This is a genomic window from Emcibacter sp., from assembly GCF_048269205.1.
GTDB lineage: Bacteria > Pseudomonadota > Alphaproteobacteria > Sphingomonadales > Emcibacteraceae > Emcibacter.
This window is the reverse complement of the sequence record NZ_JBLXJC010000004.1, coordinates 1-115,343: the sequence shown is the minus strand read 5'-3', so window position 1 is coordinate 115,343 and position 115,343 is coordinate 1. Positions and strand designations below refer to the sequence as shown.

Annotated in this window: 102 protein-coding genes (1 of these 102 running past the window's edge); 51 read left to right on the top strand and 51 right to left on the bottom strand. The window is 55.6% G+C overall.

Annotated features, from left to right (window positions below):
- On the top strand, positions 1-661 hold the 3' end of the coding sequence (locus ACN0YD_RS14290) for a DcaP family trimeric outer membrane transporter (protein ID WP_417320935.1). The gene continues 707 nt to the left of window position 1, outside the view; 661 of the gene's 1,368 nt are visible here — the last part of the coding sequence; its start codon lies beyond the left edge, outside the window; it ends in the stop codon at positions 659-661.
- 106 nt (positions 662-767) lie between these two features.
- Here the strand turns inward: ACN0YD_RS14290 and ACN0YD_RS14285 are convergent, their stop codons facing one another.
- Entirely contained in the window at positions 768-1,343 is a 576-nt protein-coding gene (locus ACN0YD_RS14285) for an FMN-dependent NADH-azoreductase (RefSeq protein WP_417320966.1), read from the bottom strand.
- A gap of 141 nt (positions 1,344-1,484) precedes the next feature.
- Between ACN0YD_RS14285 and ACN0YD_RS14280 the strand changes: the two genes are divergently transcribed.
- Positions 1,485-2,399: a LysR family transcriptional regulator gene (locus ACN0YD_RS14280; RefSeq protein WP_417320933.1), complete on the top strand. Its 915-nt coding sequence runs from the start codon at positions 1,485-1,487 to the stop codon at positions 2,397-2,399.
- 137 nt (positions 2,400-2,536) lie between these two features.
- Here the strand turns inward: ACN0YD_RS14280 and ACN0YD_RS14275 are convergent, their stop codons facing one another.
- The 9 genes from ACN0YD_RS14275 to ACN0YD_RS14235 all read right to left on the bottom strand — a co-directional run bounded on the left by ACN0YD_RS14275 (position 2,537) and on the right by ACN0YD_RS14235 (position 17,068).
- Complete coding sequence (locus ACN0YD_RS14275; RefSeq protein ID WP_417320932.1) at positions 2,537-4,864, bottom strand: beta strand repeat-containing protein; 2,328 nt, start codon at positions 4,862-4,864, stop codon at positions 2,537-2,539.
- 241 nt (positions 4,865-5,105) lie between these two features.
- Positions 5,106-7,301, bottom strand: coding sequence for a TonB-dependent receptor (locus tag ACN0YD_RS14270; RefSeq protein WP_417320930.1), 2,196 nt, complete (start codon positions 7,299-7,301; stop codon positions 5,106-5,108).
- A 294-nt stretch (positions 7,302-7,595) separates the two neighbouring features.
- Positions 7,596-8,324: an aspartate/glutamate racemase family protein gene (locus ACN0YD_RS14265; protein WP_417320928.1), complete on the bottom strand. Its 729-nt coding sequence runs from the start codon at positions 8,322-8,324 to the stop codon at positions 7,596-7,598.
- A gap of 199 nt (positions 8,325-8,523) precedes the next feature.
- Entirely contained in the window at positions 8,524-11,253 is a 2,730-nt protein-coding gene (locus ACN0YD_RS14260; protein WP_417320927.1) for a LuxR C-terminal-related transcriptional regulator, read from the bottom strand.
- A 51-nt stretch (positions 11,254-11,304) separates the two neighbouring features.
- On the bottom strand, positions 11,305-12,399 hold the full coding sequence (locus ACN0YD_RS14255; RefSeq protein ID WP_417320925.1) for a DUF917 domain-containing protein: 1,095 nt from the start codon (positions 12,397-12,399) through the stop codon (positions 11,305-11,307).
- A complete protein-coding gene (locus tag ACN0YD_RS14250; RefSeq protein WP_417320923.1) occupies positions 12,396-13,961 on the bottom strand; it encodes a hydantoinase/oxoprolinase N-terminal domain-containing protein in 1,566 nt (521 codons plus the stop codon). The genes ACN0YD_RS14255 and ACN0YD_RS14250 overlap by 4 nt, the downstream gene beginning before the upstream one ends.
- A 167-nt stretch (positions 13,962-14,128) precedes the next feature.
- Complete coding sequence (locus tag ACN0YD_RS14245; protein WP_417320921.1) at positions 14,129-15,583, bottom strand: NAD-dependent succinate-semialdehyde dehydrogenase; 1,455 nt, start codon at positions 15,581-15,583, stop codon at positions 14,129-14,131.
- A 121-nt stretch (positions 15,584-15,704) separates the two neighbouring features.
- Positions 15,705-16,343 carry a ChrR family anti-sigma-E factor gene (locus tag ACN0YD_RS14240; RefSeq protein WP_417320919.1) on the bottom strand — a complete coding sequence of 213 codons (639 nt, stop codon included), beginning with the start codon at positions 16,341-16,343 and terminating at the stop codon, positions 15,705-15,707.
- Positions 16,340-17,068: a sigma-70 family RNA polymerase sigma factor gene (locus tag ACN0YD_RS14235; protein WP_417320918.1), complete on the bottom strand. Its 729-nt coding sequence runs from the start codon at positions 17,066-17,068 to the stop codon at positions 16,340-16,342. The genes ACN0YD_RS14240 and ACN0YD_RS14235 overlap by 4 nt, the downstream gene beginning before the upstream one ends.
- Positions 17,069-17,196: 128 nt before the next feature.
- Between ACN0YD_RS14235 and ACN0YD_RS14230 the strand changes: the two genes are divergently transcribed.
- The 4 genes from ACN0YD_RS14230 to ACN0YD_RS14215 are packed head-to-tail and all read left to right on the top strand — an operon-like array spanning position 17,197 to position 21,101.
- Positions 17,197-18,588, top strand: coding sequence for an NAD(P)/FAD-dependent oxidoreductase (locus ACN0YD_RS14230; RefSeq protein WP_417320916.1), 1,392 nt, complete (start codon positions 17,197-17,199; stop codon positions 18,586-18,588).
- Positions 18,585-19,382, top strand: a complete 798-nt coding sequence (locus ACN0YD_RS14225) for a DUF1365 domain-containing protein (protein ID WP_417320915.1) — start codon at positions 18,585-18,587, stop codon at positions 19,380-19,382. Before ACN0YD_RS14230 ends, ACN0YD_RS14225 begins: the two co-directional genes overlap by 4 nt.
- Positions 19,372-20,607, top strand: a complete 1,236-nt coding sequence (locus ACN0YD_RS14220; protein WP_417320913.1) for a class I SAM-dependent methyltransferase — start codon at positions 19,372-19,374, stop codon at positions 20,605-20,607. The genes ACN0YD_RS14225 and ACN0YD_RS14220 overlap by 11 nt, the downstream gene beginning before the upstream one ends.
- Complete coding sequence (locus tag ACN0YD_RS14215; RefSeq protein WP_417320911.1) at positions 20,607-21,101, top strand: DUF3833 family protein; 495 nt, start codon at positions 20,607-20,609, stop codon at positions 21,099-21,101. The genes ACN0YD_RS14220 and ACN0YD_RS14215 overlap by 1 nt, the downstream gene beginning before the upstream one ends.
- On the opposite strand, the gene ACN0YD_RS14210 is transcribed toward ACN0YD_RS14215, so the two are convergent.
- Complete coding sequence (locus ACN0YD_RS14210) at positions 21,098-21,856, bottom strand: SDR family NAD(P)-dependent oxidoreductase (protein WP_417320909.1); 759 nt, start codon at positions 21,854-21,856, stop codon at positions 21,098-21,100. The two genes, ACN0YD_RS14215 and ACN0YD_RS14210, sit on opposite strands and share 4 nt — an antisense overlap.
- A gap of 97 nt (positions 21,857-21,953) precedes the next feature.
- Here ACN0YD_RS14210 and ACN0YD_RS14205 point away from each other — a divergent pair, with 97 nt between their 5' ends.
- Entirely contained in the window at positions 21,954-22,544 is a 591-nt protein-coding gene (locus ACN0YD_RS14205) for a UbiX family flavin prenyltransferase (protein WP_417320907.1), read from the top strand.
- Between the two features lie 51 nt (positions 22,545-22,595).
- On the opposite strand, the gene ACN0YD_RS14200 is transcribed toward ACN0YD_RS14205, so the two are convergent.
- Positions 22,596-24,395: a phosphoenolpyruvate carboxykinase (GTP) gene (locus ACN0YD_RS14200; RefSeq protein ID WP_417320905.1), complete on the bottom strand. Its 1,800-nt coding sequence runs from the start codon at positions 24,393-24,395 to the stop codon at positions 22,596-22,598.
- Positions 24,396-24,885: 490 nt separating this feature from the next.
- Between ACN0YD_RS14200 and ACN0YD_RS14195 the strand changes: the two genes are divergently transcribed.
- From ACN0YD_RS14195 to ACN0YD_RS14180, 4 genes are read left to right on the top strand one after another with little or no spacing between them, the layout of a single operon-like run.
- Positions 24,886-26,082, top strand: coding sequence for a glycosyltransferase family 4 protein (locus tag ACN0YD_RS14195; RefSeq protein ID WP_417320903.1), 1,197 nt, complete (start codon positions 24,886-24,888; stop codon positions 26,080-26,082).
- Positions 26,079-27,278 (top strand): glycosyltransferase, encoded by a 1,200-nt coding sequence (locus ACN0YD_RS14190; protein ID WP_417320901.1) that lies wholly within the window; start codon positions 26,079-26,081, stop codon positions 27,276-27,278. Before ACN0YD_RS14195 ends, ACN0YD_RS14190 begins: the two co-directional genes overlap by 4 nt.
- The gene (locus ACN0YD_RS14185) at positions 27,271-27,963 is read left to right on the top strand and encodes a hypothetical protein (RefSeq protein WP_417320899.1); all 693 of its coding nucleotides are present in this window, start codon (positions 27,271-27,273) and stop codon (positions 27,961-27,963) included. The genes ACN0YD_RS14190 and ACN0YD_RS14185 overlap by 8 nt, the downstream gene beginning before the upstream one ends.
- A 5-nt stretch (positions 27,964-27,968) precedes the next feature.
- Entirely contained in the window at positions 27,969-28,931 is a 963-nt protein-coding gene (locus tag ACN0YD_RS14180; RefSeq protein ID WP_417320897.1) for a hypothetical protein, read from the top strand.
- Here the strand turns inward: ACN0YD_RS14180 and ACN0YD_RS14175 are convergent.
- Positions 28,915-31,080 carry a Fe-S protein gene (locus ACN0YD_RS14175; protein ID WP_417320896.1) on the bottom strand — a complete coding sequence of 722 codons (2,166 nt, stop codon included), beginning with the start codon at positions 31,078-31,080 and terminating at the stop codon, positions 28,915-28,917. The genes ACN0YD_RS14180 and ACN0YD_RS14175 overlap by 17 nt on opposite strands.
- 196 nt (positions 31,081-31,276) lie before the next feature.
- Between ACN0YD_RS14175 and ACN0YD_RS14170 the strand changes: the two genes are divergently transcribed.
- From ACN0YD_RS14170 to ACN0YD_RS14155, 4 genes are all read left to right on the top strand, one after another.
- Positions 31,277-32,650, top strand: coding sequence for a Na+/H+ antiporter NhaC family protein (locus ACN0YD_RS14170; RefSeq protein WP_417320894.1), 1,374 nt, complete (start codon positions 31,277-31,279; stop codon positions 32,648-32,650).
- A 12-nt stretch (positions 32,651-32,662) separates the two neighbouring features.
- On the top strand, positions 32,663-34,036 hold the full coding sequence (locus ACN0YD_RS14165; protein WP_417320892.1) for a sodium-dependent transporter: 1,374 nt from the start codon (positions 32,663-32,665) through the stop codon (positions 34,034-34,036).
- A 182-nt stretch (positions 34,037-34,218) separates the two neighbouring features.
- Positions 34,219-35,385, top strand: a complete 1,167-nt coding sequence (locus ACN0YD_RS14160; protein ID WP_417320890.1) for a PAS domain-containing protein — start codon at positions 34,219-34,221, stop codon at positions 35,383-35,385.
- Between the two features lie 100 nt (positions 35,386-35,485).
- Positions 35,486-40,291 (top strand): NAD-glutamate dehydrogenase, encoded by a 4,806-nt coding sequence (locus tag ACN0YD_RS14155; RefSeq protein WP_417320888.1) that lies wholly within the window; start codon positions 35,486-35,488, stop codon positions 40,289-40,291.
- 68 nt (positions 40,292-40,359) lie between these two features.
- Here the strand turns inward: ACN0YD_RS14155 and purH are convergent, their stop codons facing one another.
- The 5 genes from purH to htpX form a co-directional block, all read right to left on the bottom strand.
- Positions 40,360-41,961 carry a bifunctional phosphoribosylaminoimidazolecarboxamide formyltransferase/IMP cyclohydrolase gene (purH, locus tag ACN0YD_RS14150; protein ID WP_417320886.1) on the bottom strand — a complete coding sequence of 534 codons (1,602 nt, stop codon included), beginning with the start codon at positions 41,959-41,961 and terminating at the stop codon, positions 40,360-40,362.
- Between the two features lie 99 nt (positions 41,962-42,060).
- Positions 42,061-43,776 (bottom strand): heparinase II/III family protein, encoded by a 1,716-nt coding sequence (locus ACN0YD_RS14145; protein ID WP_417320885.1) that lies wholly within the window; start codon positions 43,774-43,776, stop codon positions 42,061-42,063.
- Positions 43,777-43,858: 82 nt separating this feature from the next.
- Entirely contained in the window at positions 43,859-44,521 is a 663-nt protein-coding gene (gene rpe / locus ACN0YD_RS14140; protein ID WP_417320883.1) for a ribulose-phosphate 3-epimerase, read from the bottom strand.
- A 4-nt stretch (positions 44,522-44,525) separates the two neighbouring features.
- Positions 44,526-45,830 (bottom strand): 16S rRNA (cytosine(967)-C(5))-methyltransferase RsmB, encoded by a 1,305-nt coding sequence (gene rsmB, locus ACN0YD_RS14135; protein ID WP_417320881.1) that lies wholly within the window; start codon positions 45,828-45,830, stop codon positions 44,526-44,528.
- Between the two features lie 79 nt (positions 45,831-45,909).
- Positions 45,910-46,863 (bottom strand): zinc metalloprotease HtpX, encoded by a 954-nt coding sequence (gene htpX, locus ACN0YD_RS14130; protein ID WP_417320879.1) that lies wholly within the window; start codon positions 46,861-46,863, stop codon positions 45,910-45,912.
- Positions 46,864-46,956: 93 nt separating this feature from the next.
- On the opposite strand from htpX, the gene ACN0YD_RS14125 reads away from it, so the two are divergent.
- Genes ACN0YD_RS14125 through ACN0YD_RS14110 form a run of 4 tightly spaced genes read left to right on the top strand, consistent with a single transcriptional unit; the run spans position 46,957 to position 51,066 of the window.
- Positions 46,957-47,139, top strand: coding sequence for a DUF1674 domain-containing protein (locus tag ACN0YD_RS14125; protein WP_417320877.1), 183 nt, complete (start codon positions 46,957-46,959; stop codon positions 47,137-47,139).
- Positions 47,140-47,183: 44 nt separating this feature from the next.
- The gene (locus tag ACN0YD_RS14120) at positions 47,184-47,996 is read left to right on the top strand and encodes a sterol desaturase family protein (RefSeq protein WP_417320875.1); all 813 of its coding nucleotides are present in this window, start codon (positions 47,184-47,186) and stop codon (positions 47,994-47,996) included.
- Positions 47,993-48,508, top strand: coding sequence for a SixA phosphatase family protein (locus tag ACN0YD_RS14115; RefSeq protein ID WP_417320873.1), 516 nt, complete (start codon positions 47,993-47,995; stop codon positions 48,506-48,508). Before ACN0YD_RS14120 ends, ACN0YD_RS14115 begins: the two co-directional genes overlap by 4 nt.
- 50 nt (positions 48,509-48,558) lie before the next feature.
- Complete coding sequence (locus tag ACN0YD_RS14110) at positions 48,559-51,066, top strand: patatin-like protein (protein ID WP_417320871.1); 2,508 nt, start codon at positions 48,559-48,561, stop codon at positions 51,064-51,066.
- Here the strand turns inward: ACN0YD_RS14110 and ACN0YD_RS14105 are convergent.
- From ACN0YD_RS14105 to hemE, 18 genes are all read right to left on the bottom strand, one after another.
- Positions 51,063-51,401 (bottom strand): HesB/IscA family protein, encoded by a 339-nt coding sequence (locus tag ACN0YD_RS14105; protein WP_417320869.1) that lies wholly within the window; start codon positions 51,399-51,401, stop codon positions 51,063-51,065. The genes ACN0YD_RS14110 and ACN0YD_RS14105 overlap by 4 nt on opposite strands.
- A 10-nt stretch (positions 51,402-51,411) precedes the next feature.
- Entirely contained in the window at positions 51,412-51,825 is a 414-nt protein-coding gene (locus ACN0YD_RS14100; protein WP_417320868.1) for an SUF system Fe-S cluster assembly protein, read from the bottom strand.
- Positions 51,826-51,843: 18 nt separating this feature from the next.
- Positions 51,844-53,094, bottom strand: a complete 1,251-nt coding sequence (locus tag ACN0YD_RS14095) for an aminotransferase class V-fold PLP-dependent enzyme (RefSeq protein WP_417320866.1) — start codon at positions 53,092-53,094, stop codon at positions 51,844-51,846.
- Positions 53,091-54,383: a Fe-S cluster assembly protein SufD gene (sufD, locus tag ACN0YD_RS14090; RefSeq protein WP_417320864.1), complete on the bottom strand. Its 1,293-nt coding sequence runs from the start codon at positions 54,381-54,383 to the stop codon at positions 53,091-53,093. Before sufD ends, ACN0YD_RS14095 begins: the two co-directional genes overlap by 4 nt.
- Before the next feature lie 8 nt (positions 54,384-54,391).
- Positions 54,392-55,147, bottom strand: coding sequence for a Fe-S cluster assembly ATPase SufC (gene sufC / locus ACN0YD_RS14085; RefSeq protein ID WP_417320862.1), 756 nt, complete (start codon positions 55,145-55,147; stop codon positions 54,392-54,394).
- A gap of 27 nt (positions 55,148-55,174) precedes the next feature.
- On the bottom strand, positions 55,175-56,629 hold the full coding sequence (gene sufB, locus ACN0YD_RS14080; RefSeq protein ID WP_417320860.1) for a Fe-S cluster assembly protein SufB: 1,455 nt from the start codon (positions 56,627-56,629) through the stop codon (positions 55,175-55,177).
- Between the two features lie 14 nt (positions 56,630-56,643).
- Positions 56,644-57,105 (bottom strand): SUF system Fe-S cluster assembly regulator, encoded by a 462-nt coding sequence (locus tag ACN0YD_RS14075; protein WP_417320858.1) that lies wholly within the window; start codon positions 57,103-57,105, stop codon positions 56,644-56,646.
- Between the two features lie 178 nt (positions 57,106-57,283).
- Positions 57,284-58,219 carry a ParB/RepB/Spo0J family partition protein gene (locus tag ACN0YD_RS14070; RefSeq protein ID WP_417320856.1) on the bottom strand — a complete coding sequence of 312 codons (936 nt, stop codon included), beginning with the start codon at positions 58,217-58,219 and terminating at the stop codon, positions 57,284-57,286.
- 22 nt (positions 58,220-58,241) lie between these two features.
- Positions 58,242-59,063, bottom strand: a complete 822-nt coding sequence (locus tag ACN0YD_RS14065; RefSeq protein WP_417320854.1) for a ParA family protein — start codon at positions 59,061-59,063, stop codon at positions 58,242-58,244.
- A 23-nt stretch (positions 59,064-59,086) separates the two neighbouring features.
- Positions 59,087-59,710 (bottom strand): 16S rRNA (guanine(527)-N(7))-methyltransferase RsmG, encoded by a 624-nt coding sequence (gene rsmG / locus ACN0YD_RS14060; protein WP_417320852.1) that lies wholly within the window; start codon positions 59,708-59,710, stop codon positions 59,087-59,089.
- Between the two features lies 1 nt (position 59,711).
- Entirely contained in the window at positions 59,712-61,589 is a 1,878-nt protein-coding gene (mnmG, locus tag ACN0YD_RS14055; RefSeq protein WP_417320850.1) for a tRNA uridine-5-carboxymethylaminomethyl(34) synthesis enzyme MnmG, read from the bottom strand.
- A gap of 229 nt (positions 61,590-61,818) precedes the next feature.
- Positions 61,819-63,165, bottom strand: coding sequence for a tRNA uridine-5-carboxymethylaminomethyl(34) synthesis GTPase MnmE (gene mnmE, locus ACN0YD_RS14050; protein ID WP_417320848.1), 1,347 nt, complete (start codon positions 63,163-63,165; stop codon positions 61,819-61,821).
- Between the two features lie 12 nt (positions 63,166-63,177).
- Positions 63,178-63,429 (bottom strand): DUF6489 family protein, encoded by a 252-nt coding sequence (locus ACN0YD_RS14045; protein WP_417320846.1) that lies wholly within the window; start codon positions 63,427-63,429, stop codon positions 63,178-63,180.
- Positions 63,430-63,577: 148 nt separating this feature from the next.
- Positions 63,578-65,047, bottom strand: coding sequence for a Na+/H+ antiporter NhaC (nhaC, locus tag ACN0YD_RS14040; protein ID WP_417320844.1), 1,470 nt, complete (start codon positions 65,045-65,047; stop codon positions 63,578-63,580).
- 136 nt (positions 65,048-65,183) lie between these two features.
- The gene (gene rho, locus ACN0YD_RS14035; protein WP_417320842.1) at positions 65,184-66,440 is read right to left on the bottom strand and encodes a transcription termination factor Rho; all 1,257 of its coding nucleotides are present in this window, start codon (positions 66,438-66,440) and stop codon (positions 65,184-65,186) included.
- A 236-nt stretch (positions 66,441-66,676) separates the two neighbouring features.
- The gene (gene hemJ / locus ACN0YD_RS14030; protein WP_417320840.1) at positions 66,677-67,120 is read right to left on the bottom strand and encodes a protoporphyrinogen oxidase HemJ; all 444 of its coding nucleotides are present in this window, start codon (positions 67,118-67,120) and stop codon (positions 66,677-66,679) included.
- A gap of 17 nt (positions 67,121-67,137) precedes the next feature.
- Entirely contained in the window at positions 67,138-68,109 is a 972-nt protein-coding gene (hemH, locus tag ACN0YD_RS14025) for a ferrochelatase (RefSeq protein ID WP_417320838.1), read from the bottom strand.
- 1 nt (position 68,110) lies between these two features.
- Positions 68,111-69,151, bottom strand: a complete 1,041-nt coding sequence (gene hemE / locus ACN0YD_RS14020) for a uroporphyrinogen decarboxylase (protein WP_417320836.1) — start codon at positions 69,149-69,151, stop codon at positions 68,111-68,113.
- A 418-nt stretch (positions 69,152-69,569) separates the two neighbouring features.
- On the opposite strand from hemE, the gene ACN0YD_RS14015 reads away from it, so the two are divergent.
- The 5 genes from ACN0YD_RS14015 to dnaQ are packed head-to-tail and all read left to right on the top strand — an operon-like array spanning position 69,570 to position 73,154.
- Complete coding sequence (locus ACN0YD_RS14015) at positions 69,570-70,403, top strand: pyruvate, water dikinase regulatory protein (RefSeq protein ID WP_417320835.1); 834 nt, start codon at positions 69,570-69,572, stop codon at positions 70,401-70,403.
- The gene (locus ACN0YD_RS14010) at positions 70,400-70,993 is read left to right on the top strand and encodes a Maf family protein (RefSeq protein ID WP_417320833.1); all 594 of its coding nucleotides are present in this window, start codon (positions 70,400-70,402) and stop codon (positions 70,991-70,993) included. The genes ACN0YD_RS14015 and ACN0YD_RS14010 overlap by 4 nt, the downstream gene beginning before the upstream one ends.
- The gene (locus tag ACN0YD_RS14005) at positions 70,990-71,838 is read left to right on the top strand and encodes a shikimate dehydrogenase (protein WP_417320831.1); all 849 of its coding nucleotides are present in this window, start codon (positions 70,990-70,992) and stop codon (positions 71,836-71,838) included. The genes ACN0YD_RS14010 and ACN0YD_RS14005 overlap by 4 nt, the downstream gene beginning before the upstream one ends.
- Positions 71,839-71,851: 13 nt before the next feature.
- Complete coding sequence (gene coaE, locus ACN0YD_RS14000) at positions 71,852-72,478, top strand: dephospho-CoA kinase (protein ID WP_417320829.1); 627 nt, start codon at positions 71,852-71,854, stop codon at positions 72,476-72,478.
- Entirely contained in the window at positions 72,471-73,154 is a 684-nt protein-coding gene (gene dnaQ / locus ACN0YD_RS13995; RefSeq protein WP_417320827.1) for a DNA polymerase III subunit epsilon, read from the top strand. Before coaE ends, dnaQ begins: the two co-directional genes overlap by 8 nt.
- 73 nt (positions 73,155-73,227) lie before the next feature.
- Here the strand turns inward: dnaQ and secB are convergent, their stop codons facing one another.
- The gene (secB, locus tag ACN0YD_RS13990; protein WP_417320825.1) at positions 73,228-73,749 is read right to left on the bottom strand and encodes a protein-export chaperone SecB; all 522 of its coding nucleotides are present in this window, start codon (positions 73,747-73,749) and stop codon (positions 73,228-73,230) included.
- Positions 73,750-73,858: 109 nt separating this feature from the next.
- A complete protein-coding gene (locus ACN0YD_RS13985; protein WP_417320823.1) occupies positions 73,859-74,332 on the bottom strand; it encodes an FxsA family protein in 474 nt (157 codons plus the stop codon).
- A 209-nt stretch (positions 74,333-74,541) separates the two neighbouring features.
- On the opposite strand from ACN0YD_RS13985, the gene ACN0YD_RS13980 reads away from it, so the two are divergent.
- Genes ACN0YD_RS13980 through ACN0YD_RS13965 form a run of 4 tightly spaced genes read left to right on the top strand, consistent with a single transcriptional unit; the run spans position 74,542 to position 77,419 of the window.
- On the top strand, positions 74,542-75,243 hold the full coding sequence (locus ACN0YD_RS13980) for a Tim44/TimA family putative adaptor protein (RefSeq protein WP_417320821.1): 702 nt from the start codon (positions 74,542-74,544) through the stop codon (positions 75,241-75,243).
- Positions 75,236-76,495, top strand: a complete 1,260-nt coding sequence (locus tag ACN0YD_RS13975; RefSeq protein ID WP_417320820.1) for a murein transglycosylase A — start codon at positions 75,236-75,238, stop codon at positions 76,493-76,495. The genes ACN0YD_RS13980 and ACN0YD_RS13975 overlap by 8 nt, the downstream gene beginning before the upstream one ends.
- The gene (locus ACN0YD_RS13970; RefSeq protein ID WP_417320818.1) at positions 76,473-77,057 is read left to right on the top strand and encodes a Smr/MutS family protein; all 585 of its coding nucleotides are present in this window, start codon (positions 76,473-76,475) and stop codon (positions 77,055-77,057) included. Before ACN0YD_RS13975 ends, ACN0YD_RS13970 begins: the two co-directional genes overlap by 23 nt.
- Entirely contained in the window at positions 77,054-77,419 is a 366-nt protein-coding gene (locus tag ACN0YD_RS13965; protein WP_417320816.1) for a helix-turn-helix domain-containing protein, read from the top strand. Before ACN0YD_RS13970 ends, ACN0YD_RS13965 begins: the two co-directional genes overlap by 4 nt.
- Positions 77,420-77,421: 2 nt before the next feature.
- On the opposite strand, the gene ACN0YD_RS13960 is transcribed toward ACN0YD_RS13965, so the two are convergent.
- Genes ACN0YD_RS13960 through ACN0YD_RS13950 form a run of 3 tightly spaced genes read right to left on the bottom strand, consistent with a single transcriptional unit; the run spans position 77,422 to position 80,462 of the window.
- Positions 77,422-78,696, bottom strand: a complete 1,275-nt coding sequence (locus ACN0YD_RS13960; protein ID WP_417320814.1) for an HlyC/CorC family transporter — start codon at positions 78,694-78,696, stop codon at positions 77,422-77,424.
- Positions 78,697-78,727: 31 nt separating this feature from the next.
- Positions 78,728-79,861, bottom strand: a complete 1,134-nt coding sequence (aroB, locus tag ACN0YD_RS13955; RefSeq protein WP_417320812.1) for a 3-dehydroquinate synthase — start codon at positions 79,859-79,861, stop codon at positions 78,728-78,730.
- Positions 79,839-80,462 carry a shikimate kinase gene (locus ACN0YD_RS13950; RefSeq protein ID WP_417320811.1) on the bottom strand — a complete coding sequence of 208 codons (624 nt, stop codon included), beginning with the start codon at positions 80,460-80,462 and terminating at the stop codon, positions 79,839-79,841. The genes aroB and ACN0YD_RS13950 overlap by 23 nt, the downstream gene beginning before the upstream one ends.
- 180 nt (positions 80,463-80,642) lie before the next feature.
- Between ACN0YD_RS13950 and ACN0YD_RS13945 the strand changes: the two genes are divergently transcribed.
- From ACN0YD_RS13945 to ACN0YD_RS13930, 4 genes are all read left to right on the top strand, one after another.
- Positions 80,643-80,783: a hypothetical protein gene (locus ACN0YD_RS13945; protein ID WP_417320809.1), complete on the top strand. Its 141-nt coding sequence runs from the start codon at positions 80,643-80,645 to the stop codon at positions 80,781-80,783.
- A gap of 29 nt (positions 80,784-80,812) precedes the next feature.
- Entirely contained in the window at positions 80,813-82,759 is a 1,947-nt protein-coding gene (locus tag ACN0YD_RS13940; RefSeq protein WP_417320807.1) for a hypothetical protein, read from the top strand.
- Positions 82,760-82,768: 9 nt separating this feature from the next.
- Positions 82,769-83,695, top strand: a complete 927-nt coding sequence (locus ACN0YD_RS13935) for a site-specific tyrosine recombinase XerD (protein WP_417320805.1) — start codon at positions 82,769-82,771, stop codon at positions 83,693-83,695.
- Between the two features lie 123 nt (positions 83,696-83,818).
- The gene (locus ACN0YD_RS13930) at positions 83,819-84,769 is read left to right on the top strand and encodes an acetyl-CoA carboxylase carboxyltransferase subunit alpha (protein ID WP_417320964.1); all 951 of its coding nucleotides are present in this window, start codon (positions 83,819-83,821) and stop codon (positions 84,767-84,769) included.
- A gap of 33 nt (positions 84,770-84,802) precedes the next feature.
- On the opposite strand, the gene ACN0YD_RS13925 is transcribed toward ACN0YD_RS13930, so the two are convergent.
- The gene (locus ACN0YD_RS13925; protein WP_417320803.1) at positions 84,803-85,342 is read right to left on the bottom strand and encodes a hypothetical protein; all 540 of its coding nucleotides are present in this window, start codon (positions 85,340-85,342) and stop codon (positions 84,803-84,805) included.
- Positions 85,343-85,438: 96 nt separating this feature from the next.
- The gene (secA, locus tag ACN0YD_RS13920; protein WP_417320802.1) at positions 85,439-88,189 is read right to left on the bottom strand and encodes a preprotein translocase subunit SecA; all 2,751 of its coding nucleotides are present in this window, start codon (positions 88,187-88,189) and stop codon (positions 85,439-85,441) included.
- Between the two features lie 227 nt (positions 88,190-88,416).
- Between secA and argJ the strand changes: the two genes are divergently transcribed.
- The 4 genes from argJ to ACN0YD_RS13900 are packed head-to-tail and all read left to right on the top strand — an operon-like array spanning position 88,417 to position 91,183.
- Positions 88,417-89,658, top strand: a complete 1,242-nt coding sequence (gene argJ, locus ACN0YD_RS13915) for a bifunctional glutamate N-acetyltransferase/amino-acid acetyltransferase ArgJ (protein WP_417320800.1) — start codon at positions 88,417-88,419, stop codon at positions 89,656-89,658.
- A gap of 3 nt (positions 89,659-89,661) precedes the next feature.
- Positions 89,662-90,201, top strand: a complete 540-nt coding sequence (locus ACN0YD_RS13910; RefSeq protein ID WP_417320798.1) for a GNAT family N-acetyltransferase — start codon at positions 89,662-89,664, stop codon at positions 90,199-90,201.
- A complete protein-coding gene (gene mutT, locus ACN0YD_RS13905; protein ID WP_417320796.1) occupies positions 90,198-90,647 on the top strand; it encodes an 8-oxo-dGTP diphosphatase MutT in 450 nt (149 codons plus the stop codon). The genes ACN0YD_RS13910 and mutT overlap by 4 nt, the downstream gene beginning before the upstream one ends.
- Before the next feature lie 26 nt (positions 90,648-90,673).
- Positions 90,674-91,183, top strand: a complete 510-nt coding sequence (locus ACN0YD_RS13900) for an AAA family ATPase (protein WP_417320794.1) — start codon at positions 90,674-90,676, stop codon at positions 91,181-91,183.
- Here the strand turns inward: ACN0YD_RS13900 and ACN0YD_RS13895 are convergent.
- On the bottom strand, positions 91,180-92,127 hold the full coding sequence (locus ACN0YD_RS13895; RefSeq protein WP_417320793.1) for a methyltransferase domain-containing protein: 948 nt from the start codon (positions 92,125-92,127) through the stop codon (positions 91,180-91,182). The two genes, ACN0YD_RS13900 and ACN0YD_RS13895, sit on opposite strands and share 4 nt — an antisense overlap.
- Positions 92,128-92,199: 72 nt before the next feature.
- Between ACN0YD_RS13895 and ACN0YD_RS13890 the strand changes: the two genes are divergently transcribed.
- The 5 genes from ACN0YD_RS13890 (at position 92,200) to mobA (ending at position 95,311) form a co-directional block, all read left to right on the top strand.
- Positions 92,200-92,925 (top strand): double zinc ribbon domain-containing protein, encoded by a 726-nt coding sequence (locus ACN0YD_RS13890; RefSeq protein ID WP_417320791.1) that lies wholly within the window; start codon positions 92,200-92,202, stop codon positions 92,923-92,925.
- Between the two features lie 113 nt (positions 92,926-93,038).
- Positions 93,039-93,293: a glutaredoxin 3 gene (gene grxC / locus ACN0YD_RS13885; protein ID WP_417320789.1), complete on the top strand. Its 255-nt coding sequence runs from the start codon at positions 93,039-93,041 to the stop codon at positions 93,291-93,293.
- A gap of 23 nt (positions 93,294-93,316) precedes the next feature.
- On the top strand, positions 93,317-94,144 hold the full coding sequence (locus tag ACN0YD_RS13880; RefSeq protein ID WP_417320787.1) for a carbon-nitrogen hydrolase family protein: 828 nt from the start codon (positions 93,317-93,319) through the stop codon (positions 94,142-94,144).
- Between the two features lie 19 nt (positions 94,145-94,163).
- Entirely contained in the window at positions 94,164-94,670 is a 507-nt protein-coding gene (locus ACN0YD_RS13875; protein ID WP_417320785.1) for a DUF1178 family protein, read from the top strand.
- A gap of 41 nt (positions 94,671-94,711) precedes the next feature.
- Positions 94,712-95,311: a molybdenum cofactor guanylyltransferase MobA gene (gene mobA, locus ACN0YD_RS13870; RefSeq protein ID WP_417320783.1), complete on the top strand. Its 600-nt coding sequence runs from the start codon at positions 94,712-94,714 to the stop codon at positions 95,309-95,311.
- A 1-nt stretch (position 95,312) separates the two neighbouring features.
- Here the strand turns inward: mobA and ACN0YD_RS13865 are convergent, their stop codons facing one another.
- From ACN0YD_RS13865 to ubiG, 3 genes are read right to left on the bottom strand one after another with little or no spacing between them, the layout of a single operon-like run.
- The gene (locus tag ACN0YD_RS13865; RefSeq protein WP_417320781.1) at positions 95,313-95,864 is read right to left on the bottom strand and encodes a GNAT family N-acetyltransferase; all 552 of its coding nucleotides are present in this window, start codon (positions 95,862-95,864) and stop codon (positions 95,313-95,315) included.
- Positions 95,854-96,675 carry a formate dehydrogenase accessory sulfurtransferase FdhD gene (fdhD, locus tag ACN0YD_RS13860; RefSeq protein ID WP_417320779.1) on the bottom strand — a complete coding sequence of 274 codons (822 nt, stop codon included), beginning with the start codon at positions 96,673-96,675 and terminating at the stop codon, positions 95,854-95,856. The genes ACN0YD_RS13865 and fdhD overlap by 11 nt, the downstream gene beginning before the upstream one ends.
- A 14-nt stretch (positions 96,676-96,689) precedes the next feature.
- Complete coding sequence (ubiG, locus tag ACN0YD_RS13855; RefSeq protein ID WP_417320777.1) at positions 96,690-97,460, bottom strand: bifunctional 2-polyprenyl-6-hydroxyphenol methylase/3-demethylubiquinol 3-O-methyltransferase UbiG; 771 nt, start codon at positions 97,458-97,460, stop codon at positions 96,690-96,692.
- Between the two features lie 151 nt (positions 97,461-97,611).
- Between ubiG and ACN0YD_RS13850 the strand changes: the two genes are divergently transcribed.
- The 10 genes from ACN0YD_RS13850 (at position 97,612) to clpB (ending at position 111,626) form a co-directional block, all read left to right on the top strand.
- Entirely contained in the window at positions 97,612-98,829 is a 1,218-nt protein-coding gene (locus ACN0YD_RS13850) for an aspartate kinase (protein WP_417320775.1), read from the top strand.
- 31 nt (positions 98,830-98,860) lie between these two features.
- Positions 98,861-99,874: an NAD(P)H-dependent flavin oxidoreductase gene (locus ACN0YD_RS13845; protein WP_417320773.1), complete on the top strand. Its 1,014-nt coding sequence runs from the start codon at positions 98,861-98,863 to the stop codon at positions 99,872-99,874.
- A gap of 70 nt (positions 99,875-99,944) precedes the next feature.
- A complete protein-coding gene (gene ptsP, locus ACN0YD_RS13840) occupies positions 99,945-102,212 on the top strand; it encodes a phosphoenolpyruvate--protein phosphotransferase (protein WP_417320771.1) in 2,268 nt (755 codons plus the stop codon).
- 268 nt (positions 102,213-102,480) lie between these two features.
- Positions 102,481-103,488, top strand: a complete 1,008-nt coding sequence (locus ACN0YD_RS13835; protein WP_417320769.1) for a helix-turn-helix domain-containing protein — start codon at positions 102,481-102,483, stop codon at positions 103,486-103,488.
- 129 nt (positions 103,489-103,617) lie between these two features.
- Positions 103,618-104,748, top strand: a complete 1,131-nt coding sequence (gene ispG, locus ACN0YD_RS13830) for a flavodoxin-dependent (E)-4-hydroxy-3-methylbut-2-enyl-diphosphate synthase (RefSeq protein ID WP_417320767.1) — start codon at positions 103,618-103,620, stop codon at positions 104,746-104,748.
- An 18-nt stretch (positions 104,749-104,766) separates the two neighbouring features.
- Positions 104,767-106,017, top strand: a complete 1,251-nt coding sequence (gene hisS / locus ACN0YD_RS13825) for a histidine--tRNA ligase (RefSeq protein ID WP_417320962.1) — start codon at positions 104,767-104,769, stop codon at positions 106,015-106,017.
- Between the two features lie 48 nt (positions 106,018-106,065).
- Positions 106,066-107,145: a peptide chain release factor 1 gene (gene prfA / locus ACN0YD_RS13820; RefSeq protein WP_417320765.1), complete on the top strand. Its 1,080-nt coding sequence runs from the start codon at positions 106,066-106,068 to the stop codon at positions 107,143-107,145.
- A gap of 16 nt (positions 107,146-107,161) precedes the next feature.
- The gene (gene prmC, locus ACN0YD_RS13815; protein WP_417320763.1) at positions 107,162-108,037 is read left to right on the top strand and encodes a peptide chain release factor N(5)-glutamine methyltransferase; all 876 of its coding nucleotides are present in this window, start codon (positions 107,162-107,164) and stop codon (positions 108,035-108,037) included.
- 202 nt (positions 108,038-108,239) lie between these two features.
- Positions 108,240-108,911, top strand: a complete 672-nt coding sequence (locus ACN0YD_RS13810; RefSeq protein ID WP_417320761.1) for a DUF4167 domain-containing protein — start codon at positions 108,240-108,242, stop codon at positions 108,909-108,911.
- 135 nt (positions 108,912-109,046) lie between these two features.
- Positions 109,047-111,626 carry an ATP-dependent chaperone ClpB gene (clpB, locus tag ACN0YD_RS13805; protein ID WP_417320760.1) on the top strand — a complete coding sequence of 860 codons (2,580 nt, stop codon included), beginning with the start codon at positions 109,047-109,049 and terminating at the stop codon, positions 111,624-111,626.
- A gap of 74 nt (positions 111,627-111,700) precedes the next feature.
- Here the strand turns inward: clpB and ACN0YD_RS13800 are convergent, their stop codons facing one another.
- The 4 genes from ACN0YD_RS13800 to ACN0YD_RS13785 all read right to left on the bottom strand — a co-directional run bounded on the left by ACN0YD_RS13800 (position 111,701) and on the right by ACN0YD_RS13785 (position 115,119).
- Positions 111,701-113,038 carry a methyl-accepting chemotaxis protein gene (locus ACN0YD_RS13800; RefSeq protein WP_417320758.1) on the bottom strand — a complete coding sequence of 446 codons (1,338 nt, stop codon included), beginning with the start codon at positions 113,036-113,038 and terminating at the stop codon, positions 111,701-111,703.
- Positions 113,039-113,062: 24 nt separating this feature from the next.
- Positions 113,063-113,257 carry a hypothetical protein gene (locus ACN0YD_RS13795; RefSeq protein ID WP_417320756.1) on the bottom strand — a complete coding sequence of 65 codons (195 nt, stop codon included), beginning with the start codon at positions 113,255-113,257 and terminating at the stop codon, positions 113,063-113,065.
- The gene (locus ACN0YD_RS13790; protein WP_417320754.1) at positions 113,250-113,642 is read right to left on the bottom strand and encodes a hypothetical protein; all 393 of its coding nucleotides are present in this window, start codon (positions 113,640-113,642) and stop codon (positions 113,250-113,252) included. The genes ACN0YD_RS13795 and ACN0YD_RS13790 overlap by 8 nt, the downstream gene beginning before the upstream one ends.
- Before the next feature lie 76 nt (positions 113,643-113,718).
- A complete protein-coding gene (locus tag ACN0YD_RS13785; protein WP_417320753.1) occupies positions 113,719-115,119 on the bottom strand; it encodes a M23 family metallopeptidase in 1,401 nt (466 codons plus the stop codon).
- Between the last annotated feature and the right edge of the window lie 224 nt (positions 115,120-115,343).

Below are 115,343 nucleotides of genomic sequence, written 5' to 3'. Positions count from 1 at the left end.
TCAGTCCATGGTTCGCTATAAAAACGGGCCCCTGGAAATCGCCATAGAGCAGCCGGAAACCACTGTCACCAGCAGCGCAGGCGCACGGGTTCTGCCCGGCACCGACACCATTCCCGATGTTATTGCCCGCTATACCATGAAGTCCGACTGGGGTCATGTAGCCCTTGCCGGGATGCTGCGCAGTCTGTCCATTGACCAAGGCACACTTGGTGTTCCCGATGATGACAGCGCCCTGGGCTATGGGGTTTCCCTGTCCGGCAAACTCAAGGTTGCCGACAAGGATGACTTCCGCTTCATGGTGACCGCCGGTGAAGGGCTTGGACGCTATATCGGTGTAAATCTGGTGAACGGTGCGGCAGTCAATGCCACCGGTGAACTGGAAACCATCGGCACCATCAGCGGCTTTGCTTCCTATCGCCACTTCTGGGGCGAAAAATCCCGTTCAAACATCACCTTCAGTTACTTCAAGGCGGATAATCCTGTCGCCTTTACCGGCACTGGCGTGACGGATACTTCCATGAGCATCCATGCCAACTATATCTATTCCCCGGTACCGAAGCTGGATGTGGGTATCGAATATATGTATGCAGAACGCGAGCTTGAGAACGGCCTTTCCGGTAACATGAGCCGCGTACAGTTCTCAACCAAATACGCCTTCTAAGCAGCGGCTTCCAATAGTCCCAACTTTATGACCCGCACAGGAATGTGCGGGTCTTTTTTATGACTCGTTGCGATATCTGCCCTGCCAGTTTTAACTGACCGGTTCATCATGCGGCGAGATTACGAATATCCTCTTTTGCCGCCACGATGGATTTTTCCGCATTTTCAGGACTGACAGCTACGCCTTCAGCGCGAATAAATTCCACAATATCGATCCCGAAAAATCCAAAAATGGTTTTCAGGTAACTTTCCTGGTGATCGAGGGCGGATAGGCCGCTTTCCTGATTATAATATCCGCCCCGGGTAGAGGCCACGATTACACGTTTGCCGCCAGCCAGCCCCCGAGAACCATTTTCCGTATATTCGAAGGTCTTGCCGGCAACGGCGACCCGGTCGATCCAGCTCTTGAGCTGGGCCGGGACAGAAAAATTATACATGGGGGCACCAATCACCACCACATCTGCCGCCAGGAATTCATGCACAGCCTTTTCGCCTTTGGCCTGTTCGGCCTCATTCGCAAAGGCCGCGCTGGACAGGAAGGCAAAGGGCTCCTTGTCCAGATCGTAATAAGTAATGTCAATGGCGCCATTTTCCTGTTTCAGCCGGTCGACAATATCGGCGGTCAGCTGACGGGAGACCGATTTATCCCCCATTATACTTGAATCAATATGCAGAAGCTTCATCATTCAATCCTTTTCCAAGAGGGTAAAAACTACCTGTTTCATTATTAAGTCCCGACTATATTCTCCGGCCATATATTTGATAATATACTTTTTTTGAAAGTCACTACTTCCATTTGGTTCATAATAAGATATATTTTCCCCATGGATCATCTCTCTCGTATCGGCATTTTCATCGAAGTGGCCCGTCAGGAAAGTTTCGCCGGGGCGGCCCGCACCCTCGGCATCACCAGCTCGGCTGTCTCCAAGCAAGTCCGGAACCTTGAACATGAACTGAAAGCCAAACTGTTGAACCGGACCACCCGCCGGGTGTCCCTGACCGAGGAGGGCGCTCTTTTCTATGAAAGAGCTACCCGGGCGCTTGAGGATATCCAGGAGGCGAAAGAACAACTCAATGAGCTCAAGACCACTCCGCACGGCCGCTTGAAAATCAATGTGCCAATGGCGTTTGGCAACAGTTACCTGAAGGGCCCGATTGCTCAATTCGCCCGGCACTATCCGGAAGTCATCCTGGATGTGACCTTTGATGACCGGCTGATCAATATCGCCGAAGAAGATTATGATGTGGTTATCCGGATCGGCGTGCTGGAGGATTCAAGCCTCATCGCCCGCAAACTCGCCTTCTGCCCGATGGTGGTCTGTGCCAGCCCCGAATATCTGGAAAGAAATGGGACCCCGCAAATGCCCGAAGATCTCGCCCGGCACAATGTGGTGGCCTATACCCGCAATAAGGGGGCCCATGAATGGAGCTATAAGGGACCGGACGGGCAGAAAAGCGTGATTGGCCTCAAAAGTTCATTCCAGGCAGATAATGCAGCAATGATGATTGAGGCCGCCTGCGAAGGCATCGGTATCCTGATCACACCGGCCTTTTACCTGTGTGATAAAATCTCAAACGGAGAACTGGTCCCCCTGCTTGAGATATATGAATCCTGGCCAGCCCGTAACCTCTATGCCATCTTCCAGTCCAACCATTATCTGTCCACGCGGCTCAGGCTGTTTGTTGATCATATTGCCGCCTGCTGCGCGCGGGATTTTCCGGACGCCCAGTTGAAATAACGGCCCTCATATCCCACTCCTGCAGGAACACTCAGCTCAAAAAATCATGGGTGCATATTACATTCTGGCAAAAAAATACCCCGGCAATGGCCGGGGTATTCTCGAAAATGCGCTAACCCTCCGGGGTCAGGAACTTTTTATGCTGTTGCGCGGCGGCGGGCGGCAAAGCCGAGACCGGCCAGACCGAAAAGCAGCAGGCCGATGGTGCCCGGTTCCGGCACTGCATTGGGATCACCCGCGTCCGGCTGACCGTCATAGGTCACGCGCAGGGCGTAGCTATAGTCAAGATTGCCCACCAGTTCCACAAATGACATGGACCAGAAATCCGGCAGAATATCGAAGACCCCGCTGTAGGACCCGGTGATAAAGGCCAGGTCAAACCAGTCGCCGCTGTTGAGGGTAAAACTGTCCAGCAGGTCAACGTCCAGCGTAACCCCAGTTTCGATTTCAAGGTCACCCAGGATGTTATAGGCATCATAGCCTGTTCCGCGATCATAGCCCTCGGTTTCCATGACAATGGTGGAGCCGGTCAGCCAGCTGACATCGGAGTCCAGGGTCATGAGGCCCGGGCTGTTGCCTGCATTCAGCGTACCGCTGATGGACACAAGGTCGGCCACAACGGTGCCGGAGCCGGACAGCTCGCCCGTGATATTGAGCGTTTTGCCAGATCGTGTAATCGTGCCGTTATTGATGACCGTGCCGCCCAGATCATTGCCGGCCTGCAGAAGATTGATCTCACCGGAAACTTCATTGACCAGGGTGCCGCTATTGGTCAGTTCCCTGACAGTGGTCAATGTTGCCCCGGCTTTATTCACCAGCGTACCTGCGTTGTTCACTGTCCCGGAATTAAACAGGAACGATGTGTTGGTCAGGGTCCCATTGTTATTCACTGTGGCCCCGAACCTGTTATCGAGGTAGCCGTTATTGTTTAATCTGTCGTTATTGTTCAGGGTGCCCTCGTTGGTGAGGGTCGAGCTATTGTTGACAATTTCGTCATTGTTCAAGGCGCCTTTGTTCACCAATTCCCAGGAATTGTTGACAGTGCCGTAGTTTTTGACGGTGCCTGTATTGGTCACTGTTCCCGAGTTGTCAAGTGAACCCAGGTTGTTCATCGTGCCACGATTGGTCAGGGTCCCGCCGTAAGCATTCTCAAATGTGCCGTTCGGACCAGTACCCAGCGTTCCACCGGCCTCGTTGATCACGCTGTTGTAGTTGGTCAGCTTTTGCGATTGAACGCTTAAACTCTTTGTAGAGGTGATTTGTCCGTAGTTCGTGAAGCCGCCTCTGTCGCCTCTGACGTAAAGTTGATTATTGTTGGTAATGGTGCCGAGAACCGAGTTGGTGAATGTGCCCCCGTCGTTGATCACATATCCAGTGTTAGTAATGTTGAGGACACTGTTGTTGGTCATCCTCCCTTCGTTCCAGATACTGCCCTGCTCGAAGCTGATGGTGCCGTTGTTGACGAAACTGCCGTTACGCTCGGTGGTCAACTTGCCTGATGTATCCATGATCAGGCCGGCATTATTGGTCAATACGCCATCATTATTGAAAGTATATTTGATGTGAGTAGTGGCATTATTGATCACCTGCCCTGTATTTTCCACCCTGGTGGACAAGGCACCCTCGTTGATCAACAGCCCTTTATTGTCCATATAGGTGCTGGCCAGGGTACCCTTGTTGGTCACTGTCCCTTTATTGGTCAAGGTCCCGCCACTCAGGCTATTCACGTTGATAAAGTTGGCGCCCGCACCATTTGACACGGTTCCACTATTTGACAGGGTTCCCTTGTTTTCCAGGGTTCCGTAATTGTTTACGGTTCCGTTATTTATCAGGATGGAGCCTTCTTCATTGGTCAGGGTGCCTGTATTGGTGACGTAATTATCATTGGTGAACAAGATCACATTGCTCAGATTACCGGTGTTTGTGAAAGAGCCCTTATTTACAATGTCGTTATAGTTGGTGATCTCTCCGTTATTGGTGAGAGTTCCCCCGTTTTCGACCTGCAGGGTTGCCCGGCCGATATTAATCAATTCGTCATTGTTAATCAGCTTCCCTTTGACCGTTATCGTGGCTTCGGCTTCGTTTTTCATAAAGCCATTATTGGTAACGGTGCCCTCGCTGACCAGCTCTGCGCGGAGGATGTTTACAAAAATGTGATTGTTCACAAACTCCCCTGTCGCAAGGGTGTTCAATTTGTTGTGATTTCCCAGCCTTCCATCATTGATCAACACCCCGCTATTATTGATGGTGCCCTTGTTATAGGACCCTAAACCATCAATCGTGATTGTCCAGGAAGAGAATATCGTTTCAGTTTCTCCCGGTTCCACCTCAAGGGTATCGGCCATGGCCGGTGCCGTGAAGGCAATTGTCGACATTGCGGTCCCAAGCATCAGCAGGCCGATTTTCGCCTTCTTTAACAGATTTCCACGTTTTCCAGCCGGAATATTATACTCTGAATATGACATAACTTATCTCTTTCATGGGTCTACAATATTTGTACCGGCAACTAGAGTTTTCCGGTGTTCAATTGTGCATTACTGTTCATTTTCAATCTCTTAAGCAATTTCCATGCCAGAATGGAAAACCCCTTGGAAAGTGCCATATTTAGGCCTTGCCCTTCATAAGATTTATCTGAATGTGTAAAAAATTTTTACACATTCAGACATTGGTTATTGTCTTCTCACCCGAAAGTCGGACGGTACAAGGCTAGAAATTGAAACCCAGCGTGACACCATACTCCCGTGTCGGGCCGAACCAGGCCACAGCGACACCCTGGGAAGACATGGAGTCCTGGCCGTAAACCCGGTAAACCTCGTCAGTCAGGTTCTTGCCGTAGAACGTCAGTTTCCAGCTTTCATCATCCGGGCCCACGGACAGGCGGGCATTAAGCAGGCCATAGCCGTCTTCGCGGACCGTCTCTGACTGGTTACTGGCCTGGTGATCATACTCGCTGCGCCAGGAATAATCGGCCCCGATCATGGCGGCCCATCCGTCCGCGACCGAGAAGCGATAATCACCGCCAACACTAAGGGTCCATTCCGAGGCCCCGGGCAAGTTCTTGCCGGCGCTGGTGTCAAAGGTGAAGCCGGTCTGGGGATCAAGGTTGCCGTTATCCGCATAGCCAAGACCGCCATAGACAAACAGACCATCCACCGGCATGGCCTGGACCTCAACCTCGATACCGTAAATTTCCGCCTTGCCAGCATTGGCCGTCAGGACGATGAACTGCCCAAGGTCATTCTGGGTCGTGGCGGTCAGCTGGATGTCCTTATAGTCGGTATAGAAACCGGCAATGTTAAGACGCAGCCTGCGGTCAAAAAAGTCCGACTTGACCCCCACTTCATAGGCCGTGGTTGTTTCCTCATCAAAGGGAAACAGATCGGACGGTGCGAACGGGCGGCCGTTAAAGCCGCCGGAGCGGAAACCCCGTCCGATAGAGGCATAGACCATCATGTCGTCAGTGGCCTGATATTCAATACTGGCCTTGGGAGAGATCGCACTGAAGGTCTCGTCCCGGACTTCATCCACAAGCTGGAAGGGGCCGAAGAACGTATCCACATCAACGGCTTTCTTTTCGCTGGTCCAGCGCAGACCCGCGGTCACGCTCAGCTTTTCAGTCAGGCTATAGGACCCCTGAGCAAACAGGGCATAAGAGTCCGTCGTGCTGCCGGTATAGATGAGAACCGGTGCGCCACCCAGCACAACGTCCTGGTCAAACTGGCCGGTTTCCCGGAAATAGTATGCGCCGGCAAGCCATTCCAGCCGGTCATCAAAGGCCGTGCCGGTCAGCTGGATTTCCTGGCTGAACTGGTCCTGCTCGCTGTCAATCAACTGGTTGAGAATGGGCGAGGATCCACCATCAAAATCCTGTCCGGAAAGGCCGGACTGCTCCCGATAGGCGGTAATCAGCTTAAGGTCCATATCGCCAAGGCCGATATCAGACGTCAGGGAAATGCCGTACACATCCATTTCATCCTTTGCCGGAGTATCAAACCGCACCGCATTGGGGTCGTCATTTGAGACCAGGGAATTGCTACCGCCGTCATCAAACGCCGCATTTGCGGCATTCTGCACATAGCCTACACGGCCCAGCGGCATAATCGTCCCGCGCCGGCGGGTATGATCCCCGGACAGCAGGAAGGATAGATTGTCCTGCGGCGTATAGAGAAGCTGCAGACGTCCCGCCACATCGCCCTCTTCACCAAGGTTGCCGGCACCACCAGCCGGGTCGTTGTCATAACCATAGCCGTCACTATTCTTGGTCAGTAAACTCACCTTGCCGGCCAGAACATCGTTCACAATCGGGAAATCCGCAGAAAAACGTCCGTTGAAACGGGCGTGGTTACCGACGGTGACCTCGGCCTTGCCGCCCAGCTCGCCAGTGGGCTTGGCGGTAATGACGCTGACTGCCCCGCCGATGGTGTTACGGCCGAACAGGGTTCCCTGGGGACCGCGCAGAACCTCGACCCTCTCCACATCAGCCAGATCAAGGGCGGCGCCGGTCACCCGGGCCAGATAAACCCCGTCAAGATAGACACCGACACCCGGCTCGGTGGTGGTGATAAAGTCGCTCTGCCCGATACCGCGGACAGCAAAGGAGGAGGCGCCGACCGTACCGGCAGCAGACGAAGAATATTGAAGGTTGGGCACGAAATTGGCCACGTCATTGATATTTCCCGCACCACGGTCTTCCAGCGCGGCGGCGGAAAAGGCGGAAATGGCGATCGGGGTTTCCTGAAGGCTTTCGGCCCGCTTGCGGGCAGTCACCACGATTTCTTCCAGTGTGAAGCTGCTGTCCGCCTCCTGCTCCGCCGCAAAGGCGGGGGTTGTTGAAATGGCCATGGTCGCCACACAGGTGGAGAGCATAAGTGCTCTGGTCAGTGATGTTGATATGGTTGGCATAGTTTCCTCTCCTGAACTAAACTTACGACTTCCCCTTGGGGGCAATTTATTGATTGTGACTTCAGTGAACAGCTTGCCTTCTGCACCCCTTGTTCTTCAACCGGGAATACCGGTAGTCGGCAAGAAAAAGCGGTAGTACCCCTGTCATCTTCGCCCTCATACCCCACTACCATTCTTAGTAGTTTTTCATGATCTGCAGCACCAACGCATCATCATGATGAGCAGGCACTAAAAGGCCGGAGCCACCGGCCCCGGCCTCCATCGACATACAGTACCAGAAATTGCCGATGAATTTCAGTATCCTATAACCTCCTTGTCACGAGGCTTCCCATAGGTCTTCTTGCTGTGCGAAAGTCCCACAGTGGTCAGCGCATGGGCCGCCATGACCGTCAGCGGAATGGGATCGATGACCGGAATGTCATAGCCTTCCGACTTCAGCAATGCTGTAATCTTCTCTGCACAGCCCAGAAAGCCGGTACAGCCCAGCACAATCGCATCTGCGCCGTCTTCTTTCACGGCCCTGAGTGAATCCTCCGCCAAAAGGCGCTGGGTTTTTTCAAAATCCTTCTCGATTTCCAAAACCGGCATATTGATGGACCTGACTGATGCCAGCTTTTCTGACACGCCATAGATCTTCGCCAGGTTGCGCAACATCGGCACGACACTGTCGAGAACCGTGACCACCGAAAATCTATGCCCCAGCATGGCCGCGGCATGCATGCTCGTCTCCCCCGGCCCCAGAACGGGGATCGATACCATTTCACGCGAAGGCTTCAGCCCGGGGTCTCCCATACAGTCAATGATGATGGCATCGGCGCCAGCCTTTTCCGCCTCAACACATTTAACAATAGTATCCGGCACGGCCAGGGCCTCGTCATACTCGCTTTCGATGGAGGAAGGTCCCTTGTCCAGAAGGGAATGACGGAATTCAATATTGTTCTCTTCCGCCAGTGGCGCAACATCGTCCAGGGACCGGATTCCCCGGGTGATAATCGGCGTGACAATGTGAATAACTTTGGTCATGGAACTCCTCCTGATAGGGTCTTCCGGCACCGGAATACAATTACAAACAAATGGAATATTACAGTTCCCCTGAAGGGCCCGCAAAGGAAGCTTTCGGTAGATTTCAGATAAAACAGGTAGTCGGGGAGATGCTTGCCTAAAAACAGTGACTACCAAAAAAGATAGTTCCGGGCAAAAAAGATAGTTCCGGGGCAACCGGTCAGCCCGGAGTGGAAAACGCGCCCATCTTTTTGGCCTTGTTCAGGGCCTGGATGCGATTGGAGGCATTGGTCTTGGCGTAAATATTTTTCAGATGGTACCTGACAGCATGCGGCGTGACATTCAACGCCTTGGCGATCACCTTGTCCTGGAATCCCCGGTCAAGGCCGCGCAGGATCTCCATCTCCCGATGACTGAAAAATTGCCCGGTTTCACTTGTCTCACCAGATATTTTCAGTTGAGTTGCGATCTTCTCTGCCTGAATTTTCAGTTCCTCGTCTTCGGTTTCAGAAGCAAGCAGGGGAAGGAGGTGACCAACCTGGTCAGCGAACCTGACAAACGGCCTGACATATTCACTGTATTTTATCTGTTTTACCGCCCGGCCGAGGTATATCAGCGCCGCCTCCCTGTTGCCGGCAGCATTTTCCAGAACCGCCGCCAGCACAAGCCCCCGGGCGAGAGCCCGCCCCAGGTTTCTGTTCTCGGCAAAGGACAGGAATTGCCGGGCAAGGTCCCGGGCGGTGTCAAACTTTCCGGAAGACATCTGAAGCTGGAGATATGTGCAGCCGATAATTTCTGCCTCGCGCCAACTGTTACCCTCGAGATCAAAGATAGCGGCTGGCGTCGTCGGCAGTCCGCTCTTTTCATAATGAATTCTTGCCTGCTCCAGATTATCCTCGGCCAGCAAAATGGAAACCCGCAAGGCCGCCAGATAACTGGATAATTTTGTCAGGCCCTGCTCCTCGGCCCTTTCGGTTGCCTCCCGCAGGAAAGCCTGCGCATCCTCAAACCCTTCCTCCTCCAGAATAACCTCGGCGACAACGCCATAGGCTGCGGCATAGATATCAAACCACGCTTCACTGCCGTGCAGGCGCTGAATAATGTTATTGAGTTTGCGCTTGAACCGTTTGACCAGATTACGTTCCAGATCCAGCTCGGCCGTCAAAATATCGCCCACCAGCTGGATGCCCTGGTCCCGGGGGAAATGTTTGCGCGCAAATTTCAGGGCCCGGGCATAATGGCCAGCGGCGTCATGCGGCTCCCCCTGCACCATGCAAATTGATCCAAAATGAAAATCGATAAATAATTCCCCGTAAACGGAACCGATCTGGCGGAAATGTTCGATGGCCTCTTTGCCGAAACGCCAGGATCTTGCAAAATCAGCCCGCTGGTTATTGGCGACACACAACAGCGTTTTATGGTGGCCGAGGGTAATGGCGTCATCCTGCGGAGAATCCATATTTTCCGGAAGAAGCTCGGACAGCAATTCGTCACTCAGGGTGTGACAGCCATAGGCCGCCAACGTCGAACGGACAAAAATATGTTCCTGGTAAAGCGCCTTGTCATCTCCGCCTTCCCGGTCACGGAGGAAACCATCTGTCTGCTGCTCGATCTGCTTGAACAGGACCTGGGCATCCCGTAAGTGACCTGCTTTCATCGCCACGACACATTTGAGAAAGGCAAGCCTCGGAAATGTTTGAACCACCCGGTCATCCATAATCCGTACCGCCTGCAATATGCGGGTCATGCCCTCCCGGAGCCAGATCCGGATACCACCTGCCTGTTCCAGTATTTCGCCAAACAGCTGGTTGTCGCCGGCCTGGTTGGCATGCCGCAGGGCCGTCAGAAGACGACTTCTCCCGGCCAGGACACGGGCGGCCCGCCGTTGAAGATCCATATAATGCCGGATGTTATCCCGCTGCAGGCTGTTCAATAAAAATTCCCGGAACAGGGCATGCAGGCGATAGGTTTCCTCCTGGGCGTCCAGGGACACAATGACCCCCTCAAGATGGGACAGGGTATCCAGGATCCGTCTCGCATCGCTTGATTCCCTGATTGCATCGATCAAAGGCACCTCGAGCCATTCCAGAACAGAGACATCGAGCAGGAAGGATTGTTCTGCTTCGGACAGCCTCGAAAAGACCTGCTCGGCGAAATATTCGGCCGCCAGGCCACGTTCCCCCGAAAACAGGCGGATGCGATCTATATCGCCGCTCCCGCCTGCAGTACCGCCTTTCAGCAGACGCAGGGCAACCGGCCATCCTTCGGTGCGGTCCAGCACCGTCTGCATGTCAGCCCGGGACAGGGCGTGATCAAAAAACTCGGCCACTTCCTCGGCAGAGAAACGCATCTCCTCGGCGGTCAATCGAATGGCGGCGCCATCCAGCAACAGATTGCTCAACTGCAAGCCGGGATTGCGCCGGAAGGCAACAGCAAGGTGAAGATTCTCCGGGGCATGCCGGCACAGCACATTCAGAACCTGCAGCGCCTCCTCTTCGGCCACAAGCTCCACATCATCCAGGATCAGAGTGACGTTTTCTCCCGCCTTCTGCAGCGCACCGATCAGAAGATTGAGATTATATATATAGTCATCAGAAACTGAATTACTGTTTGTCAGAAGCCCGGTGTCGCCAACATCCAGTCCCGCCATATGCAGGGCATAAGCAAGATAGGTGACAAGGGTACCGCCGGTGTCTTCCGCACACAGCGTCAACCAGGCAACCCGATCACCGGCCTGTAAAAGCCTGCTGCGCCACAGGGCAAGCAGTGTACTTTTTCCGAAACCCCCGGGGGCCTCCAGAATGGTTGCCCGTCTTTCCTTATGCCCTGAAAGACGATCGAGTATGGATATTCGCTCCGCCAGCACAGAATTTTTTCTGGGCGGGACAACCTTGGCCGAAACCAGCCAGGGGATCGGGTCAACCGGAACCTGGGGAACATCGTTACTCATGGCATAAATATAACACCCGCGCGAGTTCCGTCAATTGCCTCTCCTTTGCCGTCAGATCTCCTGGATTTCCTCGATCGGGATATAATCCTCCTCCAGGCCAAAACACCGGGGGCCAAATGTCGCCAGCGCCTCGGGGGTGCGCATGATCGGCGGCACACTTGCCGCAATGACCTTGACACGCTGGCCATAACGAAGGGATTCAACCGGCACCGGCTCGGCCGTTTCCCGATCTACGATACAAACCAGGTCAGGCACCATGGCCAGAGTCCGCCCGCCGGTTCGGGCGGCCAGATTTTCATTCTGGAAAACAATTTCCATCGGGTCTCCGGCGCCCGTCAGGGGATCAATGCGGCAATGGCCAACAGAAAAGCCGCGGGTGGTTTCCCGCCTGATGTCGGTGATCTTGCCATCATAGAGAATTTTGCAGTGCCGATAATAGTCGGTGGACCGGAGATAGTCGGCAAGTACCTCCACCGGATTTCCTTCCTGGCGCCCCCGATGTATGGCCCGGCCGATTTCCAGGGCCAGGGTAAGGGTGTGTTTCACCGCATATTTTTTCACGACCTCGCCGGACACCGGATAGTTGGCGGTCACGACACTGAGGCCCATCTGAATGGCCATGGAACGAACCAGGTTCTCAGCCGTTTTCGCATCCTGCGCATCCACCACCACCGCGTTCATATGCTCGTCCACCACCGACATGGGTGTGGGCGGATGACCGTAAACATTGAAGGTCACCATCTGCACTTCCGGAAAGGCACGGCCCATGCCGTCCGCATTCACCAAAGGAATGCCGGTCCGGGCTGAAGCCACAATCGGCACGGTCGAATTGATTCCGCCGATTTCTATGGGAATCAATGCATCCGGCCGGCGCCCGATACGCTCGGCCAGCTTGTCAATGGCCAGATCAATGTCGTCGCCGCAGGCGGCTTTTTCCACCAGAACTGTCGGGGCGCCCAGCATGGCAATGGCAAACACCAGGGCATCATCGGCAAGTTCGTCCGGCTCGATGATTTTCGGGACGCCGAATTGTTTGATGGCATGCCGGGCAAGCAACCTGCCGATATAGGGATCGCCGCCGCCGCCTGTTCCGAGAAACGCCGCACCGCGTGCAAAATCCTCCAGATCCGTCAATTCCAGCTTCATGAGTCCATCCTTGTCACTTTATCCAAATCAAGTTCGCCGGCTACTTTCACCCTGAGACGCACAGAGCCGCCCGGCATATAGGCTATCGGCACTTCGTCAATATCCACGACCTGGACGGTATCAGGGGCGGCCCCGGCTGCCAGAGCCATTTCCGTTGCTTCCCTTTTGGCTTCATCCATGGCGGCATCGCGACCCACCTGATCGTAGGAATAGACCTTGTCAACCTCACCGCCCACCTGGGCAATGGAAGCACCTATGGCATTGGCCACACCGGCATTGTCGGGAATGATGGTTTCAGTTGTCCCGGGGATATCCTGACTGATCAGCACAGCGCCGCCGCCGACCAGAATCAGCGGCACTGGATCGGCGCTTGTTTTCATCCGGTCAATCCCGTCGGCGACAATGGCGTGAATTCTTTTAACCGCTTTCCGGACCAGGTCGCTGTCCAGATCCTCAACCTTTTCCGCCGCGCCGATCTGCGCATACCCCGCCGCCACGGCAATATCGCTTGCGGTAAGGGTTTTGCCACCAAAGACCAGAGCTTCATCCATCAGGCGAAAGCCTACGGATCTGGGCCCGACCGCAGGATCGTCGTCCTTGGTCACCAGGGAACCACCGCCAAGGCCAAGGGCAAACACATCAGGCATGCGGAAGTTGGTGCGCACACTGCCGATGTCCACGGTCATGGAGGATTCCCGGGGAAAGCCGTTGACCAGCATGCCGATATCCGTGGTGGTGCCGCCGATATCCGCGACCAGCGCATCATCCAGCCCGGAAAGATAGGCCGCCCCCCGCATGCTGTTGGTCGGGCCGGAGGCAAAGGTCAGCACCGGATATTTTTCAACAAAATCCGCCTTCATCAGGGTACCGTCATTCTGACTGATAAAAAAGGGCGCGCTAATCCCCAGGTCCGCAAGGGCCTTGCGGAAGGAAGAAACCACCCGCACCGACAATTCCGCCAGGCTGGCATTCATGATCGCCGCATTTTCCCGTTCAATAAGGCCGATACGGCCGATACGGGAAGAAATCGTTACCGTACAGTCGGGTATTTCCTCCAGCAGGATCTGCTCTGCCAGTTCCTCCATCTCGCTATTGACCGGGGAAAACAGACCGGAGACGGCAATCGCCCTGAGGCCTTTCTCCTTCAGGCGCCGGGCCGCAGCGCGAAATCCGAATTCGTCAAATTCGCTGTTCAGGCGACCGTCATACTGATAGCCGCCCCGGACCATCTCTATATTGTCCCCGATTACATCCCGAATATCTTCAGGCCAATCGGTCAACGGCGGAATACCGCGACTGGCCGGTAGCGCCAGCCGGATCACCCCGACCTCGACCAGGTGCTTGCGTTCCACAAAAGCATTGGTGAACTGGGTAGTACCGATCATGACACATTTGACGGTGCTGGCCGTCGTACCGGATTGTTCCAGTACCGAAGTTATGGCATTGACAATGCCGTCACTCACATTTTCGGTTGTGGGGGTTTTCCTGGAAGCGACAACTTTCCGCCCGTCCATCAGGACTGCGTCAGTATTTGTCCCGCCAACGTCAACACCTATTCTCATCCGACCTTCTCCATATCTGCAACTCGTGTACAGAGTATGGAGAACGGCAAGACCTAAAGGCAAAAGCTATAATTGGTAGGCGGGGGCGAATATTGGCAGTAGCCCCGCCCGAAGCTGACAATCCGGATACTACCAATATTAATAGTTTCCAGACAGGAGACGGTCGGCTAGATCCCGCCCATGCACAGATATTTCAGTTCCATATAGTCGTCGAGACCGTAACGGGAGCCTTCGCGGCCAATCCCGCTTTCCTTGACGCCGCCGAATGGGGCGGCTTCATTGGAGATAATTCCCTCGTTAATCCCCACCATGCCATATTCCAGTGCCTCGCTGACCCGCCAGATGCGGCCCATATCCCGGGCATAGAAATAGGAGGCGAGGCCGTAAGGCGTGTCGTTGGCCATCTCGATGGCCTCCTGTTCGGTTTCAAACCGGTAGAGCGGCGCCACGGGACCGAAAATTTCCTCGTTGAAGATATCCATTTCCGGGGTCACATTGGTGAGGATGGTTGGCGTGTAAAACTGGCTGTCATCTTCACCGCCTACCCCGCCGGCCAACGCCGTCGCCCCCTTGTCCAGAGCGTCCTTCACCAGCCCGTCCACCTTGGTCACCGCCGCCCGGTTGATCAGCGGACCTGTGGTGGCGCCTTCCTCGGTATAAGCCCCCAGCTTCAGGCCTTGCACGGCTTCGGCCAGCTTTGCGGCAAAAGCATCATAAACGCCGTCCTGCACCAGAAGACGGTTGGCGCAGACACAGGTCTGGCCCGCATTGCGGTATTTACTGGCCATGGCGCCGGCCACCGCCGCGTCCAGATCCGCATCATCAAAGACGATGAACGGGGCATTGCCGCCGAGCTCCATGGAGACTTTTTTCACTGTTTTCGCAGACTGTTCCAGAAGCAGCTTGCCGACCCGGGTAGAGCCGGTGAAACTGATCTTGCGCACAATGGGACTGGAGGTCATTTCTCCGCCAATAGCCGCGGCGTCAGTTCCGCAGACCACATTGAAACAGCCCGCGGGCAATCCGGCCTGTTCGGCAAGTTCCGCCAGCGCCAGGGCGGAAAGCGGCGTTTCCTCACTGGGCTTGACGACAATGGTGCATCCTGCCGCAAGAGCAGGGGCCACCTTGCGGGTAATCATTGCGCTCGGGAAATTCCAGGGCGTAATGGAGGCCACCACCCCGACCGGCTGTTTGAGCGTGACAATACGCTTGTCCGCCGCAGGGGTCGGGATCACATCACCATAGGCGCGCTTCGCTTCCTCTGCATACCATTCCAGATAAGAGGCGCCGTAGGCAATCTCGCCGCGGGATTCCGCCAACGGTTTACCCTGTTCCGCACTCATGAGAAGGGCCAGATCTTCCTGATTATCCATTATCAACTGGAACCAACGGCGCAATAAAGCGGCCCGTTCCTTGGCCGTGGTCAGTTTCCAGGCGGCAAAGGCGGTCTCGGCCGCTTCGATGGCCCGGACCGTTTCGGCAGCCCCACAGTCGGAAACCCGGGCAAGTTCGGCGCCGGATGCCGGGTCGGTAACGGCGAATAAACTGCCGCTATCCGCCTCAACCCACTGGCCGTTGATATAGGATTTCATCCGGATCAAATTCTGGTTCTTGAGTTCCATTAAGAGGCCTCCCGGAGAGAATGTTGATTTCAGACCCAGACCCTAAACGAAAACCACTGGACAATACAATATGAATGTCGCCCTTTCCCTGAGACAAAATACACAATTGCAAATAGAGGTGCTACAATCCAATCAGCGGCTGGGCCAGTCGGGCCATCAGGGAATTGAATTTGAGCGGCGCTTCGGTCAGGACCAGACAAATACAATCCTCGCCGGGATTGATCACCGGCTGGTGGGTCTTGTCATCATCGGACATATCCATGTCGCCCGGCAAAAATGTTTCGTTGCCGCAATGATAGCTGCCCCGCAGCACCAGAGTCATCTCTACACCGCGGTGACCATGTTCCGGTATGGTAATTCCGCCTTTGGCGCGCAGCAACCACAGCCGTTCATCATGGGGTCCGGTCCAGAGCCGCACATTCTTCAGACCCGGTCCCATGAAGCGCCAGTCAAGGTCATCAAGCCCGCAACCAAGATAGTCCGCCAGCGGCGCCGGCAGGCTTGGGATATCATCCTGTATGTGTTCTTCCGGTTCCACATCCGGCAAGCGCTCGAGTATTTTACCCAGCAACCCGTCGTTGACCGGGACAGCTTTCGAGGTTTCCAAAAATGCGCCGCCCACTGCTTCTGCTTCACTGACCTTGCGCCGGATCTCCGGACGCATAGCCGCCTGGGTGGCCACCAGCAGGGCATGACCCTGGTCAAGGCCGCCGGCCGCATAGGACAAAATCCATTCATCTGTGACCAAACCATTACTCATGATATTGTCTCTTTATGTTCTCTCAGCGACTGTCTCAGTTTGCTGACCGCCAGTCGAATGCGTGACTTCACCGTGCCCAGCGGCAGGCCCAGCTCTTCAGCGACTTCCGTATGGGACATTTCTTCGAGAAACGCCTTGGAAATCACTTCGCCCAGTTCGGGCCTGAGATCATCAATGGCCTGCCGGATCGCGTCAGCGGTTTGCCCGGCGGCCACCAATTCATCGGTTTCATTTTCATCAACCAGGTCGGGCAAATGGTCATCAGCATCAACTTCGATAACCTTCTGCCGCCTGATTTTATCAATATGGCTGTTTCGGGCTATGGTAAAAATCCAGGTGGAGACCCTGGCTTTCTGCGCATTGTAACTGCCCGCCTTGCGCCATATCTTGAGCATGACATCCTGCATCAGGTCTTCAGCCTGCTGCTCGTCCAGCTTGCGGCCCATCAAGAAACTTTTCAGCCGCGGGGCGAAGAGTTCATAGAGACGGATAAAGGCCTCCCGGTCACGGTCCTTCGAGATCCGCTCAAGCAATCCGGCTCCTAGCTCCTGTTCCCGATCCCCGGTAATGTTTTTCTCCTCCAGCGGGACTTTTTTCCTTACGTCTTTGCGCCTGTCGGCACTGACCGGATTGTTTAGCTTTGTCTCCACAGCGGCCGGAGCGGGAACCACGGCAACTGATGTCGTGAGCAAGTCCGTTGTTTCTGCCACAGGGCTATATGTCATGCCCCTGTTACGACAGGCTTTCCCTTCCGGATCACAAAAGAATAAAAAATCCGCTGTGTAAATATGATCCGTCAGCCAGCCTATCCCGTAACAGAAACTACTGCAATGAAATGTCGGAATAGCTGGCCATGTATATTACACCCGGAAAAGAGTTCCCTGTCTCCCTGCCGTCGGTGGATAAACCACTGAAGATCGCTGTCATCGGCAGCGGCGTTTCGGGACTTGCCTGTGCCTGGATGTTATCGCGCACCCACAGGGTCAGCCTGTTTGAAAAGAACGGCACTCCGGGCGGGCACAGCAACACCATTGACCTGGATATCGACGGCAGATCACTGCCGGTGGACACGGGGTTTATCGTCTATAATCCGCTCAATTACCCCAACCTTGTGGCCCTTTTTGAGCTTCTGAACGTGCCGACCCGGACAACAAATATGTCCTTTTCCATATCACTGGACAATGGCTGGATGGAATATTCCGGCAGTGGCATTGCCGGGCTTCTGGCCCAAAAAAGAAACTTGTTGCGCCCCGACTTCTGGCGCATGGTAAAGGATATCCTGAGGTTTTACCGGCAATGTCCCGATTATCTGGAACACGCGGAGTACCAGAACCTGTCTCTGGGCGCCTTCCTGGAAAAAGAATCCTTCAGTGCGGGCTTCATCAATAACCATCTGGCCCCCATGGGGGCCGCCATCTGGTCCTGCAGCCAGCAGGACATCCTTGACTATCCCCTGAAAGCCTTCCTTGCCTTCTTCCAGAACCATGGACTGACACAGTTAAAAAACCGTCCGGAATGGAGAACGGTTTCAGGCGGAAGCCGCGAGTATGTCCAGCGTATGACAAAGCCGTTTGAGGACAGGCTGTATCTGGACACAAAAGTACACGGCATCCGCCGTCTTGATGACAAGGTTCTGATCATGTCCGACAGGGGGGACGAAATTTTTGACCATGTTGTTCTGGCTGGCCATGCGGATGACAGCCTGGCCCTGCTACAGGACGCTACAGAACCGGAAAGGAATCTTCTTTCCGCTTTCCCCTATCAGGATAATGAGGCCTGGGTGCATGGCGACCTTTCCCTGATGCCGCGCCGCCGCGCTGCCTGGGCAAGCTGGAACTATCTTGGTGGCCGAGAAAACAAAGACGGCTCATCCCTATGTGTCACCTACTGGATGAACCTGCTGCAGTCCTTGCCAACGGAAAGGCCTGTTCTGGTGACCCTCAATCCGGACCGGGAAATCCGTGAAGAACTGGTCTGGCGTAAAATCAGCTACCGCCACCCTCTTTTCGACCAGCGGGCCCTGACGTGCCAGAGGCAGCTCTGGTCCCTGCAGGGCAACCGGAATACCTGGTATTGCGGGGCCTGGTTCGGGGCCGGTTTCCATGAAGATGGCCTGCAGTCGGGCCTTGCTGTGGCGGAACTGCTGAGCGGCGTACCGCGTCCCTGGTGTCGACCCCGCCAGAATGCCCGCATCGGCCTGCAAGATGAACTCACGCAACGAGTGGTGGAAGGCGCCGGATCATGAACAGCCGCCTCTATAAAACTGTCATCCATCATCTCAGATATCACCCGGTCCTGCATGAATTCCGCTATGGGAGTTATTCTTTCCTGTTTGACCTGGACGAACTGGCTGAACTGGACCGTCGCTACCGGCTGTTTTCCCTGAACCGGCCAAACATTATCAGTTTTCATGAAAAGGACTATGGCAGCGGTGGCGAAACACCGCTTGCAGAGCATGTTCAGAAACTGCTGTGCCAGTCAGGCGGAGAAAGGGCACACAGGATTTTCCTGCTCACCCAGCCACGGGTCTGGGGTTATGTGTTTAACCCCTTGTCCGTCTACTATTGCCTTGATACCAGCCACAGGCTGACCGCCGTAATCTATGAGGTCAGTAATACATTTGGAGACCGGCACAGCTATGTCTTTCGTCAGGAAAGCGTGACCCGGCAACATGGCTGTAGCAAGCTTTTGCATGTTTCGCCCTTTTTCGACACCACTGGAACATACCGGTTCCGAAACAAGTTTCCGGACGAGAAAGCCGATCTTGGCATCCGCTATCAGGACAAGGATGACAGGCTATTGTTTTATGCCTCGCTGAAAGGTCGACGGCAGGAGCTTTCCTCCCGGGCCCTGTTACGGCTTGCTTTTACGCTGCCGCCGGCAAGCTTCAAGGTGATTGGCGCCATCCACTGGCAAGCTCTGAAGCTCTGGCTCAGGAAACTGAAGGTCTTCAGACGACCGGTGCCGCCTGGACCGTCATCTCAAGGTACATTTGAACTATCCGGCAAAAAACCCCTGGAGTACGGTCATGAGCAGTAATGTGGACACCCTGGACCAAAGGCAAAAGATTACCCTGGACAATGCGCCGTATTCCGTTCGCCGGTTGGGACGCCGGCTTGGGCAGGCCCTGCACAGCGGGCGCCTGACAATCTATCTGCCCGGCAACCGTCATCTGGTACTGGAGGGGGCAGGGGACAAACATCTTGGCGCCAGCATGGAGCTCAGAAACTACCGTGCCCTGAGACGTATTCTGCGGGGCGGGGCCATAGGGTTCGCCGAAGCCTATATTGACGGAGACTGGAATACAACAGACCTGCCCGGGCTACTCAGCCTGCTTGCCGGAAATCTCGCCCATTTCCGGAAACGCCTAGGTGGAAACCGGATCTACCGGTTATGGAACCGCCTCCTGCACCTCATACGACGCAACAGCAGGTCTGGCAGCCGTCGCAATATCGCCTACCACTACGACCTGGGTAATGATTTCTATAGCCTGTGGCTGGATCGCAGTATGACCTATTCTGCCGGCTGTTTTGCCTCTCCCGAGGTCAGCCTGGAAGCGGCGCAGAAGGAAAAATACCGCCGGCTGGCCGATAACCTGGGTCTGAAGCCGGGCGATCATGTGCTTGAGATCGGCTGCGGCTGGGGCGGATTTGCGGAATTTGCCGCCGGAACCTATGGCTGCCGGGTGACCGGCGTGACCTTGTCCCGGGAGCAGCTGTCACGGGCCAGGCGACATATCCGCGACGCGGGACTCGAAGACCTGTGCGACTTTCGATATCAGGACTACCGGGATATCCACGGCAGATTTGATCACATCGTCTCCATAGAAATGTTCGAGGCGGTCGGCGAAGAACATTGGCCCGTCTATTTCGACCGCCTGTCCCGCCTGTTGAAAGAAAACGGCCGCATCGGACTACAGATTATCACCATCGCGGACGACCGGTTCGAGGATTACCGGCGCAACAGCGATTTCATCCAGAAGTATATTTTCCCCGGAGGCCTGCTACCGTCGCCGGAAAAAGTCAGCCTCCTGGCCAAAAATAACGGCTTCATTCTCACAGACCAGCAGGATTTCGGCACGGATTATGCGGAAACCCTGAAACGCTGGCGGGGAAAATTCCTGTCCCGCCAGGCAGAAATCCGGGACCTGGGGTATCCGGAAAGCTTCCTGCGCATGTGGGACTATTATCTCTGCTACTGCGAGGCCGGTTTTAACCGCAAGACCATAGATGTTTCCCATTTCATTCTCGAAAGGCAGAACTGATGCATGTACTGTTCGAGGCAAAAAAAGCTGTGTCGGAAAATAGTACGATCTATCCGCCTCTGAAGCTGGAAGAGTTTTTCTCCGGCACCACTCTGGCCCGAGGCATTTTCGAGGATCGCTTTGGCAGGGTTAGAAATGAGTTCCATGGGCGCACCGTGGGAGAAACGCGCAACAGCAGCCTGTTTCTGACCGAGGAATTCACCTACAGGGATGGCAAGACCGATCGCCGCAACTGGACCTTTTACAAGCTCTCAGAACGTGACTATAAGGCGACCTGCTCAGCTGTCATTGGCGAAGCAGCTGGCCAGACAGATGGCCATCGCTTTCACTGGAGCTATGAATTCAAGCTGGAAGTAGGAACTAAAATCTGGACCGTGCGCTTTGACGACCAGATGTTTCTCATGGATGAGAAACGGCTGCTTAACAGAGCCCGGGCCTATCGCTGGGGCTTTCACATTGGCACTGTCTTTCTGTGTTTTGAGAAACAGGATTAGCTGTCGTCCGACCTGAGGAGTTTGCTACTGAGCCTGAAAAAGAGCCTGTCCGGCAATATTCTGAGCAGTGCCATGACCCATGCCATACGGCGGGGAAAAACAATACGGAACCTGTTATCTTCCAACCCCCGCCGAAAGGCTTCGGCGGCATCCCCCGTCTCCATCAACAACGGCATGTGAAATTCATTGCGGTCCGTCAGGGGGGTACGGACAAATCCCGGACAGACAAGGCGCAGGTCAATCCCTGTCCGGGCCAGTTCCGGCCTCAGGGATTCTGCCAGGGTAACAAGGGCCGCCTTTGAAGCCCCATAAGCCCCTGCGTAAGGCAGACCGCGCCAGGCGGCAAGGGATGAGACGATGGCAATCTGGCCATGCTGTCTTTCCTGCAGGGCTGGCAATATTGCTTCCAGGCAATGGACCACGCCCATATAGTTGACCTCCATCAGCCTTTGATGAATATCCGCATCAAACCGATCAAGGGACGAAGGAATATGAGTGCCGGCATTGAGGATCACCCTGTCCGGCACCCCCGCTTCTGTAACCATCTTGCGGACACAGTCGGTCACAGCCCTACGATCCGTTACATCACAGGGCTGAGCGATGATTTCTCCTGGCATGTCCCTGCACTCCCGTGCAAGGGAATCCAGGTTCTCTGCCGTGCGTGCAGAAACCACAAGCCGGTGCCCGTCCGCCGCATACTGGCGGGCAAGTTCACGTCCCAGGCCACTGCCGGCCCCGGTAATCCAGATGATCATCCTTTAATCCTCTTTAGCTTCTGATACGTAAAAATCCCTACAGAAGATCACAGAGAGCCTTGTTGCAAACTTCAGCACGAGGGTGTAAGGCTGAAACATGGACAAGAAAGTGAAACTCATCATCGGCATTGCCGGCGCCAGTGGCGTGATATACGGAATTCGGCTTTTAGAAGCCCTGAAGACATTGGACCAGGTGGAAAGCCATCTGGTCATGACCTCCACCGCCCGCATGAACATCGGCCTGGAAACGGACCTCGATGCAAAAGAAGTGGAAGCGCTGGCCGACGTGGTGCACAAGGATACGAACCTGGCCGCCAGTATCGCCAGCGGTTCCTTCAGGGCAGACGGCATGATCGTTGCCGCCTGCGCCATGAAAACTCTTTCCGACATTGTGCACAGCCGGGCCGACAGCCTGCTGACCCGGGCGGCAGATGTGATCCTCAAGGAACAGCGCCGGCTGGTGATCATGCCGCGGGAAACCCCGCTGCATACGGGCCACTGCAAACTGATGTATGAGGCCTGCCAGCTTGGCGCCATCATTGCCCCGCCCATGCCGGCTTTCTATACAAAACCCGGAACCATCGACGATATCGTCAATCATTCGGTGGGCCGGGTGCTGGACCTGTTCGACCTGGAAACCGGCCTTGTGACCCGCTGGCAGGGACCGAACGACACTCAGGCCAAATAAAAAGGCCCCCGAACGAGGGGACCTTCTTCAAAATTCTCTTCAGAGGAAAGATCAGGCGCTGAGACGTGCCTTGGCCTGCTGGCGTTCGGCTTCAAGGGCCTGGGGCAGCCGATCGCCCATCTGCTGGAAATGACCGATCACTTCCTCAACTTCTTTCTCAAGACCTTCAATTTCAAAGTCCATGAGTTTGTTGAAGGCGTTCTGATCGAAATCCAGTCCGGCCCAATTCAGGTCCCCAAATGAGGGAATATCGCCAAGCGGACCGGCTTCGGCATTTTTTTCCTGTTTGATACGGCCGATGACCCATTCCAGAACACGCATGTTCTGGCCAAAGCCCGGCCACATGAACTTGCCGTTTTCATCTTTACGGAACCAGTTGACCCGGAAGATTTTCGGCAAATGGGTCGCCTTATCTTTCATGCTCAGCCAGTGGTTCCAGTAATCACCCATGTTGTAGCCGCAGAAGGGCAGCATAGCCATGGGATCGCGGCGGATCGCCGCCTGGTTGTCGGCGGCGGCGGTGGCTTCGGAGCCCATGGTCGCCGCCATATACACACCCTGTTCCCAGTTGGAAGCTTCATAGACCAGCGGGAAGTTTTTGCTGAGACGACCGCCGAAGATGAAGGCGTCAATCGGCACGCCCTTGGGATCTTCCCAGGCCGGGTCGATGCTCGGGCACTGGCTGGCCGGGGCGGTAAAGCGGGCGTTGGGATGCGCTGCCGGACGACCACAACCGGGTGTCCAGTCGTTACCCTGCCAGTCAATCAGATGAGCAGGGGCATCACCCATGCCTTCCCACCACACGTCGCCATCATCGGTTAGCGCCACATTGGTGAAGATGGTATTGCTCTGGATGGTTTCCATGGCCGCCGGATTGGAATCATAAGAGGTTCCCGGTGCCACACCGAAGAAACCGGCTTCCGGATTAATGGCATAAAGACGACCGTCTTCCTTGGGTTTGATCCAGGCGATATCGTCGCCCACAGTCCAGACTTTCCAGCCTTCATAGCCTTCCGGCGGAATCAGCATGGCCAGGTTGGTCTTGCCGCAGGCGCTCGGGAAAGCGCCGGTCACATAGGTCTTTTCGCCCTGCGGATTTTCAATACCCACAATCAGCATATGTTCGGCAAGCCAGCCCTCGTCCCGGGCCATCACGGAAGCGATGCGCAACGCCACACATTTCTTGCCCAAAAGGGCATTGCCGCCGTAACCGGAACCGAAGGACCAGACTTCGCGGGTTTCCGGGAAGTGGGTGATATAACGGTTGTCGGGGTTACAGGGCCAGGCCACGTCCTGTTCGCCTTCTTCAAGCGGGTGGCCGACAGAATGAAGGCAACGGATAAAGTTGCCGTTGCCCAGAATATCAAGAACCTTGGTGCCGATGCGGGCCATAATATACATATTGACCACCGCATAGGGAGAATCGGTCAGCTGCACACCGATCTGGGCGATATCGGAGCCCAGCGGCCCCATGCTGAAGGGAATCACGTACATGGTGCGGCCGTGCATGCAACCTTTGTAGAAACCGGTCATTTCCGCCCGCAGTTCCTTTGGCTCCCGCCAGTTGTTGGTCGGGCCGGCGTCTTCTTCCCTTTCACTGGCAATGAATGTGCGGTCTTCCACACGGGCCACATCACGGGGATCGGAACGACAGAGAAAAGATCCGGGGCGTTTTTCCTCATTCAGTTTGATGAAGACGCCCTGGTCTACCAGTTCCTGACACAGTCGGTCATATTCCTCTTTGGAACCGTCACACCAGTAGATGTCCTTGGGTTCACACAGGGTCGCCAGTTCCTGAACCCAGTCGATCAGGGCCTGGTTTTTCACATTCTCAGGTGCATTCAAATTCATTCGTCCGTTTCCCTACAGATTTGAAAAGAATATCTTTTTCTATTCTCTTAAAAATAAAATACAGGGAGAAATAAAGATCACGGAGAATACCGATCAGCCAACAAGACACACCGTCGTTCCGGCCTGTCACGTCTCCCATTGCTGCTACTTAATTGATATCAAACTACCGATTATTATCGCCCCTTTCCCAAAGGACGGACGGCTTGATCCTGATATGCAATATAATCATATATACACGAACTTCTAAGCCATGCCCCGACTATCTGTCAAGGAAGAGTCTGCCCAAAAAATCCCCGGTTTTCGCACCCCCATGGTTAACAAAGCGGCCGCGTAACCGTTACACCGGAAAACAGCGGCAACTATCATATTTGTTTCATATTGCCGTTCTACCGATAACCTGGGTATCGAACAGAAACCGAGGCAGCCAATGAACCGGGGTTTTCAGAACCACCACTCAGCGGGCAGGAATCCAAGCCGGCGGCGCCGGAAAGTGGCTCTTTTTTCCGGCAACTACAATTACATCAAGGATGGCGCAGCCCTGGCCCTGAACCGGCTGGTGGCCTATCTGGAGCGCAAGGGATTCGAGGTTCTGATTTTTTCCCCGACCACGGATACACCGGCCATTCGTGATTTTGCCGGCACCCTGCTTTCCGTCCCCTCCATCCCCGTGCCCGGACGCGGCGAGTACCGGATTGCCCTGGGGCTGACCGGGGATGTCCGCAAGAGGCTGGACGCCTTTGATCCCGATATCATCCATTTGTCCGCTCCGGATTATCTGGGCTATTCGGCCCAGAAATACGGCAAGGAACACGGCTTGCCGGTTGTCGCTTCGTTTCACACCCGTTATGAAACCTATCTGCAATATTACGGCCTGGGCTGGGCGGAAAAATATCTGATGAAATATCTGCGCTATTTTTACCAGCGTTGCGACCATGTTTACGTGCCTACGGAGTCCGTGGCGGAAATCCTTGAGCAAAATGATCTGGCCCGGGATATCCGGATCTGGAGCCGGGGCGTCGAGACAAACCTGTTCAATCCGGAAAAACGCGACCTCAACTGGCGCCAGTCCCTGGGAATACAGAATAACGAAGTGGTCATCTCTTTTGTCGGTCGCCTGGTGCTGGAGAAGGGACTGGATGTGCTGGCGGATTTCTCCCACCGGCTGAAACGACGCGGCCTTGCCCACCGGGTTCTGATTGTCGGTGACGGCCCGGCCCGGAAAAAGCTGGAGAAAATGCTGCCCGACGCTCTCTTTACCGGCTTTTTGCATCGTGAAGAACTGGCCCGGGCCTATGCCTCTTCAGATATTTTCTTTAATCCCAGCATCACCGAAGCCTTTGGCAATGTCACCCTGGAAGCCATGGCCTGCGGCCTGCCGGCCATTTGCGCCGATGCCAGCGGCAGCCGCTGCCTGGTCAAGCCCGGTGAGACCGGTTATCTGATCGATCCGGACAACCCGGAGGGATATGTGGAGGCGGCGGAAGAGCTGATCGGCTCTCCCAACCGGCGCACGGCCATGCGAATGGCCGCCCGGGTCAAGGCCCTCAGGTTCGACTGGGAAAACGTCATGCGGGGCCTTCTGGGACATTACATCGAAATCCTCAACCTGCCGGAGGAGACCCAGGAACAGGTCATCTCCGCCTTGCCCGTCGTCACCGACCCGCTGCCCGGAAACGTCCCGTCATGAAGCTTGTGGATATCGCCGAATTTTACAGCGATCAGGGCGGCGGTGTACGTACCTATATCCATCAAAAGCTGGCTGCCGCCAAAGAGGCGGGTCATGACTGCCTGATCATTGCTCCGGGCCCGGAAACCCGGGAAGAGGAACGCGAGGGCGGGCGTATCCAGTGGGTGGAAGCGCCGCCCATTCCCCTAGACAAGCGCTATCACCTGTTCTGGAAAGCGGACGAGATCCACCGCATTCTGGACCGGGAGCAACCGGATGTGATCGAGGGATCCTCGCCCTGGCGCGGTGGCTGGATTGCAGCCAGCTGGCCCGGAAATAAAGGCAGCAAGGCGGTAAAATCCTTCTTTTTTCACCAGGATCCCGTGGCGGTTTACCCGCATACATTTCTGGACGGTCTTTTCGGAATCGAAACGATTGACCGGATGTTTTTCTGGTTCTGGGCCTATCTGCGCAAGCTCGCCCGTAGCTTCGACACCACCATCGTCGCCGGAGACTGGCTTGGCGAAAGGCTAAAGAAATTCGGTATCGGGAACGCCCACGCCATTCCCCTCGGGATCGACGGCACCGCTTTCTCGCCGGAAAGAAAATCGGAAGGCCTGCGCCGGGAACTGCTTGAAAAATGCGGCATTACCGATCCCGACAGCCGCCTTTTCGTCACTGTCAGCCGTCATCACCCGGAAAAACGTATTGGATGTATGATCAAGGCCATCGACCGGGTCAACCGGATCCGCCCGGCGGGGCTCTATATCATTGGCGACGGCCCGACCCGCCGGTCCGTTGACCGGCAGGCTGGAAAATACAGGGGATCCTTTGTTGCCGGCTTTGAAAAAGACCGGGACAAGCTTGCCCAAATCCTCGCCAGCGCGGATGGCATGCTGCATGGCAGTGCTGCGGAAACCTATGGCCTGGTGATTGCAGAGGGGCTCTGTGCCGGCCTGCCGCTGGTGGTGCCAAGCATTGGCGGGGCTGCCGATCTCGCCGAACCCGGATATGCCGAATTATACAGGGCCGGGGACAGTACGGACTGTGCAGATGCCTTGCAGCGGTTGCTGCTGCGAGATCCGGAAGACATGCACAAAGCCGCCCTTGAAGCGGCAGGCCGCAAAGTCATTACACCATTGGAACATTTTCGGCAGCTGTTCCAATACTATGAGACCCTGATAAAAAAGAAGAATGGCCAGAAAGAAAATGACTGACGAAAATACCCGGCCGCTCAAAATTGATGTGTTGATGCTGGCCACACCGAACATAGATTATTACGCCATAGAAACAAAAAAGAAGTGGCAGGCCTATTGCAACCGGCACGGCTATAATTTTATCGTTTGCGACAAGCAGCTTGTCCCCGACATGCATATCAACTGGAGCATGATCGAGATGATGCGCCGCCGCTTTGATGAGAGTGACGCCGACTGGCTGATCAAGGTTGATGCGGACAGCATTATCCTGCGGGAGGACGTCAGATTCGAGGATATTCTGAGAAACCATCCGGGAAAGGATATCTATTTTCCGGCGGATATTTCCCGCTATCTCGGCATTCCCCTGCCGCTAAACCCGCGCGGCGCCATGAAATTCGGCACATGGCTGCTGCCCAATGCGGGTTTCTGCATTATCCGCAACAACGCCCTGGGCAGGGAATTTTTCACCCGCTGGCTTGACCTGGCCCGGGGGGAGCTTGCCCACCTGGCGGACCGGCACCCCAGGAACCAGAATGTGCTCTGGGAAGGCCTGTTTCGCCAGTACCGGGGACATATACAACTGCTGACGAAGGAGATCCTTCGGGTTGGCGCCGCGCCCTTTCTGGAAAAATTTCTGGTCTCCACCGATGACGCTTTCATCCTGCATGACAAGCAATTGACCCTCAAGGCAACAAGGCCGGGCTGAACGTGATGAATGAAAAGCAGATTGCGGGTATTAAAAAACTGGCGACGGCGGCGCAAAACGGCATGCAGAAACCGGCCATCCGCCGGATATTGAAAATCCTGCAATGGTTTTTGACCCTGCTGGTATTTTTCTATCTGATCCACCGGGTGGGACAAATCGGCTGGACGGAAATCCGGCATGAGCTGCCCGCCGAGCCGCTCTTTTATGCGCTGTTTTTTATCATCTATCTGTGTCAGCCGACCAGCGAGCTGTTCATTTACAAAATGATCTGGAAGGTGAAGTTGTGGCGCTGCTTTCCTGTCTTCATCCGCAAGAAAATTTTCAATACAGGCGTGATGGGCTATTCCGGCGAGGCCTATCTCTGTTTCTGGGCGATCCCCAGGCTCGGACTTTCACAAAAAGAGATATTTTCCACGGTCAAGGATAATAATATCCTGTCGGCGCTGACCTCCAACAGCATGACCGTCTTTCTGCTTGCCCTGTTTTTTCTGACCGGCCAGTTGAAAATCATCACCAACGCCGATCCTTCTGTCACCAGCTATCTGCTGCTGGCGGCAGTGATCACCCTTATCCTGGTGCCGGTGGTGATCCGTTTCCGGCGGCACATCCTGGCTCTGCCGATGACCATCGTAGGCAAGGTGCTTATGGTGCATATCACAAGGCTGTTTCTGGTGCTGGCGCTCCAGATCCTGCAGTGGTCCATCGTCCTGCCCGAGGTCCCCGCCACCACCTGGATTCTGCTGATCACCGCCCAGATGGTGCTGACCCGGATCCCGTTCCTGCCCAATTCAGAGCTGGTTTTCCTAGGGTTATGCCTGTCCATGACCGGTTTTGTCGATGCCCCCGAAGCCCGGGTGGCCGGCATGTTCGTGGCAGCGGGTGCCCTGGGTCAGGGCCTCAATCTGATACTTTACGTGCTGACCTCATTCGGCAATTTCAGTCCGGCGCCCCTCAGCCGTCCGACCTGATCTTTTCCGGGTCTGCGGGGTCATAATGGGCCGGTTTTACACCGCCCCGCTTCTTCCTTGCCCGGGCTTCCGCCACGGTTTCCAGCTTTTCCGCCATGGCCAGGGCGGCCTTGCGATCCACCGGAAAAGGGTCTTCATAGCGGTCCGGCGGCGGCATCATATCGGCTGTGTAATAAGCGATCTTCTGTTTCGCCGGGTCAAGCTTGCGGTCCACGTCAAGGTCGCGCTCATTAACCCCTTTCGGCGGCAGAATCGCCTCGCCATCAACAACCTCCAGATCGATCCACCATTTTTTCACCGGGTTGCGGCTGCCGTGGCCCAGCAGATCATCCATCTTGGCCGCCACCGGCGCCATCAGCGGCTTCAGGGGTTTCGCGTGAATGCCGAGCCAGCTGGCGACCCGGGTCAGCAAATCCCCCTCCCAGGTCACCACCTTGTTGAGCGGACAGGTTTTCATACAGCGCCCGCACGCAGCCCCGCGCTGGTTGGTAAGCCGGTAGCGGGTACAGCGCTCCGCATCGATCTTCCACATTTCATAACCGTTGAACATCACCGTATCGCCCCAGGGAATGGCATCGCAGGGGCATTCCCGGGCACATTTAAGACAGCTCCGGCAGAATTGCTGCAGGCCGAAATCAATGGGTTTGTCAGTCTCCAGCGGCAGGTCAGTGGTCAGGACCACTGACTTGAACCGGGGCCCGACAAAGGGATTGAGCACCAGTTCGCCGATACGGGAGAGCTCCCCCAGGCCCGCCTTAAGGATCAGCGGGATATGTAATACATCGGAATCCGCATTGGTCTGGGGCCGGGCGGAAAAACCGAGGCCGCGCAGGTGGTCGGCCATCACCCCGGAAATCGCCGCGCCCCGCATATAGGCACGCATGGACTGGGGTCCGGAAATATAGTCATCGCCCGAGGCCCCTTCCATGGTCTCATATCCCTGATCGATCAGCATCACCACCGCATATTTGTGATAGGGCATGATTTCCCGGCCGTCTTCCTTATGGGAAAACCAGGCGTAGCGCGGCACTTCACAGATGCCGACCAGGTCGGCGCCAAGGAAATAGGCGAGGGACTTTACGGCGCGGCTGTTTTCAGCCGCATCAGGACAAACCCCGTCCTGCCGGACAGCCACATCGCCCTCCTGCAGCGGCACCATGTCCCGGATCGGCCCCAGCATGGACCAGGCCAGCGGCTGCTTAAAGGCAAAACGTCCGCGCTCCTTTTTCGCCTTGTCGCCAAGATCGCCGCGCAAGGCCCGCTCGAAAAAGGCCGCCCGCTTGGGCACCCGTGGCACCTCGTCTTCCAGGATCAGTGTGGTGGGCTCCTCCACCCGCTGCACGTCTTCCATGGGATAGATGCTCATGTGACTGGCGCGCTTTTCCCGGCGATCCCATTCGATGCCCGGTACCGCACCGCCTGCGCCGAGATAATAGCCGAGCCCACGAGCCGTCTTCAAAGCCCTGTCCGCCAGCGGCACATCGGGTGTCAGCCCATAGTCGGTAGTGACGGCGGCCAGCGCAAAATTCTCGCCAAAATAGGGGGTTGCAATTTTGTCCCCCTGACGCACCGCCAGGCCAGCCAGCACCGCGAGACGATCCAGGTCCATTTCTCCCGCCTCGTCATGCACCCGGGCCGCCCAGCCATAGACATTGATCTGGCCTGCAAGGCAGGCGGCAATTTCACAGGCCCGAAGCGCTGCGGCGGCATGTTCGTTCCCCGCGACCCAGTTCCGCGCCAATGTCCCTTCCTCGGGGGTACGGCCATATTTCACCAGCACGATGATGGCATGGCTGTGCGGCCGTATTTCTGCTCCCTCCACCCAGCAATTGTCGGAAAGTTCGCAGATCCCCATGTGGCTGGCATCCAGGAAATAGCCGCCACCCTTCATATCGGCGACCAGTCGGCGCGGGTCATCCGGCAGCGGCGCCCTGCTTTCGGCCGGTGGTCGCTCGCTAAAAGTCCGAAACAGCGCATGATATTTTTCGATGGCCCGGGATAGCGTACCGTCATTGACCACGCGAGAGGGCTTCCGGCAACCTTTCAGACGGGCCTGTTCCGCAGATATCTTCGAGGGGTCGCGAGGCAACCGTTCCAGCGCATAGGGCCCCAGATCAAAAGGCCGGTTTTTGTTGGAAAAGAATATCACCCTGATGTCTCCCTGTTCTTTTCGGCTGCAAGAATATCGTTTTCCCCGCTGTACTGTCTGTCCCCACAGATCAGGACATCCTCCCCCCCCTGGAATTGCCGCCCTGAATTTAATTGTGACTCTTGACCGTCTTCACAACCTCTTTCATACTGCGCCATCAAATAATAAATGAAAACAGTCTGGTCGGGGAAAATTAATGGAATGGCTTTCTGTACTGCCGCCACTGGTTGCCATCATTGTTGTGCTGTGGCGCCGGGAAGTCATCCTTGCCCTGTTCCTCGCCATCTATTGTTCCGAAACCCTGCTTCAGGCCGCCACCGGCATTCATGCCCCTTTCATGGGTTTTCTGTACAGCATCGACCGCATCATCGCCGTCTTCCAGAGTGAGGGGAATGCCAGAATTCTCATGTTCAGCCTGTTGATCGGCGCCTTTCTGGCCTATCTGAGGCATTCGGGAGGTGTAACGGCGCTGGTGGAAAGAATGGTCAACAGCGGCCTTGCCGGCAACCGTCGCCGGGTCGGTCTGATGACCACATTTACGGGTGTCATCCTGTTCATTGAATCCAATCTCAGCGTGCTGACCGCCGGTATCCTGTCCCGCGGCCTGTTTGACAAATTCGGCATGAGCCGGGCCCGGCTTGCCTATATCATCGACAGCACCAGTGCGCCCATCTGCATCCTGATCATGTTCAATGCCTGGGGCGCCTATGTTCTCGGCCTGATCAGCGCCTATGACATCGACCGGCCTGTCAGCGTGCTCATGGGATCGGTGCCGCTTAATTTCTATGCGCTCGTCACACTGGCCATTGTGTTCTATACGGTATTGCGGGACCGGGTGCACGGCCCCATGGCCCGGGCGGACCTGAGGGCGGCCACGGAAACCGAGGCCATGCCAGAGTTCGCTGCCACCCGCGCCCGTTTCATGATCATTCCCCTGACCGTTCTGATCGGTGGAATTTTTGCCTTCATGTACTGGACCGGCAACGGCACGCTTACCGAAGGCGACGGTTCCAAATCCATTCTCTATGCCACGGCACTGGCCACGCTTGTCGCCTATCTGATGATGCTGATGAGCCGCCGTTTCAGCCACCATCAACTTGTGAAAATCGGCTTCGAAGGCATGGGGGAACTGTTACAGCTGGTGCTGATCGTCCTGTTTTCCCTGGCGCTGGGTGCGAGCCTGAAACTTCTGGGCACCGGTACCTTCATCGCCGGCCTGGCCGGGGAGCATGTGCCCCTGGTCCTGATCGTGCCCATGCTGTTTGTGGCCGGCGCCCTGGTCAGCTTTACCACCGGCACCAGCTGGGGCACCTTTGCCCTGATGATCCCCATCGGTATGCCGCTGATCGAAACCCTGGGCCTGCCGCCGTCGCTGGTGCTGTCCGCCATTCTGGGAGGCGGCGTGTTCGGGGATCATTGTTCACCCATTTCCGATACCACCGCCGTTTCCTCCATTGCTGCCGGCTGCGATCTGCTGGAACATGTAAGAACCCAGCTGCCTTATGCCCTGACAGCCGGGGCGGCAACCTTCCTGCTCTATATAATCGCCAGCTTTGTCATGATACTCTAGAGGCTCCAAACCATGTCCGAGACAACTTTCATCCATGAAAAATGGTCTTCCCGAACAACTTTCCTGATGGCCGCCATCGGCGCCGCAGTCGGGCTCGGCAATATCTGGCGGTTTCCTTTTGTGACCAGCGAATATGGCGGCGGCGCCTTCGTGCTTCTGTATCTGTTCTTTGTCTTTATTATCGGTCTGCCCCTGATCATGGCCGAGCTATCCCTCGGCAAGCACGGCAAGATGGGCGCCATCGGCACCCTGCAGAAACTGATCCGGGAAAACAACCTGCATAGCTTCTGGAAAATCATCGGCTGGTTCAGCATCCTGGTGCCTCTTGTGGCGCTGACCTATTACAGCGTGGTGGCCGGCTGGTCCATGGCCTATGTGTTCAAGGCCGCCACCGGCGCCCTGAACCAGACAGATGCTGCAGGATTCGGATCGGTTTTTGGCGGCATGCTGGGCTCTTTCGGCGAACTGAGCCTGTGGCATACGATTTATATTCTGGGTATCGTTCTGGTGGTCTCCAGCGGGGTCAGGCATGGTCTGGAAACAACCATCAAATTCATGATGCCGGCGCTGTTCCTGATCATCCTGTTTCTCGCCGCTTATAACCTCGCTATCGGGGATGCCTCCAAAAGCCTGGGTTTTCTGTTTTCCGCCGACTTTTCGAAACTGAGCGGGGAAGCGGTGCTCGCCGCGCTCGGCCAGGCCTTCTTCTCGCTGGCGGTCGGGGTCGGCGCCCTGATTACCTACGGCGCCTATCTGCCGCAGGGTGTCTGGCTGCCCCGGGCGGCGGTGATTATTGCCGCGTCCGATACCGCCGTGGCGCTGCTGGCGAGTCTCGCCATCTTTCCCATTATGTTCAGTTTCGGTATGCCGCTGACCGGTGACCCGGGCATGATGTTCATTACGCTGCCGCTGGCCTTCAGCCAGATGCCGGGCGGCGGGATCGTAGCGATCCTGTTTTTCCTGTTGCTGTCCTTTGCCGCCTTCACCTCCTCCATCGCCATGCTGGAGCCCTGTATCGCCTGGCTGGAAGACAAGGGGCTGGGCCGCCGGAAGATGAGCTGGATTGTGGGGATCATCTGCTGGGTCATTGGCCTTATAATGGTCGGGTCCTTCAACGAATGGAAAGATTTTCATCCGCTTGGTTTCCTCTCCTTTTTCGAAGGAAAGAATATTTTCGACGTGACCGACTTCTTCGTCGCCAATATTTTCCTGCCGCTCAATGCCTTGCTGATGGCGGTTTTTGTCGGCTGGTTTGTGTCCGACCGGCTGATCCGGGAACAGTTGGAGATCAGGTCAGACGCCCTGTTTTCCCTGTGGAGACTGCTGGTCCGTTTTGTCGGTCCGGTGGCCATCGCCATCATTCTGGTCAACCAGATTTCGGGCTGAGCAGCCGCACAGCGCTAACCTCTTGCCAGAAAGTTGTCCGATTCACTGGATGTTTACCTCTGACCGCTATGCTGCCGGCATAAACTGAAATCTTGAAAAGTTGGCTCATACATATAGTATAGGCAATACAGGCTCTGTCGATAAGGGCAGGACTGCCGAAAGAAGAACCGGTTGACGACCCCATGGACCCGAACGACTTCACAGGACCGGAAAGACGCACCACCTTCCAGCTTTTTGAGCGGTGGGAGGCGCTGGCCGGCGACATGCAGGCCATGCCGTCCCTGAGGGAGCTGGACCCGGAAGATATCGCCCCCCACAAGGATCATATGGTTCTGATTGATCTGCGGGACAGTGACAGCGCCCCCAGCCTGCAGGTCATCGGTCATGCCCTGACAGAGGATCTTGAGGAGGACCTCACCGGCAAATCCCTGGATGATATCCCGCGCCGGACCATGATCAGCCGTATCACCGATCATTATCTGGAAGTTCTGGCCAATCGTTCCCCCATCTCCTTTGAAGCGGAATTTGTCAACAAGGACAAGGAACGCGCCCTCTATCGGGGCATCCTGCTGCCGTTCAGCGATGACAACGAGGAAATCAACTTCATCCTTGGCGCCGTCCGCTGGATTCTGGAAAAAGACATGGCACAGCGCCCGGCTTCCCCGCCCGAACAGGCAGTTGCCCCGGACAGCGGGCAGGAGACAGATACGGCCCCGGCCGTCCCGCTGGAACAGCAGATGCTGGAATGCCGCCGGCTGGTTCAGGGGGAAAGCGCCAGCGACAGCCGGTCCCGCAAATCCCTTTACCGCGCCCTGGCCGCAATCCTCGATTTGTACATCGATACCGTCAAAGCACCCGACGACTATCAGCGCCTTCTGCAGCAGGAGGGCCTGAAGGTTCAGAAACGGGCCCCGATCACGCCGGTCCTGAAACTTTGTTTCGGGGCGGACTATGACAAGACGCGCCTGACCGAATATGCCGCCGCCCTGGATTATGCCCTGAAAAACGGACAGACCGGCAAGACCCTGCAGCCTTTCCTGGAAAGCTTCAAAGGCGGCATCAAGGGGTGTGTGCGGGCGCGCCGCGAGAGCAGTGGAGATGACGCGGCGGGAACCGCAAAAAATTCACTTGAAGAGGCCGAAAAAATAGTTAAAAACATGCCGACAATAGCCGGCTTTGAACTGACGGAAAAAATTCCGCAAGAAGATCAGGCAGATCCGGAAAAAGAAGAACTTTGTTTGATATTGGGTAAGCGAAAAGGAACGTCTGTGGAGATCATTAAACTGCTTGATGAGGAAGAGAAATCCCTGGCTTCTCTTCTGAAACGGGTGGCGAAAGACCAGCACTGATTTTCTTTTCACAGATTTAACGACCGGCTTCACGGAATAACGGGACCAATCCTGGTCGCGGATACTGCGGAGAGTCCCGGTAAGATCAAGAGGAATTATTGTGAACAGCTGGGCACAAAAAGACAACCGCATCGACTCCGTCGTCAGTTTCGCCACGGAGCGAATGAAAAACGCCGACCAGACAGGATTTCCTGACTTTGTCCGGCACCTTTATGAAAACGCTTCCCCCGACGACCTGATCGATCGCCCCGTTGACGAACTCTACGGCATCGCCCTGTCCCTGTGGAAATTCAGCGAGGACAGGGAGCCCGGCGAGACAAAACTCAGGGTCTTCAATACCACCCTGGAAGAACATGGCTGGCAATCTTCCCACACCGTCGTGCAGATCATTAATGATGATATGCCGTTCCTGCTGGACTCCATCACCTTCAATCTTCTGGAGGAAGGCTGCGACCTGCATATGTTGTTGCATCCGATCCTGAAAAACCGGCGGGATAACAAACACCGGCGCAGCAACAAAGGCGGCCATCAGATCACGGAATCCGTGATGCATATCGAAGTGACGGCGATGACCGATCCGAACCAGTTGAAAGCTTTGGAAGAAAAGCTCCTGCAGGTCATGAACTTTGTCACCAGCGCCGTTGCCGACTGGAAACCCATTGTCGGCAAAATGGAAGAAATGATCGACAACCTCGACCATGCCCCCAAAAGCGTGCCGCGCGACGAGGTGGAAGAAGCACAGAACTTCATGCGCTGGCTGATCAACGACAACTTCACCTTCCTTGGCTATCGGGAATATGACCATGGCAAAACCAGGGCCGCCACATCGAAAGAAGCCGGCTTCGGCATTCTGAGAGATCCCGATGTCTATGTATTGCGGGGCCCGGAAGGGCTGGTGCCGGTAAGCCCGGAAATCGAGCACTTCATGAGCGAGCCGCAGGTCATGCTGGTGACCAAGGCCAATGTGAAATCCCTGGTCCATCGGGTCGTCCATCTGGATTATATCGGCTTCAAAAAATACGACAGCCGCGGCAAGCTAATCCGCGAGGCCCGCTTTGTCGGCCTGTTCACATCCGATTCCTATATTGAACGGGCGCGCTCCGTTCCCTATCTCGGGCGCAAGGTGGAAAAAGTCATCGCCCGCTCCGGCTTCCAGCCCGGCAGCCACAATGCCCGCAGCATGCTGCATATTCTCGAAACCCTGCCCAGGGACGAGCTGTTCCAGATTGAAGAGGACCAGCTTTTCGAAACCGCCATGGGTATTCTGCATCTGCATGTCCGGCCCAAGGCGCGCGCTTTCATCCGCAAGGACAAGTTTGAACGCTATGTCTCGGCACTGGTTTTCGTACCCCGGGAAATCTATGATTCAACCCTGCGCGGCAAAATCGAAGCCATTCTGTGCGACGCCTATAACGGGGAGTTGTCCTCCCGCTATGCCCAGCTCAGCAATGACCGTTCCGCCCGCTGGCATTTCATTATCCGCACCAAGCCGGGCAATGTCCCCAATCCGAACCCGGAAGATATCAACCGGCGGATCGAGGAAGTGGCCCAGCGCTGGAACGACTATTTACAGGAAGTGCTGACCGAACGTTGGGGCGAGGAAAAAGGCAACCAGTTGTTCAACAAATACAGCAGGTCCTTCAACTCTGCCTACCGGGAGTCTTTTGATCCCCGTTTTGCGGTCACAGATGTGGAAAAGCTCGAGCTTTTGCCGGCCTGCGATAATATCCAGTTCAACCTGTTCCGGATCGCCGAGGATCCGGATCATATCATCCGGCTTAAAATCTATACCAGTCACCAGACCATCGCCCTCTCCGACTGCCTGCCCATGCTGGAAAATATGGGTCTTCGGGTGATTGAGGAAATGGCCTTTGACCTGAACGTGCGGGAAAATGACACAGAGGTCCTGCATGTAATCCATGACTTCTTCCTTGAGGATGTTCACCGCCACTGGACCGATCTTTCGGAAATCAAGGACCGCATGGAAGATACCCTGCGCATGGTCTGGCTTGGTCGTATCGACAATGACGGCTTCAACAAGCTGGTGCTCAGGGCCGGGCTCAACTGGCGGCAGGTTCTTGTCCTGCGCACCTACAGCAAGTATATGCGGCAGCTCGCCCTGTCCTACAGCCAACGCTATATGCAGGACACGCTGACCCAGCATGCGGAAATCGCCACCTGCCTGGCGGAGATGTTCGAGGTCAGTTTCCGCACCGATCTGGATGAAGGGATAGACCGGGACGCTGAACGGGACCGGCTGACGGCCCAGATCCGGGAACTTCTGGAACAGGTGGACATCCTCGACCAGGACCGCATGCTGCGCAGTTACCTCAATGTCATCAGCTCCACCCTGCGCACCAATTTCTATCAGCTGGATAAAGACGGCCACAACAAATCCTATGTGTCCGTCAAGATCAACAGCCGGGAAATCAGGGAGGCCCCGAAACCCAAACCCTATGCGGAAATATTCGTCTATTCCCCGCGGGTAGAGGGTGTTCACCTGCGGTTCGGGCCGGTGGCCCGCGGCGGCCTGCGCTGGTCGGACCGGCGGGAGGATTACCGCACCGAAGTGCTCGGCCTGGTCAAGGCCCAGCAGGTGAAAAACACCGTCATTGTGCCGGTGGGCGCCAAGGGCGGCTTTGTGCCCAAGATGCTGCCGGAAAACGGCAGCCGGGAAGAGATCCTGGAAGAAGGCATCGCCTGCTACAAAACCTTTATTTCCGGCCTGCTAGACATTACGGACAATCTGCAGGATATGGACGTCATCCCGCCGCAGAGTGTGCTCCGCCGCGATGGCGACGATCCTTATCTGGTGGTGGCCGCCGACAAGGGTACAGCCACTTTCTCCGACATCGCCAACAGCCTGGCACAGGACTATGGCTTCTGGCTTGACGATGCCTTCGCTTCCGGCGGCTCCCAGGGCTATGACCACAAGAAAATGGGCATTACCGCCCGCGGCGCCTGGGTATCCGTACAACGGCATTTCCGGGAAAAGGGAATCAACGTACAGACAGATTCCATTACCGTAGCCGGCATCGGCGACATGTCCGGAGATGTGTTCGGCAACGGCATGCTCTGTTCCGAAGCCATCAAGTTGATCGCCGCTTTTGATCACCGTGATATTTTCATCGACCCCGATCCGGACCCGGCCAAAAGCTTTGCCGAACGGGCGCGCCTGTTCGCTCTTCCGCGCTCGAGCTGGCAGGACTATAACGAAAAACTGATTTCCAAAGGCGGGGGCATCTTCAGCCGCCGGGCCAAGTCCATTTCCATCAGCAAGGAAATCGCCAAACTTCTGGATATTCCGGCGGATCAGAAAAACATTACACCCAACGAATTGATCCGTTTCATTCTCAAGTCCCATGTGGACCTGATGTGGTTCGGCGGCATCGGCACCTATGTGAAATCCAGCCATGAAAGCAACGGCCAGGTGGGCGATCGCGGCAATGACGCCATCCGCGTGAACGGCCACGATCTGAACTGCAAGGTCATCGGCGAGGGCGGCAATCTGGGCTGCACCCAGCTGGGCCGTATCGAATTCGCCCTCAAGGGCGGCATGCTCAATACAGATGCGGTGGATAACTCAGCCGGTGTCGATTGTTCGGACAATGAGGTCAACATCAAGATCCTGCTCAACAGTCTGGTGTCCGATGGTCACCTGACCCGCAAGCAGCGGGACAAGCTGCTGGAGGATATGACCGATGATGTGGCTGAAATAGTACTGCGAGACAACTATTTGCAGACCCAGGCCATCAGTGTCGCCCGGGCCGCCAGCATTCGCGAACTGGACAGCTTCGTTCGTTATATGGATGACCTTGAAAAAGAAGCTCATCTTGACCGGGAGCTGGAATTCCTGCCCAGTGATGACGAACTGATCGAACGGGAGGAAAAGGAGCAGGGCCTGACCCGGCCGGAAATTTCCGTTCTGATCGCTTATGCCAAGATGTGGTTGTATGACCAGTTGCTCGCCAGTGACTTCCTGAATGACCCCTATCTGGAAAAATATCTGTCGGGATCTTTCCCGGCTCGACTGGGTAAAACCTACGCCGAGGCCATTGGCAATCACCGGCTGCGCCGGGAAATCATCGCCAAGGAGCTCTGCAACGATATTGTTAACCGGGGCGGCATCCATGACATCATGGAAGAAACCGGCGCCTCGCCGGCGGAAATCGCCCGGGCCGCCATCATCGGCCGGGAGGTCTTCGATCTTGACAGCCTGTGGAAAAAAATCGAGGAACTGGACTATATTGTGCCCGCCACCATCCAGATCCTGTTGCTGATGGATGTGGAGGAGTTCGCGCGCAGGCAAACCATCTGGTTCCTGAACAATACGGACCCGAAACAATCTATAAGCGGCATTATAAAACAGTATCGTCCGGGCATCAAAAAACTTTTTGATATGCCCATTGTCGTACAGACCACCCACGAGGAAAGCCTCAAGGCCAAGATCGCCATGTATTGCGAACAGAGCGTGAGCGAGGACCTGGCCACTCACATCAGCAATCTGGAAATGAAAGTGGCCGCCTGTGACATCGTCCAGGTCGCCGAAGAACAGAAACGCGATGTGGTGGATGTGGCCAAGGCCTATTTCATGCTGGGCGATGAAATGGGCTTTGACTGGCTGCGTGACCAGGCGGAAATGGCCGAGACTGCCGATCACTGGGACCGTCTGGCTGTGAAAAGCGTCGTCAGCGACCTGCTGGACCAGCAGAAGCTTCTGACCAAACGCACCTTGCATGAAAGCAAGAACCGGTCGTCTCTGGCCGCTGCCAAGGAATGGCTGGCGGAATCCGAAGCCGCCACGGCCCGCATCCAGAAACTGATCCGGGAATTCCAGATGTCCGGCCATATCAATGTGACCAAGCTGGGCTTTGCCGCCCGCCAGATCAGGAATGTGCTGATCTAGACATCCTTTGGCTGACAAAAGAAAAGGCCGCCCAAATGGCGGCCTTTTTTGTCATTTCCGGGAACCGCCTAGTGGCGGAAATGGCGCATGCCGGTCAGGACCATGGCCAGGCCGCGCTCGTCGGCGGCGGCAATGACTTCCTCGTCCCTGATGGACCCGCCCGGCTGGATCACAGCGGTTACGCCGGCCTCGGCGGCACTGATCAGGCCGTCAGCAAAGGGGAAGAAGGCATCGGAAGCCACCACAGAACCCTCGGTCATCACAATATCGAGATCTGCAGCGTCTGAGGCGTCCTTCGCCTTGCGGGCAGCGGTGCGGGCACTGTCCACGCGGCTCATCTGGCCGGCGCCGATGCCCACGGTGGCTTCATCCTTCACATAGATGATGGCATTGGATTTCACATGCTTGCATACGGTAAAGGCAAACAGCAGATCTTTCAGTTCCTGCTCGCTGGGCTCCCGCTTGGTGACCACTTTCAGGTCATCCATGGCAATCTTGCCGTTGTCGCGGCCCTGCAGCAGATAGCCGCCGGCCACAGATTTGATGATCTGGCCGGCTTCACGCGGATCAGCCATGCCGCCGGTCAGCAGCAGGCGCAGGTTTTTCTTGGCTTTCAACAGCGCGACTGCATCCTCGTCGGCTTCCGGCGCGATTACCACTTCGGTGAAAATCTGGGAAATTTCCTCGGCGGTTTCCGCATCAAGCCGCTGGTTGAAAGCGATAATGCCGCCAAAGGCGCTGACCGGATCGCAGCGCAGGGCTTTGTTATAGGCATCGATCAGGCTGTCACCCCGGGCCACACCACAGGGATTGGCATGTTTGATAATGGCCACTGCCGGGCCTTCCTGGGCACCGAATTCACTGACCAGCTCAAAGGCGGCGTCAGTATCATTGAGATTGTTATAGCTCAGTTCCTTGCCCTGGACCTGTACGGCCGTGGCAATGCCCGGACGCGGTTTCGCAGAACGGGTGACATAAAAGGCCGCATCCTGATGCGGGTTTTCACCATAGCGCAGGGTTTGTTTCAGGGTCGCGGTCAGATTGAGGCGTTCCGGATAGGTTTCGCCCAGTTCGCCGGCGAACCAGCTGGAGATAGCTGCATCATAGGCGCCGGTGCGGGCAAAGGCCTTGGCCGCCAGTTTTTTCCGCAGCTCACCGGTTGTGGCGCCCTTGTTTTCCGTCATGGAGGCCTGCACCGCCTCATAGTCTTCGGCTTCCACCACAACGGTAACGAATTTATGGTTCTTGGCGGAGGAACGGATCATGGCCGGCCCGCCGATATCGATATTTTCGATACAGGTGGCAAAGTCGGCACCCTTTTCCACGGTTTCCTCGAAGGGATAAAGATTGACGACAAGCAGGTCGATGGCGCCGATATCATGCTCCTTCATGGAAGCCACGTGGCCTTCATCATCCCGGAGCGCCAGCAGTCCGCCGTGAATTTTTGGATGCAGGGTCTTGACCCGGCCGTCCATCATTTCCGGAAACCCGGTATAGCTTGCCACTTCCGTCACCTTCACACCGGCATCGGCCAGCATTTTGGCGGAACCGCCGGTGGACAGGATTTCCACACCATGACTTTCGAGAAATTTTCCGAATTCCACCAGGCCGCTTTTATCGGAGACGGACAGAAGTGCCCGCTTAACAGGCTGCAGAAGCTTGTCGCTCATAAATCTTTCCTTCACTTTTCTTGCTCTGTCAGGGCATGTACTGGATCACCGGACATGACGCAAGACCTAATTGCCCGAAATCCCCGATCATCTGCCGATTCAGGCATCCATGATACGCCGAATTCCCCATTTCACCGTGGTATTGCCGCTTCCCGCCACGGAAGAGAGGACAATCTGCCGACTGCCCTGCATTCGTCCCGGCGCCCCCAGATAGAGGCTGTCCTCAAGGGACATTTCCGCCCCGGAAGACATGAACATCCAGACTTCGTCATCAGGCAGGCGAAGCTTGATCTTGTTGCGGTTCTCGAGAACACTGGCCGCCACGTCGGGATGAAGATGAAAACGGATGTCAAAGGGCAGCCCCTCGACCCGGGAGGACGTCACCTCCAGAATATCCTCACCGCGTAGGTCATCCCCCGCACTATTCAGATAGAGAAGCCGCCTGTGCCTGCGGCCAAACCTGTTTTCATATCCATTATGGCAACAGTCCAGCATTGCATCGCCGCGCTCCTCGAGCCTGCGGCTACTGACAACTGTGGGGCCCGCCCCGATCAAACCGTTTTCCAGGAGCTCGCTGCTGTTGCGATTGTTCAGCACAAGTGTGCTGTGCGCCGCGGTAATGCGGGAAATGGCGAACAGATCGGTATCCTCTTCCCGGGGAGAGAAAGCGCCGCTGCCGCAATTGACGATAATCCGCTGGCCCAGGCGGCTCATTTCAAAGGACAGGGTACCCGTATGACAGTTGCGGCTGATATCCGGCAGGGCCGGCGGACCGCTGTCTATAATCAGCGTCGTACCGGCCTTCTGCAGCCGCCTGAAACCGGCCTGTACAGCGTCTTCCTGCAGGGGCTCCACCGGACCCGCCGCCTCGAGGGTCTGACGTATATCCTCTTCCGATCCCTCATTTGCGCCGTTGAACAGGGCAAGCCTGCCGTCTCCATGGCACAGCATGCGCAACAGGCCGGCCAGCCGGTCTATGGCCGCCACCAGCTCTTCCGGAATCTTGTGGCCCATGCTGCGACAGGCGGACTTCAACATGATGAGATCCTTGAGCAGCCTCAGCACATCGTCCGGATCGCGGCTTGATACACCGCCATCGGGAAAAATCTCTTCCGGCAGTTCCCGCTTCAGCAGGGATATGCCCCGCTTCAGCCAATCTTCTCCATGGGGGATATAAAGACCGGCCTGGATCAGGCCGGAGATGGCCAGCAGCCGATCGGGGCCGGGCGGAAAATCGGAACTTTCATGCATCAGATGCCGGGCCTGCCGGGCCATGCCGTTGAGAACCCGGCTTCTGTAAACAAGGTCATCCGTATCCATAACCAGCGGCGCATAGGCCAGCCAGTTGATGATCCGCCGGCCGGCGAGATCGGCCCGCCAGGCATATTCATCCCAGCTCTCATAGCGGTCAAGCCAGGCAATGACCAGTTCCTCGGCACGCTTGCGGGCGCCAAGGCGGTCCACGGCCCGGTTCAAATCCCGAAGCCAGGCAAAGCTTTGCAGATGATCCCGCCACTGGTCGGACAGGTTGTCCGCAGCCCAGATTTCACTGGCTGTCCATTCCCCGTTGTCCCGGGCCGGGTTACGCAGAACCTGTCCATTGCAATGAAACCGCCGGGCCAGGATATGGGCGCCACCGGCAACCGTCCCCTGCCAGGGATCTCTGGGCGTTCCCAAAAGCCGCAGAGGATGCTTGCCCTTGAGTCGCATGTCATAGTAACGGGACTTATATCCCGCCTGGCGAACAGCTGATTTAAAACGGGCCGGCATTTTTGCGGAAAAGGGACGCACGGATGGGCGGCGCAGTTCTGCCATTAGTCTGTCTACTCCGGGAATATCTGGTTGTCCGGGAGCATATCACAGGAGCCAAAAAATATAACAGGGAATTTGAAGAACCTTATTCGCCGCGCAGGGCCCGGATGTTCTCCGCATAGTGTGACGGTCCGCCGGTGAAAGTGGCGGTTCCGGCCACAAGCACATCCGCCCCGGCGGCGACGGCCTGCTTTGCGGTTTCCACATTGATGCCGCCATCCACTTCCAGATCAATCTGGCGACCGCTGTCATCAATCATCTTTCTGAGACGGCTGATCTTCTCAAGCTGGCTTTCAATGAATTTCTGGCCGCCAAAGCCCGGGTTCACACTCATCACCAGGATCAGGTCCACCAGGTCCATGACATTTTCCACCATTTCCAGCGGCGTGCCCGGGTTCAGGGAAATTCCGGTTTTTTTATCCAGTGACCGGATCAGCTGCAGGGTGCGGTGAAAATGCGGTCCGGCTTCGGGGTGAATGGTAATGATGTCGGCGCCGGCATTGGCGAAATCCTCGATAAACAGGTCCACCGGCGAAATCATCAGATGAACATCGAAGATCTTCTTTGTATGAGGCCGCAGGGCCTTGACCACAGACGGGCCGATGGTGATGTTGGGGACAAAATGACCATCCATTACATCCACATGGATATAGTCCGCGCCGGCCGCATCCACCGCCGATACCTCGGCGCCGAGAGCGGCGAAATCCGCTGACAGAATGGAAGGAGCAATCTTTGTCGCCTGCTGCATGATATCACCCGTCTTTTTTCAGCCTGCAGATATAAAATCCGTCCATCCCGCCGGGATAGTGGAAGGGCAGGGTCTGCAGGTCCCCGTCCGGTCCGATGCTTTGTTCAAGACCGGGCACTTCTTCCGGTCTGATCCTGTCCCTGTTTAGCGGCAGGTCGCTTTCCAGTAAAGCCCTTATCTGATCCGGGCCTTCCGCCGCCTCCATGGAACAAACGCAATAAATCAGGGTGCCGCCCGGGGAAAGCATGTCCACCGCGGCCGCAAGAACCCGGCGCTGAATATCGGCAAGACTTTCGACGTCATCGGGCGACTTGTTCCAGGCCATATCGGGATGACGGCGCAGGGTGCCACTGGACGAACAGGGCGCATCCAGAAGAATATAGGGAAATAGCTCCTCCGGCCGGTATTCCGCCGCATCCGATACGACCACATCTACATCGAGGGAGAGGCGGGTCATATTTTCCCGAAGGCGCCGCAGACGTTTGTCCGAAATATCCACCGCCGTCACTTTACAACCTTTTGCCGCACTCTGGGCGGTTTTACCACCGGGCGCAGCACAAAGATCAAGCACCCGGGCCCCCTCCCGTGCTCCCAGCAGTTCAGCGGGAAGCCGTGCCGCAAGATCCTGCACCCACCAGTGACCTTCTTCAAATCCCGGCAGTTTTTCCACCTGACCGGCGCGTTCAAGCCGCACACCCTTGAAGGGGGTGACAGTTCCGCCCAGCTTTTCCGCCCAGGCTTCAGGGTCTTCCCCCGGTTTCAGGGTCAGGTCCAGGGACGGTTCCTCAAGAAGGGGGGGCATGATACGCCGGGCCGGTCCCTTGCCGAACCGTTCGATCCAGCTGTTGCGCAGCCATTTCGGCACATTGAGGAACGGATCGGCGAATTTTTCCGCAACTATTTCCCGTTCCCGATCCACCCGCCGCAGAACGGCATTGACCAGGCCTTTGAGTTGCCGGACCGACTGGTTTTTCTGTTGATCCGCCAACCGGACACTGCTGTCCACCGCGGCATGGGCCGGCACTTCCATATATAGAAGCTGGGTCAGGCCAAGCTGCAGGATGTACCGGATTTTCGCCTGTTTCGGCGTCAGATTGCGAGGAGTGCAGAAGTTGATTATGGCGTTGATCTGGCCCTGACGCCTGAGGCAGGTGGTCACCAGATAGCGGACAAAGGCCCGGTCCCGCTGATCCAGCTCGGGATATTTCCGGCAGCAGTTTTCAAAAGCGCCGTCGAGGGCCTGACCCCGGTCCAGAATCTGTTCCAGAAGATAAAGTGCCGCCAAACGACTTTGCAGATCCTGTGCCACGACCGGGATAACCTTTCCATTCAACTATGAAGAGGGCAGTAGCACAGGGCCCGGGGAATGCCAAGCTTTTTGCGGGTGTTTAGCGCCAGGGACCGCGGCCCGGTGCCCGCCCGGCATTGGGTACGGAAGACCCGCCGCTACGGGGTTTGGGACGCGTACGGGGACGATCATAGTCGATGGGTCCCCGGCCGCCGCCGCCCGGGGTGGCCATTTCCTCAAGCTTGTGGATCCGGTTCTCCATATTGGGATGGGTGGAGAACAGCTTGTCCATATTCTGCCCGTGCAGCGGATTGACGATAAACAGGTGAGCCGTGGCCGGGTTATGTTCCGCCTCTTCATTCACAATACGTTCGCTTGCGCCCTGCAACTTACCCAGGGCCGAAGACAGCCAAAGGGGCTGCCCGCAGATTTCAGCGCCGATACGGTCCGCTTCATATTCCCGGGACCGGCTAATGGCCATCTGAACCAGCATGGCGGCAACGGGGGCCAGGATCATCACCAGCAACGTTCCGATAAATCCCAGCGGATTATTACGGTTATGGCCGAAAAACATGGCAAAATTGGCCAGCATCCCGATAGCACCGGCCAGGGTTGCTGTGATAGTCATGGTCAGGGTATCGCGGTTTTTCACATGGGCGAGTTCGTGAGCCATGACCCCGGCGATTTCTTCCCGGCTGAGAATTTTCAACAGTCCTGTGGTCGCCGCCACCGCCGCATTTTCCGGATTACGGCCGGTGGCAAAGGCATTAGGCTGGTCATTATCCATCAGATAGACTTTGGGCATGGGCAGTCCCGCCCGTCGGGCAAGCCCCTCAACGATATCGTATAGCTCCGGGGCGCTCTGACGATCCACTTGCCGGGCGCCATACATGGAGAGCACCATCTTGTCGGAGTTCCAATAGGCAAAGGCGTTCATGGCCAGCGCCAGCATAAAGGCAATGACCAGACCGCCGGACCCGCCCAGCACATAACCTATGGCCAGAAAGAGGCCGGTCATGCCGGCCAGCAGAATGGCAGTTCTTACATATCCCATGGCTTTCCTCACATGCTTTCAGACTACGGTCCCGCTATGGGGCCATCCCCTTGCGATTCCCGTAATAATTCCTATCTAATATGGAAATGGACAATGATTTTCACAAGAGGCCGGGCGATGGACGATATAAAAAACAAGGCGGAAGCCACTGACGACAAGAAACAGGTGAAAAAAGACGCGCCTGAAACACCGCCGAAGGAAATCGGCGGACGGGAAGGGCCGGACCCGGTCCGATATGGGGACTGGGAAAACAACGGTATCGCCTCTGATTTCTAGAAGTTGTTTCGGATTACTATTATAACAAGCCTGATTGGTACCATATGAGTGACTGGCTGACAAACAATGCAGACATGATCCGCCTGGGAACCTTCCTGGGCCTGTTTGGTCTGTTTGCCCTGCTCGAGGCCCGAAGCCCCTTTCGCACGAACCAGTTTCCCCGTCATTTTCGCTGGCTCACCAATATTGCCGTCGTCGTCGCCGGCACCCTGGCCCTGCGGCTGCTTCTACCGGTCATGGCGGCCGGGACCGCCTGGTATGCGGGCGAGCATGGATACGGGCTTTTCAATATTCTTGGCCTGCCGTTGTGGGTTTCCGTACCTCTCGGGCTGCTCCTGCTTGATTTCACCATTTACCTGCAGCATGTGACCTTTCACCATGTGCCACTCCTCTGGCGGCTGCACAAGATACATCATACGGACCTTGATCTGGACGTGAGTACCGCCCTTCGCTTTCATCCGTTGGAGCTTCTGTTGTCCATGATGATCAAAATGTCCGTTGTTTTTGCCCTGGGCCTGCCGCTGGTCGCCGTCATCCTGTTTGAAATGATTCTCAACGGCATGGCCCTGTTCAACCACAGCAATCTGCGACTTCCGGAAACGGTCGACCGCGGACTGAGAAGACTGATCGTGACCCCGGCCATGCATACGGTCCATCACAGTTGTCACACAGATGAAACCAACAGCAACTATGGATTCAACCTGTCATGCTGGGACAGGCTTCTGGGAACCTATCGCGACCGGCCCGCGGCGGGCTATGGGCATATGACGATCGGTCTGCAAAATTACCGGAAAATCGGCGAGCTCGGTTTTCTGTCCCTGCTTCGTCTCCCGTTTATCAAAGAGGAAAGACCATGAAACGGCTTCTGTTGTTGCGCCATGCCAAGTCAAGCCATGACGATCCCGGCCTCAGGGATATCGAACGGCCACTGAACACCCGCGGCGTGATGGCGTCCCATCTTATGGGCCGTTACCTGCAGGAACATAACCTGGTTCCCGACTATATCCTTTGTTCACCGGCGGTGCGCACCCGGCAAACACTCAAGAATCTGGTTCAGCATCTGGAACGCAAGGTACCGGTCTCTTTTCCTGACGGCCTTTACCTGGCCCAGCCCAGCATGGTGCTGGATATGATCCGGGAACTGGATAATAAATACGACACTCTTCTATTGATCGGCCACAACCCGACCATCAATCTTCTGGCCCATGATCTCAACGATGGCAAAAACCGGGAAGATCATCGGCGGTTGATCGAAAAATACCCCACCGGCGCCCTGAGCGTGCTGGACTTCAAACTGAAAGACTGGAACGAGGTGGACAGGAAGGTGGCGCGACTGAACCGTTTTATCTGCCCTAAAGATTTGATTTAAAACCCATTTGAGTTAAACTGTCCCGCAAAACAATAAACTAACGGATTTCCATGCGGGAAAAGGAACTCAGATTTGCCCTTGTCTGCTTCGGCGGCATCTCCCTTGCTATTTATATTCACGGGGTAACAAAGGAAATCCTGAAACTGGCCCGGGCTTCCAAGGCCTTTCATTTCAGCCCCGACCCGCGCGCCGAAAGCAAACAGGCCTATATCTATCCCAATGAAGACGTCACTGACGTGATCGATACAGAGCTTGTCTATTTCGACATTCTCAAGTCCCTTGCCCCGGATCTGGAACTGCGGGTCATCGTCGATACCATCGCCGGCGCATCGGCAGGCGGCATGAACAGTATTTTCCTCGGCCGCGCCCTCGCCCATGACCTGAATATGGATCATCTGCGCGATCACTGGCTGCATGAAGCAGACGTGAGCCGGCTGGTGGGAGAGAAAAAACCGCCCGGCCGGCTTGAGAAGATGTTCACCAAGCCGCTGATCAATATGTTCAGCAACCGGTTTATGGTGGATGTGCAACTGAAAGAGAAAGTGCGCACGAAACTTCCCGCGCTTCTCAATATCTGGAATTTGAAACCGCCTTTTGACGGCAAGCATCTGCTGGGGCTGATCTATCGCGGCCTGGACCGGATGGGAGACGGCAGTCGTCACTCGCTTCTGCCCCGCGGGCATCAGCTCGATCTTTTCGTCACGCTGACCGACTATCACGGATTCCGGCGCAACATCCCCATCAACGATCCCCCCATGATCGAGGAACGGGAACATCGCCACAGACTGCGGTTTTCCTATTTCAAGGGGCTTTTCACCTCCGTCCCCGAAGACAGCTTCAGCGATTTCGAGAAAAAAGATCTGCCGGGCCTGAGCTTTGCCTCCCGGGCCACCGCCTGTTATCCCGGCGCCTTCCCCCCGGCACAGCTCAGGGAAGTGGATCATTTCCTGAAAGAGCAGGGGCAGGAATGGACGGAAAAAGACAACTTTCTTAAAGCCAACTTCAAGGAATATCGCCAGGCGGGGCTTGATCCGCACAAAACCTCATTCCTGGACGGCAGCATTCTCAACAACAAGCCGTTCGACCAGGTGATTACCGCCATTCACGGCCGACCGGCCTTTCGCAAGGTGGACCGGCGCATCGTTTATATCGATCCCAATCCGGAAGAACTGGCCATCAAACCAACCGGGGCACCGCCGAGCCTGCTCAATACCATCAAGGGGGCTCTGTCCGATATCCCCATGAACCAGCCCATGCATGACGATCTGATGGAAGTGCAGGCCCTGAACCAGCAGGTGCGCATCATCAAGACCGTTGTCGACAGCATCAAACCCAATGTGGAAGCGCTGGTAAAGGAAATCTCCGCCAGCGACGCAAAGCGGGAAGTCACGGCCGACGACATCCGCTCCTGGCGCAACCTGGCCAATGCCCGGTCGGTCAAGGATGCCGGCTTTTCCTATGAAGGCTATGCCCGGCTCAAGGTCAGGAACTGCCTGGCCCGCCTGACCCTGATCATCGGCGATATCTGTGACTGCCCGTCCGGCAGCGAACGGCGACGCCATGTGTTTTCCATTCTCCAGTGCTGGGCCTATCAGGACGAGATCGACTTTTCCGGCCTCTATGGTCATCTGCTGAAAGAGGCCAATGCCCAGAGCAAAATACTGAGCTGGGTCAGCGAACTGTTTGACCGGCACAAAGACGATACAGCCCTGCCGGCCTGGGCCAGATTCCTGATCGGCTTTGATGTCAGCTATCACAAGCGCCGCCTGCAGTTCATGATCCAGGAACTGAACAAGCTTTACGGCGAACATGATCTCAATGTGCAGGCGCTGGACCAGCTGAAGGGGGATTTCTACAAGATCCTGCAAAAACTGGACAAGCTGGGGGACAGCAGTTTCGTGACGGAAGAAGCCAAAACGGCCATCCGCAACGTTTTCGGCCAGCTTCTCAATGAGCCCTTTGATGACAATCCCCAAAGCGAAACCAATATCTGTTCCCTGACCACACGTAAGGCGGAACTTCATGATGCCCTGGAACTGCTGGCCCGGGACCTCAACCTGGATAGATTCCGGGCCATGACCGATAACCTGATCGCCCGGCAGAACAACATTCCCTGGCGCGATACCGTCGGACACGAGCTTACCGTCTCCTACCTTGGCTTTGCCTTCTGGGATGTGATCACCTTTTCCATCATGGGCAGCAAGGATCTGGGTGAATTCAACGAAATCCTGGTCAACCGGATCAGTCCCAATGACGGGTCCGTCCTGAAAAAGGACGAAAATGAAATGCCTCTGCGCGGCACGGCCATGCGGTCTTTCGGCGCCTTTTTCAGCCGCACTGACCGGGAAAATGATTATCTGTGGGGCAGGTTGAACGGGGCCGAGCGGCTGATCGACATTCTGGCCAACCAGGCAAGCCTGGAACATCTTGATGCCCGGGTGGATGTTCGGGCCCTGAAAAAAAGGGCCTTTCTGGCCATTCTGGAAACGGAAAAGGAGCACCTGACCGAGGTGCCCGACCTGTTCGAGGACCTGAAGGCCCGGATCGAGGCGCTCTAGACGCTGAAGCTTTCGCCACAGCCGCAGGTGCCGGTGGCGTTGGGATTTTCAAAGACAAAGCCGGTCTGGAACTTGTCTTCCCTGTAATCCATGATGCTGCCGATCAGGTAGATTACGGACATGCCGTCGATATAGACGGTCACACCCTTGTCTGTGATCTTTTCGTCACCGGGCGTTTCCTCGTCCACATAGTCCACCTTGTAGCTGAGACCGTTGCAGCCCTTTGTGGTGGTCCCCAGACGCACACCGAGAGACGGTCTGCCCCGCTGGTCCAGCAGAAATTTAATTCTGTCTGCAGCGGCATCGGATATTTTCAATACGGCTTCTGCTGACATCTGACTTCTCCTACATAAAGCCCATTTCAAGACGGGCAGCCTCGCTCATCATGCTCATGTCCCATGGCGGGTCCCAGACCAGCTCCACGGTGACATTACCCACACCTTCCACATCCCGGACTTTCAGCTCTACCTCGCCGGGCATGCTTTCGGCCACGGGGCAATGGGGCGTGGTCAGGGTCATGATCACGGCCACATCGGCGGTATCGGAAATGACCACATCATAAATCAGGCCCATTTCATAGATATTGACCGGGATCTCCGGGTCATATATCTCGCGCAGAACCTCGACAATCTTCTGATTGAGGTCTCGTCGTTCATCGTCACTCAAGGCCGGGCCGCCTGAGGAAACTTTCGTCTCCTGCTTTTTATCAGCGTCCTTGTCCTTGTCGTCTCTGCTGTAAAATCCGTCCAGAAAGCTCATTTTTTTATACCCTGAGTATTAACCGAAAATCCGGTTTACTTTCTCCAGACCGGCCACCAGCCGGTCAATATCTTCATATGTATTATACAGGCCAAGTGAGGCACGGGCCATTGCCGGCACATCAAAAAAGTCCATCACCGGCTGGGCGCAATGATGCCCGGCCCGGATCGCGATCCCTTCCTGGTCCAGGATGGTGCCGATATCATGGGGATGGGCGTTTTCCATGGTGAAGGATAATATTCCCGCCATGTGATCCGCCTGCCCCACCAGATGGAAACCCTTCACTTCCGCCAGTCGTTCTTTGGCATAGGCCAGAAGCTTTTCCTCGTGATCCTCGATGGCTTCAAAACCCACATCTTCCATATAATCAATGGCCGCACCCAATCCAATACCCCCGGCAATATGGGGGGTGCCGGCCTCAAACTTATGGGGAAGGTCGTTATAGACCGTCTTCTCAAAGGTCACGGAGCGGATCATGTCCCCGCCGCCCTGGTATGGGGGCATGGCCTCCAGAAGTTCCTTGCGGCCATACAAAACGCCGACACCGGTCGGCCCGTACATTTTATGACCGGAAAAAACATAAAAGTCCGCGCCCAGATCCCGCACATCCACCCGGGTATGGGGAACAGCCTGACAGCCGTCCACCAGGACCAGCGCCCCAACCTTGTGGGCCGCCCTGATGATCTGCTTGATCGGGGTGATGGTTCCCAGTGAATTGGAAATATGCGTGATGGCCACCAGTTTTGTCCTCTCAGACAACAATTTCTCATATTCCTCGAACAGGAAGTTGCCACGATCATCAATGGGCGCGACCTGAATGACAAATTCTTTTTCCTCGCGGATCATCTGCCAGGGCACGATATTGCTGTGATGCTCCATGCGGCTGAGAATGACCTCGTCACCCTGGCCCAGGTTCTGCCGGCCCCAGGTCTGGGCCACCAGGTTGATCGCTTCCGTCGCCCCCCGAACAAATATGATTTCCTTGTCGTCAGCGGCATTGATGAATGTCTTCAGTTGCCCGCGCACCTCTTCATATTTCTGGGTGCCGACCTGGGACAGATAATAGACACCCCGGTGAATATTGGCATATTCATTGGAATAATAATCACTCAACCGGTCGATCACCTGACGCGGCTTCTGGGCGCTGGCACCGCTGTCCAGAAAGGTCAGGGGCTTGCCGTAAATCTGTTGCTCGAAGATCGGGAAATCGCGACGGATTTCTTCCACATTATAGTTTGATTTCAGAATATTAGGATTTTCTGACGTCATGATTTCACCCCGCTTTGCACAAGCCAGTGACGGATACGCCCCTGGAACGTGTCGCGCAGCTGCTCGTTTTCAACATCCTCGAAAACTTCCGCCAGAAAGGCTTCCACAAGAAGCGCGCGGGCATCCGCCGGTGCGAGTCCCCGGCTTTCCAGATAGAACAATGCCGTCTCGTCCAGTTCGCCCACTGTCGCCCCGTGAGAACATTTCACATCATCGGCAAAGATCAGAAGCTCCGGCTTGGCGTTGGCCTGGGCCTGTCGGTCCAAAAGCAGGTTTTTACAGGACTGGTCCGCATTGGTTTTCTGGGCATCCTGTTCCACAATCACCTTGCCCTGGAAGGCTGTTTTGCCGCCCTTGTCGACAACGCCGCGGAATATCTGCTCGCTTTCGCAATGCCCTTCGGCGTGATCCATACGGGTAAAAATATCCTGGGACTGGCCGTCCCGTGCGAGATAGGCCCCTTTCAGGGTCACACTGGCCTGTTCTCCCCTGAGAACAGGAAAAATTTCCGTCCGGCTCAGCTCCGCTCCGGCCTGCAGGCTGTAATTTTGAAAACTGGCCTCTGCGGCAAGGTCAACGGTTTTCCGGTTCATGTGAACGGCCTTGCTGCCTTCCTGCTGAAGGGTATGGCTGACAAGGCTTGCCCGTTCGGCAAGGCGAATATGGGAGATATTCTGGGTCCAGTAGGCGGGGCCGGCGGCGCCGCTGAAGGTTTCCACCAGTTCGGCCCTGGCATCCCGGCCCAGAAGGATCAGGTTTCTTGTCCGGAGAGCTGTCTGGTCCGCATGTTCCTCAGCCTGATAAACAATCTCGATTACATCGGGCAGCTGCACACCGTCGGAAACTTCCAGAAAATAGCCGTCCGTGAACATGGCCTTGTTCAGCGCAGACAGACTGTCTTCATCCTCCAGGTCTGCGAACAGCGCGAGCTTTTCTTCCGGCGCTGCGGACAGCGGGCAGAGGGTTACTCCCTCCAGATCGGTGAGGCTGGAGCGGACAGCGGAAAAAAATCCGTTGACGAAAACCAGTCGCGCCACGGAAGGGAGAGGCGGGATTTCCCCGGCGGACCCGTCGGTCCGTCCGGCAATGGAAAAGGAGCGCCCGGCCAGTTTCGTCAGGTTACTGTATTTCCACTCCTCCACCTTCGGTCCCGGAAGGCCGCTGTCCGTGAAGATGTCATAGGCAAACTGGCGCGCCTCGCCAAGGACAACTGCTCCTGGAAGCTTGTCTTTCACCAGGTCAAAATCCGCGGCTATGCCGGGGCTGTCGATATAACGTTTTCTGGTCATCTTGTCTCTCAGGCCGCCGTATCCTCGATGCCGATACCGGCATATCCTTCCTTCTCCAGCACAAGGGCAAGTTCCTTGCCCCCGGACTTGACGATTTTCCCGTCCGCCAGAACATGCACGTGATCGGGCACCACATAGTCGAGAAGGCGCTGGTAATGGGTTATCAGCAGGATGGATTTCTCCGGGCCGCGCAGCCGGTTTATGCCATCGGACACCACCCGCAGGGCATCAATGTCCAGACCGGAATCCGTTTCATCCAGCAAGGCAAAGGCCGGGTCCAGGACCGCCATCTGCACCATTTCATTGCGTTTTTTCTCACCACCGGAAAAGCCCACATTAACCGGCCGTTTCAGCATTTCCGGATCGAGATCCAGTTCATTCGCCTTTTCCCGCACCAGTTTCAAGAGCTCCACCGCCGGCATTTCCTCTTCGCCGCGGTATTTGCGCAGACTGTTCACTGCGGTCTTCAGGAAATTCATATTGGACACACCGGGAATTTCCACCGGATACTGAAATCCGAGGAACATACCTTCACCGGCCCGCTCATAAGCGTCCAATTCCAGCAGGTTCTTGCCCCGGAACAGCACTTCACCTTCGGTGATCTCGTAACCTTCCCGGCCTGCGAGAGCATAGCTCAGAGTGCTTTTTCCGGCACCGTTGGGGCCCATGATGGCATGGACTTCACCATCCCCGATGCTAAGGTTCACCCCTTTCAGGATTTCCTTTTCACCAACCGCTACATGTAGATTTTTAATTTCGAGCATTTTCTTCGTCTTTTTCAATTAATTGTCTTAGCCAACACTGCCTTCGAGACTGATGCCCAGTAGCTTCTGGGCCTCCACGGCAAATTCCATGGGCAGCTGTTGCATGACATCCTTGCAGAAGCCATTCACGATCAGGGCCACGGATTCTTCCGGGTCCAGGCCGCGCTGCTGGCAATAGAACATCTGGTCGTCACTGATTTTCGAGGTGGTAGCCTCATGTTCCAGCTGGGCTGTCGGGTTCTGAGCCTCGATATAGGGCACCGTATGGGCGCCGCAGCGGTCACCGATCAGGAGGCTGTCACACTGGGTGAAGTTACGGGCATTTTCGGCCGTACCCGTCACCCGCACCAGGCCGCGATAGGTCTGCTGAGCCTTTCCGGCGGATATACCTTTGGAAATGATGGTGCTTTTCGTGTTCTTGCCGATATGGATCATCTTGGTACCCGTATCGGCCTGCTGATAATTATTGGTGATGGCCACGGAATAGAATTCCCCGACCGAATTGTCACCCTGCAGGATACAGCTCGGGTATTTCCAGGTCACGGCGGAGCCGGTTTCCACCTGGGTCCAGCTGATTTTCGAATTTTTACCGCGGCAGGCGCCGCGCTTGGTCACAAAGTTATAGATCCCGCCCTTGCCATTCTTGTCGCCGGGATACCAGTTCTGCACGGTGGAATATTTGATTTCCGCATCGTCCAGGGCAATCAGTTCCACCACGGCCGCATGAAGCTGGTTTTCATCCCGCATGGGGGCCGTACAACCCTCCAGATAGGAAACGTAGGATCCTTCATCGGCAATGATCAGGGTCCGTTCAAACTGACCCGTGTTGGCTTCGTTGATCCGGAAATAGGTGCTCAGCTCCATGGGGCAGCGTACCCCTTTGGGGATGTAAACAAAGGTGCCGTCGCTGAAGACCGCACTATTGAGCGTGGCATAGAAGTTGTCATGCACAGGCACCACGGTGCCGAGATATTTTTTCATCAGTTCGGGATAATCCCGGGCCGCCTCTGAAATAGAACAGAAAATCACCCCGGCTTCCTTCAGCTTTTCACGGAAGGTTGTGGCCACGGACACACTGTCAAACACCACATCGACCGCGACACCGGCCAGAACTTCCTGTTCTTTCAGGGAAATTCCCAGTTTCTCATAGGTACGAAGAAGTTCAGGATCCACCTCGTCCAGGCTTTTCGGCCGGTCATTCTGGGATTTCGGAGCGGAATAATAATAAATGTCCTGGAAATCGATTTCCGGATAGTTCACCAAAGCCCAATCCGGTTCTTCCATCTTCTGCCACATGGCGAAGGCCTTCAGCCGCCAGTCGAGAAGCCACTCGGGCTCCTCTTTCTTGGCGGAGATAAAGCGGACGATGTCCTCGTTCAGGCCTTTCGCGGCCTTGACCGATTCAATGTCCGTGTAAAATCCGTATTTATAGTCGCCCGACACATCTTCGACGGTTTTGCGGGCTTCTTCGGTTGCAGTCATAAAGGACTCCAGCTCTAGTTTACATTTTTCGCAGCAGACCGGTTTTTCCGGTCACTGCCGACGAAATCGGGAACGGCGCCGAGCATCTCGGAAAGCCGGACACTGTTCAGTGCCCCTTTCACCGCCTGGTTAATTTTGTGCCACTGACCGCGGGTGCCGCAGGACGCCTGGTAATCACAGCAGACATCGTCCACATCAAGGCAGTTTGTCAGCTGGACGGGACCGTCTACGGCTTCGATAATATCCGCAATGGTAATGTCGTCCGCATCGCCTCTCAGGCTGAACCCGCCGTTCAGTCCCCGGTGCGATGCCAGCAGGTCGGCCCTGACCAGCATGCCGAGGATCTTGCTCACCGTTGGCGCAGGTATGCCTGTCTCACCGGCGATTTCCGTCGCCGGATGAATATGCTCAGCTCGCAGCGCGATGTGGCTCATCAAAACCACGGCGTAGTCTGCCAGGTTAGAGAGTTTGATCATTTTAAAATCCCGTCTGACACACCGGATATTGGCCTATCCGGGCATCAACCACCAATCCATACCAATTTGGTATCTTTTAGATGGCGATATTGGCGGTGAATGTCAATGGAAATCAGACCAAATTGGTCTGTTTTTTAAGATATGGGCGGAAAACCGGACTATTTTGCCCGGAAATCTCTCAGAATTCATCTCTTCCCGATAGTCTTTGGCAAATATCATCCAGCTGTTCAAGGGTTTTATACTGGATTTTGACTTCGCCACCCTTTTCGCCCTGAAAATCAATCTGGACCCTGAGACCCAGGGATTCGCTGAGATCATTTTCCAGCGCCATTGTATCCGCGTCCTTTGATCCACGTGGAACAGCCGATTTTGTTTCCAGCGGCTTTTGCGGGGATTTCGCCTCCTTGGCGATTTGTTCCGCCTGACGCACGCTCAATCCTTCCTCGATGATGCGAATGGCCAGCCTCTCGGGCTCTTCCGCCGTGATCAGGGCCCGGGCGTGGCCCATGCTCAGCAAACCGTCCATCAGCATATCGCGGACTTTTTCCGGCAGCACCAGAAGCCTCAGGATATTGGCAATATGACTGCGGCTTTTGCCGACAATCTTGCCCAGCTTTTCCTGGGTGTGGCCGAATTCATCAATCAGGCGCTGATAGCCCTGGGCCTCCTCAATAGGGGTCAGGTCATGGCGCTGGACGTTTTCGATGATGGCAATTTCCAGGGCTTCCCCGTCGGTCAGCTCCCGGACAATGGCCGGCACCTTGTGCAGGCCGGCCACCTGTGCTGCCCGCCAGCGGCGCTCACCGGCAATAATCTCGTATTCTTCCGGCCCTTTGGGGCGCACCAGGATTGGCTGCAAAATACCCTTTTCCCTGATGGACTCCACCAGATCCCGGGCCTTTTCCTCATCGAAAAACTTTCGCGGCTGATAGGCATTCGCCTTCAGAAACTCGATCGGCAGTTCGCGATCCGGACGGCCCGGTGCGTTTTCCCCTTTTTCAACAGCGGAATATTCCTTGTCGGTGGAGCCGAGAAGGGCAGAGAGTCCCTTGCCCAAACCTTTATTCTGACCCTTGCTCTGGCCTTTTGATTTTGCTTTCTCTTCTTCGGTCATATCTATTAAGTCTTTGTTTTTATTATATTAATTTGGCTGCACGAGAGTTCTTCTCGCGTCGGAGAAGTTCCGTTGCCAGACGGATATAGGCCTGGCTTCCAGTACATTTGTGATCATACAACAGCGCCGGTTTGCCGTGGGACGGTGCCTCTGAAATCCGGACATTCCGGGGAATCACGGTCTTGAACACCTTGTCGCCGAGATAGCTCCTTACATCATGAGCCACCTGGCTGGAGAGGTTATTGCGGCCGTCATACATGGTCAGGACGACACCCTCTATTCTCAGCCTGGGATTAAAGTTGGCCTGGACGGTTTCAATGGTCCTGAGCAGAAGGCTCAAACCTTCCAGCGCGAAAAACTCACACTGCAGGGGCACAATGACGGAGTCGGCAGCCGACAGGGCATTCAGGGTCAGCAGGTTCAGGGACGGCGGACAATCAATAAGAATATAGTCAAACTCTTTCACAGCCGGATCGCGAAGCGCATTCCTCAGCCTGTAGGTTCGTTGCGCCTGGTCCACAAGTTCCAGTTCCGCACCCGTCAGGTCAATGGTAGAAGAAACGAGAGACAGTCTCGGGATAGAGGTTTTCTCGATGGCCTCGGCGAATGTGGCCTCTTCCATCATAATGTCATAGCTGGTGATGTCCCGGCTGTCCCTGTCGCGACCAACCCCTGTACTGGCATTGCCCTGGGGATCCAGATCGATGATCAGGATATTTTTCCGGGCTGCGGCAAGCGCCGTTGCCAGATTAATCGTGGTTGTGGTCTTCCCCACCCCGCCTTTCTGGTTGGCGATGGCGATAATTTCAGGCTTCTTCCGGTCTGTGGATAAGTTTGTGGACATTTATTCCTGTTCCTGCTCTTTTATCAGCCGCGGGGCCTTATATTGCCTAGCCTGAGGATCATACCAGATTCTTCAGTCCTGCTTGTGAATTTTTCTACATCAAATTGCCAGTTTTTTTCTGCATCAGCCAGTTCCTCCCGCCAGATCTTCCCTTTGGGAAAGAGACAAACGGTATCATCCGAAAGAAACCGGCCCGACAGTTGCAGCAATTTGTCTATGGTCGCCAGGGCCCGGGACGATATAAAATCAACAGGAAACGGTGCCAGTTCCTCTATCCGGCAACAATGAACAGCTGCTTTTGCCCCGGTTTCCCGGATTACCTGGTTCATAAAGGTACATTTCTTATTGTTGCTTTCCACCAGATGGACTTCCCCGGTCCCCAGAAGGGCAAGAACCAGTCCCGGAAATCCCGCTCCACTACCAATATCCAGAATTTTCAGATCACCTTTCCGCCCGGGCGGTAAGATTTCCATGATCTGGGCGGAATCAAGAAAGTGGCGCTGCCACTTATCCTTTATGGTCGTAGGGCTGACCAGATTGATGCGTTTCTGCCATTTTTCCAGCAAATCCGCATAGATTTCCAGCTTTTCCCGGGTTTCACGTGGAACATTGATGTCGAGAAAAAAGTCGTCCGAGCCGAAATTCATCTTAAGCGGATACCCTGTTTTCTTTTCTTTTAACATAACGCAGCAGTGTGGTCAGGGCGGCCGGGGTGACACCTGAAATGCGCCCCGCCGCGCCCAGTGTCGCCGGGCGGGCCTGTTTCAGCTTTTCCCGGATCTCGTTGGACAGGCCGTCAATGTGGTCATAGGCAAGATCGATGGGCAACAACAGGTTCTCGTCCTTGCGGAAAGCGAGAATATCCGCTTCCTGGCGCTCCAGATAGCCGCTGTAGGTGGCATCAATTTCCAGCTGCTCCGCTATTTCCGGGGAAATATCCCCAAGCTCCGGCCATATTTCCACAAGCCGAGACAAGTTGATATCCGGATAAGACAGCAGGGTCATGGCTGACCGCGGCACACCATCCTTGTTAATCTTCAGGCCGAACTTTTCTGCTTCATTTGGGGTGATCTTCAGTTCAGCGGCCATATTCCGGTATTTTGCCAGGCTTTCCCGCTTTTCACCAAAAACCCTGCTTCTTTCCGAAGAGATAGCGCCAATCTGTTCCCCGAGAGGCGTGAGGCGCTGATCCGCATTGTCGGCTCTCAGTTTCAGGCGATATTCCGCACGGGAAGTAAACATGCGGTAGGGTTCCCGGGTTCCCTTGGTCACCAGATCGTCGATCATCACCCCGATATAGGCATCTGCCCGATCAAGATAGAAAGCTTCCGATGCGCCGGCAGCCCGGGCCGCATTGATCCCGGCCATCAGCCCCTGGGCCGCTGCTTCCTCATATCCGGTAGTACCATTGATCTGCCCGGCAAAATAGAGGCCCTGCGCTTTCTTGGTTTCCAGCGTGGCCAGTAGTTCACGGGGATCGACGAAATCATATTCAATGGCATAGCCCGGTTGCAGGATTTCCACATTTTCAAGACCGGGAATACTTCTTATATAGGCATCCTGTACATCAACAGGCAACGAGGTGGAAATCCCGTTGGGATAAACCGTGTCATCGTCCAGTCCCTCAGGCTCAAGAAAGATCTGATGCGAGCTTTTATCGGCAAAACGGACAACCTTATCCTCGATAGACGGACAATAGCGGGGACCTGTTCCCTCGATATTGCCGCTATACATGGCGGATCGGTGCAGATTATCCCGGATAATCCTGTGCGTCTGCTCTGTGGTGTTGGTGATATGGCAGTCTATCTGCGGTACGGTTATTTCTTTGGTCAGGAAAGAAAAGGGGGTCTGGGGATCATCCCCCTTCTGAACTTCACAAGCGGACCAGTTGATGGTTTCACCGTTCAGGCGGGCCGGGGTGCCGGTTTTCAGGCGCCCCAGGTCAAAGCCAATTTTCATCAGTGTACCGGACAGTCCGAGGGAAGGGGCCTCGCCAACCCGGCCGGCAGGGGTTTGCTGATCGCCAATGTGAATCATGCCGCGCAGGAAGGTTCCAGTGGTCAAAACCACGCGACCGGACCTTATTTCCCGCCCGTCTGCAATGATCACACCCTGTACCTGCGGCTTTCCATCCGGGCCGTCGGCGATCATCAGGTCTTCCGCCGAGGCTGCCAGAACCTCGAGATTTTCATAATTCAGGATGAGATCCTGCATGGCGTTCCGGTAGAGTTTGCGGTCGGCCTGGGTTCTTGGGCCGCGAACGGCGGGTCCCTTGCGACGGTTCAACATACGGAACTGAATACCTGCCGCATCCGCCACACGACCCATAACGCCGTCCAGGGCATCAATTTCCCGTACCAGATGACCTTTTCCCAAACCACCAATGGCAGGATTACAGGACATTTCACCGATTGTTTCCACTTTATGTGTGAGCAGGAGCGTTTTCGCCCCCAGACGCGCCGATGCCGCGGCTGCTTCGCAGCCGGCATGTCCCCCGCCAATCACAATCACATCATAGTGGAACATCAAAAAATCTCTTGAGTGTTTTCAGCCATCCTGATAAGTCGGCGACTTTACTCAGTCACCTTCGGGATGTCAAAGAAGATCATACCTGATTATGGAGAAAATTCACGGTCTTTCGGAGGGCCTTTTCCGGGCTTTATACCGGGTATGAAATGTTCCACGTGAAACACAGGTCCCGAGCAATTCATTAATGACCCGAAAGTGTCCTTGTTTTCCGCAATATATTAGAAGTCTATTTACCAATACAGAATTCGGAGAAGACGACATCAAGGATATCCTCCACATCGACAACGCCTGTAATTCTGCCCAGGGCCCGGGCTGACAGGCGAAGATCTTCAGCCAAAAGCTCCAGATCCGCACCCGGATGGTCGAGAAATCTCTGCAAATGATCCTGCGACTCTTTTAAGGCTTTTCTATGGCGGGTCCGGGTCAGGCTTGGCGCCTCTGCAAGGTCCATGCGCTTTTCCACTTCCCTTTCCAGCCCCTTCATGAAATGATCCAGACCGATACCGGACTGAATTGAAATGGGGTATATATTTTTTCGCTTGAAGCCTTTCATCTCCACAGCTGAAAAAGAAGAAGACAAAAGATCGCATTTATTCAACAGGACCAAACTGTCCTCATTAATAAGGGAGGCCACCGTCTCGCCAGGCTGCGGCCATTGACCTGCTTCGATCATGACAATGCGGATGTCTGAATCTTCCGCCCGGGTTTTGGCACGACGGATTCCCTCTGCCTCGATAACGTCCCCGCTTTCACGAAGGCCGGCCGTATCAACAATCGTGACCGGAAATCCCCTGATATCCAGATGTACTTCCAGCACGTCCCGGGTTGTCCCCTCGATATCGGATACAATGGCCACGTCCCGCCGGGACAGAAAATTCATCAGGGAAGACTTTCCCACATTTGGTTCACCAAGGATAACCACCTGAAGCCCGTCCCTGATCCGTTCCCCCCGGTGACCGTCCTGCAGATGTTCGGATATTTTCACGTGAAGTGCGGAAACAATCGGGCGCACCCGTTCCGTCACATCTTCGGGAATTTCCTCATCGGCAAAATCAATATCCGCTTCCATATAGGCCATGGCGGAAATAATCTCTTTCCTCCAGCCTTCATAGAGGCGGCCAAGCTGACCATCCATCTGCCGCAGGGCCTGGCGACGCTGGGCCTCCGTTTCCGCATTCAGCAGATCGGCAAGACCTTCTGTCGCTGTTAGATCCATCTTGCCATTGTCAAAAGCCCGGCGCGTGAATTCACCCGGCTCGGCAGGTCTCACACCATCGAATTTTGACAAAGCTTCGAGAAACCCCGCAACAACGGCCCGCCCCCCGTGAATATGAAACTCGGCAACATCCTCCCCGGTGAAACTGCTTGGCGCCCTGAAATAGAGAACAAGCCCCTGATCCAGGCGCACGCCATCTTCCGGGTCCCGGAACCAGGTCAGTTTCGCTTCACGTGAAGAAGGAAGGCTTTCCAGCCCGGAAAGTTCCAGCAAAACCTCGGCAGCCTTTGGTCCGGAAAGACGAATAACCGCCACACCGGCTCGTCCCTTGCCGCTGGAAAGTGCATAGATTGTCATATCTTGTCTTGTTTATTTGCCCGAGGTTTTCCCGCCGGTATTCCAGAAAATATTCTGGAAAGTCTCGAGCCCCTGTCCGGCCATGTTGAGACTGGGCGCAACCCACATATTGAACATCTTTTCCATGTCTTCAGGAGACAGGCCGCTGGTCATCTTTTCCTGAAGTTCAGTCATGAAAGCCTGCTGGATGGGCTCCAGATCGGGCAATCCAAGAAACTGCCGGGCTTCCTTCGGGGTGCAGTCGATATCTATGGATATTTTCATGGTCGTTCTCTGAAAAGCTTAAAATTTATCACCGGACGAAAAATATAGCGCCCGGCGGATCGTATAAGTCATATAAGCAGACATTTCGGGGAAATGCCAATTATTTTTATATATCTATTAGATATATTAGTACTCTCCACAAACCGGTTTAAGCCGGTTCAACTACCGCTTTCTCATCTTCCAGAGGCGCTATTTTAAAGTTTGTATACCCGTAAATCACTGAAATAACAGGACTTATCAGATTGAAAAAACAATAGGGCGCATAAGCAAATGTCATCACGCCCAGGGTAGCGGACATAAAGGCCCCACAGGTATTCCACGGTACCAATACGGACGTGACTGTCGCCGTATCCTCCAATATCCGGCTTAAATTCTTGGCCGCCAGTTTCCGCCGCTCGAACTCGATTCTGTACATTCGGCCAGGCAATACGATAGCAATATACTGATCCATGGCGACAATATTGATGCCGATACAGGTCAGCGCTGTAACCAGGATCAAGGAGCCTGTACTTTTCGCCAACCCCAGAACACCAACCACAAGCTTACGAAGCATACCCAGTTTTTCCATGATGGAGCCAAAGGTAATGGCACACATGATAAGCCAGATGGTATTCAGCATATTGGCCATTCCGCCGCGGCTCAGCAATTCATCCAGTTCTTCATTCCCTGTGACGGAACTATAGCCGTCAAACATGGCTGTCCATACCCCCTTGAACAGGGATATTCCATCCCACATCCCGGTATCACCCACAAACCGCAGGATGGTCTGCTGCTGAAAAATGAGAGCCATAACCGCGCCCAGGATTGTCCCGAACAGGAGGATCGGAAAGGCGGGATACTTTCTGTAGGCCAGGAAAAAGACAACAGCCATCGGTAAAAACAAATGCGGACCGATGGAGAAATTCTCATCCAGGATCAGCAAACGTCCCTCAATGGAAATATCCCCCTGAACCGGTTCCTGCCCGAGACCAATAATCAGAAAAAGAATCAGGGAAATCACAATCGCCGGACCGGTCGTCCACATCATATGCCGGATATGGGTGAAAAGATCGGTACCTGTTACGGCCGGAGCAAGATTTGTCGTATCGGACAACGGCGACATCTTGTCGCCGAAATAGGCACCACTGATAATGGCCCCGGCTGTAATCTCCACGGACAGGCCAAGACCGGATGAAATCCCGATCAGACCGATTCCGATGGTGCTTGCCGTGGTCCAGCTCGACCCGATACTGATGGAAGTGATGGCACACAATATACAGGCGGTAAAATAAAACACCGACGGGTTAATTACCTGCAGGCCATAGTAGATCATGGCAGGAACGGTGCCGGCGAGAATCCAGGTCCCGATCAGGCCCCCGACCATCAGCAGGATCAGCAATGCGCCCACGGTATTTCCGATCCCCCGGGAGATAGCCTGCTCCATGGTCCGCCAGGAAACACCGTTTTTCCAGCCGATCAGCAATGCCACGCCACCGGCCAGGATCAGGGCGATCTGGTTCGGGCCGTAAGAGGAATTGTCCCTGTACAGCAGAACCGACGTGGTCAGAAGCGCAATAAGAAAAAAGACCGGAATTATGGCATCCAGCAGACTTGGTTCGCGGGCGGTTTCTTCCGTCACATTTTATCCCCTTTGGTTTTCCGGAACTATAGGAAAGACCATAAGAAAAGTATACGGATATTTATCTCTACTCATATTCACCAGACAAAAAAAAGCCCCCTTTGAAAAAGGGGGCCTTTCAGAAGCTTTTCTATTTCTAGTTATTCATGCTTTCGAAGAATTCCTCGTTGTTCTTGGTTTCCTTCAACTTGCCAAGCAGGAATTCGATGGCATCCACCGACCCCATGGGCATGAGAATACGACGAAGCACCCACATTTTTGACAAGGTTCCCTTGTCGAGAAGCAGTTCTTCTTTCCTGGTGCCGGATTTTGTAATGTCCATGGCCGGGAAGATACGTTTGTCGCTGACTTTGCGATCAAGCACAATCTCGCTGTTGCCGGTGCCTTTGAATTCCTCGAAGATCACTTCATCCATGCGGCTGCCGGTTTCAATCAGGGAAGTGGCGATAATGCTGAGCGATCCGCCTTCTTCGATATTGCGGGCGGCACCAAAGAAACGTTTCGGGCGCTGCAGGGCGTTGGCATCAACACCACCGGTCAGCACCTTGCCTGAGCTGGGGACCACGGTGTTATAGGCGCGGGCGAGACGGGTGATACTGTCGAGCAAAATTACCACATCCTTTTTATGTTCCACCAGGCGCTTCGCCTTCTCGATAACCATTTCAGCCACCTGGACGTGACGGCTGGCCGGCTCGTCAAAGGTAGAGCTGATCACTTCACCCTTCACTGACCGCTGCATGTCGGTCACCTCTTCCGGGCGCTCGTCAATCAGAAGTACAATCAGATAGACTTCCGGATGGTTGGCGGTGATGGCATGGGCGACATTCTGCAGCAAAACGGTTTTACCGGTCCGCGGCGGCGCCACAATAAGACAACGCTGGCCCTTACCGATAGGTGCAACCAGGTCAATGACCCTGGAGGACTTGTCGGTAACAGTCGGATCTTCCATATCCAGCTTGAATTTTTCATCAGGATACAGCGGGGTCAGGCTATCAAAGTTGATCTTGTGACGGCTTTTTTCCGGGTCCTCGAAATTGATTTTGTCCACTTTCAGGAGGGCAAAATAACGCTCACCCTCCTTCGGGGCCCTTATCTGGCCTTCCACACTGTCTCCGGTGCGCAGGGCAAAGCGGCGGATCTGGCTGGGGGAGACATAAATATCATCGGGTCCGGGCAGATAGTTCGCTTCCGGCGACCGCAGAAATCCGAAACCGTCCTGCAAAACCTCGATTACACCGCCACCGCTGATGGTCTCACCTTTTTCGGCCAAGGCCTTGAGGATGGCAAACATCATATCCTGCTTGCGCATGTTGCTGGCATTTTCGATTTCCAGCTCTTCCGCCATGGACAAAAGGTCTGCAGGTGATTTTTTCTTAAGGTCTAGAAGATTCATGATGATGTCCGGGAAATTGGGATTATTCAGAACGAATAAAAGTGATTACCTGTAAATAGCAACAGCGCTTCCTGTCAGGCACGCGTCGACAATGATGGAGAGAAATATTAGACAGATTTCCGATTGTTCTTTTTTTGGAATGTACAGAGGATAACCTAAAAAAAACAACAAGTGAAGGCGTTTTCTGGCCGATCCTCCTCAATTTGTCAAGGAAAAGGCGATTCCTGCCGGATTTTTCAGAACGGCCGCATAATCACGAGGAACACGATCAGGATCATCAGAACCGTCGGCACCTCGTTCATCTTGCGGTAAAAACCTTCGGTATGGCTATTTTCATCCCGTTCAAACTGTTTCCGCCAGCGGCTCAGAAACCCGTGAAAACCACTCATCAGAAGCACCAGAAGGAATTTGGCGTGAAACCAGGGCTCGCTCCAGCGATCCATTCCAAAAGCCAGCGCCAGACCAAAAATCCAGGACGCCACCATGGCCGGATTGATGATGAATCTCAGCAGCTTGCGCTCCATCACCTTGAAAAGCTCGGAGGTCTCTGACCCGGTCTGTACCTGACAGTGATAGACAAACAGCCGCGGCAGATAAAACATGCCGGCCATCCAGGAAATCACGGAAATAATATGAAGGACCAGAAACCATTCATAATAATCCTGTAGAAAATCAACCATCTGTCTCTCCCCCTCTTTTATCCCGCTGTTTTCAACACAAGACCGGCAAGACTTTCGATAAAGTCCGGCTGGCACTGCAGCGCCGGCACCCGAATATAGTCTTTCACGCCGGCTTTTTCGGCAAACTCCCGATATTCAATATCCAGCTCAACCAGGGTCTCCGAATGTTCAGAGACAAAGGCTACCGGCACGATGATCAAATTCTTCCCATCCTCGCCAGCCCGGTCAATCTCGTCTTCCGTACTGGGACCGATCCATTCCAGCGGACCGACCCGGCTCTGATAGCAGGTCACATACTCCAGTCCAGTATCGCCCAGCTTTTCAATAATGGCCGCACAGGTCTGTTCCACCTGGGCCTGGTAGGGGTCACCGGACTCGATTACCTTTTTCGGCAGGCCATGGGCGGAAAAAAGCAGCCGGTAATCGCCGGGACTGGAAATGTCCACCAGAGCTTCCCGGATCAGGGTCGCATGAGCCTGGATAAATTTTTCGTCCCGAGGGTATTCCCGGATCATCACTGTTGGCACGGCAAGATCCGCGGCTTTTGCCTTTTTTGTCCAGTCAATCAGGGACGACCCCGTGGTGGTTACAGAATATTGCGGATAGAGCGGCAGCAATACAATCCGGTCAGGGTTAAATTGTTTCACTTTCGAAACAGTTTCATCGGAAAAAGGATGCCAGTAACGCATGGCGATGAAGCAGCCGTAATCGCCGGTTCCGGACTGATTAAGCTTCTCCTCAAGCGCCCGGGTCTGAGCCTCTGTTTGCTCAAGAAGAGGGGACTTGTTGCCGATTTCCCGGTATATATTGCGGGCGAACGGCGCCCGGCGGGCAGATATGAATTTGGCCAGACACCAGCGCAGCGGATTGGGTACCGTAATAATGGCCGGATCGTTAAAAAGATTAAACAGGAAGGGCTTTACCGCTTCCAGACTGTCCGGCCCCCCCAGATTAAACAGGACGACAGCAATTTTTTCTTTTTTTTGCATTTCAGCTTCTGACATAACCTTTAATCATCTCGGAAACCAGGGCCACATGTTCCGGTGGTGTCTGCGGTACGATACCATGACCCAGATTAAATATAAACGGGCGGCCCGACAGACTATCAAGAATGGCCGCAACCGCCTTTTCCAGTGCAGGACCACCACTGACCAGAAGCAGGGGGTCCAGATTGCCCTGTACGGGACACAGGGACTGAATATTCTCCCGGGCCCAGTCTGTCGGCATGGAAGTATCAATACTGACTGCACTTACCCCGGTCTCGCGGACATAGTCCGGATAGCGGGGACCTGCGCCCCGTGGGAAACCGATAACCGGTATTTCCGGAAAACGGGCGCGGATATTTTCAACAATCCTTTTTGTCGGCGCCATACACCATTTACGAAATTCTTCCATGGGCAGATTTCCGGCCCAGGTATCAAATATTTGCAGGACTTCGGCTCCCTGTTCCGCCTGTCGGATCAAATATTGCGAAGTGGCCTCCACCAGGAGCTCCATCAGCGCCTGGAAAGCCTTTTCATCGCTATAGGCCCAGAGACGTGCCGCCGCCTGGTCCGGAGAGCCTTTGCCGCCCACCATATAGCTTGCCACGGTCCAGGGGGCGCCTGCAAAGCCGATCAGGGCCGTATGGGACGGGATCTCACGGGAAAGACGGGAGACGGTTTCATAGACCGGGGCAAGCCTGTCATGAAGATTGTCGAGAGTGAGCTTGCCGAGTTTCTCGGGATCATCAACGGGTTCCAGAACCGGTCCTTCCCCCTGACGGAATTCCAGATGCTGACCCAGGGCATGGGGGATGACAAGAATATCTGAAAACAGGATCGCTGCATCCATGTCGTAACGCCTTAAAGGCTGCAATGTGACCTCAACCGCAAAATCCGGATTGTAACAAAGGTCCAGGAAAGACCCCGCTTCCTTCCTGACAGCCATATATTCGGGAAGGTAACGGCCGGCCTGGCGCATGAACCAGAAGGGTGGCCTGTCTGTCACCTGACCTTTGAGTGTCTGAATGAATCTCTTGTTTTCCGTCATAAAGCTCGGCCTGAAGTTATGCACTGAAAGAAATACTATTTATATTTATATAAATAAAAGGATGATGTTGTAGTGGTTGCCTGTGGATAACAGGGATTAAATATTATCCACAGATTTACTGACATAGCAGTCCCAAATCCAAAAAAACAGGAATTTCATATCTTTTCTGTATAACTTTGTGAACAGCGGAGTTTCCTTTGCTTGTGAAAAATGTGGATAATGTGAATAAATCAGCATTCTGGCTCCACTTGAAAATTTATTGATGATTCCCACAGAGTTTCCTTTTATCTTATCCAGAGGAGGATTAGTCAGGGATGAAAAAAGAACAGGGTGTGTAAAATTTTCATTTCCGGCAAATTGTCCAACTTATCCACATAATCCACAAATTTGGTCTGAAAAGCGATTTCGGGACAGCACAATGAAGAAAGTCACCTTCCATCTGGTTTCCGATGCTACCGGGGATACCCTTGAACAGGTTGCCAAGGCGGCCCTGGCCCAGTTTCCCGATATTGAACCGGTCAAACATCACTGGCCCATGATCCGGACGACCCGCCATATGGAACGGATTATTCCCGAGTTCAGGGAAAAACCGGGGCTGATCATGTTTACCCTGGTCAATCCGGAAATCGAGGAAGTGCTGGTTGCCGCCTGCAAGGAAAACAACTGGCCCTATATTTCTGTCATGCAGGGCATTATTCGCGAGCTTGGCGTTCATCTTGGCGCCACCAGTATTGCCCGTCCCGGCATGCAGCACGAAATGAACGAGGCTTATTACGATCGCATCGACGCCATTCATTATACGCTGGCCCATGATGACGGCCAGCTGACCGACGGACTGGCCGAGGCGGATATCATTCTTGTCGGTGTATCGCGCACCTCAAAAACACCGACCTGCATTTATCTGGCCAACCGGGGAATCAAGGCGGCCAATGTGCCGATTGTGCCGGGATGCCCGATTCCGAAAGAGCTGGAAGAAAACAAACATAAATTTATTGTCGGGCTGGTGAACAGCGCCGATCGGCTGATCCAGATCCGCCGCAATCGCCTGTTGTCTCTGAAACAGGAAGGGGAAACCACTTATGTTGACGAGGATGCGGTAAAGGAAGAAGTACAGATGGCCCGCCGCCTGTTCAGCAAGAACGGCTGGCCGGTTATCGATGTAACCCGCAGGTCCATCGAGGAAACTGCGGTGGCCATTATAAACCTGAAACAGAAATATGATGCTGAAAAAGCCAGGAGCGCCGGGGAATGACCCTGATTTTGGCGTCCAGCAGCCGGTCGCGGCAGAAGCTCCTGACCCATGCGGGTATACCCTTTCGCTCCGTCAGTGCCGATGTGGATGAAGAGGATATTAAAAATAATCTTCTTAAAGACGGCTGCGAATTTCAGACCATTGCAGAGCAACTGGCGCTGGCCAAGGCGCAGGATGTTTCCCGACGCTATCCCGATGATCTGGTGATCGGCGGTGATCAGCTTCTGGCCTGTGACGGCAGGCTTTTCAGCAAGGCGGAAAATATAGAGGAAGCCCGGTCAAACCTCCGCTTTATGAGAGGAAAAAGCCATACCCTTGTCTGCAGCCTGGCGATGGTAAGGGAGTCCGGGGAAATCTGGCGGGTGACGACGATGCCCGAACTGACCATGCGTGAATTTTCCGACGACTTTCTGGATGATTATCTTAAGAACTGCGGTCCGGATGTTCTCAGTTCCGTGGGATGCTATTTCTATGAGGGGCTCGGTGCGCAGCTTTTTTCAAAAATCGACGGGGATTATTTTTCAATTCTGGGCCTTCCTCTGTTACAACTGATGGAGAAGCTCAGGGAACTGGATTATCTGAAGACATGAAACTGACGGGAAAAGCAAAAACAGCCGGTGTGATGGGCTGTCCGGTAGGACATTCCCTGTCACCGCGCCTGCACGGATACTGGCTTGATCTTTACAAGGTGGACGGGGCTTATGTGCCGTTCGAGGTCAGGCCGGAAGACCTTGGTGATAGTCTCCGGGCCCTGCCCAAACTGGGAATCAGGGGCTGCAATCTGACTGTGCCGCACAAGGAAGCTGCACTGGAATTCATGGATGAAATTGACGATCATGCCCGCCGGATTGGCGCTGTCAATACTGTGGTGGTGGATGAAAAGGGGAAACTCGTGGGCCGGAATACGGACGGCCTGGGCTTTCTGGAAAACATCCTGGTGGGTGCCGAAGACTGGCAGCCGACAGCTGGACCGGCCGTTATTGTCGGGGCCGGCGGCGCGGCCCGCGCCCTGGTTGTTGCCCTGCTTGATGCAGGGGTGCCTCAAATCAGGCTGGTGAACCGGACGCGGGAGCGGGCGGAGCTTCTGGCCCGTGAACTTTCCCCGGAACAGATTACGGTGGTCGACTGGGAAAAACGCAACGACTGTCTGGAAGATACCACCCTGCTGGTCAACAGCACGACCCAGGGTATGAAGGGCCAGCCAGCGCTGGATATCAGCCTTGATCGATTGCCGGAGCGCACACTGGTCAATGATATTGTTTATAATCCGCTGATTACCCCGCTTCTTGCTGAGGCGAGGGAGCGGGGAAATATGATTGTCGACGGTCTCGGCATGCTTCTTTATCAAGCGATTCCGGGCTTTGAAGCCTGGTTCGGGATCCGGCCGGAAGTGACCGAAGAACTGCGCCAGAGGGTTCTGGCCGGGCTGGTCTGACGGCGGGCGCGTGATGAAGAAAATAAAGAATAGTGGCTCTGTGATTATTGTCGGCCTGACCGGATCCATCGGTATGGGTAAATCGGAGACGGCCCGTATGTTCAGCTCTTTCGGTATCCCGGTATTTGATTCCGATGCGGAAGTTCACCGGCTGATGGGACCTGGCGGCGAGGCCGTTCCGCTGGTGGAACAATCTTTTCCCGGCGTGAGCGGCGAGCAGGGCATTGACCGGAAAAAGCTGGGGGCGCGGGTGTTCGGCGATGACAAGGCTCTGAAAAAGCTGGAAAAAATTCTTCACCCTTTGGTGGCCCGGGGCCGGGAAAAATTTATTCGCCGCATGCGGCAAAAGGGACATCATATTGTGGTGGTGGATGTACCGCTTTTATTTGAAACCGGTAGCGAGAAACAGGTGGACTATACCGTGGTCGTTTCGGCACCGGAATTTATTCAGAAAAGCCGGGTTATGGCCCGTCCGGGCATGACAGAAGATAGATTGCAGGCGGTGTTGGGCAAACAGATGCCGGACCGGGAAAAACGCCGCCGCGCAGATTTTGTGGTTCAGTCCGGCCTTGGCAAACGTCATGCCCGCGCCCAGGTAAAAGATATTATTCGACTGCTGGAGGAAGAGATCCATGCTTGAGATCGTATTTGATACGGAAACCACAGGATTTGATCCATTTAATGGCGACCGCCTCGTGGAAATCGGCTGTGTGGAAGTCAGGGACTTCATGCCCACCGGCCGTGTGTTTCACAAATATATCAATCCGGAACGGGACATGCCGTCCTCGGCTGAAGCCATTCACGGGCTTTCCGCAGATTTTTTGAAAGACCATCCGGTTTTTGCAGAAGTTGCCGAGGAATTCATCGATTTTGTCGGCGATGCCCGTCTTGTGGCCCATAACGCCGAATTCGATATGAAATTCATCAACTGGGAAATTGAAAACCTGGGTTTCAAATCCATTCCCATGAGCCGGGCAGTGGATACCCTGGCCATCGCCCGGCGGAAATTCCCCGGTTCCCCAAATACCCTGGATGCGCTCTGTAAAAGATTCAATGTGGATAATTCCGGCAGGATCAAGCACGGCGCGCTTCTGGATGCGGAGCTTCTGGCAGAGGTCTATCTGGAACTGATGGGGGGCCGGCAGACCGGGTTTTCGCTCTCGACCGGGCCCGAAGAGAAAAATGTGGTGGCCTCAGGAAAAGCCGAGCGCAAATACCGGGAACCCCGGCTGCATGCGCCGACCGACGAGGAGCTTGCCCGGCACAAGGCCTTTCTGGAGGAGATCAGGGAGCCTTTGTGGCTTGCCGGTGAGTAACAGAATGACCGACAGATAAAGAAAAGGCCCTCTTACAAGAGGGCCTTTTGATTTGTAAGCAGAGTGCCGCCAATCAGTTGACAGTAATGTCTTCCTGGGGGGCTTCAGCCTGTGCCTTGGCCTGCTGGACCTGCTGGGCGTAAAGACCGGCAAAATCGATGGGCTCCAGCATCAGCGGTGGAAAACCGCCGTCCCGGGTCGCGTCGGCGATAATCCGGCGCGCGAAGGGGAACAGCATCCGCGGCGCTTCAATCATCAGAAATGGCTGCAGAGCTTCCTGCGGCACGTTTTTGGCGCCGAACAGGCCTGAATAAACCAGTTCGACAACAAAAGCGGTGTCTTCACCGGCCTTGGCTGTACTGCTGATCTTCAGGTCAACTTCATAGACTTCCTCGCCGAGCTGGCGGGCGTTGAGATTGACATTGATGTCCATAGCCGGTTTTTCATTGGCCATTTTCTGCAGCGTCTGGGCAGGTGTCGGGTTCTCGAAAGAAAGGTCCTTGATGTACTGACCCAGAATCCCCACCTGGATTCCTTCCTGCTGGTTGCTTTCAGCGGCCTGCCCGGCCGGTTTGTTTTCAGATTCTTCTGACATACTCTATTCCCAGTTAAATTGTCATATATCCCATTAAAGGAGTCTGGCTAACATGGTTTGCCCGCAAGCACAAGGTGAACCTGCCTGCAGAGGGCAAAAATAGCGGTTTTTACCGCTTGTCGTTGCGGTCGTCGTTCAGTCGGGAGGATCCTTCGTCATCGTGCCGGTATTCACCGTCGATAATTGGCCCCCGGCCTGACCCGGGGCCCCTGCCATGACCGTAATAGTGAACCTCGATATTTTTAACGATCAGGCGGCCGAGAAAATTACGGACCGGCGTAATGGCAAGCAGCACGGCAATGCTGTCGGTGATAAATCCGGGCAGCAGGAAAAACAGTCCGGCGATCAGCAGGAAGAAACCATGGAAGATTTCCTCTATGGGGCTTTCACCATTCTGAAGGTTGCGGTGCATGCGCTGCATAACCTCGAACCCCTGCAGGCGGATCAGGTAAACGCCCAGAACGGCTGTCACGATCGTGGCGAGAAAGGCATTGAAGCCGCCAATGGCGTCGCCTACTTCCAGAAAAACAAGAAACTCCAGATAGGGAACGCTCAGAAGCAGAATAAGTATAAGAAGGGGCATAAAATATTTCCGTCGCTGGAATACAGGGCCTGGCGATATCCGGCCGGGTGAAGATATTTTTAATCCTGTATTCAAATAATGGCCGGTTCGTCCTATATATAGGACAACATATATGCAATAATTTCCCTTCGCCAAGGGTAAAGGGGAATATATGCGGGTCTTTCCGTTAATCGGGGGCCCGTCAAATGGGGGCATTATAGAGAAGAAGTATGGACAGTGGATCTGAAAATATCGAGCTGATTATCCTCGCCCTGATAGCGGCATTTATTATTTTTCAACTGCGCAAGGTCCTGGGTAGCCGGTCGGGCTATGACGGCTCCGACGAGGACGAGAAGGGCACCTTTGAACAGCGCAAGGACGGTGAGGACAATGTGGTTCCCATCCGTCGCGACAAAACCCGCGCCGGCGAAGACGATGAGACCGAGAGCGCCGGGCCGTCTGTCGGGGTGAAAAAAGATTCACCCTTTTACGATGCATTGTGCCAGGTCAGGGAAATCGACCGTAGTTTCACATTGGATATATTTCTGGATGGCGCGGAATATGCCTATGGCATGATTCTTGAAGCCTTCTGGAGTGGAAACAAGACCGATCTGCGTAACATGCTGAACAAGGAAGTCTTTGAACAGTTTACAAAAGTAATCGATGATATGAAGGCCGCCGGTCATCACTTTGACAATAAACTGATGGATGTGGAACGTATTGATCTGGAAGATGTCAATCTAACGGGCACCATGGCTGAAATTACTGTCAGATATACAGCCCATATGGTTCTGTCCACCAAGGACGAAGAAAACCGTATTATTTCCGGTGATGTAACCGAACCGGTCCGGGTGACGGACATCTGGACTTTCTGCCGGGATGTAAAAAGCTCCGATCCCAACTGGACATTGGTAGCGACCAGAAATGGCTAAGGGAATCCTGTCCCTAGGATTTTTTATCGGGGCAGGCTTGGGTCTGGCTGTCGGCCTTGCATTATTCATTGTCTATCCCGATCGGTCCGAACGGCTGGCTGAAAAGGAAGTCCTTCTGCAGAAGGATTATTCCGTTCTGCCGGTTTCGGCGCTTCCCGGCTGGTCCGGCGACGATCTGTCACCGGCGCTTGATGCGCTGGAAAAAACCTGTGAAAAATGGGCCGAACTGCCGGCAGAATATATTGTTTCCCAATCCCCTGTCGAGATGACTGTGGCTGACTGGATTACGCCATGTGAGGAACTTGCAGAGGCGGAAGCCCTGTCTTCCAGGGACTATTTTGAAAAACGTTTCAAGGCTGTGAAACTGACCGGTCCGGAGGGCGGCGAGGCAGAAAAAGGTCTTTTTACCGGCTATTTCAGTCCTGAATATGAAGGATCCCTCACGGCTTCGGAAGATTATGACGTTCCCCTCTATACCGTGCCTGATGACCTGCAGGTTCTGGATCTCGGGGATTTTGATCCGGAACTCAGGGGCCGGAAGCTGTTTGGCGAGGTGTCCGATGGGCGCTTTGTCCCGTACAAGGACCGCCGGCAGATCGAGAGCGGGTCTCTGGAAAACAGGGGCCTTGAACTGGTCTGGCTGAAACGGCCGGAGGATGCCTTTTTTCTGCATATCCAGGGGTCCGGTGTGATCCGGCTGGAAAACGGGGACCGGATCAGGGTCGGTTATGCGGCGAAAAACGGCCGGCCTTATCGCGCGGTGGGCAGGTTCCTGATCGAGGAAGGGGAAATCAGCCGCGAGGAGATGTCCATGCAGGCCATTCGGCGCTGGATGGTGGAAAATCCGGACCGGGCCCGGGAGCTGATGTGGCGCAATCCCTCCTTCATCTTTTTCCGGCACATGGATAGTGACGGTCCGGTGGGGTCGCTCGGGGTGACCCTTACTGCGGGCCGGTCCCTGGCGGTTGACCCGGCAAAAATGCCCATGGGCATACCGGTCTGGCTTGACCTGCAACCGGAAAATGCCGAAAACGGGCAGGCCCCGCTGCAAAGGCTGATGGTCACCCAGGACACGGGCAGCGCCATCCGAGGGCGGGTCCGCGGTGATGTCTTCTGGGGCATCGGGGACGAAGCCGGCCGGATTGCGGGCCGGATGAAGGAGACCGGCACCTATTATCTTCTTCTGCCGGAGAAGGTCGTTACAAGAATGGAACAGTCAGGGGAATCCAATGGCCAGAAGACCGCTGACTGAAGAGGAAAAGAAGCTCTGGTCTATCGTCACCAGGGATGTGAAAATCATTGATAACGGATACGCAACAAAAAGTTGCGAAGGCGAAACGAATGATCCGGGCCCGAATCTTCCCCCTCAAAAAAAGCCAAAAAACAGAAATCTCTCCACGCCTCAAGTAAAAAACCCCCCGCCGGAAGGCCGGGAGGTCTCGCCACCCCTGGCGGTTGATCACAACTGGCAGCAAAAGCTGCGTCGCGGACGGGCGCCGGTGGAAGGAAAAATTGATCTTCACGGCATGACACAGGACCGGGCCTACCGGGCGTTGTCATCATATATTTCGCGGGCGCGTAGCGGGGGCAAACGGGTTATTCTGGTCGTTACCGGCAAAGGCGGACCGAAAAGGGACCTGTCGTCGCTGTCCCAGCGGGAGTATGAAAACCGCCGGGGCGTTTTGCGGGACCAGGTGCCCAACTGGCTGTCCTCTGGCGAGTTGCGCCATTCTGTAGTATCTTTCTTTTCCGCCAACCGGGAACATGGGGGGGAAGGTGCCCTTTATGTCATTCTGAGAAAGGGGGACAGATGACACCTTTTGGCCGGAAAGTCCGGGAACTGAGAAAACAGAAAAATGTCAGTCAGAAGCAGATGGCGGGGGATCTCGGTGTCAGTGCCGCCTATCTTTCGGCTCTGGAACATGGTCACAGGGGGCGTCCATCCTGGGCGCTGGTTCAGCAGATCATCACATATTTCGACCTGATCTGGGATGATGCCGAGGATCTTGAGGAACTGGCCCGCCTGTCTCACCCGAAAATGTCTATCGATACCGCAGGGCTCAGTCCGGAAGCCACCAAACTGGTGAATATGCTGTCCCGGAACATCCACCGGCTTTCGCTGGAGGAAGTGAAAAATATCCTCAATTATCTTGAGAAAAAAGAAGAGCTTTCCTGATTTCAGCCTTCCAGCTGCTCCGGCAGGATGCGAATGGAGGTGATCTGGTTGCGCCGTCTTCTCAGGATTTCGAAGGTAAAGCCATTGATGGCAAACTTCTGGCCAGGCAGCGGAATGGCCTGGGCCAGGTCGATGATATAGCCGGCAATGGTGGTGGCTTCCTCGTCAGACAGAGTCCAGTTGAACTGCCGGTTGAGATCCCGGATCGGTGTGGTGCCTTCCACAATGATGGAGCCGTTTTTCAGTTCGCGGATACCGGTCTGGTGGGTGTCGTATTCATCGGTGATTTCGCCGACAATTTCCTCAAGAATATCCTCCAGCGTGGTGATCCCCATGAGCGCGCCATATTCATCCACCACCAGGGCGAAATGAAGTTTTCGGTCCAGAAAAGCGGACAGCTGCTCCTGCAGGCTTGTGGTTTCGGGAACAAACCAGGGCTTTTGTGTGATTTCTTCCAGGGTGATCTGTTCGAGCTGGCCGTCCCGGGCCTTCATGGCCCGAAGAAGATCCTTGGCATGGATCACACCGATAACATTGTCCGGGTCCTCTTTCCAGAGGGGCAATCTGGTATAGGGGCTCTGTACAACCTGATCGAGAATCTCCTGCAGGCTGTCATCCGCATTGATCATTTCCACATTTTTGCGGTGGACCATGACATCTTCCAGCTGGATGCTTTCCAGATCAAGGATGCTGGCCAGCATATCCTTGTGTTCCTTGACCAGGCCGCCTTCATGGGCCTGCAGGGAAATGGCGCCACGGATTTCATCATGGGGGGACAGGACGCGCTGCTGGTCGGTGATATCGATGCCGAATAGTTTCAGGGTCGCCCGGACCACAATCTGCACGGCGCGAACAGCCGGTGAAAAGATAAAGACAATAACCCGGATTATGGGCGCAACCGTCAGCGCCATGTTGTCCGGATTGGAAATGGCATAGGTTTTGGGCAGTACTTCCGCGAAAACCAGGACCAGCACAGTCATGGCCATGGTGGCGTAAACCACGCCGACATCGCCAAACAGCTGGATAAATACAGATGTGGCCAGCGCAGAGGCCAGAATATTGACCAGGTTGTTGCCAAGCAGGATTGCACCGATCAGGCTTTCCGCATCACCGATCAGCCGCTCGACCAGCGTCGCCCGTTTGTTGCCTTCCCGGGCCAGTTTGTGCATGTTTGAGGCAGAGGCAGCCGTCAGGCTTGTTTCCGACCCGGAAAAAAAACCCGAGAGCAGAATAAGAAACAGGATTGCAAGAGCGGTTATTATAAGTTCGGTTTCCATGGCGATCTGTATTGCGTTCCGTCTATATGGGTCAACAAAGGCTTAGTTCAAGTATTTCCCTGACCAGCTTCGGATCAACTTCCTGGGTCAGGAAGCCTTTACCGATTTCGGAGGCTAACACAAAAGTCAGTTTGCCGTCGGCAACTTTTTTATCTTGTGCCATATGTTCCATCAGACGATCAGCCGTCATGGTTACAGTACAGACGGGGTGATTTGTGCCGGATAGTCTGGCCGGCAGACCAACAGAGACCAGGTGGGTCGAAACCCTTGCGGCATCTTCTTCCGGGCAGCGGCCCATTTTCACAGACAGATCAAAGGCCATGGCCATGCCGATGGCGACGGCTTCACCGTGAAATATGGTGTCATTGTAGCCGCATTCTGCCTCGATGGCGTGGCCAAAGGTGTGACCCAGATTAAGGAGCGCCCGCTTGCCGGTTTCCTTTTCATCCTCGGCCACAATCCGCGCTTTTGCCGCGCAGCTCGTTTTGATGGCCTGGACCTGCTTTTCCCGGTCGCCGGCGATCAGGTCACGGCCATTCTGTTCGAGCCAGCTGAAGAAATCCCGATCCCCGATCAGGCCGTATTTCACCACCTCGGCATATCCGGCCAGAACCTGGCGTTCGGGAAGCGTGTCAAGAGTGGTCACATCGGCCAGCACCAGCCGGGGCTGGTGAAAACTACCGACCAGGTTTTTACCATGCGCCGTGTTGATACCGGTCTTGCCGCCAACCGAACTGTCCACCTGGGAAAGCAGGGTGGTCGGAATTTGTATGAAATCCATGCCCCGGCGCAGGATGCTGGCGGCAAACCCTGTCAGGTCGCCGATGACCCCACCGCCAAAGGCGATGACCATGTCCCTGCGTTCGAGCCGGCTTTCCAGAAGCTGCTCACACAGTTTTTCCAGTTGTAAGAAGCTCTTGGTGGCCTCCCCCGCCGGCAGGACAATTGTCTCAAAGTCGATACTACCGTCGCGCAGTGATTTTTCCAGGCGCGGCAGCTGGTGGCGGGCAACATTCTCGTCCGTTACGATTATGGTGCGCGGACGATGAAGAACGGGCCCGATATAGTCCGCTGCCCGGTCAAGAAGACCGCTGCCGATGATGATGTCGTAACTCCGCTCCCCCAGTTCCACGGAGAGCGTTTCAACGGATTGCGGGTTTGTCATCCTGTTTGCCTTTGTTTTTCAGTCTTTCTTCCGCCAGATAATGGTTCAGCTTGCGGATAATATTGTTGACTACCTCTTCATGGGCCCCTGCACCGCTTTCCACGTTAATATCTGCCTGTGCATAGACCGGGTATCTTTTTTCCGCAAGCTCCCTGAGGATTTGCTTGGGGTTCCCTTTCTGGAGAAGCGGGCGGGTATCCCGGCGCGAGGTCCGTTCCACAAGCAGCTCCACATCTGCGCGAAGCCATACGGTAACGGCCTTTTCCTTGAGCGTCTTTCTGGTGTCCTCGTCCATAAAGGCGCCACCACCGGTGCCCAGGACAATATTTGGACCGGTAATCAGCCGGTTGATCACCTTGCGCTCGCCGTCGCGGAAATCCTTTTCGCCGTATTTCTCGAAAATTTCACTAACCGTATGTCCGGCAGCCACCTCGATTTCCGCATCAGAATCCAGAAAAGGAATACCGAGCCGGCGGGCGAGGCGCATGCCGACGGTTGTCTTACCGGCGCCCATAAGGCCAACCAGGGCAATACTCCTGGTCAGGGGGTATCTCAATCTGGGGACGGGCTTTTTTCTGCTTTTTTTTCTTAATCTCTTCATTACGAATTTCTCTTAGCATGGCTTTGACCCTCTGGGAAGCCGGGAGATTGCGCAGTCATCAAATAAACATAATCTTCTTGCAGCTTTACGCCCCGGGATTGGGTCGCTAATATGATTTCCCGGACGAACGGCAGAGGCGCGTTCTGAAAATGAAACAAACGGCAGGGTAGAAGAAAACCTATGGGTAAATTCTGGTTAATTGTGATTATGTTGTTGATTTTCCTGATTGGTGGCGGGGCAGGTTACCTGATGACAACGGACATCCCGGCTCCGACCGAGCACACGGAAAAAGTTCTGCCAGACGACATGTTTCCAAAATAACCCCCTGATAAGAACCTGGACGAGTAGCTATGGCGAGGAAATTTCTGGTTAAATCCCTTTTGACGGGACTGGCGTGTGCTGCCTTTTCCCAGATTTCACTTTATCAGATTTCACAGGCACAAACTGCCCCGAAGACTGAAGTCCGTTCGCAGGTGGATGATTATCTGCCGGCTGATGCGCCGCCAAAATCCATATTGTTCCCGGAAGGCGACCCCGGCCCCTATTTTCCGTCCGGGGAGTCCGGTGCTGCCGCCTCTTCCGGCAGTGAAGGGTTGCCGGCCCCCCTTGAATCCACCGAAAACGGGGATGTCGTCATGTCCGATTTGCCCGGCCTGGACGGCGAAGTCCAGGTTTCAGAGCTTGGCGAGGAGGATCCCGCCTCCTTCGGCCTGATTACAGAAAACTCCGGCGGCTTTCCAAAAGATATGTGGACCGGAAGCAAGCGGGAAAAAATCATCCTGATGATGTCTGCGCTGCCGGCCGGCAGCCGCTCTCCGGTGATGAATAGCCTGACAAACCGGCTTTTGCTTTCTGCTGCTGCGGTGCCGGCGGCTGACAGACAGGCGACAAAAGAAAAACAGGCTCCTGCCCGGTCTTTCCTTGGGGCGCGGATCGCCGCAATCCGGGAGACGGGTGATTTGAAGAACCTGTCGTCCTTTTTTCAGATTTTGCCGGAAGGCACGCTTTTGCCGAGCCGGGAAGTGTCGGATATTCTTCTGCTGGCCGGTGATCTTTCGGCGGCCTGTCGCATGACCCGCCAGGCCATAGACGACATCAACCAGTCGTCTGAGAGACCCTACTGGCTGAAAATGCTGGCCTATTGCCGGGCCCTGGAAGGGAATGCGGAAGGCGCCGGGCTGGCGCTTGAGCTTCTTCAGGAAACCGGCGCGGCTGATTTTGCTTTTTTTGACCTGATCAACAAGCTGATTGCAGGTCCCAATGCGGCAAATAATGTCGTCTCCTACGGATACGGCAGTCTCGACCCCCTGACCTACAGCGTGCTTACGGCGCTGGGACAGCCTGCGGCAGTGGAACTTCTGGCCCAGTCTTCACCGCTTGTGCTCTATGCGGTGGCCGGGAATGCCAACCTGTCAAGGGAAGTGCGGCTGGAAGCCGCCTCCCGGGCTTACGAGCGGGGCTGGTTCCCTCTGAAAACCCTGCGCGCCATTTATAACCTGCAGGGATTTTCCGCTTCCGAACTGGACAGCGCCCGCACGCTTGCCTCTGTTGACGACACCGCGCTTGCCAATGTGTTGCTGTACCAGGCGGCCGCGAGGGCAGGAGAGCCACAGAGAAAGGCCGGGCTGCTGTCCTATATATGGGAGCGGGCGCTGGAAGACGGCAATCTCGCCCGTGAAGCTATTTTAAACGGGCCGACGGTGCGGACTCTTTCGCCGTCTGTGGAGCTTGTCCAGCATACCCACCATATTGTGAGGGCCCTCCTTCTGGCCGGCGACGTCAAGGAAGCCCGGGCCTGGTATGAATTTGTTCGTGGCCAGGCCTATGACGGCAATGCGGATGCCACAAAGGGCCTGGTGGATATCTGGCCGTTGATGCTGGTAAAGGACAAAGGCAGTTCCATTCCCTGGTCAGTTGATATTCTCGATCTGTGGTGGAACGGGCAGATGATATTGTCCCGGACGGAACGGGACAACAAGGCGGCCCTTTTGTTCAGCCTGGCCGACGCGCTGGGTCACCGGGTGCCGGAAGAAATGTGGCAGCAGGTGGGACCCGGTGCGGCCGAAGCCGGCGTTTACATGATCCAGCCCTCGGTCTGGCGCAGCCTGATTCAGGCGGCCCGGGACAATCGTTTCGGCGAAACTGTTTTGCTGTCGCTGGCGGCGCTTGGTCCGCAGGGGCCTGCCGCTCTTGATGGCACCGGCCTTAGTGCGGTGGTCCGGGCTCTTAAAACAGCTGGTCTGGAAGAAGAGGCCCGCAATATTGCCCTTGAGGCGCTTGCCTCCCGCGGCTTTTAAGACCGGTTGATGAAGGAACACCGCCTGATCAGCAGTTTTCTGGAAATGCTGGCGACGGAACGGGGGGCTTCGTCCAATACCCTTCAGTCCTATGAGCGCGATCTGCGCAAATTCGCCGAAACCGTTCCTGATATTTCTTTGCTTGAAATCGGAAGCGCCCACCTCCGGGAATATTTGACCGGACTGGAAAAGGAAGGGCTGGCGGCGAGCACCGCGGCCCGGAAACTTTCCTGTCTCAGGCAGTTTTTCAAATTTCTTCATGGTGAGGGGCTTCGTCCAGACAATCCGGCTCTTAATCTTGACTCACCGCGTCTCGGCCGGCCGTTGCCCAGATTGCTCTCTGAACAGGAAGTGGAACGATTGCTGGAAGCGGCCCGGCAACAGGCGGAAGATAAAGGCAATGTAAGGGCGCTGCGGCTCAGGGCGTTGGTGGAGCTTCTCTATGCCACCGGGCTCAGGGTCAGTGAACTGGTCAGCCTGCCGCTGGCGGCGCTGAGAAGCGGCCAGCCCTATCTTTACGTCAGGGGCAAGGGTGGCAAGGAACGGCTGGTGCCCCTGTCCGACCGCGCTCTGTCAGCGGCCGCCGATTATATCGCTGCCCTCACGTCGGAAGATGATAGCTTTCCCGACAATAAATGGTTGTTTCCGTCCCGGGCCAGCAAGGGCCATCTGACCCGCCACCGGTTTGCCCAGCTTCTCAAGGAACTGGGGGCGGACGCCGGTCTGCTGCCGTCCCGGCTCAGCCCCCATGTGGTCCGCCATGCTTTTGCCACCCACCTTCTGGCCAACGGCGCCGATCTTCGGGCAGTACAGAAAATGCTTGGTCATTCCGACATCAGCACCACCCAGATCTATACCCATGTTCTGGAAGAGCGCATGAGAAGCCTGGTGCAGCAGAAACATCCCCTTGCCCGCCGTGAACAGGACGGAAAATAACATGCCGGAAAGCTTATATGGAAACCGGACCTCTGCTGGAGGCCATTTTACCGTTTATTTTTCCGCATTCGGGGGGTATAAGAGCCTTCACTTGGAAATCTGTAGGAATAAATTCTGTCCATGCTGACTTATCTGGATTTTGAAAAACCCATAGCGGAGCTGGAAAGCCAGATCCGGGATATGAAAAACCTTGAAAGCGGGGATGAGCTGAATATCTCCGAGGAAGTTACCCGTCTGGAAACCAAACTGGACAAACTTCTCAGGGAGACATACAGCAGACTCAGTCCCTGGCAGAAGATCAAGGTGGCCCGTCATCCAAACCGGCCCCATTTCCCCGATTATATTTCTGCCATGGTTACCGATTTCATGCCGCTGGCAGGGGATCGCAACTTTGCCGACGATGCGGCCATTACCGGCGGTCTCGGCCGGTTCAAGGGTCAGTCTGTCATGGTGATCGGCCATGAAAAGGGGGATGACACCCAGAGCCGTATCAAGCATAATTTCGGCATGGCCCGGCCCGAGGGCTATCGTAAGACAATCCGCCTTTTCAAAATGGCCGAACAGTTTGATATTCCGGTCATTACCCTGGTGGATACCCCCGGCGCCTACCCCGGTATCGGGGCCGAGGAGCGGGGCCAGGCGGAAGCCATCGCCCGGTCAACCGAGGCCTGCCTGTCTTTGCGGGTACCTCTGGTCAGCGTGATCGTCGGTGAAGGGGGCTCGGGCGGTGCGGTGGCGCTGGCGGCCGGCAACCGGATCCTGATGATGGAACATGCGGTTTACAGCGTGATCAGCCCCGAGGGCTGCGCCTCGATCCTGTGGCGCACCGCCGACAAGGCGGAAGAAGCGGCCACGGCGCTGAAAATCACCGCCCAGGACCTGCTGAAACTGAAAGTGATCGACGAGATCATTCCCGAACCTGTTGGCGGCGCCCACCGGGATCATGACAAGACCATGGAGTCCCTCAGCAAGGGCATTGACCAGGCGCTGACCGATCTGTCCGCTCTATCCGCGGACAAGCTCAAGGAACTGCGCCGGGAAAAATTCCTCAACATGGGCAATGTGGGTCTTTAGGCCAATACTATCGACCCCTGATATCTGATTTAGTCAACACTCATCGCTGAAGTAGTTCATGAAGCAATCATCTGTAGCGGCTTTTACTGCAAAAGCCGCCGTGAGCAAAAGAAGGGTACCTCCGACAATCACAAGGCCAAGCCCTATATAGGAAGTCTCTTTTTCTTTTTTCTCTTCACCGGGCGCAGGCTTGTCCACACCTCCACCGGCATAAAGCGTGCCGTTGCGATAGGTCAGGGACGGTTGTCCTGCAAGGGTCAGGTTATTAAAGCCAGCTTCATTGAAATTGAGGGACAGGAGGTCGGCCTGTATTCTGGCAAGCTGCGGATTGAACTGAACCGCAGGGTCCTCCCACAGGCTTTGCCGGGCATAGCTATTTTCCATGGACAGCCTGAGGCCGTATCTGGGGCCGGCCTTGTCAGGATTGGTCTCTCCCAGCGGTATTTTGAAATAGACGCCGACCATGCCGCTGCGCTGGTAGAGATCATCGGTTGAGGCAACGGCCTGCAGAGAGGTTGTTGCAACAATGAGGCAGGATAGAAATGAACAGAAAAAGATCCGTACAAATGACATTTGTTTCCCCCAATTTGTAATAGATTACAAACAGCTATTTTGCACAAAAAGAGGGACGGCGCAACTTTTTAAAGAAAGCCGGGATCTGGCTCAGTTTCAGATTGTTCCGTGGCAGTGTTTGTATTTTTTACCTGAACCGCAAGGGCAGGGATCGTTGCGGCCAACTTTCGGGACAATTTTTCCGTGGCAGTTCTTGTATTTCTCGCCCGATCCGCAGGGACAGGGTGAATTGCGCGGCACACTGCTCCAGGTTTTGGGGTCGCGGGGATTGATGCCGCCGCTATAGGCGTCGTTTTCACCGGTGGTGGCGTCAATATGACTGGTCTGCAGTCCTTCCAGTTCGGGCTCCGGCAGGTCCGGCACCGGGTCTTCCCGATGGATCTGGATGTGGGACATGAGCATGACCACATTTTCCCGGGTCCGGGACAGCATGTCCTCGAACATGGCGAAGGCTTCGGTCTTATATTCATTCAGCGGGTCGCGCTGACCATAGGCACGCAGCTGGATGACCTGGCGCAGATGATCGAGCTGGGCCAGATGTTCCTTCCAGTGGCTGTCGATACTTTGCAGCAGGATCTGTTTTTCCACCTGTTTCATGACGTCGGCGCCGATTTCGGTGATGCGGTCCTGCATGAATTTGTCGGTAGCTTCAACCAGCCGGTTTTCAAAAGCCGGGGCGTCAATACCTTCTTCGCCGGCCCAGTTCTCCACATCGAAATCCTGTCCGAACAGGCGCTGCAACTCCACGGACAGTCCCTTTGTATCCCATTCCTCGGGATAGGCGCGGGCTGGAATGTGCTCAGCCACAAGATCCTCCAGCGTTTCATGACGCATATCCTCGACGGTATCCGTCACATCCTCGGCGGTCATGACCTCCTTGCGCTGCTCGTAGATGGCCTTGCGCTGGTCGTTCATCACATCGTCGAACTTGAGCAGGTTCTTGCGGATTTCATAGTTGCGGGCCTCGACCTTCTGCTGGGCCCGCTCGATGGCGCGGTTGATCCAGGGATGGACGATGGATTCGCCTTCCTCCAGACCGAATTTCTGCATCAGGCTGTCCATGCGTTCGCCGCCGAAGATGCGCATCAGGTCGTCTTCCATGCTGAGGAAGAAGCGGGACTGGCCCGGGTCGCCCTGACGGCCGGAACGGCCGCGCAGCTGATTGTCGATACGACGGCTTTCATGTCGCTCGGTGCCGATGACGCAGAGTCCGCCGGCTTGCTTGACGATTTCCTTGTCACGCTCGATTTCAGCAGAGATTTTCTCGGCCGCTTTCTGCCGGGCATTTTCCTCGATTTCGGAAACTTCCCGTTCAAGACGCATGTCCAGGTTGCCGCCAAGCTGGATGTCGGTACCGCGTCCGGCCATGTTGGTGGCGATGGTCACCGCACCGGGCCGGCCCGCCTGGGCGACGATATAGGCCTCCTGCTCGTGGAACTTGGCGTTCAGCACATTATGTGTGATTTTGCGTTTCTTCAGCAAGGCGGCGAGATACTCGGACTTCTCAATGCTCACTGTACCGACCAAAACCGGCTGCTGGCGTTTCTGGCAATCTTCGATCACGTCGATGATGGCGTTGAACTTTTCTTCTGCCGTCCGGTAGACCTCGTCATCCTCGTCCTTGCGGGCCACCTCTACATGGGTTGGCATTTCCACCACTTCCAGACCATAGATGTCGGCAAACTCGTCGGCTTCGGTGGCCGCCGTACCGGTCATGCCGGCCAGTTTATCGTACAGCCGGAAATAATTCTGGAAGGTGACGGAGGCCAGGGTCTGGTTCTCGGTCTTGATTTCCACGCCTTCCTTGGCTTCCAGGGCCTGGTGGAGGCCGTCTGAATACCGCCGGCCTTCCATCATGCGCCCGGTGAACTCATCAATGATGATCACCTGGTCGTCCTTGACGATATAATCCTTTTCCGCCTGGAACAGCTTGTGCGCCTTCAGCGCCTGGTTGACGTGATGGACAACGGCCACATTGCCGTAATCATACATGCCGCCTTCGATGAGGCCGGCGTCCTGAAGAATTTGCTCCAGATGCTCCATACCTTCTTCGGTAAGGCTGGTATTGTTGGATTTTTCATCGACCTCGTAATCCTCTTCGTTGAGGCTCGGGATCAGTTTGTCGATGGCCACATAAAGTTCCGACTTGTCCTCGGTCGGCCCGGAAATGATCAGCGGGGTACGGGCCTCGTCAATCAGAATGCTGTCCACCTCGTCGACGATGGCATAGATCGGATCGCGCTGGACCATGGCGTCCGGGTGAAATTTCATATTGTCGCGCAGATAGTCAAAGCCAAGCTCGTTGTTGGTGGCATAGGTGATATCGGCCGCATAGGCCGCTTTGCGGGATACTTCATCGAGGTTGGGGACGATACAACCGACAGTCAGGCCGAGGAATTCGTATACCTTGCCCATCCACTGGCTGTCGCGCTGGGCCAGATAGTCGTTGACCGTGACCACATGGACACCTTTGGCGGGCAGGGCATTGAGATAGGCGGCGAGTGTGGCCACCAGGGTTTTACCCTCACCGGTTTTCATCTCGGCGATTTTGCCTTCATGCAGGACGATACCGCCGATCAGCTGTACGTCATAGTGTCTGAGGCCAATGGCCCGTTTGGCGGCTTCACGCACCACGGCAAAGGCCTCGGGCAGCAGGCTGTCCAGGGTGGCGCCGTCTTCCAGGCGGGCGCGGAACTCGGCGGTTTTGCCGCGCAGGTCTTCATCACTGAGGGAGCTGATGCTTTCCTCAAGGGCATTGATGGCTTCGATCCGCGGCTTCAGGCTTTTGACGTAGCGATCATTGGAAGAACCGAAAATTTTTCTGGCAATTTTGCCCATTCCCAACATGGTTTAATTCCTCGCGGCCCCTGCGGTATTATCCCCTCCGGCCTTTTTATATCCTTAGACGTTTAGCACAGATAAGTCGGTGCAGGTGCCCTGTCAATGATTCATCAGTCTTATTTGCCCGCAAAGGGGCAGAATTTTTCATATTCTGCTATATGCTTTTGTTCACATGTTTTATACAGGCCTCTGTAGCATGAAATATGTGACCAGTTGTTTAAGGTTGGAAAAAAATGGCGACTGAATTCAAAAAATCTCCTCTGGCACCGGAAAAATTTCCGGATATGCCGATTATTGACGGTGCTGAAATTGGCACGGCGGCGACGGGCCTGAAATACAAGGAACGGGATGACCTGCTTCTGATCCGGTTTCCGGAAGGGGCTTCTGTGGCTGGTGTCTTTACCAAATCCAAAACCCGGTCGGCGCCGGTGGACTGGTGCCGCGATTGTCTCAGGAGTGAAAAACCTGCCCGGGTGTTGCTGGTCAATGCGGGCAACGCCAATGCCTTCACCGGCCGGGCCGGGGATGAGGCCATGCAGAAATGTATTGAAACCGCCGCCGGGGCGACCGGTGCAGACCGGGACCAGGTTTATGTCTCCTCCACCGGGGTGATCGGCGAGGTGCTGCCGGCGGACAGGATGCTGGCACATATCGAGGCGGCGGCCAAAGCGGACGCAGGCTGGGAGCAAGCGGCGGATGCCATCCGCACCACCGATACCTTTGCCAAGGGGGCAACCCGCCATGCGGTCATCGACGGCCGGGAGACGGTGATCAACGGCATCGTCAAGGGCAGCGGTATGATTGCCCCGGATATGGCCACCATGCTGGGGTATGTATTTACTGATGCGGATTTGCCATCGGTTGTTTTGCAACAGATCCTCAGCGAAACGACGGGGCCGTCTTTCAACAGCATCACGGTGGATAGCGATACCTCCACTTCGGACACGGTATTGGCCTTTGCCACCGGCAAGAGCGGCGCCGGCGCTGAAATCTCTGATGCCAGTGACCCGCGGCTTGCGGACTTCAGGGCGGCCTTTCAGGATCTGATGACCGATCTGGCCCACCAGGTGGTCCGGGACGGCGAAGGCGCGACCAAATTCATTAAAATCACTGTGGAAGGCGCAGAGGATGACCGGGCCGCGAAAGTTATAGCCCTCAGCATCGCCAATTCACCGTTGGTTAAGACTGCCATTGCCGGGGAAGATGCCAACTGGGGCCGTATTGTCATGGCCGTGGGCAAGGCGGGGGAAGCGGCCGACCGGGACAAACTGATCATCGAAATTGGTGGTCAGCGGCTGACCGAGGCGGGAATGGCGGCGCAGAACTATGATGAGGAGGCCTGTACTGCCCATCTCAAGGGTCAGGACATCGATATCTTCGTGGATGTGGGTGTGGGCGGCCCGGGGAAAGCCATAGTCTGGACCTGCGATCTCACCCATGCCTATATCGATATTAATGCGGACTACCGGAGCTAGGGGATGATCCGAACGATTGAAACAGACCGATTGAGGTTAAGGCCTTTCGAGCCGGGGGATGCTGCCGGACTGTCGGCAATCCTGTCGGACTGGGAAGTCACACGCTGGCTCAGCACCAATGTGCCTTTTCCCTTTTCCGAGCAGGACGGGCAGGAGATGATCCGGGCCCGGGCAGCAGACTGGGACGCGGGTACAGGGGCGTCTTACGGGGTGTTTGACCCGGCAAGCGGGGAACAGCTTGGCGGCGTGAGGGTCTTTGCTTTCGATCCTGTGAGCGAGATTGGTTACTGGCTAGCGCGAGAGACCTGGGGAAAAGGTTACGGTTCCGAAATATTAAAGGCGGTGGCCTCGGCCTGCTTTACCCACTCGCCCATAGAGCAGATCGTCGCCCAGACCTCGGCCGACAACAAAGGATCGCAGCGGATTCTGGAGAAAGCCGGCTTTATTCACGAAGGGCAAACCCCTGATGAATTCGCCCGTTGCGGCCACGAGCATGGTTGCGGGGAGTTTTATCGGCTGAAAAAAGAAGACTGGCAACGATGACTGAAGAGAAACTCTGTCCCGATGTGCCGAACCGGCCGACCGGTCCCCTGCCGGTTACCACCGTGGCGGCGGTGATCATGGTCGATATTGACGGTCGTATCCTGTTGGCGCAACGCCCGGAAGGCAAAAGCATGGCGGGCCTCTGGGAATTCCCGGGCGGCAAGCTTGAAGGTGGTGAAACCCCGGAACGGGCGCTGATACGGGAACTGAAGGAAGAGCTCGACATTAATATTACCGAGGCCTGTCTTGCGCCCTTCACCTTTGCGTCTCATAGTTATGAGAAATTTCACCTGCTGATGCCCTGTTTCCTGTGCCGTCGCTGGGACGGCATCGTCCGTGGCCTGGAAGGCCAGGCTCTTAAATGGGTCCAGATCAATGACCTCAGGGATTATCCCATGCCGCCGGCGGATGAACCACTGATTGCCATGATCCGGGACTTTCTGTAAGCAACCCAACTACTTGGAGATAAAGTATGTCCAAGACAACTTATCTGGTGCATTTGGTGGCCGGGTCCACCGGTGCCGGGAAAACCACCTATTCCCTTAACCTGTGCAAAAAGCTGGACGCCATTCATTTTGCCATTGATGAATGGATGTCGGCATTGTTCTGGATGGACAGCCCTGACCCCATCAATCATAGCTGGGCCATGGACCGGATTGGCCGCTGTGAGGCGCAGATCTGGTCAATGGTGACGCGGCTGGCGGCACGGGGTGTCCCGGTGGTGCTGGACCTGGGTTTCACCCGGCGCGATCACCGGAAGAAATTTGCAGACCTCGCCCGAAAGGCAGGGTTCCCCCTGCAACTTCATTTTGTCGATGTGCCGGCGGAGGAACGCTGGCGGCGGGTGCAGAAAAGAAATACGGAGAAGGGTGATACCTATGCCATGGAGGTCACCCGGGAGATGTTTGATTTCATGGAAAAAATCTGGGAAGCGCCGGATACGGCCGAGATGACGACTTTAAACGGTGTGCGGGCGGGTTAATTCCCCGCTTTCTCGCCAGCGCCCTGCTCCTTGACCCCCAGGGCATCGGCGAGGCGCATCTTGGCGCTGCCGGGCTTCAAGGGTTTCTGCTGGCTTTCATGGGGGGCCCAGCCCATCAGATAGAGGATATCAAAGGTCACCTTTATGCGGCCGCGGTCGTCGGCGAACAGGTCGTGATAGACCCGGGCCGTTTCCATGATCATTTCCCGGCTGGAAAAGCCTTTGAACTTTTTGTTGAGCGCATTGCCCTCGCCCATGCCGCGAAGCTCCGTCATCAGCGACAGGGCGTCCTTGTAGGTGACCGTGATCCGGTCCGTATCCACTACCGGCAGGGCGAAGCCGGCCCGCTGCAGCAATGATCCCGCATCCCGCACATCGACGAAGGGGCTGACATGGGGGGCGGCGCCCTTGTCCATGTTGATCTCCGCCTGCATCAAGCTTTGCCTCAGTTCGGTGAGCGTCTCCCCGCCGAATATGGCGCCGAGGAACAGGCCGTCGGGTTTGAGGCTATTGCGGATCTGCAGTAACGAGCCCGGCAGGTCATTGACCCAGTGCAGGCTCAGGTTGGACAAGACCAGGTCCAGGCTTTCGGTCTGGTAGGGCAGGAATTCCTCGTCCCCCTGAACCGACAGGCCGCCGGTGTACTCCAGCATCTTGCGGGACAGGTCCTGGCGGATCAGAAGGTCCGGCTCTTTTTTCAGCAGGTGCGCCGCCATCTCCCCCCGGTGGCAGCCGAGATCGAGAATTCTTGTGAAGCTGCGGTTCACATCCAGCAGCTTGTCATAGAGCCGGTCGGCCACTTCCCGGAACAGGAAATCATGGTTCTCAAAAATCCCTGCCGCCCGGTCCCGGTGCAGGCGCACCTGATGGCGATCGAAAATAACCGCCGTCTGCGGGGCGAAAGGATTTTGATCTTTCTTGTCGGACCAGTCGCTGTTTGTCATACTGCCTGTATGACATCTTTCGGGGTTCAGGAAAAGCGATTTTCAGAGCGGATATCCGCCGGGCGGCTGCTTATGGCGGCGGGAGGCCGGCTGCTTGATCTTGTGCTGCCGCCCCGCTGTCCCGGCTGCGGTGATTTGCTGCCCGAAGCCGGAAAGCTTTGCGCCGCCTGCTGGTCTTCCCTCGGTTTTCTGTCCGGTCCCGCCTGCAGCTGTTGCGGGTTTCCCTTTCCCCATGACAAGGGCGGGGAGGTGCTGTGTGGCGTCTGCCAGGCGCAGGACAGGCATTTCGACCGGGTCCGTAGCGCCCTCATCTATGACGGGGGGAGCCGGCCGCTGCTTCTGGGCTTCAAACATGGTGACCGCACCGATCTCGCCCCCTTTCTGGCGGATCTTCTTTATCTTGCCGGGCGGGAGCTTCTGGCCGACAGTGACCTGATTCTGCCGGTGCCGCTGCATCCCCGGCGCCTGCTCCGGCGGCGCTATAACCAGGCGGCGCTTCTGGCCGGCAGGCTGGCGCATAAATATGGCCTGCCCCGGGAAAACCTGCTGCTCCGGCGGCACAGGGCGACCACCCCCCAGGGCGGCAACTATACGGCCCGGCAGAAAAACGTCCGGTCGGCTTTCTCCATTCCGGAAAGATATCGGGACCGGGTGCAGGGACGCCGTATTCTGCTGGTGGATGATGTTTATACCACCGGTGCGACATTACAAAGTTGCGCCAGAGAACTTAAAAAGCGTGGCGCGGAGAAGGTTTTCGGCCTGACCGTGGCCCGTGTGGTGCGGCCGGGAATGTTGTAAAGGTGGATATGTGGCAGGGTGAACATTGAAAGCCCCATTCTGCCGCAATATATAAGAAACAGAAACAAGAGCCTTGTCCCCCGCGGGACAGCCTGTCAGGAGTTTGGAAATTTATGGCTAAAATAACACTCTATACCACCATGTTCTGTCCCTATTGCATCCGGGCGAAAAAGCTGCTCAAGTCCAAAGGGCAGGAGTTTGAGGAAATTGACGTGGGTGAACATCCCCGCGAACGGGCGGTAATGATGGAGCGGGCCCACGGCGCCCGCACGGTGCCGCAGATTTTTATCGGTGACAAACATGTGGGTGGTTGTGACGACCTTTATGCTTTGGAGCGTGAAGGCAAGCTTGATCCCCTGCTGGCCTGAATAAACGAGGGAAAACCACAGAGATGAGCGGCGATAAATTCACCATCGGTCTTGTGCAGATGACCTCCGGCAATGTGGTGGCGGAGAACCTTGCGGTTGCCGAAGGCTTTATCCGTGAGGCCGCTGCCGGCGGTGCCGGTCTGGTGATGACACCGGAAATGACCCCCCTGCTCGAGCTCGGCCGGAAGGCCCTGATGGAGAAAATCCATTCCCAGGCAGAGGACCCGGCAGTCGAACATTTTGCCGCCCTGGCCAAAGAGCTGGGCATCTGGCTGATGGTCGGGTCCATGCCGATCCTCGAGGGGGAAAAGGTGGCCAACCGCTGTTTCTTTTTTGGGCCGGACGGCGCGCTGAAGCACACTTATGACAAAATTCATATGTTCGATGTGGACCTGCCGAACGGGGAGCAATACCGGGAAAGCCGGGCCTATCAGGCGGGGGACAAGGCGGTCCTGGCGGATATGCCCTGGGGCCGGATGGGGCTGACCATCTGTTATGACCTGAGATTCCCCCATCTCTACAGAAAACTTGCTAAAGCTGGGGCGACCATGCTATCTGTGCCGGCTGCATTTACAAAACAGACCGGGGAAGCGCACTGGCATACCCTGCTCAGGGCGCGGGCCATCGAAAATGGCGCTTTTGTCTTTGCCCCGGCCCAGACCGGCTGTCATGCCAGTGGCCGGGAAACTTTCGGACACAGTCTGGTGGTCGATCCATGGGGCCGCATTCTGGCGGACGGCGGCGCCGGGCCCGGCGTGAGCCTGGCAGAAATAGCTTTAACGCTGGTCGAAAAAGCGCGGGCCAATATTCCCTCGCTGCAGCATGACCGGCACTTTGAAGATCCGGCCTGAGCCGGATCGGGAAAATAGAATGATAGTATTTGATTTGAAATGTGCGGAAAATCACGTGTTCGAGGCCTGGTTCAGGAGCAGCGAGGCCTATAAGGAACAGGCCGCCTCCGGCCAGATTATCTGTCCGCACTGTGGTGACAACCATATCAGCAAGTCTGTTATGGCGCCGAATATTTCTGCCAAGAGCAACCAGACTTCTGTGGAACATTATGAAGAAGAGATCCCCCTTTCCGCCGTGCCGGTATCTGCAAGCGTCGGAGTACCGGACAATCCGGAAATCAGCGCTGACGACGTAAAAAGAGCGGCTGAACATATGCATGAAGTCATGGCCAAATATCGCAAGTTTGTCGAAGAGAACTGCGAGGATGTCGGCGATAATTTTGCCGAAGAAGCCCGCAAGATCCATAACGGCGAATCCGAAGAGCGCGGCATTTACGGCGAAACCACCCTCGAGGAAAGCCAGGAACTTCTGGAAGAGGGCATCGATATCTTCCCGGTTCCCGGTGCGGGAAAACTGGACAGCTGATCGTCTGGCGTTCTGCGGGACGTTACGCTAGTCTTGGGGTCATGACAGACAGCACTCCTTATATCACAGGCATTATACTTGCCGGCGGCCGCTCCCGCCGCATGGGCGACAACAAGCTGACGATGCCCCTGGGCGACAAGACAGTGCTCAAGCATGTGATCGATCGGGCAGAGCCTCAGGTTGACGGCCTTCTTCTCAGCTATAACGAGGCGTTCGGTCCTCTGTCGGCCGGCGACCTGCCGGTCATTCCGGACAATTTTCCCGATGCGGGGCCCCTGGGCGGTCTTGAGGCCGGCCTTGCCCGGCTTGAAAAAACCGGCGGTGACTATCTTCTCTCCTTTGCCGGGGATGTTCCCTTTGTGCCCGGGAATTATGCCGTGCGGCTTTTCGAGGCTATATCCCAAGGGAATCACACGGTGGCGGTGGCCTCTTCCGCGAACCGGCTGCACGGGGTGATGGGGCTCTGGCATGTCTCCCTGCTGGAGAGTTTAAGGGATTATCTCACCTCCGGGGAACGCAGGGTGATGACCTGGCTGGAGCGGCAAAACCGTGTAAAAGTTGTCTGGGAAGATAATCCAGACCCTTTTTTCAATGTTAACAGCCCGGAAGATATGGACCGGGCCCGCCGCTTGCTGGATTGAGCTATCGGGCTGAAGCCGGTTTTTCCATCAGGATCAGGGGAACAGTGATACCGCTCGAGGTTTCCGCCGCACAGTTTTCCAGCGCCTGGTAGCCGCAGGCACGGTAAAGTGGCTCGCCGGAGAGTGTCGCCATCAGCTGGAAGCGGGTAAATCCTTCGTGTGCAGCGTCGCTTTCGCAAAGGTCGAGGATTTTCCGCCCTACACCCCGGCGCACATGATCGGGGCGGGTATACATGGCCCGCACCCGGGCCGGTTCCGTTTCAGGATCAAGCAGCCGGTCGTTGCGGCCTTTTGTGTGGTTGCCGCCATAGAGGGTTTCCCGCCTGCTCCAGCCGCCACAGCCGATAATCTCTATTCCCGACTGAAGGACAAAATAGGTGCCGTCCTCCACCAGACGGCTGTCCAGTCCCATGATCTCGTGTGATGCTTTCACCTGTTCCGGCGACAGAAAAGGATCGAGCAGCCGGTTGATGGACTGTTCCATGACCGACTGAAGTTCTCCCAGATCGGAGAGCGCCGCCCGCCGTGAAGAATAGGGGAAGTCATCCGTCATTGTCTGTCTTGACCCGTCCCGGGGTGTCTTCATAAAGGCTCATGTTATCGTCCCGCACCAGCGCCACCAGGGTGACAGCGGTCTTTCGGGCCAGATCAATGGCAAGGTCAGTGGGCGCCGAGACGGCGGCGATCAGCGGCAGGCGCGCGGCCGCGCATTTCTGTACCATTTCGAAGCTGCAACGACTTGAAACGAGCACATAGCCGTCCGCCGGGTCCATCCCCTGCCGCATCAATTGACCAATAATTTTATCCAGCGCGTTATGTCGGCCCACATCTTCCCGTGCGACAACAATATTTCCTGTCCTGTCGCAGAAGGCGGCGGCATGAACGGCGCCTGTCTCCCGGTTCAGCGGTTGATGTGTGTGCAGTTGCTGCATGCTTTTATGAAGGATTGTGGCCGGGAAGGTTATGCCTTTTGGCACCGACGGCAGGGGCCGGATGACATGTTCCAGCCGGTCGGCCCCACACAGTCCGCAGCCGGTTCGCCCGGCCATCTGCCTTTTGAAATCTTCAAGTCTCTCAAAGCAATGCTCTTTGATTTCGACCGCTGCAACCAGACCGTTTTCCACATTATGTATATCAAGACCGATGATGTCTCCTGCCCCGTCAATGATGCCCTCGGTCAGGCTGAAGCCATAGACAAAATCCTCCAGGTCGGACGGGGTGACCATCATGACCGCATAGGAGGCGCAATTATATTCGATGGACACTGGAATCTCGCAGGCGATATGCCGTTTCTCCTCTCCCGATCCTTCGGAAGGAGGCCAGATTTTCGCGGTGTGGTCCCGGAATGTGGGAAAATCTGCCATTGTGACCTGCCCGATCAGGCCTTTTCGGCCAGCGCTACATAGTTGACGGAAAAATCATGATCATCAAGCGACCATATGCCGCTGATGGGGTGAAAGACCATGCCTTTGATATCCAGGGTTTTGAAACCTGAATCCCGCAGGCTGCGTGAAAGCTCGGAGGGTTTTAGAAATTTTTGCCAGTCGTGGGTGCCCACCGGCAGCCAGCGCAGGATATATTCCGCTCCGGCAATGGCCATGAGCCAGGATTTCGCCGTCCGGTTCAGGGTCGACAGGGTCATGCATCCGCCATCTTTCAGGAGGTTGTGGCAAGCGGTCAGAAAGGACGGGATATCCGCCACATGTTCGATCACTTCCATGTTCAGGATAGCGTCAAACTTTTCGCCGGCTTCGGCAAGTTCTTCCGCCGTGATATGACGATAGTCGATATCCAGTCCTGAGTCCGCGGCATGGGCCCGGGCGGTGCCAATGTTTTTTTCCGAGGCGTCGGCGCCGACCATGGTTGCCCCGAGCCGGGTCAGCGGCTCACACAGCAGACCGCCGCCGCAACCGATATCGAGAATGCGCAATCCCTTGAGGGCGTCGGTGGCAGTGACATCCCGGTCAAAGTGGCGGCACAGGGACGCCTTGATGAATTCGAGCCGCACCGGATTCATTTTATGCAGCGGTCTGAACGGACCGTCCGGATCCCACCAGGTGGCGGCCATGGCGGAAAAATTGGCGATTTCCTCCGGATCCACTGATCTGGGGGGAGAAGATTGACCTGAATTGGCAGGACTTGCCGCCATGAGAAAAAAATCCTGTTCGTAATATTGTTATAAAAAAACCATATTTTACACACTATATCTAACTCAAGCCTTGCTTCAAGCAAGGATAAACGTATATGTATAGCGCGATTTTTAAAGAATGCCCCGCAAGGAGCACAATCAGGTTTGAGTGATGTCACGAATTGTCATGAAATTTGGCGGGACTTCCGTAGCCGATCTGGACAGGATACGGAATGTGGCCCGCCGCGTAAGAAAAGAGGTCGAGGCCGGTAACCAGGTGGCTGTTGTTGTTTCCGCCATGGCGGGAACGACGGACCAGCTGGTAAAATGGGTGGAAGATGCCTCACCGCTGCACGATGCCCGGGAATATGATACTGTTGTTGCTGCAGGTGAACAGATTACCTCCGGCCTTCTCGCCCTGACGTTGCAGAATATGGATATTCCGGCCAGGTCCTGGCTCGGATGGCAGGTTCCCTTCAAAACCGATGACGTACATGGCGCCGCCCGTATCAGCGAGATTGACACCACCGCCATGCGCGAGCGCCTGGAAGAAGGTGTGGTCTGTGTGATGGCGGGTTTCCAGGGCATTGCCGATGACAACAGGATTACGACCCTTGGCCGCGGCGGATCAGATACGTCGGCGGTGGCGCTGGCGGCGGCGCTGGAGGCGGACCGTTGTGACATTTACACGGATGTGGAAGGTGTCTTTACCACCGATCCGCGTATCGTGCCCAAAGCCCGCAAGCTGGAAAAGATCACCTATGAGGAAATGCTTGAAATGGCGTCTCTCGGCGCCAAGGTGCTGCAGACCCGCTCCGTGGCCATGGCTATGAATCACGGTGTGCGGGTACAGGTTCTTTCAAGTTTTACGGATACACCGGGTACACTGGTGGTTGATGAGGATGAAATCGTGGAAAAACAAGTCGTCAGTGGCATCGCCTATGCCAACAATGAAGCAAGAATAACTCTGGTCGGTGTGGACAATACCCCGGGTATTGCCGGTGAAGTGTTCAGTCCGCTCGCCGATGGCAATATCAATGTGGACATGATCATTCAGAATGAGTCAGAGGACGGCCTGAAAACAGATATTACCTTTACCGTACCCCAGGGCGATGTGGAAAAAGCCATCAAGATTCTGGAAAATGCAAGCAGCCTGAAATATGAGCGCCTCGTTTCCGACAAGAATGTGGTCAAGATTTCCGTTATCGGCGTCGGCATGCGTTCCCACGCCGGTGTCGCGGCAACCATGTTTCAGACACTGGCGGACAAAGGCATCAATATCCAGGTGATTTCGACATCCGAAATCAAGATCAGCGTTCTGATCGATTCCGAATATACCGAACTGGCTGTCCGGGCCCTGCATACGGCTTACGGACTCGACGGCGCATAACGGCTGAACCAAACTGGCGGGGGCATATGAAATGAGCAGCAACGGACATGAACGCCTGAACAGGTTGTGGGCACAGGGCAAAGAATTCCTCGGCACCGAATATGCCATTCTCGGGGGCGCCATGAGCTGGGTATCGGAACGTCACCTGGTCTCGGCCCTGTCCAATGCGGGCGGTTTCGGCGTGATCGCCTGCGGCAGCATGACCCCCGATCTCCTGGATCAGGAAATTGCCGCGACTAAGGAGATGACCGACAAGCCGTTCGGCGTCAACCTGATCACCATGCATCCCGATCTGGACGCCCTGATTGATGTGACGCTTTCCCACAAGGTCGGCCATGTGGTGCTGGCCGGCGGTATCCCGCCGGGGGGGGCTATTCAAAAGATCAAGGACGGTGGCGCCAAGGTCATCTGTTTTGCCCCGGCGCTTGTGCTGGCCAAGAAGCTGATCCGGTCCGGCGTCGATGCGCTGGTGGTGGAAGGTTCCGAGGCCGGCGGTCATATTGGCCCCGTATCCACCTCCATTCTGGTTCAGGAGATCCTGCCCCATATTACGGACGTGCCGGTTTTCGTGGCCGGGGGAATCGGTCGCGGCGAGACCATTGGCGCCTATCTGGAAATGGGCGCCTCCGGTGTTCAGCTGGGCACAAGATTTGTCTGCGCCGAGGAATCCATCGCTCATGAAAACTTCAAGCAGGCCTTTATCAAAGGCAATGCAAGGGATGCCATTACGTCGGTTCAGCTTGATCCCCGATTCCCGGTCATTCCGGTGCGGGCCCTCAAGAATGACGCCACAGAAGATTTTATGAAAACCCAGCAGGATGTGATAAACAAATACCAGGCCGGTGAAATGGACCTCAAGGAGTCCCAACTGGCCATAGAACATTACTGGGCAGGGGCATTGAAAAAAGCGGTCATCGACGGAGATGTTCAGGGAGGATCCGTCATGGCCGGGCAAAGCGTAGGAATGGTAAAGAGCATACAGCCAGCGAGGGAAATCATCGAAGAGCTTGTTGAACAGGCCGCATCATATCTGGCAGTTAAATAAGACAATCCCATACAGATTGAGAAGCGGATAGGACCCATCCTGTTTCTCTGGCAATGGCAAAGGAGGGTAGATGACCCCCGCAAGCAGCGCACCGCGTCTTTTGTTAAGACGGTTACACCAGATCATGGCCGGTACCGGTGGTGCCGAGGATCGCCTGAACCAGCTGGTGCGCCTGATTGCCGGGAATATGGTCTCGGAAGTGTGTTCTGTCTATTTCCTGCGCGGCGGGGAAATGCTGGAGCTTTTCGCCACCGAAGGCCTCAAGGCCTCGGCCATTCACATGACCCGTCTGCAGGTGGGCGAGGGCCTGGTGGGCCATGTGGCCTCAACCGGCATACCGCTTAACCTGGCCAACGCCCAGAACCATCCGAAATTCGTTTACCGTCCGGAAACCGGAGAGGAAGTCTATCATTCCTTCCTTGGGGTGCCGATCCTGAGGGCCGGCAATGTGGCAGGGGTTCTTGTCATTCAGAACAAGACCCTGCGCCAGTATTCCGAGGAGGAAGTGGAAGTTCTCCAGACCGTGGCCATGGTCCTGGCCGAGCTTGTTGCCGGCGGCGAGCTTTTTGATCCCTTTGAAACCCCCGAAGGCACCCTCGAACGGGCGGCAACCCCGAGCTTTGAAGGGGTCGTCTTTTCGGAAGGGCTGGCCGAGGGGCGGGCCGTTCTTCATGAGCCCAAGGTGGAAGTCACCCATCACCTGTCCAATAATCCGACGCGCGAGCTAAAGCGTCTGGACACCGCGCTGGAAAGTCTTGTCGGCCAGATTGACGATATGATGTCGGCCGAGGACTTCCGTCATCATGGCGAACATCGGGAAATTCTTGACGTCTACAAGATGTTTGCCCGGGACAAGGGGTGGAAAGCCAAGATTGTCGAGGTGATCGAGACGGGTCTTACCGCAGAGGCGGCCGTTGAGCGTATCCAGATGGATAACCGTGGCCGTATGCAGCAAACCGACGATCCTTACCTCAGGGAAAGGCTCAGCGACCTTGATGACCTGTCAAACCGGCTGATCCGTCACTTGGTGGGCAAGACCGGTACCGCGGCGGCTGACAGCCTGCCGGACAATGCCATTCTTGTGGCCCAGAACATGGGGCCTGCCGACCTGCTGGACTATGACCGGGATAAACTCCAGGCGGTGATCCTGCAGCAGGGGGCGGCGACCGCCCATGTGGCTATTGTCGCCCGGGCGCTCGGCATTCCCATGGTGGGCCAGGTGGAAGATGCGCTTCTGCATGTGCAGGAAGGCGAAAGGGTGATCGTGGACGGCGTCGAGGGAATTGTCTATTTCTCTCCCCTGCCGGAAATTCTGCAGAGCTACCAGGAAAATATCAGCAGCCGGGCAGAGCTGCTGGCCAGTTACGAGGCGCTGAGGGACAAAAGGGCCGTTACCCTTGACGGGGTGGAAATCGACCTCTTTATCAATGCCGGTCTGACCATCGACATGGACGGCCTGGAGCGGACCGGCGCCAAGGGGGTCGGTTTGTTCCGCACCGAATTCCAGTTCATGGTCAGCGCCACCATGCCCAAGGTGGATATTCAGGCAGAATTTTACAAATCCATCATGGATATGGCCGGTGACAAACCGGTGGTTTTCCGTACCCTTGATATCGGTGGCGACAAACCGGTGTCTTTTCTGAAAAGGGAGGAGGAAGCCAACCCGGCGCTCGGCTGGCGGGCCATGCGCATCTCCCTGGACCGGCCGGCATTGCTCAGGTATCAGCTCAGGGCCCTGTTCCAGGCTGCAGAGGGACGGGATATTAGCATCATGTTCCCCATGATCGCGGATGTCAGTGAATTCAGTGCTGCAAAATCCATTCTCGACAAGGAGCTGGAGTGGCTGAAGAAATTTGGCAAGCAGGGGCCCAGGACTGTCAAGGTGGGTACCATGCTCGAGGTGCCATCCCTGCTCTGGCAGCTGGACCATCTTTTGCCACTGGTGGATTTTGTGTCCATCGGCAGCAACGACCTGATGCAGTTCTTTTTTGCCTGTGACCGGGAAAACCCGAAACTGGCGGACCGGTATGATCCCCTGTCGCCGCCGGCGCTGAGCATGATGAAGTTTGTTATCGACAAATGCAACGAGTATGAAGTGCCGGTAACCCTGTGCGGGGAACTGGGCGGGAAGCCTGTGGCGGCGCTCGCTCTTCTCGGTATCGGTCTGAGGCGCCTGTCCATTGCGCCGGCATCGGTGGGGCCCGTGAAAATGATGATAAGAAGTCTTAACCTTGATCAGCTTGAGGATTATATGGCGGGATTGCTGAGTCGTTCGGATCATTCGGTCCGCAACAGAATTCTGACGTTTGCCAAGGACCACGGTATCCAGATTCGCTGATTCTAGAAGAATCGGACTAGAAATTCCGTTCTATGCCCGTCAGTTGCAGTTTTTTATTGACTCCCTGTGTTAATCTACGGTTCACTTCAAAAAAATGCCTTAAAAAAAGATGAACAGGGCGGAAAAGAACGTAACTCGATATAAAATTAACTAATTAATAATTCGGGTAAGCTACGGTTTATATCCGTTTTCAGGGGTTGGACTTCTACACCGGGAACGCAAATTAACGTTATTGACCGCTGATACAGCAGCGGGACTGTTTATTTGAATGGATAAAATGGTGGTTACGACAGGGGAAAAAACAATGCAGGCAGAGGCAGGGGAAGACAAAACCCCCGATGTGGGAAGCCTTTTGTCAGGTGCCCGGAAATCCCGCGGGCTTAATGATCTGGATAATGTAGCGCGCGAACTTTGTATTCGCCCACATCTTCTCGAGGCACTTGAACAGAACAATTTTTCAGCATTTCCGACGGCATGTTATGCCAGCGGGTTTCTTAAAAGTTATGCAACCTATCTAGGCCTGGATGCGACATCTGTCGTCAGCCAGTTCAAATCCGAATATGAAGGCGCTTTCCAGAAAGTGGAGCTGGTGTTCCCCGAGGTGCCTGCGCGGGCAAGTCTGCCCCGCAATATTGCAGCCTCCATCGGCGGCCTGTCACTGGTGATGGTGCTTGGCGTCGGTATGATGTTCGGTACGGAAGAGGTTCGTGAGGACTTGATTGCTCTGGATGATGTGAGCAGCCTGAGCATGGCGGATACAATGTTGACCGCATCTGCGCCCGCAACCGCCACACAGATTGCCCTTGCGGAACCCGTCAAGCAGGCTGTTGAAAAAGTCGCGGCGGAGCCCGGGAAAAAACCGGTAGAGAAAAAACTGGCCGAGAATAAACCAGTTGACGAGAGCCCGACCTTTACGCTGGTCCAGCAGGCAACGGCCCATACCAATGACAGTGACGCGGATGAAATCTTTAGCCGTGAAGTCAGGGCAACGCCGGTGGTTGGCGACCGGATTCGTTTGACGGCGGCGGCTGATATCTGGGTACGGATTTCCGGCCCCGAAGGTGAAATTTTGTTCGACCGTGTGGTACAGGAAGGCGAGGAATTCTTCGCGCCCGACCGCAAGGGTCTGAAACTGATGACAAGTAATGCTTCAGCTCTTTCCCTGTTTGTCGGGGATGTGGCCATTTCGCCTCTCGGTGATTACGGCCAGATTGTTTCGGAACTGACGCTTGACCAGCAGCACCTGCTGCAAAAAACGGCGTTACTTCAGCATTAAAAATAAAAATCTGTCTGCAAACCATACTCGGCGGCCCTTTCTCCTTGAAATCGGGCCGCTTTTTGCGCATGTTTAGGCCGGATTTGAGAGAGCCTTCCCGATGGTCAGGCACAGAACCGGATAAATGACATGAGTGTACGTCCCTATCGCGACATCATACGCAGAAAAAGCCGCCAGATCATGGTGGGCGATGTGGCTGTTGGCGGCGATGCGCCGATTTCGGTGCAGAGCATGACCAACACCCTGACCCATGATGTGAAGGCGACTGTGGCGCAGATCAGGTCACTGGAAGACGCCGGCGCCGATATCGTCCGCGTGTCCTGCCCGGATGAGGAAAGTACGGCGGCGCTGAAGGAAATCGTTCGCGAGGCCCAGGTGCCGATCGTGGCGGATATTCATTTTCACTATAAGCGCGCCATCGAGGCCGCGGAAGCGGGTGCCGCCTGTCTCAGGATCAATCCGGGCAATATCGGGTCCGCTGACCGGGTGCGCGAAGTGGTGAAGGCGGCCAAGGATCACGGCTGCAGCATGCGCATCGGGGTCAATGCGGGATCGCTTGAGAAACATCTCCTGGAACAGTTCGGCGAACCCTGCCCGGAAGCCATGGTGCAAAGTGCGCTGGAACATGCAAAGATCCTCGAGGATAATGACTTCCGGGAATTCAAGATCAGCGTGAAAGCCTCGGATGTGTTTCTGGCGGTGGCAGCCTATCAGGGTCTGGCCGAGGCCTGTGACTATCCCCTGCATCTGGGCATTACCGAGGCCGGGGGTCTCAGGGGGGGTACGGTGAAATCCTCCATCGGCATGGGCATGCTGCTGTGGTCCGGCATTGGTGATACCATCCGCGTGTCCCTGTCTGCCGACCCGGTAGAGGAAATCAAGGTGGGTTTTGAAATGCTGAAAAGCCTGGACCTGCGTCATCGGGGTGTGCGGATTGTGTCCTGTCCTTCCTGCGCAAGGCAGGCCTTCCCCGTCATCAAGACCGTGGAAGTCCTGGAAAAACGGCTCGAGCATATTTCCACTCCCCTGAGCCTCAGCATCATTGGCTGCGTGGTGAACGGGCCGGGTGAAGCCCGGGAAACGGATATCGGCCTGACCGGCGGCGGCAACGGCAACCATATGGTTTACCTGTCCGGTGTGACAGATCACAAGATTGACGACGACCATATTGTCGACCATATCGTCGAGCTGGTGGAACAGAAAGCCGCGCAACTGGACGCGGAAAACGAAAAAAACAAGACTGTCAAAAAAGCATCTTGAGAATTAAGGAGAAGAATGGTGGCGCGTCTCCAGCCGGTACGCGGGACTCACGATATATTAGGTGATCAGGCCCGTGCCTTCAGATATATAACGGATGTGTTCATCAAGGTGGCGGAACGCTATGGCCACAGCGAGATTTCCACGCCGATTTTCGAATTTACCGAGGTGTTCAGGCGGACGCTCGGGGAAACGTCCGATGTTGTGTCCAAAGAAATGTACACGTTCGAGGATCGCGGCGGGGAAAGCCTGACGTTGCGTCCTGAATATACAGCCGGCATTGCCCGGGCGTTCATTTCCGGCGGCCTGCAGCAGGATCTGCCTCTGAAGTTCTATGGCTATGGTCCCATGTTCCGCTACGAACGCCCGCAGAAAGGCCGCATGCGCCAGTTCCACCAGATCGATGTGGAAATCCTTGGGGTGTCGGAGCCGCAGGCGGACATCGAACTGCTTGCCCTGGCGGCTGACCTTCTGGGCGAGCTTGGCCTGATGGAGCATATCACACTGGAGATCAATTCACTGGGCGATACGGAAAGCCGCCTTGCTTACCGGGATGCGCTGGTGGACTATTTTGTAGCGCACAAGGACAGCCTGAGTGAGGATAGTCTAAACCGGCTCGATAAAAACCCGCTCAGGATCCTGGACAGCAAGGATGAGGGGGACCGGGAAATCGTGGCCGGTGCTCCGGTCCTGCAGGATTATTTCAACGAAGCCTCCTCGACATTCTTCCAGCAGGTGCAGGAGGGGCTTGCGGCGCTGGGCATTACATATGTGTTCAATCCCCGCCTGGTGCGCGGCCTGGACTATTATAGCCATACCGCTTTTGAATTTACCACCACCCAGCTCGGCGCCCAGGGAACCGTCCTGGCCGGGGGCCGTTATGACGGCCTGATCGAGCTCATGGGTGGTCCGGCCACAGCCGGAATCGGCTGGGCGGCCGGACTGGAACGGCTGGCGGAGCTTGTTTCTCACAATCATGTACCTGTGACAGCACGTCCCGTTTCCATTGTTCCTGTCGGTGCGGATGCCCAGACGGCGGCCCTCAAACTCGCTCGGACCCTGCGCCATGACGGATTTGTGGTGGATATGGGCTATCGCGGCAATGTTGGCAAACGCATGAAGCGCGCCAACAAGCTGGACAGCGAACTGGCCATACTGATGGGTAGTGATGAGCTGGCCCGGGGTAAGGTTACCATCAAGGATCTTGACGAAGGGGCCCAGCAGGAGATTGACCTGGACAAGGTGTCCGATTATCTGATGCACTATCGTTAGCTTGTTTTCTTGTTACCGCCGGCAGAATAGAAAACAGGATAGAACACCATGATACCACAGGAAAAACTGAACCAGCTGATCACGCGCCACGAGGAACTCGAACATCTCATGTCGGGCGGCAGCGATCTTGGTTCCGACGATTTTGTTAAAATTTCCCGCGAATACAGCGATCTCACCCCGGTTGTGAAAACCGCCAGGGAATTTATGGACCTGCAGCAGGAAATTGCCGATCTCGAGGAAATGCTCGGGGATCAGGATACCGATGCGGAAATGCGGGAACTGGCGGAAATGGAACTGCCGGAACTCAAGGAAAAACTTCCCGGCCTGGAGCAGGAAGTGCAGATCCTGCTCCTGCCCAAGGACATTGATGATGACAAGAATGCCCTGCTGGAAATCCGGGCAGGCACTGGCGGCGACGAGGCAGCCCTGTTCGCCGGCGATCTGTTTCGCATGTACCAGCGTTATGCCCAGATGCAGAGCTGGCAGTTCGAAGTGGTCAGCGCTTCCGAAAGCGACCAGGGCGGTTTCAAGGAAGTTGTTGTCAATGTGAGCGGTAAGGGCGTGTTCGCCAGATTAAAATATGAATCCGGTGTCCACCGGGTGCAGCGGGTCCCGGAAACCGAAGCCGGCGGGCGTATTCATACCTCGGCGGCCACCGTGGCGGTGATGCCCGAAGTCGAGGAAGTGGACGTCCAGATTGACGAAAAGGATCTGCGCATTGACGTCTTCCGGGCCAGCGGACCGGGCGGCCAGTCTGTGAACACCACGGACAGCGCGGTCCGTATCACCCATATTCCGACCGGCATTGTGGTCAGCCAGCAGGATGAAAAATCCCAGCACAAGAACAAGGCCAAGGCCATGAAGGTTCTGATGGCCCGTATCTATGATGCAGAACGGGCGAAGCGGGATGCGGAACGGGCGGCTGACCGGAAAAACCAGGTGGGGTCGGGGGATCGCTCGGAACGCATCCGGACCTATAATTTTCCGCAGGGCCGGGTGACAGATCACCGTATTAACCTGACGCTCTATAAACTGGACCAGATCCTGGCCGGCGACGGCCTTGAAGAGGTCATCTCGGCCCTGATTACCGAGGATCAGGCGGCGAAACTGGCCGAGATGCAAGTCTGATGAGCGGGCGATCACCATGACACCGGATCTGTCACAGGCAAAAGGAACCGTTGCCTTCTGGTTGAGGGAGGTCCGTAACAGTCTTGCCGCCTGTGACATTGAGACAGCGGAACTGGATGCCAGGGTTCTTTTGGCCCATGTGCTTGGGTGTACGCCAATGAATGTCTATCTTCAGCAGGACCGGGAACTGACGGAATCAGAGGTCGGGTTCCTTGAGAAACTTCTGGCGCGCAGACGGCAGCGGGAACCCCTGTCACACATCCTGGGAGAAAAGGAATTCTGGAGCCTGTCATTCAAGGTAACGCCGGATGTGCTGACACCGCGTCCGGATAGTGAAACCCTGATACAGGCCGCCCTGGATAAAATCAGGGACCGGACAGCTCCGCTCAGGATCCTGGATCTCGGTACCGGCAGCGGATGTCTGTTGCTCAGTCTGCTGAGTGAATTGCAGAATGCCAGCGGTCTGGGGCTGGATATTTCCGAAGCAGCCCTTGCGGTCGCCCGGGAGAATGCGGAACGGCTTGGCCTTTCAGAGCGGGCGATTTTTATCAAGAGTGACTGGACCTCTGCCCTGGCCCGGAAAGAGAAATTCGACGTTATTCTGTCCAACCCGCCCTATATCGGGTTGAGCGAGAAAGAAAGTCTGCCGCCGGAAGTTCGCGAATTTGAACCGGAGCGGGCGCTTTATTCGGGTGAGGAAGGGCTGGACGATTATCGGAAACTGATTACCCGGTTGCCGGATTTTCTTGCCGTGGATGGATTTATCCTGTTTGAAATCGGCGCTGGTCAGGGAGCCTCATTGAAGGAACTTTTGTCCAATGCCGGTATCCGGGAAATAGAGATTATCAAGGATCTGGCAGGTCGTGACCGCTGTGTTGCCTGGCGGCCCTGAAAAAAAAACAAAAGAGACTTGGCATTTCAGATTGGCCGGGGTAGTGTAGGGCGTTGCCCTAGGGTACCATGAAATCCGGTGAGGGATATACCGGTATATAAACCCCAGAAAATCTGAAAAATCAAAAGTATGCCGTCTTGTAGAAAGACGGCCAACCCTGTGACAGGCATCGGCACGATCCGAGCCCCTGATAGTGTATTAAATGAAACAAAACCAAAATCCACGCCGCGGTCGTCAGAGCGGAAAAAACACCAGTAATCAACAGCGAGGCAAGAACGGCGGCAAGGGGCGCAAAGGCAAAGGCGGTTCCCAGCCCCAGGGCAATGCCGCCACACGCCAGGTAGACAGTCATGGCCCGCTGGGAAAACAGCGCGGCAACGCCAAACAGTTGTACGAAAAATACAAGACACTGGCCCGGGAGACATTTGCCAATGATCGCATGACTTCCGAATCCCTGTCTCAGTTTGCCGATCATTATTACCGTATCTACGCGGAGCATGCCGCCGGAGAAGCCGCCGCCCAGGCGGCCCGGGAAGAAGAACAGAAACGCCGGGCTGAAGAAGCTGCCGAAAACCAGGCAAATCTTGTCGAGATTGCCAACGATACGGAAGAGGGCGGTAAGGCGGCTCGCGCCTCTCATTCCGATGACGGCGGGGACAAGGACAAGCCGGCGGAAATTCTCGACCTGGATCTCGGGGAAAATGGTGAGGGCGGTCAGCCGGAAGGCAAACCCAAACGCCGTACGCCCCCCCGCAGCCGGAAAAAAATGGACTCCGAGGCAGAAGAATTGCCTCTGGAAGATACTGCAAAGAAGCCGGCCCGCCGTGGCCGGGCGAAAAAGGCAGAAACAGAGGAGCAACAAGCTTCCGAGTGATCTCCATCGAAAATATTTGTTCAGGGCCGGAGTAACCTCCGGCCTTTTTTTATGCTAAAATTTCATCCGGGCTCTTGTGTTGCAGAAAAGTCACATCATATGTGAGCTAATCAGGAATAAAGGAGTTTTGCAGGAATGGACTTCGAAAAATATACAGACCGCAGCAAGGGGTTTATCCAGAGCGCCCAGAATCTGGCTCTTCGTGAAGGTCATCAGAGATTTACACCGGAACATATTCTGAAAGTTCTGCTTGAAGACCGGGAAGGCCTTTGTGCCAATCTCATGCAGGCGGCGGGCGCCGATGCCAAGCAGGCGTTGCTGGCTGTGGAGAAGGAAGTCGAGGGCTATCCCAAAGTGGAAGGCAGCGGCGCCGGTCAGCTTTATATGGATCCGGCGACGGCACGTTTCTTTGACAGTGTGCAGGAACTGGCCAAAAAGGCCGGTGACGAATATGTGACCGTCGAGCGCATGTTGCTGGCCCTGGCCCTGGCCAGCGGGACCAAATCCGCAGAAATCCTAAAACAGGCCGGGCTCACGGCCCAGAATCTTAATTCGGCGATCAATGAGATACGCCAGGGGCGTACGGCAGGCAGTGCCAGTGCGGAAGACAGCTATGATGCACTGAAGAAATATGCCCGCGACCTCACGGCAGCGGCCCGGAACGGCAAGCTTGATCCGGTGATCGGCCGGGACGAGGAAATCCGCCGCACCATCCAGGTGCTTTCCCGCCGAACCAAAAATAATCCGGTTCTGATCGGTGAACCAGGTGTCGGCAAGACCGCCATTGTGGAAGGGCTTGCCCTCAGGATTGCCAACGGAGATGTGCCCGATTCCCTGAGCCAGAAGAAAATCATGGCCCTGGATATGGGCGCCATGGTGGCCGGTGCCAAATATCGCGGCGAGTTCGAGGAACGCCTCAAGGGCGTGCTGCAGGAAGTGGAAGCCGCTGGCGGTGAAATCGTTCTCTTTATTGACGAGATGCACACTATTGTCGGTGCCGGTGCGTCAGAAGGCTCCATGGATGCGTCCAATCTGTTGAAGCCCGCGCTTGCCCGGGGTGAACTGCATTGTATCGGCGCGACCACCCTCAATGAATATCGTAAATATGTGGAAAAGGATGCGGCGCTTGAGCGGCGTTTCCAGCCGGTTATGGTCGGCGAGCCCACCGTGGAGGATACCATTTCCATTTTGCGCGGGCTCAAGGAAAAATACGAGCTTCACCACGGAATCAGGATTACCGACAGCGCCATTGTGGCGGCGGCGACCCTGTCCAATCGCTATATCAACGACCGCTTCCTGCCGGACAAGGCCATTGACCTGGTCGACGAGGCGGCATCCAAGATCAAGATGGAAGTGGACAGCAAGCCCACGGAACTGGATGAGCTTGACCGGCGAATCATTCAGCTCAAGATTGAGCGTGAGGCCCTGAAAAAGGAAAAGGACGAGGCCTCCCGCGACCGGCTTGAAAAACTGGAAAAGGACCTGGGCGAGCTGGAACAGCAGTCTGCCGAGATCACGGCCCAGTGGCAGAAGGAAAAGGACCGTATTTCCGGCGATCAGCAGATCAAGGAGAAGCTGGAACAGGCGCGTCTCGAGCTGGAGCAGGCCCAACGGGCTGGTGATCTGGCCCGCGCCGGCGAACTGCAGTATGGCGCCATTCCGGAACTTGAAAAACAGCTTCAGGACGCAGAAGAAGGCGGCGAAAGCCAGAATCAGCTTCTCAAGGAAGAAGTCAGCGACGAAGATATTGCCTCTGTGGTCAGTCGCTGGACCGGTATCCCTGTGGACAAGATGCTGGAAGGCGAGCGGGAAAAACTGGTTCAGATGGAAGACTGGCTCGGCCGTCGCGTGATCGGCCAGGACGAAGCGGTACGGGCGGCCTCCGCCGCCGTACGGCGGGCCCGGGCCGGCCTGCAGGACGAAAGCCGTCCCATCGGATCATTCCTGTTCCTCGGTCCTACCGGGGTGGGCAAAACCGAACTGACCAAGGCGCTTGCCGAGTTCCTGTTCGACGATGAACATGCCATGGTCCGCATCGACATGTCCGAATTCATGGAAAAACATGCGGTGGCCCGGCTTATCGGGGCGCCTCCGGGCTATGTGGGTTATGAAGAGGGCGGTGTGCTGACCGAAGCCGTGCGCCGCCGGCCCTACCAGGTGATTCTGTTCGACGAGGTTGAAAAGGCCCATCCCGATGTGTTCAACGTGCTTCTGCAGGTGTTGGACGACGGCCGCCTGACCGATGGTCAGGGCCGCACGGTGGATTTCAAAAATACCCTGATCATCCTGACCAGTAACCTGGGCAGCCATATTCTGGCCGATCAGCCGGAAGGCGCCGATGTGGAATCTGTGCGCGATCAGGTGATGGAAGTGGTGCGTAGTGCCTTCCGGCCGGAGTTTCTCAACCGTCTGGATGAAGTCACCCTGTTCCATCGTCTGGGGCGCGAAGATATGCATGGTATCGTGGAAATCCAGCTAAAACGCCTGGTGAAGATGCTGGCTGATCGCAAGATCACCCTGGATCTGGACCAGACCGCTTTCGACTGGCTGGCCCATGCGGGCTATGATCCGGTCTATGGGGCCCGGCCGCTGAAACGGGTGATCCAGCGGAATCTGCAGGATGTGCTTGCCAACAGGATTCTGGACGGCACGGTCCACGACGGCTCCACGGTCCATGTGACGGCCGGGGCCGGTGGATTGGAAGTCACGGTTTAAAAAGACTCGACGACATAAAAGGAAAGGCTCCCGGGAGGGAGCCTTTCTCGGTTTTAGTGCATAACGCTCTGTATCTAGCCGGCGGCGGCTTCGCTGCGCAATTCGCTCAACAGGCTGTCCACCACATGGGACAGGGTGCCGGACTGTTCTCCCAGCTGGCCCGAGATGGTCATCACCTTGTCGGCGGAACCCTTGGTTTTCTGGGAGGTTTCATGCAGGCGCCCAATATTGTCGGTGGTATCACGGGTGCCCTGGGACGCGCTCTGGGCGTTGCTGGCAATTTCATTTGTTGCCGCATTCTGCTCTTCGATAGAGGAACTGATGACACCGGCGCTTTCATTGGTCTGGGCAATGATTTTGGAAATTTCCTCGATGGAAGAAACCGCTTCCTGCGTGACCACCTGCATATTGTTGATCTGGGCGTCAATCTGTTCGGTCGCCTTGGCGGTTTCGTCGGCCAGGGCCTTGACCTCGTTGGCGACCACAGCAAAACCCTTGCCAGCTTCACCGGCGCGGGCCGCCTCGATGGTGGCATTGAGCGCCAGCAGGTTGGTCTGGTTGGAAATATCCGTGATCAGCTCCAGCACCTCGCGAATATTCCGGGTCTGGTCCGCCAGGGATTGAATGGTCTGGGTAGTTGATTCAGCCTGTTTGACCGCCTCGCTTGAGATGCTTGATGTATGGGAGATCTGCCGGGTGATTTCACGAATCGAGCCGGACAGCTCCTCGACCCCGGCAGCCACACTTTGGATGTTGCCGGAGCTGGCTTCTGCGGCCCGACGGACGTCTGAGGAAAGCGTTTCTTCCTCAGTTGCAAGATGGGACAGGGTGTCGGCATTTTGCCTGAGATTTTCCGCAGAGCTCACCAGGCTGGAGGAAACTTCCTTGATGGCATGTTCCAGCCTGTCGGCCAGCGCCAGCTGGCGCTGGCTGTATTCCCGTGCAGCTTTTTGCTGCATGGCGTCCTGTTCCCCGGCCAGGCGTTCGGCCTCGGCCTGACTTTCCCGCAGGGCCTGCAGGGCTTCTTCGGACTTGGCGGCAAGCTTGCTGGCTTCCTCGCTGGCCTGGCTGGCTTGTTCGGCGGCGAGCTCGGCATCGGATACGGCTCCTTCGGCATTGCTGAACGCCGTCTCCAGTTCGCGGGTCAGCAGGAACAGGAATCCGGTTTCAACCACCACAATCACCGCATGCAGGACCACCCGCATGAAATCCGCGCCGTCCGGGAAAATGGCGGACGGCATGACGAAGTTGAGTAAAAGATGGTGGGTGGCAATGGTGCCGGCAGAAATCAGGATGGCTTTTTCATCGCAGTAAATGGCGGTCAGGGCCAGAGCGGCGAAAAAGCTCATATGAATATCAATCTGCCAGGGATGGCCGGTATATTCATAGAGCCAGAAACTGATAATCGCCACCAGGGCGACGGTCGTGTAATAGCGCTAGGCCGCCTGCCCTGGCGCTGTTTTCCACAGATAGGTGGCGCCGGCAGAGATCAGGGCACTGACCAGGGCGCAGAAGATCCAGCCGGCAGGGCTAAGGACAAAGCCGGTAATGGCGACGACGGCGGTCATCAGCCAGAGAATACAAAGGAAATATGTAGAGGTTTTTACTCTGAGGTTTTCCAGTTCATGCATTTTTAGAGACTTTCTTGGGGTACTGGGCGGTGTTGCGGGCAAAACAGCCGGCGGCGCCAAACGGGTTGATAATGACTATGGCTCCGGCGGCGTACAGTTTGTTCAGTATTGTCTGCCGGGATCCCTCTCGGGGTGTTCTGAAATGAACGATATTGTCAAATGCGCCATTGCCGGTCACATAAACGCCACTGGCGGTGGTTTTGCGGAAACTTTCTTCGAGGCTGTAGCCTGCCGGGAATACAACGGCAAGATTGCGGCTGTCTGCGGGAGCCAGTTTTACGAACAGAAGGGCAAGAAAGGAGATCAGGAAACAGAACAGGGCCGGGCCGTAGACTGTCGCTGTGTCGGCCTGGCTTGAAGCGGTGTTTTGTGAAGATCCGGACATGAAATTCTTAACCCGTCATTCTTGTGAAACCTTAGAATGGCCGAAAATGGTTAAGAAATTGTTCCGGGTTTACGGGTCAGTCCTGCTTGTTCCAGGCCAGCAGGATGTTGTTTTTCTGCAGATTGACTTCATGGTCAATGGTGCTAGCGACCTGGATGAATTTCTCCAGTTCGGTCCCTTTCAGTTTCCGGCCTGTGGGAATCTTCAGGGCCAGCGGATTGACCTGTCGGCCGTTCATCATCACTTCGTAATGCAGATGCCGGCCGGTGACCCGGCCGGTGGCGCCCACATAGCCGATAACCTGACCCTGCTTGACACGCCTGCCCTGTTTGATGCCCCGGCCGTATTTGGAAAGATGGGCATAGGCGGTCGTGTAGGTGCCGTTGTGGCGAATGCGGACATAGTTGCCGTAGCTGCCGTAGCGGCTGGCCCGTTCGATCACGCCGTCACCGGCAGCCATAATCGGCGTCCCGGTCGGCGCGCTGAAATCAAGTCCCTTGTGCATGCGGGTATAGCCCAGAACCGGGTGTTTGCGCTTGCCGTAATAGGAAGACAGCCGGGCCCCTTCAATGGGGGTTTTCATCAGGGCCTTGCGGGCGCTCTGGCCGTTCTCATGATAATAGTCGGCAAACAGGTCGCCCTTGGCCTGGTGGCGATAGAGGCTGATGGGTTTGCCGGAAAGGGTCAGGCGGGCATAGAGGATATCTCCCTCCTGCACACGCCGGCCGTCTTCCGACAGATGCCGTTCGTAAAAGATCTCGAATCGGTCGCCCCGGCGGATTTCCCGCTGGAAATCCACATCGAAGCTGTAGATGCGAATCAGTTCGACAATGACCGATGTGGGCAGGCCTTCGCGCTGACCGGCCATGAACAGGCTGTCTTCAATGACGCCTTCCGCATGGCGGGCAATGGTGATGGTCGGCAGTTCCTCGACTTCTCCCTGCCAGCCGGCGTCCTGCCGCTGTACTTTGACAAGGTGGGTGAAATCCTTTTCCAGCTCCAGGCTTTCCAGATTGTCCCGGGAATCAAACCCGGCGGTGACAACCTGGCCGATCTGGAGCTTGCGCATATTATAGAATTTGCCCAGCTCCCGAATGGCGCCGTGGGCCTGTTGCCGGCTGGCGCCGTTGCGGGTGAGCAGCTGCATGAGTCCCTCGCCCCGGTTGAGCACCAGAACCTTGCGGTTCGGTTCCGCCGTTTCGGCAGCGGTGTCTTCGGCAACAGTATCTTCGGCAACTGGGGTCTCTTCCATGGCCACAGCCGGACTGTCGGAGTCCGGGATCTGTGCAGCCAGCGGCGAGTCGGTAATCTCCTGCTGGAGGGAGTCGCTGACGGCCGATCCGGATCTCTCCGGTCCGTCGGCAAAATATGTTCCGGCCAGATATCCGGTGGCCAGTAAAGGCGCAGCCACAAGAACCCCCCGCGCCAGCGGGGGCAGACTGAAAAAGAAGGTGCTCAAAAGGTCTCTGGTTTTCATCCGCTCATATTTACTTTAATAACCGCCAAAATTTGGTTAAAAATGCCGCGACTTTGAATCGAAGTCAAATTTTTGCGTATTTTTGCTGATAAAAAAGATCAACATCCCGGGGATAAGCCCTTGTTTTTATGAATCTCCGGGGAAATTCAGAAAAAAACGTCATAAAACTGAAATTAGGTATTTACAAGGTTGAATGATGGTCTTATAACCCGGCTTCACCGACG

Coding starts and splice junctions, on each gene's coding strand:
- coaE (WP_417320829.1), top strand. CDS start 71,852: ATGAAGAAAATAAAGAATAGTGGCTCTGTGATTATTGTCGGCCTGACC.
- secB (WP_417320825.1), bottom strand. CDS start 73,749: ATGTCAGAAGAATCTGAAAACAAACCGGCCGGGCAGGCCGCTGAAAGC.
- mutT (WP_417320796.1), top strand. CDS start 90,198: ATGACTGAAGAGAAACTCTGTCCCGATGTGCCGAACCGGCCGACCGGT.
- ACN0YD_RS13975 (WP_417320820.1), top strand. CDS start 75,236: ATGGCTAAGGGAATCCTGTCCCTAGGATTTTTTATCGGGGCAGGCTTG.
- ACN0YD_RS13795 (WP_417320756.1), bottom strand. CDS start 113,257: ATGCATGAACTGGAAAACCTCAGAGTAAAAACCTCTACATATTTCCTT.
- ACN0YD_RS13980 (WP_417320821.1), top strand. CDS start 74,542: ATGGACAGTGGATCTGAAAATATCGAGCTGATTATCCTCGCCCTGATA.
- ACN0YD_RS13865 (WP_417320781.1), bottom strand. CDS start 95,864: ATGACGGATGACTTCCCCTATTCTTCACGGCGGGCGGCGCTCTCCGAT.
- ACN0YD_RS13790 (WP_417320754.1), bottom strand. CDS start 113,642: ATGTCCGGATCTTCACAAAACACCGCTTCAAGCCAGGCCGACACAGCG.
- ACN0YD_RS14235 (WP_417320918.1), bottom strand. CDS start 17,068: ATGACATATAGCCCTGTGGCAGAAACAACGGACTTGCTCACGACATCA.
- hemH (WP_417320838.1), bottom strand. CDS start 68,109: ATGCAAAAAAAAGAAAAAATTGCTGTCGTCCTGTTTAATCTGGGGGGG.
- ACN0YD_RS13960 (WP_417320814.1), bottom strand. CDS start 78,696: ATGGAAACCGAACTTATAATAACCGCTCTTGCAATCCTGTTTCTTATT.
- ACN0YD_RS13880 (WP_417320787.1), top strand. CDS start 93,317: ATGAGCGGCGATAAATTCACCATCGGTCTTGTGCAGATGACCTCCGGC.
- rho (WP_417320842.1), bottom strand. CDS start 66,440: ATGAATCTTCTAGACCTTAAGAAAAAATCACCTGCAGACCTTTTGTCC.
- hemJ (WP_417320840.1), bottom strand. CDS start 67,120: ATGGTTGATTTTCTACAGGATTATTATGAATGGTTTCTGGTCCTTCAT.
- sufB (WP_417320860.1), bottom strand. CDS start 56,629: ATGACTGCAACCGAAGAAGCCCGCAAAACCGTCGAAGATGTGTCGGGC.
- ACN0YD_RS14065 (WP_417320854.1), bottom strand. CDS start 59,063: ATGTCCACAAACTTATCCACAGACCGGAAGAAGCCTGAAATTATCGCC.
- mobA (WP_417320783.1), top strand. CDS start 94,712: ATGACAGACAGCACTCCTTATATCACAGGCATTATACTTGCCGGCGGC.
- ACN0YD_RS14240 (WP_417320919.1), bottom strand. CDS start 16,343: ATGAGTAATGGTTTGGTCACAGATGAATGGATTTTGTCCTATGCGGCC.
- ACN0YD_RS14105 (WP_417320869.1), bottom strand. CDS start 51,401: ATGTCAGCAGAAGCCGTATTGAAAATATCCGATGCCGCTGCAGACAGA.
- ACN0YD_RS13875 (WP_417320785.1), top strand. CDS start 94,164: ATGATAGTATTTGATTTGAAATGTGCGGAAAATCACGTGTTCGAGGCC.
- ACN0YD_RS13950 (WP_417320811.1), bottom strand. CDS start 80,462: ATGAAGAGATTAAGAAAAAAAAGCAGAAAAAAGCCCGTCCCCAGATTG.
- rpe (WP_417320883.1), bottom strand. CDS start 44,521: ATGCAGCAGGCGACAAAGATTGCTCCTTCCATTCTGTCAGCGGATTTC.
- secA (WP_417320802.1), bottom strand. CDS start 88,189: ATGTTGGGAATGGGCAAAATTGCCAGAAAAATTTTCGGTTCTTCCAAT.
- ACN0YD_RS14145 (WP_417320885.1), bottom strand. CDS start 43,776: ATGGCAGAACTGCGCCGCCCATCCGTGCGTCCCTTTTCCGCAAAAATG.
- ACN0YD_RS14075 (WP_417320858.1), bottom strand. CDS start 57,105: ATGATCAAACTCTCTAACCTGGCAGACTACGCCGTGGTTTTGATGAGC.
- ACN0YD_RS14095 (WP_417320866.1), bottom strand. CDS start 53,094: ATGACGTCAGAAAATCCTAATATTCTGAAATCAAACTATAATGTGGAA.
- ACN0YD_RS13925 (WP_417320803.1), bottom strand. CDS start 85,342: ATGTCATTTGTACGGATCTTTTTCTGTTCATTTCTATCCTGCCTCATT.
- ACN0YD_RS14205 (WP_417320907.1), top strand. CDS start 21,954: ATGGACAAGAAAGTGAAACTCATCATCGGCATTGCCGGCGCCAGTGGC.
- ACN0YD_RS13850 (WP_417320775.1), top strand. CDS start 97,612: ATGTCACGAATTGTCATGAAATTTGGCGGGACTTCCGTAGCCGATCTG.
- ACN0YD_RS13935 (WP_417320805.1), top strand. CDS start 82,769: ATGAAGGAACACCGCCTGATCAGCAGTTTTCTGGAAATGCTGGCGACG.
- ubiG (WP_417320777.1), bottom strand. CDS start 97,460: ATGGCGGCAAGTCCTGCCAATTCAGGTCAATCTTCTCCCCCCAGATCA.
- ACN0YD_RS14255 (WP_417320925.1), bottom strand. CDS start 12,399: ATGAAGCTGGAATTGACGGATCTGGAGGATTTTGCACGCGGTGCGGCG.
- clpB (WP_417320760.1), top strand. CDS start 109,047: ATGGACTTCGAAAAATATACAGACCGCAGCAAGGGGTTTATCCAGAGC.
- ACN0YD_RS14285 (WP_417320966.1), bottom strand. CDS start 1,343: ATGAAGCTTCTGCATATTGATTCAAGTATAATGGGGGATAAATCGGTC.
- ACN0YD_RS13985 (WP_417320823.1), bottom strand. CDS start 74,332: ATGCCCCTTCTTATACTTATTCTGCTTCTGAGCGTTCCCTATCTGGAG.
- ACN0YD_RS13810 (WP_417320761.1), top strand. CDS start 108,240: ATGAAACAAAACCAAAATCCACGCCGCGGTCGTCAGAGCGGAAAAAAC.
- ACN0YD_RS14230 (WP_417320916.1), top strand. CDS start 17,197: ATGTATATTACACCCGGAAAAGAGTTCCCTGTCTCCCTGCCGTCGGTG.
- ACN0YD_RS13845 (WP_417320773.1), top strand. CDS start 98,861: ATGAGCAGCAACGGACATGAACGCCTGAACAGGTTGTGGGCACAGGGC.
- ACN0YD_RS13910 (WP_417320798.1), top strand. CDS start 89,662: ATGATCCGAACGATTGAAACAGACCGATTGAGGTTAAGGCCTTTCGAG.
- ACN0YD_RS13900 (WP_417320794.1), top strand. CDS start 90,674: ATGTCCAAGACAACTTATCTGGTGCATTTGGTGGCCGGGTCCACCGGT.
- mnmG (WP_417320850.1), bottom strand. CDS start 61,589: ATGTTCCACTATGATGTGATTGTGATTGGCGGGGGACATGCCGGCTGC.
- ACN0YD_RS14250 (WP_417320923.1), bottom strand. CDS start 13,961: ATGAGAATAGGTGTTGACGTTGGCGGGACAAATACTGACGCAGTCCTG.
- ACN0YD_RS14180 (WP_417320897.1), top strand. CDS start 27,969: ATGAATGAAAAGCAGATTGCGGGTATTAAAAAACTGGCGACGGCGGCG.
- htpX (WP_417320879.1), bottom strand. CDS start 46,863: ATGGGATATGTAAGAACTGCCATTCTGCTGGCCGGCATGACCGGCCTC.
- ACN0YD_RS14190 (WP_417320901.1), top strand. CDS start 26,079: ATGAAGCTTGTGGATATCGCCGAATTTTACAGCGATCAGGGCGGCGGT.
- sufD (WP_417320864.1), bottom strand. CDS start 54,383: ATGACCAGAAAACGTTATATCGACAGCCCCGGCATAGCCGCGGATTTT.
- ACN0YD_RS14220 (WP_417320913.1), top strand. CDS start 19,372: ATGAGCAGTAATGTGGACACCCTGGACCAAAGGCAAAAGATTACCCTG.
- ACN0YD_RS14110 (WP_417320871.1), top strand. CDS start 48,559: ATGCGGGAAAAGGAACTCAGATTTGCCCTTGTCTGCTTCGGCGGCATC.
- ACN0YD_RS13785 (WP_417320753.1), bottom strand. CDS start 115,119: ATGAAAACCAGAGACCTTTTGAGCACCTTCTTTTTCAGTCTGCCCCCG.
- ACN0YD_RS14225 (WP_417320915.1), top strand. CDS start 18,585: ATGAACAGCCGCCTCTATAAAACTGTCATCCATCATCTCAGATATCAC.
- ACN0YD_RS14015 (WP_417320835.1), top strand. CDS start 69,570: ATGAAGAAAGTCACCTTCCATCTGGTTTCCGATGCTACCGGGGATACC.
- mnmE (WP_417320848.1), bottom strand. CDS start 63,165: ATGACAATCTATGCACTTTCCAGCGGCAAGGGACGAGCCGGTGTGGCG.
- ACN0YD_RS13835 (WP_417320769.1), top strand. CDS start 102,481: ATGGATAAAATGGTGGTTACGACAGGGGAAAAAACAATGCAGGCAGAG.
- sufC (WP_417320862.1), bottom strand. CDS start 55,147: ATGCTCGAAATTAAAAATCTACATGTAGCGGTTGGTGAAAAGGAAATC.
- ACN0YD_RS14160 (WP_417320890.1), top strand. CDS start 34,219: ATGGACCCGAACGACTTCACAGGACCGGAAAGACGCACCACCTTCCAG.
- ACN0YD_RS14165 (WP_417320892.1), top strand. CDS start 32,663: ATGTCCGAGACAACTTTCATCCATGAAAAATGGTCTTCCCGAACAACT.
- ACN0YD_RS14125 (WP_417320877.1), top strand. CDS start 46,957: ATGATTTTCACAAGAGGCCGGGCGATGGACGATATAAAAAACAAGGCG.
- prmC (WP_417320763.1), top strand. CDS start 107,162: ATGACACCGGATCTGTCACAGGCAAAAGGAACCGTTGCCTTCTGGTTG.
- argJ (WP_417320800.1), top strand. CDS start 88,417: ATGGCGACTGAATTCAAAAAATCTCCTCTGGCACCGGAAAAATTTCCG.
- ACN0YD_RS13895 (WP_417320793.1), bottom strand. CDS start 92,127: ATGACAAACAGCGACTGGTCCGACAAGAAAGATCAAAATCCTTTCGCC.
- ACN0YD_RS13890 (WP_417320791.1), top strand. CDS start 92,200: ATGGCGGCGGGAGGCCGGCTGCTTGATCTTGTGCTGCCGCCCCGCTGT.
- ispG (WP_417320767.1), top strand. CDS start 103,618: ATGAGTGTACGTCCCTATCGCGACATCATACGCAGAAAAAGCCGCCAG.
- ACN0YD_RS13970 (WP_417320818.1), top strand. CDS start 76,473: ATGGCCAGAAGACCGCTGACTGAAGAGGAAAAGAAGCTCTGGTCTATC.
- ACN0YD_RS14005 (WP_417320831.1), top strand. CDS start 70,990: ATGAAACTGACGGGAAAAGCAAAAACAGCCGGTGTGATGGGCTGTCCG.
- ACN0YD_RS14245 (WP_417320921.1), bottom strand. CDS start 15,583: ATGGAACTCAAGAACCAGAATTTGATCCGGATGAAATCCTATATCAAC.
- ACN0YD_RS14210 (WP_417320909.1), bottom strand. CDS start 21,856: ATGATCATCTGGATTACCGGGGCCGGCAGTGGCCTGGGACGTGAACTT.
- fdhD (WP_417320779.1), bottom strand. CDS start 96,675: ATGGCAGATTTTCCCACATTCCGGGACCACACCGCGAAAATCTGGCCT.
- ptsP (WP_417320771.1), top strand. CDS start 99,945: ATGACCCCCGCAAGCAGCGCACCGCGTCTTTTGTTAAGACGGTTACAC.
- ACN0YD_RS14070 (WP_417320856.1), bottom strand. CDS start 58,219: ATGACCGAAGAAGAGAAAGCAAAATCAAAAGGCCAGAGCAAGGGTCAG.
- prfA (WP_417320765.1), top strand. CDS start 106,066: ATGATACCACAGGAAAAACTGAACCAGCTGATCACGCGCCACGAGGAA.
- ACN0YD_RS14270 (WP_417320930.1), bottom strand. CDS start 7,301: ATGCCAACCATATCAACATCACTGACCAGAGCACTTATGCTCTCCACC.
- ACN0YD_RS14275 (WP_417320932.1), bottom strand. CDS start 4,864: ATGTCATATTCAGAGTATAATATTCCGGCTGGAAAACGTGGAAATCTG.
- ACN0YD_RS14215 (WP_417320911.1), top strand. CDS start 20,607: ATGCATGTACTGTTCGAGGCAAAAAAAGCTGTGTCGGAAAATAGTACG.
- ACN0YD_RS13945 (WP_417320809.1), top strand. CDS start 80,643: ATGGGTAAATTCTGGTTAATTGTGATTATGTTGTTGATTTTCCTGATT.
- ACN0YD_RS14120 (WP_417320875.1), top strand. CDS start 47,184: ATGAGTGACTGGCTGACAAACAATGCAGACATGATCCGCCTGGGAACC.
- dnaQ (WP_417320827.1), top strand. CDS start 72,471: ATGCTTGAGATCGTATTTGATACGGAAACCACAGGATTTGATCCATTT.
- aroB (WP_417320812.1), bottom strand. CDS start 79,861: ATGACAAACCCGCAATCCGTTGAAACGCTCTCCGTGGAACTGGGGGAG.
- ACN0YD_RS14200 (WP_417320905.1), bottom strand. CDS start 24,395: ATGAATTTGAATGCACCTGAGAATGTGAAAAACCAGGCCCTGATCGAC.
- grxC (WP_417320789.1), top strand. CDS start 93,039: ATGGCTAAAATAACACTCTATACCACCATGTTCTGTCCCTATTGCATC.
- ACN0YD_RS14265 (WP_417320928.1), bottom strand. CDS start 8,324: ATGACCAAAGTTATTCACATTGTCACGCCGATTATCACCCGGGGAATC.
- ACN0YD_RS14100 (WP_417320868.1), bottom strand. CDS start 51,825: ATGAGCTTTCTGGACGGATTTTACAGCAGAGACGACAAGGACAAGGAC.
- ACN0YD_RS14010 (WP_417320833.1), top strand. CDS start 70,400: ATGACCCTGATTTTGGCGTCCAGCAGCCGGTCGCGGCAGAAGCTCCTG.
- ACN0YD_RS13940 (WP_417320807.1), top strand. CDS start 80,813: ATGGCGAGGAAATTTCTGGTTAAATCCCTTTTGACGGGACTGGCGTGT.
- rsmG (WP_417320852.1), bottom strand. CDS start 59,710: ATGAATTTCGGCTCGGACGACTTTTTTCTCGACATCAATGTTCCACGT.
- ACN0YD_RS14170 (WP_417320894.1), top strand. CDS start 31,277: ATGGAATGGCTTTCTGTACTGCCGCCACTGGTTGCCATCATTGTTGTG.
- ACN0YD_RS14185 (WP_417320899.1), top strand. CDS start 27,271: ATGACTGACGAAAATACCCGGCCGCTCAAAATTGATGTGTTGATGCTG.
- ACN0YD_RS14115 (WP_417320873.1), top strand. CDS start 47,993: ATGAAACGGCTTCTGTTGTTGCGCCATGCCAAGTCAAGCCATGACGAT.
- purH (WP_417320886.1), bottom strand. CDS start 41,961: ATGAGCGACAAGCTTCTGCAGCCTGTTAAGCGGGCACTTCTGTCCGTC.
- hemE (WP_417320836.1), bottom strand. CDS start 69,151: ATGACGGAAAACAAGAGATTCATTCAGACACTCAAAGGTCAGGTGACA.
- ACN0YD_RS14280 (WP_417320933.1), top strand. CDS start 1,485: ATGGATCATCTCTCTCGTATCGGCATTTTCATCGAAGTGGCCCGTCAG.
- ACN0YD_RS14045 (WP_417320846.1), bottom strand. CDS start 63,429: ATGAAAATATCCATAGATATCGACTGCACCCCGAAGGAAGCCCGGCAG.
- ACN0YD_RS13965 (WP_417320816.1), top strand. CDS start 77,054: ATGACACCTTTTGGCCGGAAAGTCCGGGAACTGAGAAAACAGAAAAAT.
- ACN0YD_RS14260 (WP_417320927.1), bottom strand. CDS start 11,253: ATGAGTAACGATGTTCCCCAGGTTCCGGTTGACCCGATCCCCTGGCTG.